The following is a 114,747-nucleotide window of genomic DNA, read 5'->3' on the forward strand; positions in this document are numbered from 1 at the left end:
TTACCCCGAGTCACCCACCTAATCCCTGCTACAGAACCATAGCGCTTCAGTATTACCCAGGCGCTAAAGGCGAAGGTCTTGTAAAGCTTGTGACCGCTTCGCAGTTACCGAACTGGGCACTTATCTGGCCCAGCATGAGTAGCAACGTCACCATACGTCGTTAATTAAGATGGCTGCTTTTAAACCGATTGGCGGTTAGGCAGCGGATGACCATACCATGAGGTATTACTAATGAACTGCATCGAACTGAGCCAACAAGCCAATAGCATCGCCAGCACCTTCAGCAAACTGGACCTCGCCAGATTGGTCGTGGCGCTGAAGAGCAACCGCGAATCACTGCAGCATGCCGTTGAAGTCATCGACACCGTGGATAGCCGTTCGGGCTACACACTGCAAGAGGCTTGGGATGAAGTGCTGGCTGGGGATTCTCAACTGCGCATCGAAGATGAAGAATAGAAGATGAGGAATAGGGGTAAGCCCTTATTCATGATTAAGACCACTCTTAGCCCCCCATTGATTTGAGGGGGCTTTTTTAGTTGAAAACTTTGGCTTCAAACTTCTGGGCTTCAAACCTAGATGCTTCAAACCTCTACGGCTGAACTGGGCGGTAACGCCGTATCCCGATTTTGTTCAAAATATTGCTTAAAACGTTCGTCAGCGTCGTCGCCAAAAAGCACGCGGCAGGCCTCTTTTAATCCTGCGGATTGGCGTAGCTGCTCATGGGGGACCACCAGCGATACTTTGGCGCGGCGGCGCAGAAAATCTTCAAGCTGTGTGATCATCTCGTGATCGCGGGCATGCTCGATCTCGCAGCGGATGTACTCGGTGCCTTCAATTAAGATGTCGCCCTGAGCAGGGTCCTGACGAATTTTCTCTAGCATGGGAATAGCTTGATCGGCGTAGCGCCGCCAGAGTCGAGAAGAAAGCGGCTCTGAGGAGGTGGGCGCCGTCATGGCATCCAAATCCATCTGCTTGGCTTGATCCATAAATTGCCGCTTCACCGACTTGGGGGGCTCGCCGTACCACTTGAAGCTAGGCGCTGAGAGCGTGACGCCCAGGCGGCTAACCTCGTCAGCAATTTCGTCGCCTACGTTTAAGCAGTCGGTCAGCTTGCCGCCAAAGATGCTGACATGCGCGCTTTCGGTATTGGTGTCCACCACGTGCTTGCGTGAGAGCTGGAGAAAGTCGCGATCCTCGCCCTGATCGGCCTTGATGGCAAGCGGCCGCACGCCGCAGCGGGTTGAGATAATATCGTCCTGGGTGAGCGGTTTAGCCAAGGTCAGGCGCTTATTGATATTTTCCAGCACAAAAGCAATATCGTCAGCGGTGACGTCGACCTCCGGCTGTTCCATATGGGTGTCGGTGGTGCCGATACAGGTGCGATTACCCATGGGAATGACAAAAAACAGCCTCCCATCGTCGGCAAAAAACGCCAGCACCCGCTGAGAGTCGGTTAGCTGCGGGACAATAAGGTGAATACCTTTAGAGTAAAGGTGATGATGGGTGGTTTTCTGGCCGGTCAGCTCGTTATGCTGATCTACCCAGGGGCCCGCGGCATTAATCAGTACCTTGGCACGAATGTCGAAGGTGTGGCCATCCATCACGTCACGCGCCTTGGTCACCCACAGATCACCTTCGCGCTCGGCGCCCTGTGATTCAACATAGTTGGCGGCAATAGCGCCGTAGTTAAGCGCGTGGCGCACAAAGTTGAACACAAAGCGAGCGTCATTATCGTGGAGGTAGGCGTCGGAGTACTCGAAGCCGCCAACGGCGCCCTCAACGTCAATAATCGGTTCTTGCTGCTTAATCTTTTTGGGTGACAGTAAGGTTGGCAGCTTGGTAAAGCCGTTGCCCATCAGCCAGTAAAGCCAGGTGCCCGCCCACAGATAATGCGGCGAGTGGCGGAAACCTTTAGAAATAGTGGTCAGGAAACGAATTTCCTGCACCGTGGAGGGGTAGCTTTTGATCAGGTGGTTGCGGCTTTTGCACAGTTTTCGAACCAGCGCAAAATCCTTACTTTCCATGTATTTAATGCCTCCCCACACGAGGTTGGAGGAGTGCATACTGGTACTCCCTGCGAAATCGCCGCGATCAATCAGCGCGACGTTGGCACCTTTGCCTGCTAGCGCCGCCGCCGTGGCCGCGCCATTAATGCCGCCGCCGATCACCAGGGCGTCAAAGGTTTCGGTCGATAATTTTTCAATGTTTCGATTGCGCAGTTTCATAGCGGATCCAGTTAACAAATAAATAGCCCGGTTGCGGTGGGTGTTTTCTCTTGTGCTATGGCTCGCCGCCAATGAAACGTATCAGGCGGGCCTAAGACCCGCCTGGTTTTCAAGCGTTAGCGGGTGCCGGCTTCCATCCAGGCTTCCATCATTTCATCGTAAGGAACGGTGGTGCCTTGCGGCATTTCGTTATCCAGCTTGGCCTTCGGTGCGCCTTCTTGGTCCAGCCAGTACTGCGGGTCCCGCTCTTCGTTGAGCATTGGCGCATAGCTGTCGAAAACGTTGGCGCGGGCTAGACGGTTCATGGTGCTGTCCATATCCGCCGCTAGCTTGTCGAGGCCTTCTTGGGGCGTGTCTTCACCGCTCATGACCGGCGCCAGATTTTGCCACCACAGCGGGGCCATGCGTGGATAGTCAGGCACGTTGGTACCAGTAGGCGTCCAGTTAGATTCGTTGGGGCTGCGGTAGAACTCCACCAAACCGCCTAGCTTGGGTGCCATTTCGGTCATCTGCTCGGAGAAAATGTCAGATTCACGAATCGGCGTTAAGCCGTGCAAGAGTTTTTCTAACGACACCGTTTTAGACACAGTGAATTGGCCAAATAGCCACGCGGCGGTGCGGCGATCTTCAGGCGTTGAGTCAAAGAAAGTCCAAGCCCCCACGTCCTGATAGCCAACCTTCATACCCTCTTCCCAATACGGGCCGGTGGGGGAAGGCGCCATCCGCCAGAGCGGGTTGCCCTCATCATCGGTCACTGCGACCTCAGGGTCAGTCATGTCGGCAGTGAACGCGGTGTACCAAAAGATCTGCTGGGCAATGTGGCCTTGCGAAGGCACCGGGCCCGCTTCACCAAAGGTCATGCCTTGGGCTTCGGGCGGGGCGAAGTCGCGTAACCAATCCACCGCTTTTTGCATCGCAAATACCGATGCCGGGGAGTTGGTAGCACCGCCACGACTGACGCTGGCGCCTACCGGCTGGCTGTCTTCGTTAACCCGGATACCCCAATCGTCCACCGGGTTGCCGGAGGGGACGCCAGGACTACCCATGCCCGCCATGGAAAGCCAGGAGTCGTGGAAGCGCCAGCCCAATGATGGGTCGCGGCGGCCGTAATCCATGTGGCCATACACGGTAGTGCCATCAATTTCACCCACGTGCTCGGAAAAGAACTCGGCGATGTCTTCATAGGCGGTCCAGTTAGTGGGCACGCCTAAGTCATAGCCGTAGATCTCCCGGAATTGCGCTTGGAAGTCTTCGCGCTGGAACCAGTCATGGCGGAACCAGTACAGGTTGGCGAACTGCTGGGTGGGCAGTTGAAAGAGGCTGCCATCCGGCCCGGTGCCGTATTGAAGGCCAATAAAGTCGTCCAGGTCGAGCGTCGGCAGCGTGTAGTCGGCCCACTCGTTCTCCATTGCCTCCGATAGATTTATCGTGGTGCCGTAACGGATATGCGTGCCGATGGCGTCAGTATCGTTCACAAAACCGTCGTAGATGCTATTACCCGACTGCATCTGGTTCTGCATGGTGTCCACCACGTCACCTTCGCCAATGATGTTGTGGGTCAGATTGATGCCGGTAAGCTCACTGAACGCTTCCGCCAACACTTCGCTTTCATAAACGTGGGTGGTAAGACCTTCGGCGACGGTTTGAATATCCATGCCGCTAAAAGGCTCGGCGGCTTCTGCAAACCACATCAGCTCTTCGATCTGTTCTTCACGGCTTAGCGTCGAGTTCTGGAAGTGCTCATCGACCAAGCGTTCAGCGATGGCGCGGGTATCCTCTTCCTGGGCTGAAAGCGTCCCCGATGCCAGCATTAAGCCAGCGGCGAGGGTGGTCAGTTTGAATTTAGTCAGTTTGGATTTATTGTCGTGCTTTTGCATGTTGACCTCGTTTTGTTGTGTTCTTCCTTGATGATTTGGCCGTCCTTGATACCGATTAAACGCTGGCGTGCTTTTTCTTGAACTCGCTTAAAAGCTATCCCCAGCGCATTAAAACCAGCAGCCATAGGGCTGATACCGCTAGTGCAATCCAAATGGAGAGTGACGTGAAGCCAATCACACCCAGGTGGATAAACGCCGCTGAGAGCAGGCCGATAAACAGCCGATCCCCGCGAGTGGTGGCAATGGGTAAAAACCCTTTGCGCTCAATCGTTGGCGACAAAATCTCCCATACCGTCATTCCCGCCAGCATGGCGGCAATCGATGAAAAGAAGACGGCGGTGGGCACTGTCCATACCATCCAAGACATAGCGGCTCTCCCTAGGTACGGCCCAGGGCAAAGCCCTTGGCGATATGGTTGCGAACGAAATAGACCACCAGAATGCCGGGGATAATCGTCAACACACCGGCGGCGGCCAGAGTCCCCCAATCGATACCAGAGGCGGTAGAGGTGCGCGTCATGATCATGCCGATAGGCTGGGCATCGGTGGCGGTCAGCGTGCGCGCCAGCAGTAGCTCCACCCAGGAGAACATGAACAGGAAAAACAGCGTGACGCCGATGCCTGAACGGATCATGGGAATAAAAATTTTGACGAAAAAGCGCGGAAAGCTGTAGCCGTCAATATAGGCGGTTTCGTCGATCTCTTTGGGCACGCTGCTCATAAAGCCTTCCAGAATCCAGATCGCCAGCGGGATATTGAACAGGCAGTGGGCCAGCGCCACGGCAATGTGGGTATCGAACAAACCCACCGAGTAGTAAAGCTGAAAGTAAGGCAGCAAAAACACCGCAGGCGGCGCCATTAAGTTGGTCAGCAGCCAGAAGAACAGATGCTTATCGCCAATAAAGCTGTAGCGGCTAAAGGCGTAAGCGGCCGGCAGCGCGACACAGATGGTGATAAGCATGTTCATCGCCACGTAGAGCATCGAGTTGACGTAGCCCATGTACCAGCTTGAGTTGGTAAAAATGCCAATGTAGTTATCAAAGGTCAGGTTTTGCGGCCACAGTGTCATGGAGCCGAGAATTTCGCTATTGGTCTGTAACGACATATTGATCAGCCAGTAGATAGGCAAAATCATCAGCACCAAATAGAAGCCAAGCAGGAGACGTGAACGCCAGTGCGCACGGGCGGTACGATTGCGCCGTTGGGCAGGAGAAACCTTGCTAAAAATCGTGTTGTACTTCTCGCCACGCTGAGTGTTTTCGAGTTGATAGCTCATGTTAAGCACCTCCGTGCGGCGGTTTGTCTTTCTGCATATTCATGATGGTGGTATAGAACACCCAACTCACCAGCAGAATGACCAGGAAGTAGATCAGCGAGAACGCGGCAGAGGGACCTAAGTCCTGCTGGCCGATCGCCATGGTGGTGAGCGACTGACTTAGAAACGTGGTCGAGCTGCCGGGACCGCCGCCGGTCAGTACAAAGGGTTCGGCATAGATCATAAAGGAGTGCATAAAGCGCAGCAGTACGGCGATGACCAACACATTGGTAAGCTTAGGTAGCTGAATATAGCGGAATACCGCCCATTTAGACGCACGGTCGATACGCGCTGCCTGATAATACGCTTCGGGAATCGAGCGTAGGCCGCTGTAGCAGAGCATTGCGACCAGCGGGGTCCAGTGCCACACGTCCATTAAAATGATCGTCACCCAGGCATCGCCCGCATTGCGGGTAAGGTTGTAGTTGACGCCTAATTCACGCAGCCCCCACCCCATTAGCCCAATATCGCCACGGGTAAAAATCTGCCAAATGCTGCCCACCACGTTCCAAGGAATCAGCAGCGGCAGGGTTATCAGGATCAGCACCGCCGAGGCTTGCCAGCCGCGTTTGGGCATAATGAGCGCAATGCCAATACCTAGCGGAATCTGGATGGCAAGAATGATCAGTGAGAACGAAATTTGGCGCAGAAACGCTGCCTGCAGTGCCGGGTCGTTAAGCGTGCTTTTAAACCACTCGGTGCCGGTAAAAAAAGTCGCGTTGGGGCCAAGTACGTCCTGCACCGAGTAGTTCACCACCGTCATTAGCGGAATGATCGCTGAGAACGCCACTAGCACCAGCATGGGTAGCACCAGTAGCCAGGCTCTGTTGTTGGGTATTTTGTTATTCATGGCCGGTCTCCACCAGATACTCATCGATATACAGCGCAACCTTGTCAGGGTTGAAGTGCGCAAACGCCGTTTCACCCACCGGCGGATGGCCTTCGAGCAGGCGTGCTTTGAAGGTTTGTCCGTTGAGTTTGAAGGTCAACAGCGAGTAGGTGCCCAGGTCCTGCACGCTAACCACTTGAATCGGCACGCTATCGGTCGTCTGGCTTGAGGAAATAGCCATAAACTCGGGGCGAATGCCCAGCTTAATGTTGTTAGAGCTGGCGCTGGCGACTGCGCGCTTAATTGGCTCGCTAACCGGCAGTGGCTGCGCGCCGAACATCACCTGGTCATCTTGATAGTCGACGGCCATAAAGTTCATGCCGGGGCTGCCAATAAAGTAACCCACGAAGGTATGCGCCGGGCGCTCGAATAACTCCCTCGGCGTACCGAATTGCACCACCTGGCCGTCGTACATCACGGCAATCTTATCCGCAAAGGTAGAGGCTTCCAGCTGATCATGGGTGACGTAAATCATGGTGATGTTGAAGCGCTCGTGAATTTCCTTGAGCTTGCGGCGAAGTTTCCATTTGAGCTGCGGGTCGATCACGGTCAGCGGTTCGTCAAACAGGATTGCGGTGACGTCATCGCGTACTAAGCCCCGCCCCATGGACACCTTTTGCTTCTCGTCGGCGGTTAAATTTTTGGCTTTGCGATCTAACAGCGGTGTGAGGTCTAGAATATCGGCAACTTCGAGTACCTTGGGTTTAACCCGATACTCAGGCGTATTCATATTGCGCAGGGGAAAGGCGAGATTGTCGAACACCGTCATGGTGTCGTAGATCACCGGGAACTGAAATACCTGGGCGATATTGCGCTCTTCGGGCGGCAGCTCATTGACCCGCTGGCCATCAAACAGCACATCGCCGTCCGAGGGCTCGAGCAGGCCGGAAATAATATTCAACAGGGTGGATTTGCCGCAGCCTGAGGGGCCTAGCAGTGCATAGGCGCCGCCCTGGTGCCACACGTGATCCATTTGGCGAATGGCATAATCCGCCGCACTTTGGGGCGTTTTTTCGTAGCTGTGCGCCAGGCCTTTTAAGGTGATCTCAGCCATGGGCAGTGCCTCCCTGACGGGCCGGAATATGGACGGTGTGGCCCTGTTTGTCGAAGGCATAAAGTTGGTGGGTGGGGAAGTAGACTTTCAGCGGCTCATCGACGCTAAATTGGTGGATACCGACCAGGTGGAGCACTAACGGGAAACGTTCATGATGCACATGTAAAAAGGTTTCAGAGCCGCTGATTTCCGCCACATCCACGTGCACATCCAGCGCAAGATCATCGGCTTGCTGCGGTTGCAGCGTCAGGTGCGAAGCGCGCACACCAAAGTCGTAATCGCCGGGTTCAAGACGTTTTAGCTTTTCGTCACAGGGGAAGTGCAGGGTTTGGTCGAAGGTGATCTCGCTGTCGGTCAGCTGGCCGGGAACAATATTGATCGGCGGTTCGGAAAACATTTCCGCGCTATGACGACCGTTGGGCTGGCGATAGACCTGCTCGGTGGGGCCGTACTGGAGTAATTTGCCTTCGTGAAGCACCGCGGTATTGCCGCCCAGCGCTAGCGCTTCATTGGGCTCGGTGGTGGCATAAACGGCAATGCAGTTGCGCGCCTTAAACAGCTCGCGCAGTTCATCGCGGAGTTCTTCACGGAGTTTATAATCCAAGTTGACCAGCGGCTCATCAAACAGGATCAAGTCGGCGTCTTTGACCAGCGCTCGGCCCATGGCGGTACGCTGCTGCTGACCGCCGGATAGCTCTTGGGGAAAGCGCTTTAATAGATGTTCGATATGCAGCATTTCAGCAATTTCACCTACCCGCTTATCAATTTCGCTTTTCGGGTGTTTAGCCAGTTTAAGCGGCGAGGCGATATTGTCGTAAACGGTGAGGCTGGGGTAGTTGATAAACTGCTGGTACACCATGGAGACATTGCGCTTGCGCACCGAGACGTGGGTCACGTCTTTGCCGTCCATGATGATCTTGCCACGGGTAGGCGGTTCAAGCCCCGCCATTAGGCGCATCAGGGTGGTTTTTCCGGCCAGCGTTCTGCCCAGCAGCACATTGAAGGAGCCTGGCTCTAGGGCTAGGTCTATTCCGCTGATATGCGGCACACCATTGACGATGTGATCGATATTTTGCAAATGTAAGGACATGCCGATCTCGCTAGCGTCGTTGTTGTTGGAAATGGCTGTTGGAAGTGTTGCTGGTAATTGTTGTTGATGGATAGTATAGATCGTTTTCGTTTACGAAAGGCTAGTTGATCGTTTTCGAACTTGCAACGCGTTTTTGGCCTGTTGCACTACGCATTTAGGCGTAGAAAGTGAATGTTTTATAGCGTGAGCACACATAAAAAAGCCGGCTCCTGGCGCGCAGGAGCCGGCTGACGTTATCAGTAACGCTTTTAACGGCGGTATTACTTGACGCTTTCCTCTTCCTGCTTAGTAGCAGGCGTCGGTTGGCTGTTGTGGTCGATTAGCGTGGATTTGTTCTTTGCGAACGCATCGTAAGCGAAATCGTCCACGGTGAGCATTTCCAGCACTTCGGCCTCAAAAGTGCGCATAAACTCGGCGTCTTCGGCGTTGATCAGGCCTTTCTCCAAGCCGATTTCAACGCGCGCCTCAGGGTGCAACGCGGTTTGCGGTAGTTCACCTTTGGCATAGGCCTTGTTTAGCGTCCGATAGATTACCTCGGCACGGTCATAATCGACCAGCAGGGCATTATAGCGCGCCAGCGGGTTGCGCTGTTCGCCGTCGTCCGCGTCCCAGGTGTTTTCCAGCAGCTTGGTACGTAGGGCGCTGTGAGTGGAAACGCGCGTGGCGATGTCGCGAGCGAAGTCGTCGTGGGGCTTGTCCCAGCGGCGGCCGGTGGGCATTACTACCACTTTTAAGATCTTACCCAGGGCGCGGTTGGGCAGGTTATCGAAAATCTCTACAAACGCCTGTTCGGCACGCTGGAGTAAGAAGCGGCAGCTGTAGTGCAGCAGCGCCTCTTCGCCTTCTACTTGACTGCCTGCCTGCCACTGCTTGAGTACCATCGAAGCGAGGTAAAGGTTAGACAGCACATCCCCAAGGCGCGCAGAGATCATTTCGCGTTTTTTGAGCGCTGACCCCAGGCTTGCCATGGCGGCATCGGCGCACAGGCCAAAGCCAGCGGAGAGGCGGGCAATGTCCTTGGCGTACACGGCAGCGGGGCCATCAAAGGGCACGCTGGCTTTACCTAAGCCGAAACCAAGGGTAAAGGCCCGCGCCGCGTTGCCGAATATCAGCCCAGCGTGACTAAAGAAGGCTTTATCAAACGCTTGCATATCGTTGGCGTCTTTGGCGGCCAGCTCGTCAAGCACGTAAGGGTGGCAGCGGATCGCGCCCTGACCAAAGATCATCAGGTTGCGGGTCATGATGTTGGCGCCTTCCACGGTAATCGCGACCGGATTGGCGCTGTAGCCAATACCCAAGTAGTTGCGCGGGCCGAGTGTTACTGCCTTGCCGCCGTGGACGTCCATGGCGTCGCTCAGTATGACGCGCTGGAACTCGGTCAGCTGGCTTTTCAGGATTCCTGAGGGCACCGCGGGTTTTTCGCCATGATCAATCATATTGGCGGTTTGATACACGGTGGCCTGGGAGATATACGCCAGCCCCGCCATGCGCGCGAGCGGCTCTTGCACACCTTCCATTTCTGCTACTGGCACGTTGAACTGACGGCGAACACGGGTGAAACCGCCGCTCCAGCCAAGGGCGTAGCGGGCGGTGCCGGTAGCGCCTGATGGCAGCGTAATGCAGCGGCCGATCGATAGGCACTCGACCAGCATCCGCCAGCCTTGGCCGATCATGTCGGGACCACCGATAATGGTGTCTAGCGGTACAAAGACATCTTTGCCGATAATCGGGCCGTTCATAAACGGACTGCCGATGGGGTGGTGGCGACGGCCAATGTCCATGCCAGCGGTGTCACGGGGAATCAGCGCCAGGGTAATGCCACGGTTTTCCTCGTCACCCAGTAGTTTTTCCGGGTCAAACAGACGAAATGCCAAGCCCACTACGGTGGCAATGGGGGCCAGCGTGATCCAGCGTTTTTCGAAGTTCAGGCGCAGGCCGAGTACTTCTTCGCCGTTGATGGTCTGCTTACACACAACGCCGGTATCGGGCAGCGAGGTGGCATCCGAACCTGCGCGGGGGCCGGTGAGGCCAAAGCAGGGGATTTCACGGCCATCAGACAGGCGCGGCAGGTAGTGATCTTTCTGTTCTTGAGTGCCGTATTTCAGCAGCAGCTCGCCAGGGCCGAGAGAGTTGGGTACGCCCACGGTGACCATCATGGTTTCGTTGGCAGAGAGCTTTTGCAGCACCATGGACTGGGCTTTGGCTGAGAATCCCAGGCCGCCGTACTCCTTGGGAATAATCATGCCGAAGAAACCTTCCTTCTTCAGGAAGTCCCACAGCTGCTGGGGCAAGTCGGCTCGCTCTTGGGCAATATCCCAGGCGTTGCACATGCCAGCGGCTGTCGCACACTGATTAGCCAAAAAGGCTTTTTCATCGTCGCGCAGGCCAGTGTCTTTAAAGGCAAGCAGTTTTTCCCACTGGGGCTTGCCTGAAAATAGCTCGCCGTCCCAGGAAACACTGCCGGCTTCGAGGGCGGTGCGCTCGGTGGCAGAGACTTTTGGCGCCACTTTCTTGAACATCGCGAACAGGCGTGGCGTTAGCCATTGGCGGCGCAACGCGGGCAGGCCAGCCACGGCAACGGCAGCCGCGCCGATTAGCAGCAGTACGCCAATCACCGTTGCGTCTAACAGCAGGCCAGCGAGGCCCAACACGCCAAGGACGGCCAGCGCGGCGGGGGCACCTGCCTCGCGACGCATGACCACGAGCAAGCCGACAATGGCGAGCACGATAAGGAGTAGGGTGAGCATAGACTCTCTCTCTTTGTTTCAGGCTTAGTCTTCAGCCTGCTGTTGTTGGTAAGAATGGTAGCGATAAACGGCGACGAGACCGTCAATCGAACACTTGTTTGAATATTGGCAGATGGGGGCCACCTCGTGCAAGTTTTTAGCCATCTTTAGCGTTGCAAATGTGAGGCGCCCAGCAAAAAAAACGCCATGGCGGTAGGCCATGGCGTTTGGAGTGGTAAATAGACTAAATGTTCAGGCGCGTTTAGCCGCTGCACCGTTGGCGACATAGTAGTCAACGTTAGCGCGGGGTAGCGGCTCAAGGCCTTTAATGCGGTCGGCGATTTTCTCGGCCAGCATAATGGTAGGCGCGTTTAAGTTGCCGGTGGGGATCACCGGGAACAGTGAGGCATCGACCACACGCAGACCCTCAATGCCATGCACACGGCCCTGACCATCGGTGACCGCCATCTCGTCGTTGCCCATCCGGCAGCTGCCGCAGGGGTGGTAGGCGGTTTCGGCGTGCTGTTTGACGAAGGCATCAAGCTCGGCATCCGTCCGCACGTCGGGGCCTGGGGCGATCTCACGGCCGCGGTAGTTATCAAACGCTGGCTGGGCGATGATGTCCCGGGTGAGACGAATAGCGTCGCGGAACTCTTGCCAATCTTTGTCTTTGGCCATGTAGTTGAACAAAATGCTGGGCGCGGCGTGGGGGTCTTTCGAGGTTACTCGAATGCGACCACGGCTTTCCGAGCGCATAGAGCCAACGTGGGCCTGGAAGCCGTGGGCTTGCACCGCGCTTTTGCCGTTGTAGCTAATCGCGATAGGCAGAAAATGGTACTGCAGGTTGGGCCACTCTTCTTCATCGCGGCTACGAATAAAACCACAGGATTCAAACTGGTTGCTGGCGCCCACACCGGTACCTTTGAACAACCACTCGGCACCGATTTTGGGTTGGTTGTACCACTTTAGCGCCGGGTAGAGGGAAATCGGCTCTTTGCACTCGTATTGGATGTACATCTCCAGGTGATCCTGGAGGTTCTCACCCACGCCGGGCAGGGCGTGAATCGTTTCAATATCAAGCTCTTCCAGCAGTTCTGGGTTGCCGATGCCTGAGCGCTGCAGAATCTGTGGGGAGGCGATGGCGCCACCACACAGCAGGACTTCACGGCGAGCGTAGGCCTGCTGCTTTTCGCCTTTCTGCTCATAGCGCACACCCACCGCCCGCTTGCCTTCAAACTCAATGACGTCGGTGACGGCATGAGTTTCGATGGTGAGGTTGTGGCGCTGTTTGGCGGTATCCAGGTAGCCACGGGCCGTTGATGCACGGCGGCCTTTGGGCGTAACGAAGCGGTCCATGGGGCCGAAGCCTTCTTGCTGGTAGCCGTTAACGTCGTCGGTTTCCGGGTAGCCCGCCTGCTTGCCGGCTTCAATAAAGGTGCGGTAAAGCGGGTTGTTATCGGCTTTTGGCGTGGTCACGCTCACCGGCCCGTCGCCACCGTGGTAGTCGTTGGGGCCAATGTCGCGGCTTTCGCACTTTTTGAAGTAGGGCAGACAGCTTAGATAGTCCCAGTCTTCGAGGCCGGGCTGCTTGGCCCAGTTGTCGTAATCGAGCGCGTTGCCGCGGATATAGCACATGCCGTTAATCAGCGAGGAGCCGCCGAGGCCTTTGCCACGGCCGCACTCCATGCGGCGGCCATCCATATGCGGTTCGGGGTCGGTTTCAAACGCCCAGTTGTAGCGCTTTCCCTGTAGTGGAAACGCCAGTGCAGCGGGCATTTGGGTGCGGAAATCAAAGCGGTAGTCAGGCCCGCCCGCTTCTAACAGCAATACGCTGACGCTGCTGTCTTCGGTAAGGCGAGCGGCGAGCACGTTGCCCGCCGAGCCTGCGCCGATAATGATGTAGTCAAATTCGCGTGGTTGAGGCATCAATGTTTCTCTCATCAAGATGGTAAAGAGCTAAGTGTTTCAGCGTGTTGATTCAGGGATTAAAACACTGACTCAAACGGCCCCATCTCGATCTGTACGGACTTGGTCTGGGTATAGTGATTCAGCGTTTCGATACCGTTCTCGCGACCAATGCCCGACTCTTTATAACCGCCCACCGGCATTTCAGAAGGCGACTCGCCCCAGGTGTTGATCCAGCAGATGCCTGCTTCCAGCTGATGGATGACGCGGTGAGCTCGGTTCAGGCTTTCGCTGAATACGCCAGCGGCCAAGCCATAGGGGGTGTCGTTGGCACGACTTATCACTTCTGCTTCATCGTCAAACGCCAATACCGACATTACCGGGCCAAAGATCTCTTCGCGCACGATACGCATATCGTCGGTGCAGTCGGTGAAGACGGTAGGGGCGGCCCAGGCGCCGTCTGCAAAGCTGCCGCTGTTCCACTCATCGCCACCGACGAGCAGGCGGGCGCCTTGCTCTTTGCCCAGGGCGATATAGGCGAGTACTTTCTCCTGATGCTCGAAGCTCACCAGCGGGCCAAAGTTGACGCTGGGGTCCATGGGGTCGCCCGCTTTGATGCGCTTAACGCGCTCCACCAATTTGGCTTCAAAGGCGTCTTTAATGCTGCGTTCAACAAAAACACGTGTGCCGTTGGTGCAAATTTGGCCGCTGGAGTAGAAGTTCGCCATCATGGCGGCGTCGGCGGCGCGGTCTAGGTCGGCATCGGCGAACACCAGCAGTGGCGATTTGCCGCCTAGCTCCATGGTGACCTCTTTGAGACTGGAACCCGCGGCCGCTGCCATAACCTTTTTGCCGGTGCCTGCTTCGCCGGTGAACGAGATTTTGGCAATGCCAGGGTGCTCGGTGAGCATGGCGCCCACGCGACCGTCGCCCTGCACCACGTTAAACACGCCGTTGGGTAGGCCTGCCTCGGTGAATATCTCGGCCAGCTTCAGCACGGTTAGCGGGGTCACTTCGCTGGGCTTAAACACCACCGCGTTACCTGCGGCCAGCGCTGGGGCGGCTTTCCAGCAAGCGATTTGGATTGGGTAGTTCCAGGCGCCAATGGCGCCAATCACGCCCAGCGGCTCGCGGCGGGTGTACACAAAGGAGCTGTCGCGCAGTGGAATCTGGCTGCCTTCAATAGCGGGCGCCAAGCCAGCGTAATACTCCAGCGCGTCCGCACCGGTGACGATATCGACGCTAGCGGTTTCGCTGATTGGCTTGCCGGTATTGCGGGTTTCCAGCTCGGCAAGCTCGTCATTGCGCTCTCTTAATAGCGCTACGGCGCGTAGTAAAACACGCGAGCGTTGCATGCCGGTCATCGCGGCCCATTCGCGCTGGCCTCGCTGGGCAGCGGCAACGGCTGTGTCCACATCGGCTTGGCTTGCTTGACCGATAGTGGCGAGCAGGCTGCCATCAAAAGGATTGGTAACGGTAAAAGTATCGCCTGAGGTGGCGTCTACTTGGCGACCATCAATATAAAGCGGCTGTACGTTTTGAGTGGTCATGTAGGTCTCCTCCAGTAAAATGAAAATTTTAGCTAGTAAGTGTCGGATGCGTGCGGTAAGCATCCATGATGAGCAAAAAGCTGATCGAGATAGCTGTGGGCGAGGAGTCGAGCTTCCTCGGCATCAAGCCCTTTTGGCGTTAAGGCACCGCGTAGCCAAAGGCCATCGATCATGGCCGCTAAACCGCGGGCAGCGTTGCGTGCATCAGAATGGGTCATTATGCGACGAAACTGGTGACATAAATTAGCGTAAAGACGGCGATCGTTGACGTTTTGCAACCGCTGTAGCATGGGCTTATGCATGCTGCTGGCCCAGAACGCCAGCCAGGTTTTGGCGGCGGGACCGGTGACCTGAGTACGATCAAAATTACCTTCAATAATGGCCCCAATGTGGGCGCGCGGTGAGCTGTCTTTCAACGCATGGCGGCGCACCGCAACGGCATCCGTCAGGTCGGTGAGTATTTGCCGCATGGTTGCTTCCAGCAGGCCGTCCTTGCCGCCAAAGTAGTGGCTAATGATGCCGGCTGAAACGCCAGCATGGCGCGCAATGCGCATCACCGTTGTCTCGGCCAGGCCGACTTCGTCAATCGAGGCCATGGTCGCTTTAATTAATTGCTGGCGGCGTATCGGTTCCATTCCCACCTTTGGCACAGCGTTCTCCTACGAATCACGTTGAATACCTAACTTGCGCCGACGCTTGAAACTAAGCGTTAGGCATGATTACCTAAACATGGTGGCATTTTTTTATTGAACGTTCAATCAATAAAAAGATGTCGATACGTTAAATTCGCTGTGATCGCTCTTGAATAGGGTGTTCGCTTCAAACGATCTAAGGGGACAACGATGAAAACGCATTATTCACGCTACGCAGGTGCCTTATTGCTAGCCGCTGGTTTACCAACGGTGGCTTACGCCAATGAGTGCAGCAGCGTTCGCTTTGCTGAAGTGGGTTGGACGGATATCACCGCCACCACTGCGCTAGCCAGCGAAGTGCTTGCAGGCCTTGGCTATGAGCCGAGAGTTGACACGGTATCCGTACCGATCGCCTATGCGGGTATGCGCAACAATGATTTTGATGTTTTTTTAGGTAACTGGATGCCTTCCATGGCGTCTATCAGCGACCCGTATATCGAACGCGGTGAAGTTGAGCGCTTGGCGACCAACCTGGAAGGGGCGAAATACACCCTGGCGGTGCCGCAGTATGTTTACGACGCTGGGGTGACATCGGTCAATGATTTGAATGAACACGCGGAACAGTTTGATCATAGTATTCACGGCATCGAAGCGGGTAACGACGGCAACGAGCTGATCGAACAAATGATCGATGATGACGCCTACGGATTAGGCGATTGGCAGGTGATTGATTCCAGTGAAGCGGGCATGTTGGCGGAACTGCGTGCTCGAGTGCCCAACGAGCAGTGGATGGTGTTTTTAGGCTGGGAGCCGCACCCCATGAACTCTAACTTCGATATGGCCTACCTTTCTGATGCGGATGATTACTTTGGCCCGGATTTAGGTGGTGCCACAGTGCACACCAATACCCGTGCTGGTTTCGTGGATGAGTGCCCGAATGTGGGTGAGCTATTACGCAATATGACCTTTACGTTGGAAATGGAAAACCAGCTGATGAGCGCGATCATGGATGATGGCGAAGACCCGCGTGATGCCGCGCGTGAGTACTTGAAGGCGAATGACGACGTGCTAACTGCGTGGTTAGAAGGTGTTACCACTCGCGACGGTGAGCCCGGCGCGCCCGCCGTGCGAGCTGCTATTCAGTAAGGTCCATTTATTAAGCTCGCTTCAATGAGGGAGGCAGGCCGGAATCCGGCTTGCCTTTCATCACTAACATAGGCATAATCTGCACCCGTTGATGAGGGAAAGGCTACGTAGCTCAGCTGGTTAGAGCACATCACTCATAATGATGGGGTCCCCTGTTCAAATCAGGGCGTAGCCACCACATCAGCATTAGCACACTCGCTACTGTTTTTGATAGAGTGCTTTTTTTAAAGCGCTTTAATAGAAATAGTTTTGTACACAAAAGAGTGTGCCGTTATGGTGGCCCCTTAGGTCCTCCCGCAACGCTAAACTGCGAACCCCGCCAGGCCCGGAAGGGAGCAACGGTAGTGGTGGCTGCGTGTGCCGGGATGTGGCTTTTGGGGCCGCCTCCATTTATAGGTATCGTTCTCACCTTAATTGGGCATGATTCTCAGTAAACCAGGCTCTCAGTAAACCAGGCATAGGCTATTTCTTAGTAATATCACTAAGAAAATTTTGGCAGCTGTGTGCTGTTGCGGGCTTCGCCACTCCCACCTTAAGAAATATACAAGTCTTAGTTACCAAAATCAGCACTTACAAACTGTAATGTTTTCTCGGGATGCGTTAATTACTCTCATTTGAGTATGTCGATGCTGTAGGTATCTTTGTCTTCCGCTTAGAAGGCTATTACATTAGCTTGTCTGTAATAAGCGCTTCCTTATATCATGGCTTTTCAGTTACCGGGTTATGCTAATAAAACTTCTTTTATTGAAATAATGCGTAACGTTTGGCTATTTTTATCACGCTGTTTACGATAAGTAACTATATAGTGCAGAGCCTTATCTAAACAACTATGTTAACGTCGCATAAGTCTATTTTTCCTCTCCTTACTTGATTCTGTAGTATCTATACAGCATTCCGTGAGCCTATTCGCACCGACCTTTACGGTACTGCTCATTGGTGTAATTGTATGAAAACAATAATCTCTGACCCATCTGGCCGCGAGCCTGGCGACTTCAATACGGAGTCTCAGCGTCAAACCTCACAAATCAAGACCGGCGCCCTGCAGGACGCCATATTTAACAGTGCCTATTTCTCTAGTATTGCCACCGATGAAAAGGGCGTCATTCAGATTTTCAACGTCGGTGCAGAGCGCATGCTGGGTTTTTCGGCGGCGGACGTGGTGAATAAAATTACGCCGGCCGATATATCGGATCCGCAGGAGCTTATTGCCCGTGCCGACGCTCTGAGCAGGGAATTGGGAGAGCCGATTACACCTGGGTTTGAGGCGTTGATATTCAAGGCCTCGCGCGGCATCGAAGATATTTATGAACTGACCTATGTACGCAAGGACGGTAGTCGCTTTCCCGCCATGGTCTCGGTGACGGCCTTGCGTGACGCGGACGACAAGATTATTGGTTATTTGTTGATCGGCACCGACAATACCGTGCGCCAGCAGATTGAAGAGTCGCAAGCACAGTTTGATAAGCGCCTACATGATCAGCAGTACTATACCCGCTCGCTGATCGAGTCGAATATTGATGCGCTAATGATGACCGATCCGCAGGGCATCATTTCGGACGTGAACCAGCAGATGATCACGCTGACTGGGCGTACCCGCGATGAGCTGATCGGTGTGCCGAGCAAGGACTTCTTTACCGATCCAGAGCAGGCGGATGCCGCAATCCAACGCGTGCTTTGCGAAGGCAAGGTCCGCGACTACGAATTAACCGTGCGCGCATTGAATGGGGCTGAAACCGTTGTGTCTTATAACGCGGCCACTTTCCATGATCGCGATGGCAAGGTACAAGGCGTGTTTGCTTCAGCACGCGATGTCACTGAACGCAAGCGTTGGGAGCGCACCCTGCAGGAGAAAAACGCAGAATTGGAGCGTGCCAGTGGCATGAAGTCGGAGTTCTTGGCCACGATGTCGCATGAACTGCGCACGCCGCTGAATGCGATCATCGGTTTTTCGGAAGCGCTCAAGGACGGGTTGATCGGCGATATTTCCGAAAGTCAGCATGAGTACATCACCGATATTTTTACCAGTGGGCAGCACTTGCTCTCTCTGATCAATGACATTCTGGATCTCTCGAAGGTTGAGGCTGGCATGATGGCGCTCGAACTCGAGCCGGTCGATTTGAATACGCTGCTGACAAACAGCCTGTCGATCGTCAAGGAAAAGGCTGCGGCTCGCAGTATCATGCTTGAGCTAACAGTTGGGGAAGATCTGGGCGTTCCGCAGCTCGATATGCGCAAGACCAAGCAGATCGTCTACAACCTGTTGTCGAACGCGGTCAAGTTCAGCCCGCCTGGCGCGCGCATCAACTTAAGCGCCAGGAGAGTAGGGCGCGCCAGTGTGGGTACCCTGCCCGGCGATTGGGCAATGCAAGGCTTTGAATTAGCAAACAATGAATACAACGACTTCCTGGAAATCTGCGTCAGCGACAGCGGGATCGGTATTTCTATCGCTGATATGGGCAAGCTGTTCCAGGCGTTCAGCCAGATTGATAGCAGCTTGTCGCGCAGGTTTGAAGGTACCGGGCTGGGGCTTGCCATGGTCAAACAGCTTGCCGAATTGCATGGTGGGACGGTGGCGGTGGCCAGTGCCGAGAACGAGGGTACGTGTTTCGCTGTCTGGTTGCCGTTACGTGTGACAGCTACTCAAGATGACCAACAAAAGCGCCAAGTTCTTGCCAACATAGCATCAGATGACCATAACGCAGAGCGCGTGGCGCTGGTGGTCGAGCCGGACAAGCGCGCGGCCGATTTACTCCGCATGCTGCTTGAGTCTGAGGGCTTTAGCGTGTTGCATGCAGCCAGTGCTGAAGCCGCACTGGCGCTGGCGCCGTTACAACCCCTAAGTCTGATTACACTTGATCTGGCCCTGCCGGACATGGACGGTTGGGAGTTCTTATTGCGTATAAGCACAAGCAGTGAGCTGGCGCGGGTCCCAGTAGTAGTGATAGCGAGCGAGGCCGATAGCAACATGGCGCTGGCCGGTGGCGCCGCTGCGGCTATGCAAAAGCCGATCAGCCGTAGTCACCTGCAAACATCACTGGCTGACCTCGGACTGCACCCCGATGAGAAAAAAACCCATACCATCCTGGTAGTGGACGATGACCCCAAGGCCGTCGAGGTGATTACGGCATTTTTGCCGACGCCAGCTTATGCGGTGGTGCGAGCCTATGGTGGGGCCGAGGCAATTACACTGGCGCAGCGTTTGCGGCCGGACCTCATTCTACTCGACCTTATGATGCCGGTCGTCAACGGCTTCGATGTGGTCGAGGCGCTCCAAAGCAATCCCGCTACGGCAAATATAGCGATTCTAGTGGTGACCGCTAAGACAATCACCGAAATAGATCGTGCCGCGTTAAGTAATAATTCAGATCACATTATCAATATTGTTGAAAAAGCCGGCTTTAGCCAGGAGCGCTTTATCGCCGAAGTCCGGCGTGCACTGCTACCTCCAAAATAATAAAGGTATGACCAATGGCCAGAATACTCATCATCGAAGACAACCCAGCCAACATGAAGTTGGCCTTGTTGCTATTGCACAAAGCCGGACACCAGACGTACTGCTCGGTCGATGCGGAATCAGGGGTCGCTTTGTCGCGTGTTGAAGTGCCCGATTTGATTCTGATGGATATCCAGCTGCCGGGTATGGATGGTCTCTCAGCGACCGCGCTGCTGAAGCAGGATCCCAGCACTGCCCACATTCCCATTATTGCGCTGACCGCGATGGCGATGAAAGCGGACAAAGAGAAATGCGAAACGGCTGGTTGCAACGGTTATATCGCCAAGCCCCTGCGCTACCAGGAGCTTTATGCAGCCATTGATGCGCTGCTGGCCAAGGATGCTGTGGACGTCGCCGATAAGACTTTTTTGCGTTAACGGAGATCACCATGAGCAGTACTGTTGCCACCGCCACCGCCGGTACTATCCTCATTGTCGATGACGAATTACAGAATCGTAGGCTGCTGGAAGTGCTTCTCCTTCCTGAGGGGTATCAAACCGTTATGGCTGCTAGCGGGGAGGAGGCTTTAGCTATCGTCGCCCAGCAAGCACCTGACCTGATTCTGCTGGATATCATGATGCCCGGTATGGATGGTTACGCAGTTGCCAGGTCTATCAAGGCAGATGAGCTCACTTCCAATATCCCGATTATCATGCTGACCGCACAGATTGACCGGGAGGCCCGTTTGGCTGGCCTGAGCGCGGGGGCGGAGGAATTCCTGACCAAGCCTGTCGACCGCGCGGAGCTATGGCTGCGCGTGAGAAATCTGTTGCGACTGAAAGCCTATGGTGACTTTCTGATCAACCATACCCTGATGCTGGAGCAGCAGGTGCAGGCGCGCACGGCCACTCTACAGCGCTTTCAGAGCGCCATGGATGCGACGGCTGACTCGATCTTTCTGATCGACAGCGCCAGCCAGCGCTTTATCGAAGTCAACGCCACCGCCTGCAAGCTGTTTGGCTACTCACGCGAAGAATTTCTCGAACTCGCCCCGTCTGAACTCACTTCGATCACGCCAGAGCAGCTACAGTGCGAATTTGAGGCCATTATTGAAGAAAACGCTACCGGCTTTCACGAGGAAGTATTGCTTAAATGCAATGGCGGCTCCCAAGTGACCGTGGAGATGCATCGGCATGCCATTCGTTCGGGCGATTCCATGGTGATTGTTGGAGTCTTGCGCGATATTTCCGAACGTAAACTGGCCGAGCACCGGATGTATCAATTGGCCCACTACGATAATGTAACCGGCCTGCCCAACCGTACACTGTTTTATGAAACGCTCGCGCGGATGCTGGTGTTGACCGAAGAAAATGGCATGACTGCTGCGATCATGTTTATTGATCTGGACCATTTCAAAAATATTAACGACACCATCGGTCATGCTGCGGGCGATGAGTTGCTGAGAGAATTCAGCAGCCGGTTGATGCAATGCGTGCGCGTGCGCGACACCTTGGGGCGTCTGGGCGGCGACGAATTCGCCGTGATTCTGTTACTGCCCAATGGGCCGCAGGGGGCGCTCCGGGTCGCCACCAAAATCCGCAACGCCCTGTGTGCTCCGTTTAGCTTGCAGGGTCATGAAGTGACGGTGACTGCGAGTATCGGCATTACGCTCTCTCCCGATGATGCAGGCGATGCCGATACTCTGCTCAAATATGCTGACACTGCGATGTATCAAGCCAAGCATGCGGGGCGAGACACCTACCGATTTTTTACCGGCCAGATGAATACCGACATGCGGGCGCGACTCAAGCTTGAAATTGCCCTGCGTCAGGCCATCGAAAAAGAAGAGTTCGTGCTGTATTACCAGCCCAAGGTTGAACTCAGCAGCGGCCGTATCGTCGGCATGGAGGCCTTGCTGCGCTGGGAGCGGCCAGGACATGGCCTAGTGGCGCCCAATGCGTTCATCCCAACGCTGGAAGAAACCGGCATGATCGTCAAGGTCGGGAGTTGGGTGGTCGCTACCGCGTGCAAGCAGCTCGCCGTATGGGCTAGCACCGACATCGGTCAGGTGCAGATATCAGTTAATGTAGCAGGACGCCAGTTTCTAGAAGGAGATCTGGAGGCAGATGTCCGTGCCGGTTTGAGCGACAATAACATCAGTGGCGAAATGCTCGAGCTAGAGCTAACCGAAAGCTCACTGATGGCAAATACCAACTGCACCATCTCCAAGCTAAGGAACATGAAACAGTTGGGCGTACAAATTTCTATCGATGACTTCGGCACTGGCTATTCTAGCTTGGCTTATTTGCGTCGCTTTCCGGTTGATAAGCTGAAGATTGACATCGCCTTTATTCGCAACGTGATCAGCGTCCCTGACGATGCCGCTATCGTGAATGCGATTATCGGCTTGGCCCATAACCTACAGATGGAAGTGGTTGCCGAAGGCGTCGAAACAGTGGCCCAGTTGGATTATCTTAAGCGCCACGGTTGCGACCAAGTCCAAGGCTACTATTTTAGTCGGCCTTTGCCAGCGACCGACATAGAGACGATGCTGCGCGAGCATAAGCACCTAAATTTGGTATGATACTTAAAATATCGTTCATCTTTTATTGGGTTTTAGCAATATTTAAAAATATAGTTTTATAGATAAAATTATATTTAAAAAATAGAAGTTAATGCATGATAATTACTCGGCTCATGCTAATGGCTGAGCTAAGCGTTTATACTTTCTGATCTTTCTCATCCGTGCAAAAAGGTTAACATGGATCATAGAAAGTCAGCTTTGTTTCTCTCTAAGATGTCCTCTTAGATGCTTGCCTGCATCTGATTACGATTAGAGGACTTGCTCATGAATAACTTAAAAAAACATAACTTTTTGCCTCAGGATCAGCTCAACTTAGCGTATTCACACGAAGTGATTGAGCTAAACCGCTATCAAAGGTTGTCGCTTAGCTACCTGCCATTTGATCAATCGGTTAGTCGTTTAATGAACGCTATGGCTATGGAGTGCGAGCACCGCCTTCACAATCTGCAAGAAGTGGCTAAGCGGATGGAACTTGACACATGCGTTGATGCGGGTGCGTTGATGGAACCTAATTTTTTAAATATGAACAACGATCACTTCTTTGTGGTGGATGAATCCATGAGCCGAAAGACGTTGGTGAGTGCTGAGGAATCCGCTAAACTGTCATGCGTGTTTTTTAGTTGGCTGCTGGAAACGAATGCTACGCCTGAATTACATCAATCGTTTTTTAATTTTTTAAAGCAGAAAAACAATGAATATCAGGTGCTTTATGAATGTGGTGAGCAGTGGGGTATAGTCTTTCCTAAGACCCGTCTAGCGATGTAAATAAAATAAAAAATTTTATAGGTCGGCGCTTGGTCGTTACTTGATACCCACGGGGAAGTAAGATTAAGAAGCCTACAGGGCTAACTCAGTAAGCCGGGACGGCCATCTGTTTAGCCCTCCTATAGCCGTTGGGAACCAAACTTGCGTTTCGTGAGCTAGCGCGTTATCAACAGGTAACGATCGCCACGGACATCACCATGAAAACGCTACTGCGATGGCTGCTCAGCATGGCGGCGCTTTGCGCGCTGCTAATGATTGGCCCTGTATGGATATTGGCAAGCAATCAGGTGGTGACCGATGGGCACTGGTCGACACTTGACCGGTCATCGGCTGGGATAGCGCCTGATCCCGTATCGAATGCTGAAGCTGTGATACAAGTCTATTCTGCCCGCGCTTATAGCTGGCGAGGGGCGTTTGGCGAACATATCTGGATCGCAACCAAACAGGCAAACGCTGATAGCTACCGGCTGCACCAAGTGTTGAGCTGGCGCCGTCCAACGGTAGTGTCCTCCATCGATACGCCTGACCGTTCCTGGTTTGGCAACCCGCCTACCTTGCTGGCCGACTACCGCGGTGATCTCGCTACGCAGATGATACCGCAGATAGAAGCCGCTGCCGCAAACTACCCCCAAGCCGACTTATATCGTGTATGGCCTGGGCCTAACAGTAATAGCTTTATTGCTTGGGTAATTCGTGAAGTGCCAGGTTTTGAGGTAGCGTTGCCGGTGACTGCCATTGGCAAGGATTACATTTTTAACGGCGTGTTCGCCCCTGCGCCCAGTGGCACCGGTTATCAGCTCTCGTTAGGCGGCGTAGCCGGTATTATGCTGGCCCGGGAAGAGGGTATTGAAGTTAACCTGCTGGGCTTGAGTTTCGGTATTGATGTCATGCACCCCGCGTTAAAATTGCCGGGCGTGGGGCGACTGGGGATGCCGATACGAGAGCCTGGCCACTGAGCCCAACATACTTGGTCAGTGACGTTCCTGGTCAGCGACGCTCCTGCTGCTCGGTAAAGCGCTGCATGATGGCGAGTGTTTCATCGCTCACGTGGTGTTCCATGCCTTCGGCATCAATACGCGCCGTGGCATCCCTAACCCCAAGGGTGCGTAAAAAGTTAAGCACAACATCGTGGCGGGCGCGCGAGGTTTCCGCCATTTCCTGACCCGCTGCGGTCAGAAATAGTGAGCGATAGGGCTTGCTGGTAACTAATTCCAGCTCATTTAAGCGGCGAATCATTTTTGACACCGTCGCTTGGCTAACCCCCATGCGGTTGGCAATATCCGCTGCGCGCGCTTCGCCGCGATGCGTTAGTAAATCGCCGATCAGCTCAACATAGTCTTCAATTAGCTCTGTTTCATGGGCATTGCGCACCGTTGCATATTGCTGGGCGTGCTGCTCCACCGGCGGCAGTGCATCACTGGGCATGCTGGGGGCGGAAGGTGAAGCGTTTGGGTTGGAATCAGTCATTGGCAAATTATATCTAAGGTAATGGCAACAATCATTGGATAGTTCCTGTGATGGTAGCGTATTTTTTTGCAACATTGTTAGCCAAGGCTAAATTATTTGCACAATGCTTTCTTGTTACGCTAAAAATTCTAACAATGGTGACGTAAAAGGAGAAGTATAATGAACAAGCACTATCGGTGATGGCCTTCAGCCTGCCACTATGCTTGGTTGCCTTGAGACCGCAGAGGCTGCGTCTTCTCCTTTAAACGTTGCGGTGACCTTTTCAGTCCTGGGTGATTTAGTCAATCAGGTAGCCGGGAGGAATGCCAACGTGACGGTACTAACGCCGATTGGCGCTGAGGTTCACGAGTGGGAGCTACCCCCCAGCAACTTTGCCGCTTTAGAGTCGGCGGATGTGGTGGGCTATCAGCTAGAGCAGTGGATGCCGGGGTAGAAGCCAGCGTGAACCACTACGGTTTGATCTTGCTGTTTGCGCCCAAGCACGGCTGTTACTGCGCCAGTGGCGTCGCTGGCGCATGGGCTAACTAAGCTGGGTAGCTAATACCTGGCTGGAGTGACGCGGACGTTACGATTGCGGCTGTTTTTCAGCGTTAGCGAGCGATTTTATCTGATTTTTTATCCCCACGGCATCTTCGACATCCAGTTGAAAGGCGATGCCCGTGCCGGGCGTTTCGTCAAATTCACCCACCTTCGCAATGGCTTCAAGAATATGGCGGCTGCGGTGCTCCTCGGCCAGAAATAGCAGCATATCGCGCTGTGCGGTAATCTCCATGCCAAAAATGCCATGGGCCTTATTCAGCCCTTCGCCACGCGCATTGTTAATCACCGTCGCCCCGGTAGAGCCTGCCTGGCGAGCGGCTTCCAGAATGTCATCGGTCAAGTCATCTTCCACCATCGCGACTATCAGTTTAAAGCGCATCGTGATCACCTTTCCCTAAGAGCTTGCTGTTCAAAGCTGTTGAAACGTTGGCGCGGCGCTGTCGTTTGGCCTGCCACTGGGCGATTTGGGCGTAGCCCATTACGGTAATAATCGGAAATAAACAGGCAAGCGCGATCATGCCGAAACCATCCATTACCGGGCTGCGTCCGGGTATTTCTGCTGCAAGGCCTAAGCCTAACGCGGCTATAATAGGTACGGTGATAGTTGAAGTAGTGACGCCGCCCGAGTCAAACGCCAGTGGAATGATAGAACGCGGCGAACGTAGGGTTTGTATAATCACCAGTAGGTAAGCGACCAAAACGAACCACTGTAAAGGCCAGCCCATCACAATTCGCCACGTCCCCAGGGTAATGCCAAAGGCCATGCCGAGCGCAACGGCGATGCGTAGCATCAATGGGTTAATGGTCCCGCCTGAAATCTCCCCCGCCTTTAACGACACCGCAATCAGCGAAGGTTCAGCAATCGTCGTGCTGGCGCCAATCGCAAAAGCAAACAGATACACCCAGTAGTAGTCGCTCCAATGACGCTTGGCGCCCTCTGTTAAACTGGGTAAAAAGTCATGATGGGTCAGCTGATTGGCCATAAGCTCCCCCATGGGGAATAGCGCTTGCTCTAAACCGACAAGAAAAAAAGATAGACCCACCCAGACCATCAAAAAACCCGCCATGACTTGAGGCAGGTGTTTGACAGGTTTGCGAATCACCAGGTATTGAAAGCCAAAAATGATCGCCGCGATGGGCAGGATATCCAGCAGCGTGCCCCACAACATTGTGATAAGGGTCATGACGCGGCGCCTGGAATAAGGTGGATACCCATAATGCCAAATAGCAGCACAAAAATAATCGGCATCACCGATGCCAGTGCGATCAGGCCAAAGCCGTCGAGCATCGGGCTGCGGCCTTTAATCGCCGTTGCCAGCCCAACGCCCAGTGCGGTCACCAGCGGTACCGTAATGGTCGAGGTGGTCACGCCGCCAGAATCGTAGGCGATACCCACCATTTCCGCGGGAGCGAGCAGTGTTAGCAGCAGGACCAGCACGTAGCCGGCGATAATGATTAAATGCAGCGGCCAGCCTTTTAAAATGCGCACCACTCCCACCATGACGGCAGCCCCCACAGAGACAGCCACCACCATGCGCAGCGCAAAAGCAAAGCTGGCCTGCGCGTTAGTGCTTTGGCTAATTAAACCGCCCTGTGCCACGACGTCGGCTGCTCGGTCGGCAATAGCGATTAACGCCGGTTCGGCCACAGTCGAGCCAAAGCCGAGTGCAAAGGCGAAGGTTAATAACCATGAAACCGACCCTTTTTTTACAAATGCGCGGGCTAAATTCTCGCCCAGGGGAAACAACCCTAGCTCCAATCCTTTGATAAATAGCGTAAGGCCAACCACAACAAATATCAGGCCCAGGACTAAATCGAGTAACGCGAGGGTATCGGGAAGAGGCTGACGGATAACCACTAATTGAAAGAACGCGATCACCAGTACCACCGGCGCAAGATCACGCAGGCTATCTTTCAATTGTCGGGCGAGCGATACGACTAAATCCATCGAGTTTTCCGCATAGCAGGGGCGTTTTAGCACTTATAGGTGCTTTCTTATCTTTCATAGTATATGGATGCAGGCCAATAAAAAATTGATCTTGCTCAGTATCCATACAACTAAACCGGCTAACCTAAGTGTTGATGCCGACGATGCACAGGCAGAGCAGTATAAAGCGTCTCACCAAACACCGGGAGCATTGCCAAAGACTCGTTAAAAGCTGCCAAACAGAGTTCCCAGGGTAATCACGCTGATTAACGCGATGACCGGCAGCGCGATAGTGACCATGGCAACGTTGCCGTAGGATTGGCGATGCGTCAGGCCGCAGATAGCCAACAGGGTAATAACCGCCCCTGAGTGCGGAAGGGTATCCATACCGCCCGCTGAAAGCGTTGCTACGCGGTGCATTAGCTCAGGGTCGATGCCAGCGTCTTGCGCCATCGCCAGGTATTCACCGCCCAGAGTTTCTAAAGCAATCGAGAGGCCGCCGGATGAAGAACCGGTGATTCCCGCGAGCACGCTCATGGCCATGGCTTCAGAAATCAACGGATTGCCTGGGAAAGCCGTGAGTACCGAATCGCGGATAATCGCAAAGCCCGCCATGCTGGCAATAACGGCACCGTAGCCGACCTCTGAGGCGGTATTGAAAATTGGTAACAGCGAGCCAAGACAGCCCTTGTTGACACTCGCTTTAAGGTCCTGCCAATGACGCCAGCGGGTAATAATCAGCCAGGCTGATGCGCTGAGTAGGGCGATCAAAATGGCCCACAGCCCGCTTTGCCCAGAAGGAGAAACGTTTTCAAACTCTTCGCTAATAAAGCGTAGATCCATGGCTGGAAACACCCCGTAGGTAAACAGGGCATTCAATCCAATCACCATAATGATCGGTATAATAGCTAGCCACAGCGACAGGCCGGCCGTGTTGACGGTTTCCGCATCGGAATCGGCTTCGCGGTTAGTATGCTGGCCGTAGCCTTCGCCGTTGGCTGCCGCTTTTTTGACCCGAGACTGCAGGTAGACAGTACCCAGCCCCAGCATGATCAGCCCGGCGATAATCCCCAGGCCAGGCGCTGCAAAGCTGTTGGTTTCAAAATAAGGAATGGGGATCGCGTTCTGTATCGCGGGTGTTCCTGGTAGGGCGGTCATGGTGAAGGTAAACGAGCCAAGCGCAATCGAAGCGGGAATCAGGCGTTTGGGAACATTGGCGCTGCGAAACAGTTCGCGACTGATCGGGAAAATGGCAAAGGCGACGACAAACAGCGACACGCCACCATAGGTTAATACCGCACAGGCCATGACGACGGTGAGTACCACATGGTGGGTGCCTAGCTTATTGACAATGCCATTAGCAATCGACTGAGCGGCGCCGGAATCGGCCATCAGCTGGCCAAAAAGCGCGCCTAATAAAAACAGCGGGAAAAACTGCCTAACGTAGTTACCTAGCGCGCCCATGAACGTATCGGTATAGATCGGCAACAAAAAAGCCACATCCCCAGAGAGCACCACCGCCAAACTGGCCATTAGTGGGGCTAGGAGCAGTACTGAGATGCCTCGATAGGCGAGGAACATCAATAAAAGCAGCGAAATGACGATAGCCAGTATGCTCATGGGGGCTCCTAAGCGAAGGGTAAATTAGCGCTGACTGTGGGCAAGAGAGAGATGGTAGGCAGCATGGTGCAATGCAGCAAGAGAGCCGCTACTAAAGTAGTAATGCGCTAAGGAGAAGCCATCGCCTTAGGTTTGCCGTTTTAATCTGCTAAAATTCGCCGCCTTTGTCGTTAATGATCTCTCAATAGCTCTAGGAAACTTCATGAATGCAGTAATTCTTGCGGTGCTGGTGATGGTGGCACTGTCGTTGGCGCGTGTCTCGGTGGTATTTGCGCTGGTAGTGGGGGCTTTAGTCGGCGGTTTGGTGGGTGGGCTTTCGCTCGAACAAACCTTGGACGCCTTTAACGCAGGGGTGGGCGGCGGTGCCCAGGTGGCGTTGGCTTACGCCACCTTGGGGGCGTTCGCCGTGGCGATCTCTCGCTCTGGGTTGCCGGATATGCTGGCTAACCGTTTGATTACGCTACTCGGCAAGGAAACCACCGCCGTGCATCAGGCGCGGGTCAAAATGCTGCTATTGACGGCGGTACTGTTGGTGGCGATCTCATCGCAAAATGCGATTCCGGTGCATATTGCCTTTATACCGGTGTTGATTCCGCCGCTGTTAACGGTGATGAACCGTTTGAAGCTTGATCGGCGCGCGGTGGCCTGTGCGCTTACCTTTGGCTTGACGGCGCCTTATATGCTGTTGCCGGTAGGCTTTGGGGCCATTTTTCTCAATGATATTCTGCTGGCCAACCTGAATAGCGTTGGCGAGCCGCTGGGCTTGGAAATCACCCGGGGCATGGTGCCACTGGCGATGGCGATACCGGTTGGGGGCATGGCGCTCGGGCTAATCGTTGCGCTGCTATGGAGTTACCGTCGCCCCCGTGAGTATCAGATTGAGGATATTGTAAACGCCAACGCGACGGAAGCGCATACGCCTGCCAAGCCGCATATGCTGGGGCTGGTGATGTCCGGGGTGGCCATTGTCGCGGCACTTGGCCTGCAGCTTTACAGTGGTTCCATGATCTTGGGGGGGTTGGTGGGTATTGGTCTATTATCGCTGGGCGGGATATTTAAGTGGCGTGAAGCGGACGATCTATTCACCAGCGGTATGCGCATGATGGCGCTGATCGGTTTTATCATGATTTCCGCGGCAGGGTTTGCCGAGGTAATGAAAACCACCGGCGAAATTGACGCCCTGGTGTCAGGAGCGTTTGCGCTCTTCGGCGATAACCGAGGGTTAGCCGCGCTGGTGATGCTGCTGGTCGGGCTGTTTATTACCTTGGGTATCGGCTCGTCGTTCTCTACCATCCCCATTATTGCCGCGATTTTTGTGCCTTTGGCGGTACAGTTTGGTTTTTCGCCCATGGCGACGGTTGTTTTGGTCGGCACGGCGGCGGCGCTCGGCGATGCGGGCTCACCGGCGTCAGACTCTACGCTAGGCCCTACTTCAGGGCTTAACGTTGACCGTCAGCATGACCATATGTGGGACAGCGTGGTGCCAACGTTTCTGCACTACAACATTCCGTTAGTCGGCTTTGGCTGGCTAGCGGCGATGATGCTCTAAAGCGCTGCTTTAAAACGGCTGCTTTAAAACGGCTATTGTAGAATGAGAAGGGACAACACTGGTTGTCCCTTTTTTCGCGTTTCATTTGTTACTGTTCAGGCAGGTGGCTTTCAAACGCACTTAATAGCCCGCGCAGCAGTGAAAGCTCTTTGCGGCTGGGTTGGGCGCGGGCAAAGAGCGCTTGTAGCTGCTCCTCGGTGCGGGCGTGGGGCTGGGTTAAAAAGCCGCTTTGTTGCATTAGGCGACCCAGGTGACTCTGGAAGTGCATGAACTGTTCACGGCTAGGCGGCGTTGCGTCTAGCGGTCGCTGATAAGCAAAACCGCTCGCCTCGCCTTTACGCCACGCGCGGTGGACTTCATAAGCCAATATCTGCACCGCCTGGGATAAATTCAGAATGCCGTAGTCAGGGTTGGCGGGAATACTCACCTGATGGGTGCAGCAGCGAATCTCATCGTTAGTCAGCCCCGAGCGTTCGCGGCCAAACACTAGCGCCACCGGCGCCGTTTGTGCATTTTGAATAACGTCTGCGGCCATCGCGTCGGGTTCATCAAAGTGCGGCAAGGGCAGGCTGCGTAAACGCGCGCTGGCACCGACGACCTGAACGCAGTCGTTAACGGCCTCATCCAGCGAGCTAACCACCCGAGCACTTTCCAGAACATCGGCGGCGCCTGCGGCTAACCGAGTCGCCTCTTCATCGGGAAACAGACGTGGATTTACCAGCACCAGCTCGGTTAAGCCCATGGTTTTCATCGCCCGTGCCGCCGCGCCGATATTGCCCGGGTGGAAAGTTTGAACGAGTACGATACGTATATGCTGCAACATGCGTTAATGCGCCCGGTAGCTTAAAAATCGCGCTGATAATAACACGTTGGTGCTAGGCCATGGGCAACCGCTCATTTGTCCGCTTTGACGTTGTCACAAGGCTTAAAACGCAACAACCCCGCACAAGGCGGGGTTGTTGTTGACTGCTTTTTAAAGACGACTAGCAGTCTTGAGCAGAGGGCTCAGGGTTGCATTACATCATGCCGCCCATGCCACCCATTCCGCCCATGCCACCCATATCAGGCGCGGCTTCTTTCTCTTCCGGATCTTCGGCAATCATGCACTCTGTGGTGATCATTAGACCCGCAACAGAACCAGCGGATTGCAGCGCACTACGCGTTACTTTAGCTGGGTCTAGAACACCCATTTCGAACAGGTCGCCGTACTCACCCGTTTGTGCGTTGTAACCGAAGTTGCCTTCAGCGTCTTTAACGCGGTTGATGACCACTGCTGGCTCTACACCGGCGTTAGAAACGATTTGACGTAGCGGAGACTGCAACGCACGCAGCGCCATGTTGATACCATGGTTCTGGTCTTCGTTATCGCCGGTCAGGCCCTGTACTTTCGCCATGACGCGAACCAGTGCAGTACCGCCGCCAGGCACCACGCCTTCTTCAACGGCCGCACGGGTAGAGTGCAGGGCGTCTTCAACGCGGGCTTTCTTCTCTTTCATTTCCACTTCGGTGGCAGCACCAACGCGGATAACGGCAACACCGCCTGCCAGTTTGGCAACGCGTTCTTGCAGTTTCTCTTTGTCGTAGTCAGACGATGTGTCTTCGATTTGCGTGCGGATCTGACCCACACGTGCTTCGATATCGGCTTCTGCACCAGCGCCATCGATGATGGTGGTGTTTTCTTTAGACATTGTCATACGCTTAGCAGTACCCAGGTGATCCAGGTTAGCTTGCTCAAGCGTTAGGCCAACTTCTTCAGAAATTACCGTGCCGTTGGTCAGGATAGCGATATCCTGCAGCATGGATTTACGACGGTCGCCAAAGCCAGGCGCTTTAACAGCGGCTACCTTAACGATACCGCGCATGTTGTTTACGACCAATGTTGCCAGCGCTTCGCCTTCGATGTCTTCCGCGATGATGGCAAGCGGCTTGCCCTGCTTGGCAACGGCTTCTAGTACCGGTAGCAGCTCACGGATGTTGGAGATCTTTTTATCCACTAACAGGATGTAAGGATCTTCCAGTTCAACGGACATGGTGTCCTGGTTGGTCACGAAGTAAGGCGACAGATAACCACGATCGAACTGCATGCCTTCAACGACTTCTAGCTCATCTTCAAAGCCACGGCCTTCGTCGACGGTGATAACGCCTTCTTTACCGACTTTTTCCATCGCTTCCGCGATGATTTCACCGATACGCTTATCACCATTGGCAGAAATCGTACCTACCTGAGCGATAGATTTAGTGTCGGTGCAGGGCACTGACATTGCCTGGATTTCTTTAACGGCAGCCGCAACGGCTTGGTCGATGCCGCGCTTAAGATCCATCGGGTTCATGCCGGCGGTCACGCCTTTCAGGCCTTCAGCGATAATGGCCTGAGCCAGAACCGTGGCGGTGGTAGTGCCGTCGCCAGCGACGTCAGAGGTTTGAGAAGCAACTTCTTTAACCATCTGAGCGCCCATGTTTTCGAACTTGTCTTTCAGTTCGATCTCTTTGGCGACAGAAACACCGTCTTTAGTCACGGTGGGGGAGCCGAAAGATTTTTCCAGCACCACGTTACGGCCTTTCGGGCCGAGGGTAACTTTTACCGCATTGGCAAGAATGTCAACACCGCGCGCCATGCGTTTACGGGCATCATCTGAGAACTTAACTTGTTTAGCTGACATAGTGGCTACTTCCTAAATTGTATGCAAAAAACGTGAAAGTAAATGGTCGAGGCGCTTATTCAATAAGCGTGAACTGCAAGAATTCTTAGCCTTCGACAACCGCAAGAATATCGGTTTCACTCATGATCAAGACTTCTTCGCCGTCGACTTTCTGCTTCTCGACGCCGTAGCCGTCTTTAAAGATCACGTTATCGCCGACTTTTACGTCTAGCGGGCGGACATCGCCATTTTCGAGAATGCGACCATTACCGACGGCGAGTATTTCACCGCGTGTCGGTTTTTCTGCTGCATTGCCCGGAAGCACGATGCCGCCTGCGGTTTTTTGCTCTTCTTCAACGCGGCGGACGATGACACGATCGTGCAAAGGACGGATATTCATTCACGTTCTCCTGAGTATGGTTGAAGCCCTAAAAGGGCGGTTAGCTAAAAAAGTTCTCGTGGGAAGATCCCGCGAGAGGTGAAGACCTCTCGGTCTTCATTGTTAATGGCAGCTACTAAATTAGGTAGCCGCCGAATTTGTGTGCTGGCTCAAAAATGGGGGCTGCCGATGGCCTTTCAAGGGGGGAGGCAATAAAAAATTGCTTTTTTGCGTATTTTTTGTCGACTCTTTGGCCTAGCGCCGGCGGGATGCTTCGTCACGGCTAATGAAGTCGCCCTCAATAGGGCCGTCCTGGTGAGACGAGTTAGTGTCTTTAAAGGACTCGTCAAAACGCTCGTGATGCTGGTCAGCGACCTTCTTGAGGCCGAGCCAGGTGAGCGCTTTGAACATTAATTGCCGGGCGCTGGGCACCAAGCAGGCCAAGCCAAGCGCATCCGATAAAAAGCCCGGCGCCATGAGTAACGCACCGCCAAAAATCAGCGCAGCACCGGTGAATAGTTCGCTGGAGGGGAGTTCGCCTACCTGCATTCGCTGGCGAGCGCGTGCCAAGGTAGCTACCCCTTCTTTGCGAATTAGATGAAGCCCCGCAAAACCCGTGCCCAGCACAAGCACAAGGGTAGTCAGCAAACCAATATGACTGCCGATTGAAAACAGGAGCACAAAATCAACCAGGGTAAACAGCGAGATAAAAATAAGAATGGGCATGGTTTGCTCCAGGAAAAGCGTCTCCGTAAGGGACCGGACAGGCGAATATGGTGACAGAATTGCAAAAAACAAGCAGCTTAACTAGGCCTAAAGAAGCATTTTGACGCGGTGTTATGGCTCGATTTATGCCGCGAACTCTTCTATGCTGCAATGCACAACTAGCTGCATTTATCCATCCTAAGGAGTCAATAATGATAGTCGCCGATAAAGTAATTGCTGTCACTGGCGGAGCGCGTGGGTTGGGTTACGCCATGGCATTGCGCCTGGGTAAACAGGGTGCACGGATGGCACTGTTAGATATAAGCGCTGACGCGCTTGACGAGGCCGTTTCTCAGCTATCTGATGATGGCGTGGAGGCCCAGGCGTTTGTGGTCAACGTGGCTGATGAAGACTCAGTGATTCAAGCGTTTGCCGACATTGCGAAGAGAATGGGGTCGATTAGTGGCTGTTTGAATAACGCGGGTATTACTCGGGATGCGCTGCTGGTCAAGGCTAAAGAGGGCCATTTGGAAAAACGCATGTCGCTGGAGAACTGGCAAGACGTCATTAATGTGAATTTAACCGGTGTGTTCTTGTGCGGTCGAGAGGCAGCAACGCAAATGGTTGAAGCCGGGCATGAGGGAGTGATCGTCAACATCTCCAGCATTTCCCGGGCCGGCAATATAGGGCAGAGTAACTACGCCGCTGCGAAAGCGGGTATTCATGCCTTGACGGTGACGTGGAGCAAAGAGTTAGTGCGCTACGGCATTCGAACGGGAACCGTCGCCCCGGGGTTTATTAACACCGAATTGACCGCTGCGATGCGGCCCGATAAGTTAGAACGCATCTCATCTAGCGTACCGCTTAAACGTTTGGGTGAGCCGGATAATATTGCCCAAAGCGTTGCTTTTATAATTGAGAACGACTACTTCACGGGACGCATCATTGAATGCGATGGCGGCTTGCGGTTGTAATAAATAATTCAGCGAACCATCTGGGGTAAGCGGCTGCCTTTAAAAGTAGTCGCGGCTGATCTCGCGCTGAAAATACATTAGTAGCGCCTCAATGTGCTTTATGGGTTTCGATTTCTTTAGCCCACTCAAGCACCTGCTTGCGTTGGCCTCGGCTATTGAGCCGCTTTGTATCAATGCTAGCCGGGAGCAGTTGATGGTCAGGCGGTGCATTAAAATCGATGTTGAAGCTTCGTGACGCGCCGGTAGGCATATCTTCGGAACCATAAATGGCGATGGCGCGAATTTCGAGCTGGATATTTGGCTCATGGAGTAATTCATCGTCGATGTCCCAGTAGCGTTTCACCTGCTCCACAATACCCCCGAACGACTGTATATGGAGATAGCCCCCAGACGCTAATGGGCCCTGGTGTGTACGATAGCGGGTATTATGCTGCTGATCCTCTTGCTGCTGGTACTCGACGACATCCAGCGAGTAACTGCGTTGGTGGATGTGCAATACCGCGACAAGGTGTTGAATATAGATGGCTTCACTGCTCATATTGCTGATCAAGCAAATCGCCTCTATGCCAATGCCCTTGCCGCGATTAATGATCACCCGGGGACGGCGCTGACGCACATAGCCGTTATAGAGCAGCTGAGCATAAAATATCCATACAAAGAGTGTGCAAATGCTGGCAACTGCAGAGATTGCTTGAGCGTTATCGTTGAGCCATTCCATTCGTTGAGATCCTTCTCACCGTTCTGGGTGGGAGCCGTTGTCGACAGCCGTTGGAAATGATCATGCTCAATAATTTAACGAAAAAGCCAGGGGAAGTCAGCACTACCGTCTGCGGGTAGCGTTTAAACGATCAAAAAATGCCAGACACAGCAAAACAACAGGGCTAGGCTGTTGGCTTCGTATTGACAGTTTGAATTAATTTGGCGGGAAAACAGCGCTAGTGGCTAACCGTGGCTAATGCAGGCTAACGGCCATATGTAGAGTACGTATAATATGGCGCGTATAAATAGCTTAACGGGATCGCATTAAAAATAAGGGGGGTAATACAAGGCCAGACTAACAAGTCATTGGTGCGGATGGGGAGACTCGAACTCCCACACCTTACGGCACTAGAACCTAAATCTAGCGTGTCTACCAATTCCACCACATCCGCAAAGACGAGACGTATATTATCATTTTTAGCGGGGAAGTCAATAAGCGCTTGGGTATTTGTACGCTGAGTTTGAATGGTGTCTTGCAAAGAGTTTGAATGGTTGATGGCAAAGCGTATGAATGGCCTATCATCAGGAGGCAGTATGCTACGAAAGCGATGGTTGCAGCAGGGCGGTCACTGGTTAAAGCGAGCCATGCCTGGTTACTGCGCTTTTTGTTTGGCGCCTGCGCTACCCGGTCAAGGTTGGTGCGCCAGCTGCCTTAAGGACCTGCCTTGGAATCGCCATGCCTGTGAGCAGTGCGGCGACCCTGTTACTCAAGGGCAGTCACGGTGCGGGCATTGCCTTGTTGAGCCTCCAGCCTTTACGTGTACTCAGGCGGGGTTGCTGTATCAGGGGGCTATTAAAGAGCTACTGCACGACTTTAAATTCCAGGCGTCTCCGCGGGCGGGGATATTGCTGTACGAGCTGATGCGAATGACGTCTCCGGCCTTGACTGGCGCAGCGTTGCTTGCGGTGCCTATGTACCCAAGCCATGCCCGCGAACGTGGCTTTAATCAGTCGTACTGGCTTGCAAAACAGTTGGGTGAGACGCTTGGCACACCCTTGGTCAAGGCGACGCGTATTAAAGATAGTTTTTCCCAGCGCACGTTGAATCGTCGCGAGCGGGCGGCAAACCTGGCCGGTGCGTTTAGATTGGAAGCTGAGCCTCCGGAGCATATTGTTATCATTGATGATGTCGTCACCACTGGCGCTACAGGGCATGCGCTAGCCAGTGCTGCTTTAGACGCCGGTGCTAAAAGAGTCGATATTTGGGCGGTAGCGCGGACACCTTTGGGCAAGGGTTGATAGACTAGGCGTTTCGCCAATCCAATCGTTGTTTAGCCAACCCAGGAATGACCGATGTCACACCCGTTTAGCTTGCTTTCGCCCGATTTAGTGATGTCTGCTATTGAGTCACTGGATATTTGGCCAGCAGGCGAGCCCTTCGCACTCAATAGCTATGAAAACCGTGTGCTGATGTTTCGCGATGACGATGGCAACAACTGGATTGTTAAATTTTACCGCCCACACCGCTGGTCAGACGCGGTGATTCAGGAAGAACATGATTTTTTGCAAGAGCTAGTTAACCAGCAGGTGCCGGCCGTCGCGCCCTGGCGTAACCACCAAGGGCTATCGCTGCATCACTATAAGGCGTTTAGTTTTGCCCTTTTCCCCCACTGCCCTGGGCAAGCGCCTGAGTTGGATAACCCCGCCCACCTGTTTGCCATGGGGGAGGTGCTTGGACGTTTACATCAGGTCTCGGCTAAAAAAGCGTTTCAGCATCGCCCACGCTTAGCAATGACGAGCGGTGTTCTTGAAGCTCAGCAGCGTGTGCTGACTAGCGAATGGTTAAGCCGCCATCAACGCCGCGCCTATGAGCAGGTGATTCAAAAAGTGCATCGGCAGCTTATAAAACACGAGGTGTCTGATAGCAGTATGATCCGTTGCCATGGGGACTGCCATTTGGGCAATGTGCTGGGGCGTGATGAGCAGTTTACGCTGGTCGATTTTGACGACTGCACCATGGCGCCCGCTATCCAGGATATCTGGATGCTACTGCCCACCGACGACCCTCAGGGCTGGCGGGCGTATTTAAATGAAATCACCGAAGGGTATGAGGAGACGCGCCCGTTTCCGACTGAGCAGATGGCGTTAATCGAACCGTTGAGAAGTTATCGGCTGATTCGCCACACGGCGTGGCTGGTATCACGCTGGGATGACCCGGCCTTTCCGCGGGCTTTTCCATGGCTGGCAGATAGTGGCTATTGGGATCAGCATATCCGCCAGTTAGAGCAGCAGTGTCTACAGTTAGACAACCCCCGCTGGTTGGCATAGAGCGAGCAAAGCCGGGGGCTGGTGACTGACTTAATCGATTGACTGGCTTAATCGGGAACGGCTTCTTCGCGCGGGACGGGGTTGGCAACGCCCTCTCCATTTACCTCACGGCGTTGGCGGTTGAGTTCAGCCGAGGGGTTCTCCAGCTCCTCAATTTCAACCCTGTCGTTCAGGGTAAGCAAGAATGGCTGACCAGGAGCGAGCGTGCAGGGTGACCCCTCGCAGGCGATGCCATAACGCCCGTCTTCGCCGTAAGCGCCCGCGCTAAATTCACCCGAAAAAATGTCACTGTCCGCATCGTGGGTTTCGATACAGGTTGCTTCTTGCGTGGTTATGCGAATTCGCTCGTCGGTTAATTGGGCATTGCCGATAATCACACAATATTCGGGCAACGAATGCGTTGCATCGGCTGCCTGAGTGGGATGCAACAAAATTTCGCTTAGTCGCGTCTGGTCCGCATCGAAGGTCAACTCTTCAACGACTTCAACGCCTACGGTTGCTTCGTTGGGCAATGAAAGCGTGGCATCTGCGGCATAAATGGATGTGGCAAACAAAGGGGCCACAAGGGCGGTCAGCCGCAGCGCTGAGTGTTTAAATGACATGGCGAACTCTCAATGTTGGTTATTGATTTATCATATCACAGGGCACCGGTTTGCGAAGAGGTCGGCGCGGCGCTCTGCCACAGGCCAGGCAGGTAGGTTAAAATACGTTTTCGGTTCAATAGTTGTTGTGCAGCTTCTTATATAAGTATAGTTTTTGTACAGTAATGGCCAGAAGGGCGTTGAGCGACCCCCTTCTCAATATGCTTAAATTACCCACTACGCAAAAAGTAGTTGTGCTAAGAAATAACTGAACGCGACTGCGCATAGATTTTGAAGAGGCTTAACATGTCAGACGATATCGCCCATCACTACCGCCAGATAATCTCAGCGCTTGGGGAAGACCCCGATCGTGAAGGGTTGAGAGATACGCCTCAGCGTGCCGCCAAAGCCATGCAGTTTTTAAATGCGGGCTACTCCCAGTCGCTGGAAGGAATTGTCAACGGCGCGGTATTCGAGTCGCAGACCGATGAAATGGTGCTGGTAAAAGACATTGAGCTTTATTCAATGTGTGAACACCATCTACTGCCCTTTATTGGCAAGTGCCATATCGCCTATTTGCCCAACGGTAAGGTGTTAGGGCTGTCTAAATTTGCCCGCATCGTCGATATGTTTGCCCGCCGTATGCAGATACAAGAGAATCTAACCCGCGAGATTGCCGAAGCGGTGCAAGAAGTGACTCAGGCGAAGGGGGTGGCGGTGGTCATTGAGGCACGCCACCTATGCATGATGATGCGAGGCGTAGAAAAACAGAATTCGAGTATGACCTCATCGGTGATGTTAGGCGCGTTTCGTAGCAACCAAGCGACTCGGCAAGAGTTTTTAATGCTGATTAATTGATCCAGGCATTGGTTATTGGCCAATAAGGCAGGCCACAAATTTGGTTAAAAGGGGTATTTCGTCTTAGCATGAAGAGGTTAATAAGCCTATAAGGCCATTATTTGGTCAGGAGTCTGTCATGGAAGCGCTTAAAGAGACACAGCTGTATTGCCCCTTCGCCTACATTGATGGGAGTTGGGTGGCAGCAGATAGCGGTGAACAGATCGCGGTACTGAACCCGGCAACCGGCGAAGCGATTGGCGATATTCCCCGCTTGGGTAAGGCCGAAACCGAACGGGCGATCGACGCCGCGGATGCCGCCTTGCCGGCATGGCGTGCCCTTACCGCTCAAGAACGCGCTGACTTGCTGTTAAAGTGGCACGATTTGATGCTGGAGCATCAAGACGACCTTGCCATGCTGATGACGTTTGAGCAGGGCAAGCCGCTAAAAGAAGCGGCGGGCGAGATTGCTTATGCGGCCAGCTTTTTACGCTGGTTTGCCGAAGAGGCGCGGCGCGTTTACGGCGAAACGATTCCGGCGGCAAAAGCCAATCAACGTATCGTGGTGACCAAACAGCCGGTGGGCGTCGTGGGCGCTATTACGCCGTGGAATTTTCCCGCGGCGATGATCACCCGCAAAGCCGGGGCAGCATTGGCCGCTGGTTGCACCATTGTGGTGAAACCAGCCAGCCAGACCCCGTTTTCCGCCACGGCGCTGGCACTATTGGCCGAGCGCGCGGGTATCCCTCGCGGTGTCTTCAACGTGGTGCCGGGCAGCGCTAGCGAAATAGCGCAAGCCATGACGCAGTCGCCTAAAGTACGCAAAATTACCTTCACAGGGTCTACCGAAGTAGGCCGCAAGCTGATGACGCAAGCCGCTGAGCATATCCAGAAAATCTCTTTAGAGCTGGGTGGCAATGCGCCGTTTATTGTCTTTGAAGATGCCGATTTAGACGCTGCCGTGGAAGGCGCGATGGCGGCTAAATTCCGCAATGCAGGTCAGACCTGCGTGTGCACCAACCGCTTTTTAGTCCAGTCCAGCGTGATCAACGCGTTTTGTGAAAAGTTGGCCGTGGCGATGAACAGCGAGCTGCATGTGGGCAATGGCACCCAGCCGAACATTAATATTGGCCCGTTAATCGATGGGGATGCGGTTAAAAAAGTCAGCGAGCATGTTCAGGACGCGATGGATAATGGCGCAGAGCTGCTGCTCGGCGGTCATCCGCATCCGCTCGGGGGTAATTTCTTCACACCAACGCTGATCAGCTTTGCCACCGATCAAATGAAAGTGGCTCACGAGGAAACCTTTGGCCCGCTAGCAGCGGTCTTCCCGTTTGACGACGAAGAAACCGCTATCGAAATGGCCAATGATACCCAGTACGGATTGGCTTCTTATTTCTACTCCCGCGATCTTGCCCGTGTATGGCGAGTCGCCGAGGCGCTGGAGTACGGCATGGTGGGCATTAACACCGGGGCTATTTCCAACGCCGCTGCACCGTTTGGTGGGGTAAAAGCGTCGGGCTTAGGTCGTGAAGGCGGTCATCAAGGCTTGGAAGAGTATTTGGAAACCAAGTATCTGTGTATTGACCTTGGCTAAGCGTCTGGCCTTTTTTTGGCTCTCTCTGATGGCCAAAAAACGGTGTGGAAAAATAACCTAAAAAAGCCCCCACCGGTACGCTCTTGTAAAGCGTCCGGTGGGGGCTTTGGGGTTTTATGACGCGATACGCTTTAGTGGCGGAAGTGGCGCATACCGGTGAAGACCATGGCAATGCCTGCTTCGTCGGCGGCGTCGATCACTTCCTGATCGCGCATGGAGCCCCCCGGCTGAATAACGGCGGTAATACCTGCCGCTGCGGCGGCATCAATGCCATCGCGGAAGGGGAAAAACGCATCAGACGCCATCACTGAGCCCGGGACCGATAGGCCTTCATCAGCGGCCTTAATGCCGGCAATTTTAGCCGAATACACACGGCTCATTTGCCCGGCGCCGACGCCCACGGTCTGGCCGTCTTTGGCGTACACAATGGCATTGGATTTGACGAATTTCGCCACCCGCCAAGCAAAGGCGAGGTCGCGTAGTTCCTGCTCGCTGGGCGCGCGCTGGCTAACCACGGTTAAGTTGTCCCGGGTGACCATGCCGTCGTCGCGCTCTTGCACCAGCAAGCCGCCATTGACGCGTTTAAAATCAACGCTTGCCTGGTGCTCACCGGGCCATTGCGCGCTTACGTCTAACAACCGCACGTTCTGCTTGTTGGCCACAATGGCGGCGGCTTCGCCACTCACCCCAGGGGCAATAATCACCTCGACGAACTGACGGTCAATAATCGCCTGAGCAGTCTCCGCGTCCAGCGGCGTATTGAAGGCGATAATGCCGCCAAAGGCGCTGGTAGGGTCAGTGGCAAAGGCTTTGTCATAGGCCGCCAGCGCGGATTCGCCAACCGCTACGCCGCAAGGGTTGGCATGCTTGACGATCACGCAAGCGGTGTCGCTAAAGGCTTTTACGCACTCAAAGGCGGCGTCGGTATCGGCGACATTGTTGTAGGAGAGTGGCTTGCCCTGGAGCATTTTGGCGGTAGCGACGCTGGGCCCGCTGGCCTGAGGGTCAACGTAGAACGCTGCCTGCTGATGGGGGTTCTCACCGTAGCGCATATCCTGCTTTTTATGCAGCTGCAGGTTAAACGTGCGCGGGAAGGCCTGATCGGCGGTGTTGACCTTACGGCCGAGGTAGTCGGCAATCGCGCCGTCGTAGCCGGCGGTGTGTTCAAAGGCTTTAACCGCTAGGTCGAAGCGTGTGGCGCTACTCACCTGGCCATCTTGGGCGGCTAGCTCGCCCAGGACGCGCGCGTAATCGCCATTATTGACCACGATGGTGGTGTAGGCGTGATTTTTAGCGCAGGCGCGCACCATGGTGGGGCCACCAATATCGATGTTTTCGATGGCCTCTTCTAGCGTGCAGTCCGGCTTGGCAACGGTGGCGGCAAAGGGGTAGAGATTGACCACCACCATATCGATCGGGGTAATGTCGTTCTCGGCCATCACGGCGTCATCCTGGCCGCGACGGGCCAAGATGCCGCCGTGAATTTTAGGGTGTAGCGTTTTGACGCGGCCATCCATGATTTCAGGAAAGCCGGTGTGTTCAGAGACTTCTTTCACCGGAATGGCATTTTCCTGCAGCAGGCGGAAAGTGCCCCCCGTGGAGAGCAGCTCAACGCCGCGTTCAGCCAGACCGCTGGCGAATTCCACAATGCCGGTTTTATCAGAAACGCTTAAAAGGGCGCGGCGGACGGGGGTAGCGTTGCTATCAGCCATGAGAGGGTTTTCAGCCATGAGAATGCTCGTGTGCAGAGTCGCGAATTAAAAATAATAACGCCCCAGGGTTATGGGGCGTCACCTTCGATAAGTCCGTAAAGCTTGAGTTTCTTGCGCAGGGTGCCGCGGTTTAAGCCAAGAATATCAGCGGCTCGAGTTTGGTTGCCATCGGTATGTTCCAAAACACAGGCCAGTAAAGGCGCTTCTACTTCGGCCATCACCATGGCATACAGGTCGCTTGCCTGGCTGCCATCGAGATGCTCGAAGTAGCGGCGCATAGCCGATTCCACCACTTCTCGCAGTGGCTGGGGCGGCGTGGTGCTAGCGTCGGGGTCAGCCAGTGTGCCCGTTAAATGGGCGCTGCTGATGGTCGAAAACGCGTCGCTGGGCAAGGCGTCGCGGGCATAAGTATCGTTAGAGCTAGAGTAGCTATCGCTAGAATAAGTATCGCTAGAGAGAAGATCGCGTTCGGTCATGCAGCATAGCTTCCTTTGGCTAGCAAGCGCGTGGCGGCATCGAGGGCCATCGCGTCGTTGATCCAGGTAAATTGCCTTTCAGGTGACGCTAACGCATTGAACTGCTGCTTAAGTGCACGCTGTTGTGGCGGCGTAAAACGCGGGTCGTCGCTGAGGTACCAGCCGACATGTTTGCGCGCGATCCGCACGCCCATGGTGGTCCCATAAAACGCGTGCAACGCCGCTACGTGGCTGTGAAGCACTTGGTGACGCTCCGTCAGGCTAGGCAAAGCCATCCGCTCTCCATACTGGAGATAGTGATCGACCTGTTGAAAGATCCACGGGTTGCCTTGCGCGCCGCGGCCAACCATCACCGCATCGGCGCCGGTATAAGCGAGTACCTCGGCGCCTTTTTCCGGGTTTGTTATGTCACCGTTGGCGATCACCGGTATCGACAGGCGAGACTTGATCTCGGCAATCGTGTCGTACTCTGCCTGCCCAGTATAGCGCTGTTGGCGATGTCGGCCATGAACGGCTAACGCTTGAATGCCCGCTGCCTCGGCAAGCTGGGCGATGCGCACGCCATTGTTCGATTCGGCGCACCAGCCGGTGCGTATTTTCAGCGTGACCGGGATATCCACGGCCGCCACTACCGCATCGAGGATCTCGGCGACTAAAGCTTCATCGCGCAATAGCGCCGACCCAGCGGCTTTGTTGCATACCTTTTTGGCAGGGCAGCCCATGTTGATATCAATAATTTGCGCGCCCAGCTCGGCATTCAAGCGCGCCGCCTGGGCGAGCATTTCAGCATCGCCGCCGGCGATTTGGACGACCCGCGGGTCGGGCTCGCCGCGGTGATCCATCCGCCGCTGGGATTTGCGCGTATGCCACAGGCTAGGGTCCGCCGTGACCATTTCACCCACTACCCAGCCAGCGCCCAGCCGTCGGCATAGCTGACGAAAAGGTTGGTCGGTAACGCCGGCCATGGGCGCCAGTATCACCCGGTTGGGTAATACGTACGGCCCAATGCGGGCGGCCCCTATGGGGGGTGGCGGTGTGGTCAATGTCATGGCATCAGGCTATGTGGCTGTCGGCGAGTAGGTGCTTTAGGGGGACGCATGATACGCCTACTTGACGAAAGGGTGAAGGCCGAGACGTCGCTTTACTGTCGCCGCCGTCCGCTAAGGCGCACCCAGCCTTCCCGAATCACCGGCTCGTCCATGATCAAGCCCTGTTCCACGTAGGCCTGGTAAACCTTATCAGCCTGATTGGCCAAAATGCCGGAAAGCGCCAGACGGCCACCGGGCGCCACGTGCCCGGCAATCATCCCTGCCAGCTCAACCAGCGGGCCGGCTAAAATATTAGCGGTGACAACGGGGTAGTCGCCGTTATCGTTTAGCTGACCAGGGTAGTAGAGGTTCAGGTCCGACTCGGCAATCGCATTGCGCTCGGCGTTATCCCGGCTGGCCTGCAGTGCCTGAGGGTCAATGTCGGTGGCGTCGGCATGGCGGGCACCCAGCTTGAGCGCTGCGATCGCCAGAATGCCCGAGCCGCAGCCCACATCCAGCACGCTTTGCTGGGCTAAGTGGCCAGCCACGGCCAGCTCGTCGAGCCACTCCAAGCACAGGGCCGTAGTCGGATGCGTACCGGTGCCAAAGGCAAGGCCTGGGTCGAGAATCAAGTTAACGGCGTCGGCTTGGGGAGGCGTATGCCAGCTAGGCACAATCCATAGCCGCTGACCCATGCGCAGTGGCTTGAAATCTTCCATCCACTCGCGCTCCCAATCACGGTCGGCGAGTAGTTCATACTCGATGGTGGGGCAGGGTTCGCCGGGCTGTTGCTCCGCCCAGGCGGCTTCGATACGCGCCAGCATACTTTCGACGCCCTCCAGGTCGTCGTAAAGGCCGGTCAGGATAGTATCTTCCCACAGCGGGGTAGTGCCACGCTCGGGCTCAAAGACCGGATCGTCGTGGGCGTCTTGAAGGCCAATAGCGGTGGCGCCCTCATCAAGCAGCAGTTCTTCGAGAAACTCGGCCTGCTCGGGGGCGACATGGGCCTTGAGTTGCAGCCAGGGCATGGGATTCTCCGCAATTAAAGACAAGTACGGGGTGGACGTAGCCACCCCGCTGAGTATCACACAGTGCGCTGGACGGCGTTAGCTGCTGAGCTTCTTTTCCAGGTAGTGGATATTGACCCCACCTTGACGGAAGTAGCTGTCGCGTACCAAGTCTTTTTGCAGGTCGATATTGGTTTTAATACCTTCCACCAGCAGCTCGTCGAGGGCGTTGCGCATCCGCGTCAGGGCTATTTCACGGTCTGCGCCCCAGGTGATCAGCTTGCCGATCAGGGAGTCATAGTGCGGCGGTACGGTGTAGCCCGTGTAAAGATGCGAGTCCATCCGCACACCCAAGCCACCGGGTGCGTGAAACAGCGTTACCTTGCCGGGCGAGGGCATAAAGGTGCGCGAATCTTCGGCGTTAATCCGGCATTCAAAGGCGTGGCCGTTAAGCTGCACGTCTTCCTGGCGGATCGACAGCGGCAGGCCCGAGGCAATGCGCAGCTGCTCTTTGACGATATCCACGCCGGTGACCATTTCGGTGACCGGGTGCTCAACCTGCACGCGGGTATTCATCTCGATGAAGAAGTACTTGCCGTCTTCGTACAAGAACTCAAAGGTGCCGGCGCCACGGTAGTTGATTTTGATACACGCCTGACGGCAGGCTTCAAGCACCTGGGCACGAGCTTCTTGATCAAGGCCTGGCGCCGGGGCTTCTTCGAGCACTTTTTGGTGCCGACGCTGTAGCGAGCAGTCGCGGTCATAAAGATGAATCGCGTTGCCTTGGCCGTCGGCAAGCACTTGGACTTCGACATGGCGCGGTTTTTCGAGGAATTTTTCCATATAGACCGTGCCATCACCAAAGGCGGCATGGGCTTCGGTACGGGTAACCGTAATCGCCGATAGCAGGTGGCCTTCGGTGTGCACCACACGCATGCCGCGACCGCCGCCGCCAGAGGCTGCCTTGATAATAACCGGGTAACCAACGTGCCGCGCCGTGGCCAGATTGGCAGCGTCATCATCACCCAGGGGGCCGTCGGAGCCTGGCACCGTGGGAACACCGGCTTCCTTCATGGACTGAATAGCACTGACCTTATCGCCCATCAGGCGAATGGTCTCAGCGCGGGGGCCAATAAAGGTAAACCCGGAGCGCTCGACCTGCTCGGCAAAGTTGGCATTTTCCGATAGGAAGCCATAGCCCGGGTGAATGGCGGATGAATCAGTGACTTCGGCCGCGCTGATCAGGGCCGGAATGTTTAAGTACGACTGCGCTGACGATGCCGGTCCGATACACACGGCTTCATCCGCCAGGCGAACATGCATCAGTTCACGATCAGCTTTGGAGTGTACCGCTACGGTTTTGATGCCCAGTTCTTTACAGGCCCGCAGGATACGGAGGGCAATCTCGCCGCGGTTCGCGATAAGTACCTTGTCCAGCATGGGAGAGTCCACCCGTGTTGAAAATGAAAGATTAAGCGATAACGACCATGGGTTGATCGAACTCCACTGGTTCGCCATCTTCGACCAGGATGGCTTCCACTACACCGTCGCGATCGGCTTCAATCTGGTTCATCATTTTCATGGCTTCGATGATACATACAGTATCGCCTTGCTTGACGCTATCGCCGACTTCTACAAACGACTTGGCGCCCGGCGCGGGGCTGCGATAGAAGGTGCCTACCATGGGGGAGTTCACCGCTTCACCACGATAGCTAACGCCGGCTGGCTCGGCTTCCGCCGGGGCTGGCGCAGTGGCTGCTGGCGCTGGCGCAGCGGGCTGCCCATATTGCGGCATCGGCTGTGGATGCCAGGTAGCGCCATTAGGATGGCGGCTAATTCGCACCGATTCTTCGCCTTCCTGAATTTCAATCTCGCTAATATTGGACTCTTCGAGCAGCTCAATCAGTTTCTTAACTTTGCGGATATCCATGGCATAGCCCTATCAATGTCATAAAAGGTAGTCACACAGCCATCCAAGCGGTGAGCGAGGAGCGCTTTGCGGCGCTAATGTAGCGCAGTAAACCAAATTAAAAAATGAAGAGAACGCTGCATGTTAGCGAACGTTACTGCGTTCTCAACCTTAAAAGGAAGCTTTTCGCTAATATAGGAGCGGAGTTTGCCGAAAAAGTACGATGATGTCCAGCGCTGGCAAGCGTTAGTGCCTAAACCAGCGCTTAACCGGAAGTTAAACATTCGTTTGACGATGTTCGCCGCAAAAAGCCGTTTTGGCGCTTCAGAGTGTTGCGGTGAGGGAAGTTGAAATCAGCGGTTCATTAGCCACTGACTAACCGACTCAAGGTGTGCCTGTAGCTGAGCGGCGGTCACTTCGCCTTGAATGCGTGCGTCGCGAATTTCTTGTCCTTGGCTAAAAAACAGTAGGCTGGGTGGGCCGAAGAGGTTAAAGCGGTCAAGCAGCTCACGGCTTTCAGGGTCGGTATGGGTGACATCGGCGGCAATCAAGGTGTACCCACGTAATGCCGCGGAAACGCGCGGGTCGGGGTAGACATTACGCTCCATTATTTTGCATGAAATACACCATTCCGCCGTGAAGTGCACAAACGCCGGCTGATTGGCACTTTCCGCTTGGGCAATCGCCGCGTCAAGTTCGCTCAGGCTGTCGACCTCAGCGAAAGCTAGTGGGGCGGTCTGCGGCGCACCCGCGACGCTGGCGGTGGTTGCCAGTGGGCGCAGCGGGTTACTGCCCCCTTGAGCGGCGCCGATCACCAGCACTATCCCCCATGCTAGCAGCATCAATCCCAGCGTTTGGCGTGCCCGCGGCCATCCCTGTGGCTGGTTAAAGCTAAGCGCGCCCAGGGCGAGGGCGCTGCCGATGGCAAGCGCTGCCCATAGCAGTAGCGCAATGGGTGCGGCCACTAAGCGCTCAATCATCCAAATCGCGACGCCGAACAGCAGCAGGCCAAAGGCTATTTTGACGCCATTCAACCAGGCGCCCGAGCGGGGGAGTAACGTGGTGCCAAAGGTACCGACCAGCAGTAGCGGTACCCCCATGCCTATTCCCAGTGCAAACAACACCGCGCCACCCAGTAAGGCATCACCCGTTGACGAAATAAATACCAGCGCGCCGGCCAGGGGGGCCGTGACACAGGGCGAGACGACCAGCACCGAAAGCGCACCGGCCAGGGCTAAGCCTGCCGGGCCACTGCGCTGGGCGCGGGCCTGCCAGGCGTCGATACGGTTAGCGAAGCGTGGCGACAAGTTGAGGTTAAAAGCCCCCAGCATGGCCAGCGCAAAGAGCGTGAAAAGCGCCGCGAAGGTGATCAATACCGGGGCCGACTGCAAGCGCGCCTGCAGGTTTAGCCCCGCGCCAAATAAGCCCATCAACACGCCAACCAGCGCATACGTCAGCGCCATGCCGAGCACGTAGCTCAAAGAGAGCGCGAAGGCGCGGGGGCGGCTGGGATTCTGGCCCACCACAATCGATGACAAAATCGGGATCATGGGTAGCACACAGGGAGTGAAGGTGAGCCCCAGGCCAGCGATAAAAAACAGCCCTAGCGCCAGCGGTAGACTCGCGTCGCTAAGCAAAGCGCTAAAGCGGCGGTCCTCGCTTTGGGGAGCCGCGAAATCGCCCTGAGTGGCGTTGTCAGTGACTGCACTGGAGGCGCTGTTATCGGCAAACTGGCGGGGTGGCTCAGTCTCGCTGGCCTCTAGGCGTGTTTGCTCCGGTGGGTAGCATAATCCCGCGTCTGCACAGCCTTGAAAGGTTAGCTCGATGGCAAGAGGGCCTGAGTAGGCGGCATCCAGCGGCACCTCAAACACCAATTGATCCCGAAACACGTAAACATCGCCCATGAACTCATCGTTGGTAAAGATACCTTGGGGGATCTTCGGATCGCCGAGGGTGACGTTTTCGGTTTGGCTGACAATGGCCAACTGGTGTCGATACAGGTAGTACTCATCGGCAATATCGATGCCGATAGACAGCGTGTCGCCATCGTGCCAGGCGGTCGGCTGAAACGCCTCCATGACCGGTAAAAAATCCGCTTGCTCATTGGCAGAGGAGAACCACTGGGCATTGGCGAGCAGCGGAAACCCGGCGAGTAAACAAACCAGTAATGGCAACAGGCTCAGGCGCTTAATCAATAACACGGTGCGTCCTTAATCAATGGCATCGCAATAAAAGACGAATAGCATACCGCATCCTGAATGCGCTGGCGTCACCGCTGTGGTGACGTGTCGCGGTGGTTAGTAAACCGTTAATGCGAGGGGTATAAAAAGACCGCCCGGAGGCGGTCTTTAGGTTCTTTATACGCGCATGAGTTCTCGCCTCAGCGCTAGACTTTTTGAGTGCTAGCTTTTTTTTAGCGTTATGCCTTTTGATAAGCAGTAACGGATTTTTCAAGCGCCTTACGCGCGGCATCAGCGCCTTCCCAAGACTCTACTTTCACCCACTTGCCTTTTTCGAGGTCTTTGTAGTTCTCGAAGAAGTGAGCAATCTGTTGGCGTAGCAGCTCGGGCAGGTCGGTGACTTCCTGGATGTCGTCATACAGAGAGCTCAGTTTAGCGTGGGGCACGCAAATCAGTTTGGCATCTTCACCGGCTTCGTCGGTCATGTTCAGAATGCCTACCGGGCGCGCGCGGATAATACAGCCAGCTTGAACCGGGTGCGGCGTTACTACCAGGGCGTCTAGTGCGTCGCCGTCGTCGGCCAGGGTGTGCGGGATAAAACCATAGTTGGCGGGGTAGAACATGGGTGTGGCCATGAAACGGTCAACGAGTAGGGCGCCCATGTCCTTATCAATTTCGTATTTGATCGGATCGTGGTTGGCTGGAATTTCGACCACCACGTAAACGTCGTTGGGGAGATCCTTTCCAGCGGGGATATTATCGAAGTTCATCGTTGATTCCTTGGTAATGCATGGCTGGGTAATCGTTTAGGCGTCGTTTATGGGTTGGGATTATACGAAGATGGCTGCACGATTACCAATGCGACATAGGTGGATTGATGGTTAACGGCGCTTAGCGCTTAACAGGGCGCGATGACGATAGCGACGTTTGGTGAGCATCGTTTCTGCTCGGCTGCGTGTATCATAAGCGCTGTTGGTTGCCCTCGATCGGTCAAAGCCGACAAACGCCTAGGAGGATGACTTGTCGCACGCCCAGTTACTTATCAGTTATGGTCAAGCCTTTGTTGCGCCTGATCGGCGCCTGCATCGCAGTTCAATGTCGGTTCGTTTTCCTGAAGCGCCGCTGCTTCGCGCCAAAGGCGGCTGCGCGGTGATTAGCGACTCCATTTCACGCAATACCATGGCCAAGCAGGCCGGGGATCTCAGTGTGCGCGGCTTTCTGGCCGACTACTTTTCCACCCCCGACCACTGGGATGTTAAAACGTCAGCTACCCGTGTCCTGCGTGCGCTGAACAGCTGGTGTTACAGCCAAAGCCAGCACGTTAAAGAGGGCAGCTTCGTTTCATCCATGTCAGCCATGGTGTTTCGTGGCCGTGAAGCTCACCTGTTTCACATGGGCGATACGCTGGTGTTTCGTTTACGCGGCGCGGAGTTTGAGCAGCTAAGCCGCGACCACGTGACCGACTTGGGCGGCTACCGCTATCCTGCCCGAGCGCTGGGTATGGACGGCAGCGTGGATATTGATTACACCCATATCGATTTAAAACAAGGGGATCTATTCCTGTTCACCACCCAAGGGGTGCGTGGCACGCTGCTGCCTTCCGACTATGTGCGGTTGATTCGCCAAGACGCCAGCGACCTGGATGCCGCCTGCGAGCGCTTGGCCGATGAAGCCAAGCAGCGCGCCCAGGAGCGCGGTTACGGTGGCGATCAGTTCTGCTTTCAACTGGTGCGAATTGATGAACTACCCGACGAGGTCAGCGAGCACCCTGGGCAGCTTTATGGTGACCTGCCGATTCCCCCTGAGCTTGCGCCGGGCGAGCGGCTAGACGGCCTGGAGGTGCTTGACGTGCTGTCACGAACGGCGCAGTCACGGGTTTATCGCGTTCGCGATGTGCATAGCGAGCGTGAAATGGTCATGAAAGCGCCCAGCCCTGAGCTTTCGCTACGCAACGCCTATCTTGAACACTTTCTGCTCCAGCAGTGGGTGGTGGAACGGGTTAATTCGCCCTTTGTGGTCAAGGTGATGGAGCCATCGCGGCCGCGCCGTTACCTGTATTATCTAATGCAGTATATTGAAGGCGAGACGCTGCGTCAGTGGGCAGAGCGCCATCCTCAAGCGAGCTTAACTCAGCGCTTGGATATCGCGAACCAGCTCGGCAAGGCGGTGCAAGCGCTGCATCACCGGGAAATTATCCATCAGCAGATCAACCCCGATAACATTCTAATCGACCCGCACGGCAAGCTGGTGCTTACCGATTTTAGTGCCTGCCATATGCGCGATGGGGAAGGGCATCGCCACTCAGGTGAGTTGCTCAGACAGATTGGCTTTAACGAACACACCGCCCCTGAGTATGCGTTGGCCGACAGCATTGGCCGACGCAGCGATCAGTATTCGCTAGCATCGACCGTCTATTGGCTGCTGACCGGTGCGTTGCCTTATACGCTAACGCCCAACCGACTGCGCAGCCACACCGACCTGGAAGAGTTGACCTACCGCAGCGCGCGAACCACCAACCCGGAAATATCGCCGGACCTGGACGATGCGCTACGCCGCGCCTTGGATCCCCAGCGGGCGTTGCGGTTTAGGCGGCTGTCAGAGTTTTTGCATGCGCTAAGGGTACCGCTTGGGCGGCTACCCAACCGGGAGGAAAATCGTCAGGAACCGCGGCGTTTTTGGCAGGGCGTGGCGGGTATTTTGCTGCTGTTGCTGGTACTTTCCTGGCTGTTGAGATAGCTATCTTTTATGGGAGGGCGCTTCAGCGATGGTCCGACACTTCGGCGAAGGGTGCCGAAGGCGCCCCGTAGTTTCATCAGGCTGGTAGCCCGAACAATCGCGAGCTGAAGCTCCCTCCCACAAGGGCAGTAGTACCACCTAAGTCCCATCAGGATTTGAGCTGAAGCTCTAACAAGGGCTGCAAGCCCCCCTTAGTCTCATCAGGCTCAGGACTATTGTGGGAGGCCGCTTCAGCGATGGTCCGACACTTCGGCGAAGGGTGCCGAAGGCACCCCTTAGTTTTATCGGGTTGGCAGCCCACACTTTCGCGAGCTGAAGCTCCCTCCCACAAGGGCTGCAAGCACCCTTTAGTTTCGCTGCGTTAAATATTTACAGCGTAAACGTAGGCAGCTTGCGCTCAACTTTGGCCAGTTTCAGCTTGGCGACTTTGGGTAAACCGTTCTCAAACGGGGGGAAGTCTTCGCCCTGAATCAGCGGCGAGAGATAATCCCGGCACGTTTGAGTGATGGCAAAGCCGTTTTCGCTGATAAAGTCCCGCGGCATAAACTTCTCTTGGTTGGCCACCTGGGACAGCGGGGCCGAGATCACATCCCACTGGTAGGGCGCCTGAGAAATCCGCCGAATAGCGGGCATCATGGCATTTTTGCCCGCCAGCGCTAGCGTGACCGCCTCGCGGCCCACCGCGTAGGCTTGTTCAACGTCGGTTTTAGAGGCCAGATGGCGCGCCGCGCGCTGCAAGTAGTCGGCCACTGCCCAGTGATACTTGTAACCCAGGTCCTGCTTGATCATACCGGCAAGCGTTGGCGCGACGCCACCAAGCTGACGGTGGCCAAAGGCATCGGTATTACCCGCATCGGCCAGGAAGGTGCCATCTTCGTAGCGAGCGCCTTCAGAGACCACAATAACGCAGTAGCCATACTGTTTAACGCACTCTTCAACCCGTGCCATGGCTGCCTTCCGCTTAAACGCGACTTCCGGGAAGAGGATCATATGCGGCGGCTCGCCTTCGGCTTCGCCCGCTAAACCGCCGGCGGCGGCAATCCAGCCTGCGTGGCGCCCCATCACCTCAAGCACAAATACCTTGGTAGAGGTGGCGCACATTGAGGCGATATCCAGCGAGGCTTCCAGGGTCGAGGTGGCAATATACTTCGCTACACTGCCAAACCCTGGGCTGTTATCAGTAATCGGCAGGTCGTTATCGACGGTTTTGGGCACATGAATAGCGGTGAGCGGGTAGCCCAGTTTTTCGGACAGCTGCGAGACTTTTAAGCAGGTGTCGGCGCTGTCGCCGCCGCCGTTATAAAAGAAATAGCGAATATCGTGGGCCTTAAAGACCTCAATCAAGCGCTCGTACTGAGCACGGTGAGTGTCGATATCTTTTAGCTTGTAGCGGCAGGAGCCGAAAGCGCCACCTGGGGTGTGACGCAGCGCAGCAATGGCTTCGTCGCTTTCTTGGGTGACATCGATGAGGTCTTCGGTTAACGCGCCGATAATGCCGTTATGGCCGGCGTATACCTTGCCAATTTGTTCCGGTGCTTGGCGGCAGGCTTCAATAACACCGCAGGCGCTGGCGTTGATGACGGCGGTAACGCCACCGGACTGGGCGTAAAAGGCATTATGCTGGGCCATGTAAACGTCTCATCTCTTGAAAACGGGTGGGTAAATCTGCGTAATTGGCCAGCGCAGTCAAACACATCGTGTCTTCTCGCGATGGCGGTAAAATGCTGTCATACAGAAACGTAACGAAGTGTAGCGTAAAGCTATAGGGTCTGCATCAACAGGCCCTAATCGTTAGCGTCCATTTCTTGCTCGCGCTGGGCTAGCTGCCAACCGCCTAGGTCTTTATAGCGATTGACCATGGCACAAAAGAGCTCGGCGGTGCGCTCTGTGTCGTAACGCGCTGAGTGGGCGGCCTTGTTATCAAACTCAATGCCGGCAGCGCGACAGGCTCGCGCGAGTACCGTTTGGCCATACACCAGGCCAGCCAGCGTTGCCGTATCAAAACTTGAGAATGGATGAAAAGGGTTGCGCTTGATGCCGCAGCGGTTAACGGCCGCGTTTAAGAAGCCTTGGTCAAAAGCCGCATTGTGACCGACTAAAATAGCCCGGGTACAGTCGTGGGCCTTAATTGACTTGCGGATCGGACGGAAAATTTCGTTCAGCGCTTCAGCTTCGCTTAGCGCTATTTGGTGACGCAAAGGGTCGTCTAAATTAATGCCGGTGAAATCGAGCGCGGTCTGCTCAACGTTCGCGCCTTCAAACGGCTGAACGTGGTATGCATAGGTGGCATCAGGCAGCAGGTTGCCCTCCGGATCCATCGTCAGCGTGACGGCGGCTATCTCAAGCACGGCATCACCTTGGGCATTAAAGCCCCCGGTTTCTAAATCAACGACCACCGGCAGGTAACTGCGAAAACGTTGGGCCATTAATTCGCGGGCAATTGCCTCGCTCATGCAGCTCTCCTTGGTTTGAAGCGAGTAATAGTAAAGCGAGTCATCAGCGGTTAGTCACCGCTTTGAATGGTGTGATTCTAGCAGCTTTATAACCCAGGCGTCGTTGACGGTATTCGTTGGGCATTGAGAACGCTATACTCAAGGTCTGTCTCAACGGACTATGCCAACGAGCTATCACATTCGCCGAGCGCAAGTGGCGAGTATGATTTTTACTAATGAATATCTTATGGTTAACGAGGAGCAAAGAATGTCCGATGTCAAAAAGGTTGTGCTGGCTTATTCAGGCGGCCTGGACACATCCGTTATTGTTAAGTGGTTGCAAGAAACTTACAACTGCGAGGTAGTGACTTTTACTGCCGACATCGGTCAGGGCGAAGAAGTCGAACCCGCTCGCACCAAGGCGCAAGCCCTCGGCGTAAAAGAGATATACATCGAAGACCTGCGCGAAGAGTTCGTGCGTGACTACGTCTACCCGATGTTTCGTGCCAACACTATCTACGAAGGCGAGTACCTGTTGGGCACCTCTATCGCCCGGCCGCTGATCGCCAAGCGTTTAATCGAGATTGCCAATGAAACCGGTGCCGATGCGATTTCTCACGGCGCCACCGGTAAAGGCAACGACCAGGTACGCTTTGAACTGGGTGGCTATGCTCTCAAGCCCGGCGTAAAGGTCATCGCTCCTTGGCGCGAGTGGGATTTAACCTCGCGTGAAAAGCTGATGGCGTACTGCGAAGAACACAACATTCCGGTCGATTTTGCCAATAAAAAGAAGAAATCGCCGTACTCCATGGATGCCAACCTGCTGCATATTTCTTATGAAGGCGGCATTCTGGAAGACCCCTGGGCCGAAGCCGAAGACGATATGTGGCGCTGGAGCGTCTCGCCTGAAGCCGCCCCCGATACCCCTACTTACGTTGAGCTGACGTATGAAAAGGGCGACATCGTGGCCATCGACGGCGAGCCGCTGAAAGCCCACGAAGTGCTGGAAAAGCTCAATAAAATGGGCGGCGATAACGGTATTGGCCGATTGGATATTGTTGAAAACCGCTACGTAGGCATGAAATCCCGCGGCTGTTACGAAACGCCCGGCGGTACCATTATGTTACGTGCTCACCGTGCGATTGAGTCGTTGACCCTGGACCGCGAAGAAGCCCACCTGAAAGATCAGCTGATGCCAAAATACGCTGAAGTGATCTACAACGGTTATTGGTGGAGCCCAGAGCGTCGCATGCTGCAGGCGGCGATTGACGAGACCCAAAAGAATGTATCGGGTGTCGTGCGTATGAAACTCTATAAAGGCAACGCTATCGTGGTGGGTCGTAAGTCCGATGAGTCGCTGTTTGATGAATCGATCGCTACCTTTGAAGATGATGCGGGCGCTTACGACCAGAAAGATGCCGAAGGCTTTATTAAGCTAAACGCGCTGCGGTTGCGTATTGCTGCGGGCAAAGGGCGTAAACAAAGCTAAAAATAGCTAATAAAAAGCGCGTATCTTGCGAGGGCGGTGGGTGTTGCCTGCCGCCCTAACAGCAAAGGAGCCACCATGCTTAAAAAAATATTATCCGGACTCTTTGGTAGTGATCGACAAGCCACCTCAGGCGCTAACCGCAAAGCCGCCGACCCGGTAGAATACAAAGGCTATCTGATTGTGTCTCAGCCGGACGAGCAAAGCGGGCAGTACCGAGTCAGCGGCTGGATTACTAAAACCGATGCGTCTGGTGAAACGCTTGAACACCACTTTGAACGCTCTGATATGGTCCCTGGGCGAGACGCCTGCGATGCCATGATGATCACCAAAGCGCAGCGTTATATTGATGAGGTGGGTGACGCCATGTTTGAGCCCGATCCGCGCCGTGCAGGTGACAGCGAGTCGTAACGCCTTCATTTTTCATATTATTGAGTGAAGGAGCGGCGTATGCGCATCGTCCATCGAGCTTCACCCTGGCGTTCGCTGTTTAATGCGCAGGGCAGCCTAACGACCACTGCGCTCACCGCCCCTTTGCAGCATCTTTTTACGAAAATCTCCTCGCCGCACACCTCATTAGCCGATGCCTACGCTTGGCAACTGCCTTTCGTTGAAGCGCTAGTGCACTACGACCTGCCTGCCTGGCGTATCAGTCAAATCATCAGTGACCAAAATGCCTTGCTTTACCGTCGCGCCATTACGCTGTCGCTTGACGAAATGCAGGCGCAAGGGTGGGGCCCACCGCCTGTCGACTACTGCGTGCTGATGTTGGGCTCTGCGGCGCGCTTTGAAAGCCTGCTTGGCCCCGACCAGGATAATGCGCTAATTATCGACGACTACCCAGACCACCGCCACATCGAGATAGACGGCTACTTCCAGGCGTTGGGTGAGCGGTTTACCCAGCACCTTGATGACGCGGGTATCCCGCTGTGCCACGGGCATGTAATGGCCCGCTGGCCGATGTGGCGCAAGCGGCTAAGCGAGTGGCAATCGCAACTGGATATTTGGAGCGCCGACCGGCAGGTCAAGCGCGTGCAGCAAACCAATATCCTGCTTGACTTCTCACCGGTAGCGGGCAATTCAGCCTTGGCTGGGCAACTGGCTGAGAGCATCGCTTCGATACTCCCCGACGCATCGCTTTTTATGCACGAAATGGCGGCGCTATTGGATGAACTGCCGGTAGCGCTGGATCGCTTTGGACGTATTGCCTCAAGCCCAAGCTTGAGTGCCCCTCACGCTCAAGCCATTAATCTAAAGCATCAAGGATTGATGCCGTTGATTAGCGCCGCGCGGTTACTCTGCGTGCGGCACCGGCGGCGGGAAATTGGGACTCATGAGCGATTGATCGCGCTCAGCCATACGGCTGATGTGCTAACGTCGGCTGAATCGGAATTGCTTATCGCCGCTTTTGAGCGTCTGCAACAGCGCCTGTTGGATCAGCAGCGGTATAACAAAGCGCGTGGGCAAGTCGCAGATGGCTGGGTTGACTTGAGCCGCCTGCGTGAGGACGAACGGCTGTTGCTCAAATTTGATCTGCAGCAAATCAAGCACTTGGTGGCCACTGCGCAAGACAGTGTGTGCCACTAAACGGACATTTGACTGCTGGCGTGGTTATCCACGAGCGTCCGGGCCTGCGCGGCTGCTTTGAGTATGACGTTGTCGGGAAAATCGGGCGGTGAGGATTGGTTTTCTGCCGCCTCGACATCAGTAATTAACTGACCCAGTGCACCGCTGCGATGCGCAATGGCCGCTTCGATCTGTCGCCCAAGGCGAACCTCTTTGGCTATGCATTCTTCACTAACGCCGAGAATAATCGGCATCAGTGAAAACAAGCCCGCTATAAAGCTCTCTTGTGCATCGAGTCGACGCTGGTAGGCCAACATTTCACAGGCAAATGCGCGTGTTAGCCCTTTGATTAGGTTTAATTTGCTGGCTGGGCTATTGTTGGCCAACACCAGGATAGACACTAACGTGCGTAGTTCGCGAAGGCCGATAATCTTAATACAATCAAGAAGTTTTGTAACGGGTTGGGGGGAGCCTTGAGCCGCTGAATTAGCACGTTTAAAGATAGCGTTTAGTAGGTAAGGGTCACGGGCCACTAATGCGCTAATATCGGCGAGCTTGACATCCTTGCCGTATAAAGCGGCGAGTAGCTGCATTTGATTGGCTCGCGAGGCTGAGCGGCGCGATGAGTGAGAAGATTGGTTTTGTGGGCGCTCGTAAAAGTATCCTTGGAAGAGGGTAAAGCCGAGAGATTGGCAGTATTGGAAATCCTCCTGGGTTTCTACACGCTCGGCTAGCAACGTAAATCCTTCGCCCAAAAGGTTTTTTATAACGTTCTCTGGAACCTGCTGGGAGATATCAAATTTTATAATGTCGCAAAAGGGCAGAAACACGTGATTTTGATCGTCTAATACGAAGTCATCCAACGCCAGTGTAAAACCTTGTTTTCTTAAACAGCGAAGCGCATCAATAACGTTTTTAGTGGGTGGTGTGTTTTCGAGAATCTCAATCACGATTTGCTGGTGGGGCAAGCCCGCCAAGTCAGGGTTGATGAGCCAATCTTCGGAAGCATTAATAAACAGCTGACGTGTGCCGCATAGGGTATCCAGCCCAATTTCGTAGACAGCAATGGCGCAGGCCCGAGCGGTAGCCTGAACATCATCAATAATAGTGGCTGTCTGGTTAGATTTGTTCGCACGGTAAAGAAGTTCATCGGCAACATGACGCAGTTGCGCATCAACGATTGGCTGAATAGCGATGGTGTAGTTTGCGCTGTGATCTACTTGAGAATGATTTTTCATTTACCTACCCAATCAATGCGGCTTACAGCTACCCGGTAACTATAAGGAAGGCTAAGTGTACCTTAACTCTAATGGGTAAATATAGTATTTGTCATCTATGTGTAAAATATTTGTATAGGATAAATGGGAAGGGTTACGCGGTATTGCCGCGTTGTGCATCAGCGAAGTGGCAATTCTAGTTATTTGGCGCTGCCGGCAGTTCAAGCGTCAAGCAGGCGCCGCCCAGGGTTTTGGCATCTTCTACCCAGAGCCGCCCACCCAGGTGGGCGATAATGCCTCGGCTGATGGGTAAGCCTAAGCCACTGCCTTTGGGGCGGCCTTGGGGAACGTCGCCGTCTTGTTTTATTTGATGGAATTTTTCAAATACCCGCTCGCGCTCGTCTTCGCTAATACCCGCGCCGTTATCCTCCACGCTTAGGCGGAAATGACGGCGGTGTTGATAAAGCGTTAGGCGCACTTTTGGCTGCTCACGGTCGGCAAACTTACCCGCGTTATCAAGCAGATTAATAATGACCTGTTCTAAACGGTCATGGTCGCCAATCACCATCGCCGGGTCAGCTTCTAAGCTAACGTCTAGCGCAATACCGCGCTCTTCATGCAGGCGGGCAATAGCATCAATGCTATGCCGGGCGAGGGCGGCAAGATCCAGGGGGACAGGGTTGAGCGTTAAACGGCCGCTTTCCAGGCGCGCGAGGTCGAGTATTTCTTCAATTAAGCGCGAGAGCCGCTGGCTTTCATGCACGATGACGCCCAGAAAATGCTGACGCTTCTGCTCGGGTAATTGGCCGCTATCGCGCAAGATTTCAGCAAAGGCGCGAATAGAGGTCAGTGGCGTGCGAAGTTCGTGGCTGACCATGGCCACAAACTCATCTTTTAACCGGTCCAGCTCACGCAGCCGCTCGTTGGCGCCGCGCAACTCTTCGCCGATTTGCGCAAGCTGCTGGGACTTCTGCTCCAAACGGCGGTTGTATTCGAGGGTTTGCGAGGTAGTATCCAGAATGCTCAGGATCGACTCAATATCTAACGACTCACCGCGCACCACCGAATTGATCAGTACTCGCGCCGAGGCGCTGCCCAACGACCCCGCCAGTGCCTGTTCGGCGCGGGTGATCAGCTCAGCGGTGGCGGGTTCATCGCTTGCAAAAGCGCCCTCGTCTCTGCTCTGGGTAAAGACGCGTTGGGTGGCTTGCCGGCCTAAGTAGCGAACCAGCAGTTCATTGACGGCCCCCTGGGTGGTTTGCCCGCGCCATAGCGACGTTGTTTGCAGGTTGGGGTGCATTGCTTCGGTGAACAGCGCCGCTTGCGTTTGCTCAAGCGGCGTTTGCCGGGTAAACAGCGAAATGCCCACCAGTAGGCCCACGTTAGCCAGCATGCTCCACAGTAATGAATGACTGTATATGTCCCAGTTTTCGAGCCCAAACAGGGCGTAGGGCTTTAACCAGGCGATGCCCCACGGGCCCTCAGCAAGTAAAGAAGGGGCTAACCAGCCCGACTGAGCAAAGCCGGGTAGCAATAGTGTATAGCCCCACAACAAGAAACCGGCGATTAAGCCGACAGTAGCGCCTTGACGGGTGGCGCCACGCCAGTAAAGGCCAATGAGTAGCGCAGGAGCAAACTGTGCCGCCCCGGCAAAGGAGACTAGCCCAATAGTGACTAGGCTATAGGAGTCTCCAATCAGCGCATGGTAGAGGTAGCCAAGCAGCAGAATCAGCACGATAGCGACGCGGCGAATGCCCAGCAACCAACCGGCAAGCTCGCCTTGGGTGCTTAGGTGCAGCCGCCGTGAGCGTATCAGCAGTGGCATCACGAGCTGGTTGCTAACCATGGTGGAAAGCGCAATGGTCTCGACAATCACCATGCCGGTGGCAGCCGAAAGGCCACCAATAAAAACCAACAGTGGTAGCCCTTCAAGCCCGGCTGAAAGCGGCAGGGTGAGCACAAAGCTGTCCGGGTCGCCTGCGCTGCCCCCCAATAGCAAACCCGCCAGGGCAATCGGAATCACAAACAGGTTAATCAACAGCATATACAGTGGGAATAGCCAGCTTGCCCGGGTTAAATGCTGCTCATCAACATTTTCGACGACCAATACCTGGAATTGGCGGGGAAGCGTTAAAAAGGCCAGAAAGGCCAGCACTAGCATGCCCACCCAGCCGGTGGCGCCGCCCGGCACGGTGTCTAAACGCATACTATCCACCAGCTCAGGCGTGGCCGCGACCTGGGCAAATAGTGCCGCTGGGCCTTCAAACATCACAAATACCACGAACACGCCGACGGCCATAAACGCCACCAGTTTCACCAGCGACTCAAGGGCAATGGCCGCCACCATGCCTTCGTGGCGTTCGCTGGCGTCCAGGTGGCGAGTACCAAACAGGATAATAAACACCGCCAATACCAAGGCGACCCAGAGCGATTTATCCATCCAGAAGTGTTCATCCACCAAGGTGGTGTCGGCGGCTTGCGGGTAGTTGATCAGCACCGCGTGGCTGACGGTGATCGCCTTCAATTGCAGGGCGATATAGGGGGTGATGCTAATCAGTGCCATCAGGGCAACCAGCGCGCCTAAGCCCGTGCTTTTGCCGTAACGGGCGCTGATAAAGTCGGCGATGGAAGTGATCCGCTGCCGTGTGGCGATACGCACCATTTTGCGGATGACAAAGGGGGCCAGCAGCATCGCCAGGGTAGGCCCTAAATAGATCAGTAAAAAACTGGGGCCATGCTCGGCGGCCCGGCCCACGCTGCCGTAAAAGGTCCAGGCGGTGCAGTACACGGCAATCGACAGCGCGTATACCGTGGGCGAGCCAATCAGTGAGCGACCTTGCTCGGCTCGCCGGTCGCCCCAGGCGGCGACCACAAAGAGCAGCGCCAAGTAGCCAAAGGCGGTGCCGAGGATAATAGCTTCTGTGCGCATGGTCAGCGCCCCGCGCGGCGTTCCATTAGCCAAGCCGCTAAACCAATCACGGTTGCCCATGCGCAAAATAAATACAGCGGCAGCCAGCCGATATTAAACGAGGGCAGGCGGTCAACCACAATAATCAGCGGCGGGCAGAACAGCAGGAAAGCGATGGCGACCAGGGCCATCAGGCGTTCGGCTTGGGGTGATTTTGCGCCTGAGGATTTCATACGGCACTGGCATCCTGTCGGTCAAAGGCATTGGCTTGTAGCGCTAGCAACTGCTCAAGTGTATCGACGCCGCGGGCTTCAAGGCGTGGTAGCAGCGCTAGCCAGAGTTCAGCAGTCACGCGGGCATCGCCTAACGCAGTGTGACGAGTGCCGGGCGGAAACGCCAGATCGTATCGCTGGGCGAGGCTGTCCAGGTCATGGCCGTCCAGGGCTTCATCCAGCGCCCGCGAAAGCAGCAGCGTATCGATAACCGGTATATCAAAGGCGACACCCTTGTGGCTAATGGCGAGTAGATCGAAGGCGGCGTTATGGGCCAGCAAGACGGCATCGCCTACGTAGTCGCGAAAGCGGGTGAGCACGATATCCAGCGGCGGTGCGCCGGCCACATCGGCATCGGTCAGCCCATGGATGGCGGTGCTAGCGGGTGGAATGGGCCGCTGTGGATCGACTTTTTGGTCGAAAACTTCACTGGCCAAGAGGCGGGCGTTGACCACGCGGCAAGCCCCGAGGCTGATGACGGTGTCGCCCCGACGTAGCTCAAGCCCGGTCGTTTCGGTATCAAACGCCACCACCTCCAGGCTGCGTAAGGCGCGGCTGGCAAGCGCTTCGTCTGGCGGCGGGAGGTCGGCAATGCCAAAGTCGTGGAATTCAGGGCGCGGCGGTGCGGTTTCCCGCGGGGCGCCCACACGCTCTATGGCGGGCAGTGGCAGGCGCAGGCGGGCATGCACGCTATCGTCGTCGGCCAGGCTCCAAATATCGCTGGCGTGTTGACGGAGCACGTCCGCGACGCTCGGGTTGAGCGGTAGAGACGTCAGCGGCTGCTGGCGCCACTCGGCCAGTTCATGCTCGGGTATCGCTTTACCGCGCCAAATAAGGTCGAGATAGACGCGTTTATTGCCCAGGCACAGCTCACCCTCAAAGCCGCTGTCGGGAAGATGGGCGCTGAGATGTTTCACCAATGAATCAAACAGTGCGATCAGCGCCGGGGCGTCGCCTTTAAACCAGGCAGGCATGCCCACCGGTGTGATTAGGCGGTGCGCGGGGTCAAGGCGTTCATCCAACGCCTGCCAAAAGTCGTTTGACCACATCGGCGTTAAACGCTCGCCCTGATGCTGCAGGTCGTCCAGGAGTTGGCCGATCTTGGCCACGTTGTCGCCCAGCGTCGTGCATTCTTCTTGAATAACCCGTTCAAAACGCTGGCGCAACGACGACGTGCTGGCATCGTTTTGGTTACGCAGCTGAATGAGCGCATCGGCGGCGCTGGTCAGGCTCGCGGTATGTTGGCGCAGCGGTGTGAGCATATCGGCAAGCTCGGCTCTTACGCCCATTTCGCTCGACCAGGAGGCGGTTGCATCGCTAAAAGTCAGTAATGTTTCTCGGTCGCTGCCCGGCACACGGCGCAGAATGATCTTTAGCCAGCGGTCATCGCAAGGGGCCAGTAGTTCTCTGGGGGAGCCGTCGTCGGGCAGTTGGTCAAGCACTTGCTGCAGGCTGGCAACCGGTAGTAGGGCTTCCAGGCGTTTGCCTAGACCGAGCCCGTTATTGCCGTCAAAAAAGTCTTCGGCCGCCTGATTAAACAGCATCAATCGACGGTGATGGTCACAAAGCAGCAGCGGCGTTTCGAGTACTTGCAGCAGCGTTTCCAGTTCCTGGCGAATACGTGCAGCGCTGCGGGCGCCTTCCGCGTGCGCTGTGGCAAGCAAGCTGCGGTCGGTTCGCCAACTGTCGCGTACGCGGCACAGGTCTGGCCCCAGCCCTTTCAGCCAGCCTTCCGGTGGGTGTTCGTCACGGGCATCGGGGTTGGCGACTAAACGCGCCAACTGCACTTGAAGATGGCGCAGCGGGGTAAATAGCATGCGCTCAAGTAGCAAGCCCACCAGAAAAATCGTCGCGCCGCCTGAAAAACTGCCGAGCCATAGCGCAATACGCGTTACCCCCGTGGGGGCGAACTGGGCATCCAGCCAGGCGGCAAAAATAGCCCCGCCCAGCAGGCTGATGCCGCTAAGCAGCAGCCAGAGGCCAATCAGGCGCTGGCGTTTGGGCAGCCCTCTTTGGGTCATGGCTGTTCCTCGCTCAGCAGGGCCTGGACTTTTTCCACCAATGCCTGGGTGGAAAAGGGTTTGGTGATGTAGTCATCGGCGCCTAGGGCCAGGCCTTTTTCACGCTCGACGTCGCGGCCGTGGGCGGTCAGCATAATAATCGGTAGGTGCGCGGTGGCTTCTTCGCCACGCAGCCGTTCTAATACATCAAAACCGCTTATCCCCGGTAGGCTGATATCGAGTAGCAGTAAATCGGGCTGGCTGTCGTTCACCATGGCGAGTGCCTGTTCACCATCGTCGGCGGTAACGACCTCGAAGCCTGCTTGTTCCATCAAAAATTCAATCGATAGGACGATGTTAGGTTCGTCATCGACCACAAGCACTCTGGCCATGGAACTCTCCTGATTTTATTTGTTTTAACGCTGCATGGCTGCAGTCTAGATAGATCGAACCGTTCAGCCAAGACGACCTTGGCCGAATGCTGGCGTGGTGTGAGCCATAAGCAAGGCATCAGGCCTGGTTTGATACACTATGCGCTTTTTTACCGTGGCGTCACTTGCCATGGCCGTTTACTGGTTCACCTTTAGGGCTGTCAATGCGCGTATTACTACTATCCGCTTACGAGGCGGTGAGTCACCGTTACTGGGCACAGAGCTTAATGGCGCAGTTGGATGACGTCGCGTGGACGCTGCTCAGTTTGCCACCGCGCCACTTTCGCTGGCGCATTCGCGGCAATCCGTTGAGCTGGATGCTCAAAGAGCACGCGACGCTGAGCCAGACATTCGATGTGGTGTTAGCTACCTCAATGGTGGACTTGGCAACGTTGGTCGGGCTATTTCCGCATCTCGGCCAGGCTAAAAAGATTGTCTATTTTCATGAAAACCAGTTTGCCTATCCTGAATCGGACGACCAGATGCCGCAAGTAGAGGCGCAGATGGTCAATCTGTACACCGCGCTGGCGGCGGATAGCCTGGTGTTTAACAGCGCTTATAACCGCGACTCCTTTATCGATGGCGCGCGGGCCTTTCTGAAAAAAATGCCGGAAAACCTGCCCGCCGCGAAGCCACTGGAAGCGCTGCGAGCGCGGGCCCAAATAGTGCCGGTGCCCATACCGGTAAGGCAAACATCCCCTCCTAAAACGCACCCTGTGCAGATTGTCTGGAACCACCGCTGGGAGTATGACAAAAACCCCGACGATTTTTTCACCGTGCTTTTTGCCCTAAGCGATGCTGGGGTGGCGTTCGAGCTGGCGGTGCTGGGCCAGCGTTTTCGACAGGCGCCCGCTATTTTTGCCGAGGCTGAGCAGCGCTTAGCCAAGCATATAGTCGCCTGGGGGCCGCAGCCAGAGGCGATTTATCGCGAGCTGCTGGATAGCGCGGGCATTGTGGTTTCAACGACGTGGCATGAGTTTCAGGGTTTGGCGATTATGGAGGCAGCGCAGCGTGGGGCACTGCCGCTGGTGCCGGATCGGCTCTGCTTTCCCGCGCTCTATCCGCCCGCCTATCGCTATGACGGCACGCGGGAAGGGCTTTATGCGCGGCTCAACGCCTGGCTAACCGACCCCACTAGTCGCCCTGAACGCCTTGATACCACGGTGTGGGAGTGGCCCGCCTGGCGTGAGGCTTACCGCCAGTTGCTGATGGCTTGAGCGTCGGTTGGCTGTTAAGCAATCTCGGTTTTGTCTTTGTAGTCGCACAAATCTTCAATAATACAGCTACCACAGCGCGGTTTACGGGCAATGCAGGTGTAGCGACCGTGCAGGATCAGCCAGTGGTGAGCGTCTTTGAGAAACGCTTTCGGCACATGGCGCAGTAGCTTTTGCTCTACTTCCACCACGTCTTTACCTTTGGCGATACCGGTGCGGTTGGCGACCCGGAAAATATGCGTATCCACCGCCATGGTGGGCTGACCAAACGCCGTGTTGAGAATCACGTTGGCGGTTTTGCGACCCACGCCGGGCAAGGCTTCTAATGCCTGGCGTGTATCCGGCACTTCGCCGCCGTGTTGGTTAACCAGGATATGGCAGGTTTTCATCAGATTTTCGGCTTTGGTGTTGTATAAGCCAATGGTTTTGATGTGGTTTTTAAGTTCATTAATACCTAGGTCAATAATCGCCTGGGGAGTATTGGCAACCGGGTAGAGCCGTGCGGTGGCTTTATTGACGCCCACGTCGGTCGCTTGAGCAGAGAGGAGTACGGCGGCCAGCAGCTCAAACGGGGTGTTCCAGTTAAGCTCTGTGGTGGGGTGTGGGTTCTCAGCCTGAAGGCGAGCAAAAATTTCATGACGCTTTTGGGCATTCATGGCTGGTCTCTTTATGGATACAAGCGATGGATACAAACGATGAATACAAACGATTGAGGCGAGCGATGGTTGACGCATGCATTCGCTTAACATGGCGTTTATTTAATCGTACCGGTGACGCGCACGCGGCGCTCAGCGCGAGGCGCCGACGCTACCGGTTGGGCGCGGTCCGCACGGCGTTGATCGATAGCGTTTTTAAGGGCGATCAGCATGCCAGCGACAAAAAACGCCCCCGGTGGCAGCACAAAAAACAGGAACTGGTAGTCATCGGCGAGCGTTAGCTGCCAATTAGCTGCCATTGGGCCGAACAGCAGCGCCATATCGCTAAACAGCGTGCCTTGCCCCAATAGTTCGCGCAGGGCGCCGAGTAGAATCAACACGACGCCAAAGCCTAGCCCCATCATCAAACCGTCGATAGCCGCGGGCAGCACTGGCTGGCGCGAGGCAAAAGCGTCGGCGCGGCCCAAGATGGCGCAATTGGTGACAATCAGCGGAATAAAAATACCCAACACCTGGTAGAGCGGGTAGGCGTAGGCCGCCATGAGTAGCTCGGCGCAGGTGACAAAAGCGGCAATCACCATGACAAAAGCGGGCAGGCGCACGGCGCTGGGCACTTGGTGACGGATGAGTGAGATAGTCGTGCTGGCACCCACCATCACCAGCAGCGTAGCAATCGCCAAGCCCATTGCATTGACCACGCTGACGCTAACCGCCAACAGCGGGCAGAGCCCCAGCAACTGAACCAGCGCAGGATTATTCGACCATAGCCCCTCGCGCGCTAGCTGGCGCCATTGGCTAGTTTTACTGAGGCTCATGTGTCGGACTCCTCAAAGGTAATCGGTAGCGGCGCTTCGGCGGCGTATTGCAGCGCTTTATGGACGGCATTAACCACGGCGCGAGGGGTAATCGTCGCGCCGGTAAAAGCGTCAAAATGGCCACCGTCTTTAGCCACTGCCCAGCCTCCCGGCGGCAGGCTCTCAAGCGCTAGGCCATTAAAACGGGTAATCCAGTCGCTGCGGCGGCGTTCGATGTCATCACCCAGGCCAGGGGTTTCCTGGTGCTGGGTAACCCGCACGCCGCTGATGCGCTGCTGCTGGTCAATGCCGATGAGCAGCCGGATTTCGCCGTTATAGCCCTCGCGTGTCACCACCGGCAGAATCACGGCGCTGCTCTTGTTACTGTCCTGATCACTCACCCACCAGCCTTGGCGACCGCTTTCCAATCCTAGCGCCTGTGGGTTGGGCAGCACAAAGGTGCTATCCAGTACGTGGCTAACCGGCGTATTGGCCAGCGTTTCGGGCAGCACTTGCTGTAGCTGGCGGTGTTGGTAAGCCAGCTGATGGGTTGCTATGCGCTCGGCGGTGAGTGCGCGGGTTAGCGCCACGCTGCCCGCCGTCACCAGCGCAAAGGTGCCCAACGCAAGCGCGCCGCGCCGCATGGCCTGAAAGAGCGTCATGGCTGCTCTCCTGGCGGTGTCTTTGGCTGACCAGTGGGGCGTGGCACGCTGTACATATCCAACAGCGGTACGCCTAGATTCATCAATAATACCGCAAACGCCACGGCGTCCGGGTAGCCACCAACGCTGCGAATAATGATTACCAGTGCGCCAATGCCCGCCCCATAAATTAATTTACCGCGTCGGCTGCTGGCAGCCGACACTGGGTCGGTGGCGATGAAGAAGGCGCCAAACAGCGCAGCGCCAGTGAGCAGGTGAAACAGCGGTGAGGCAAAGTGGCTGGGGTCGCTGAGATAAAACAGCGTGGCCAGTAGCAGCATACTGCCCAGCATGGCAACGGGAATATGCCAGCTGATAATGCGTTTAAACACTAACAGCAAGCCCCCCGCTAACCATGCCAGCGCCACCCACCGCCAGGCGCTTAGGGTGCCATCGGGCAACGGATTCATTGCCCAGAACTCGCTGGCCATTACAGCCTCGCCTTTGTGTTTAAAGGCATCGAGCGGTGTGGCGCCGCTTAAACTGTCTAATTGAGCGGTTGGCAGCGTGCCAGCAATCTGTGCCCACAGGCCGCTGGGCAGCAGACCCTGGGGCGGCGCCCAAAGCGTCATATAAGTGGGAAACGACACCAGCAGCAGCGCGTAGCCCACCATGGCGGGGTTGAAGGGGTTCTGGCCCAACCCCCCATACAGCTGCTTGGCGACCACAATCGCCGCGATCATGCCCACGCCGATCAGCCACCAGGGGCTAGCCGGGGGCAGCGATACACCCAGCAGTACGCCGGTCACCAGCGCGCTGGAATCGTTTAGGGTCGTGTGTAACGGCCGCCGCCGAAGGCGCAACACTGCCGCTTCAAAGGCCAGGCCAAAGGCGGCTGCCAGCACCACGTTGCTGAGCACGCCTAAACCAAAGAAATAGCTCATGGTGGCAATGCCGGGGAGGGTGGCGATGATCACCCAGCGCATTAAGCTAGCGGTGGGTGGCACGTTAGCGCCGGTCGGTTTGGCATCGTTCACCTGTGAGGCGTGCATCATGCTCATGGTGATTCCTTGCTGGGCGCAGGGTTAGGCGGCGATTGCTGCTGTGCCTGCGTCAGCTGTAGCTCGGCGGCGTTTAGATTTTCCTTGGCGGTTGCAAGCTGGGTTTCTAAATCATCGAGAGGCTGTTTCGGGTCCTGTTGGGCGACCCGAGCTAGGTTTTTTTCGGCTTTTCTGACCGACGCTTTGGCAGCCGCATGGGCAATTCGCAGGCCGCGCAGGTCCGTTTCTCCGCTGCTGGCTGACGCCGAGCTGGAAGGCGTTCGGCGGCTTTGGGCTTGGCGTGCTTCCTTGCGCGCCTGCTTCTCGGCTTCTTCTCGGGCGATTCGCGCTTGGCGAAATTCAAAGCGGTGTTTGGCGTGCTCGGCTTTGGTTGTCTCAATGTGTTGCTGCCGCAGCCGGTGTTTGGCGTCGCGATAATCATCCACCAGCGCAATATGGCTGGGGCAGACGTAGCTGCAGGCGCCACACTCAATGCAGTCAGACAGATGATAGCGCTCTAGTTGGGCATCGTCTTGGGCGCGGGCGTACCAGTGTAGCTGCTGTGGCAGCAGCGCCACGGGGCAAACGCTTTCGCACTCACCGCAGCGGATGCAGGGCGATTCTGGCGGGCCCGGTGGCAGTTCTGCAATCGTTGCCGCGATTAAACAGTTGGTGAGCTTCGTCACCGGGGTATCAAGGGTTCGCAGTGGCGACCCCATCATGGGTCCGCCCTGAATCACTTGATTCAAGGCTGCTGGGTTTAGGCCAGGGTGATTAAGCCCCGCCTGCTCGAGCAGCTCTTTAACCGATGTTCCCAGGCGCACCCAGCGATTGCCGGGCTGGGCAATCGCCTCGCCCGTCAAGGTGACCACTCTGGAAACCAGTGGCTGCCCATCGCGCACGGCGTGCAGAACCGCCAGTAGCGTGCCTGGGTTATGGCAAAGCACGCCGACATCTGCGGGGAGGCCGCCGCTGGGCACATTGAGGTCGAGTAGTTTTTTAATCAGTTGATGCTCGCCGCCGCTGGGGTAGCGGGTGGGTATCACTGTCAGCTCAACGGCGATTGGCTGGCCGTTTGAAAGTGCTTGCTTGAGCGCTGCTATGGCGTCGGGCTTGTTATCTTCGATACCTATAATGATCTGCGCTGCGCCGCATAGCCTGGCGATGATCTGTGCGCCTTCAAGCACCTCATTAGAATAATGCCGCAGCGTCAGGTCATCGGCGGTGATATAGGGCTCGCACTCGGCGGCGTTAATCACCAGTGTATGAATCGCATGCTGTTCCACCACCCGCGCTTTGATATGGGTGGGAAAGCCAGCGCCACCTAAGCCGACAATGCCGCTCTCGTTTAAACGCGCTAGCAGCGCCTGGGGTTCGGCTTGTTGCCACGCCAACGGTGGCAGTCGGAACCATTCATCTCGCCCATCGCCGTCAATACTGATGTGGGTAGCGCTTACCTCGGCGACTACGCCGCTAATGCTGGCGTGCACGTTGCTGGAGATCATGCCTTCGCGTTTGGCAATCACGCTGCCTACTTTTACCCCGTCACCTTGACTGACGCAGGGCGTGGCGGGCTGGCCGCTGTGCTGCTGCAAGGGCAGTGTCACTCGGCTGGGCAGCGCTGCGTCAATCAGTGCCACCTGGTTGGAGCGTTGCTTACGCTCAGGGGGATGAACGCCACCGGGAAAATCAAACGCGCTGGGCATGAACACCTCCAGGCGTGCCTTGTTGGTCGCTGGCAATTAAATCCGGCGAAGGCGTTATGACCGGTTGCCACTGGGTGAGCGGCGAAGAGCGCGGCAGCATATCGATACAGTCCACCGGGCAGGGGTCAAGGCACAGATCGCAACCGGTGCATTCGTCTTCAATCACCGTGTGCATTTGTTTGGCGGCGCCAATGATCGCATCCACGGGGCAGGCCTGAATGCATTTGGTACAGCCGATGCACTCCGCTTCGCGAATAAATGCCACTTTTGCTTCGCTGGGGGCGTCGCCATCAAGCGGTTCAGGCTCGCGGCCTAAAAGATCGGCCAGGGCGTGGATGGTTGCCTCGCCACCCGGTGGGCATTTATTCAGCGCATCGCCCTGGTTAATCGCCTCGGCGTAAGGGCGGCAGCCTGGGTAGCCACATTGGCCGCACTGTGTCTGGGGTAGCAGGGCGTCAATTTGCTCAACCAACGGATTGTCTTCGCGCTTGAAACGCTCGCTGACCACGCCCAGCAAGGCCCCAAAACCAAGGCCTAAACCGGTTAATACGCCGATAGCGCTGAGAATGCTCCATAGCTGCATACTGTCACTCATTGCCGACTGCCTTTTTAACCCTTGTACCTTTCACCCTTGTACCAAGCCGGAAAAGCCCAGAAACGCCAGCGACATTAGGCTGGCCGTGACCATCGCAATGGCGGCGCCCTGGAAAGGTTTGGGAATGTCCGCACTAGCTAGCCGTTCACGCATCGCCGCGAAGAGTACCAAAATCAGCGAGAAGCCTAGCGCTGCGCCCAATCCATACACCGTAGTGTGAAAAAAGCTCAGCTCGCGGTTTAGCGACAGCAAGGCGACACCTAACACTGCGCAGTTAGTGGTAATCAGCGGCAGGAAGATGCCTAGTACCTGATGCAGCAGCGGACTGAGCTGGCGCACCATGACTTCGGTAAACTGCACGACCGCTGCAATCACCACAATAAAGCTGATGGTGCGCAGGTAGGTTACATCCAGCGGCACCAGCAGCCCGTGGTAGACCACGAAGCTCGCCGCCGACGCCAGGGTCAGCACAAAGGTCGTTGCCAGGGACATGCCCATGGCCGACTCCAGTTTATTGGAGACGCCCATAAAGGGGCACAGACCCAGAAATTGGACCAACACGAAATTGTTAACCAGCGCGGTGCTGATCAAAATGATAAATAGCTCGCTCATAGCGGCGTATTGTGCGAAGAAATTGAGGTTTTAGCCAGAGGCGATGTGCCGCGTGACCTAGACCTGAAAAGTGGCCGACGTGAGGGCAGAGCCGTTGCGACGCTGCCCGAGACATAGATAGCGTTAATTAGGTAACCCGTTGGCCCGGTTCGGCGCCCGTATCAGGCGAGAGCAGGTAGATGCCGTCTTCGTTGGCTGAGGCCAATACCATGCCTTCCGATACCCCAAAGCGCATTTTACGTGGCGCCAGGTTGGCGACCATGACCGTCAAGCGGCCCTCTAGCGCTTCGGGCGCGTAGGCCGAGCGAATGCCGGAGAAAACGTTGCGGGTTTCGCCCCCCAGGTCGAGGGTTAACTGCAATAGCTTATCGGCGCCTTCGACATAGTTGGCCTTGGCAATGCGCGCGATGCGCAGGTCGACTTTGGCAAAGGCGGCAAAGTCGATCTCATCCGCGATAGGGTCCTCTGTCAGCGGGCCTTTGGGCGCCTCTTTGAGTTTTTGCTCTTCCACGAGATCTTCCTTCGATGCATCAACCATGGCGTCGATTTTATCGCGTTCAACGCGGGTCATTAACGGCTTGAACTTATTGATCGTATGGTTCGTCAACACCTCTTGACGACTATGCCAGTCAAGCGACTCAATGTTAAGAAACGCCCGCGCCTGCTCTGCCATGGCGGGAATTACCGGGGCAAGATAGACCATTAACTGGCGAAATAGGTTAATGCCTAGCGAACATATTGCCAGGACTTCAGTATCGCGCCCTTCTTGCTTGGCCAGTGCCCAGGGTTCTTTGTCGGCAATATAGGTATTGGCTTCGTCCGCCAGCTCCATGATTTTGCGCATTGCGCGGCTAAATTCGCGCGCTTCAAAGTCATCGGCGATGTCGTCGCCCGCGGCAATAAAGCGCGCGACCATCTGCGGTTCAGCGCATTGTGAAGAGAGTGTCCCCCCACCGATTTTTTTCACAAACCCAGCGCAGCGGCTGGCAATGTTGACCACTTTACCCACTAGATCGGAATTAACCCGCGCGGCAAAATCGTCCAGGTTCAAATCCAAATCGTCGACTTTGGAAGTGAGCTTGGCGGCAAAGTAATAACGCAGGTATTCGGGGTTGAGGTAGTCGGCGTAAGTGGCGGCTTTAATAAAGGTGCCGCGGGATTTCGACATCTTGGCGCCGTCTACGGTCAAAAAGCCGTGGCAGTTGACGGCCGTCGGTGTGCGCAGGTCGGCACCGTGCAGCATGGCGGGCCAGAACAGCGCATGGAAGTAGACGATATCTTTGCCGATAAAGTGATATACCTCGGCATCCGAGTCTTTGTTCCAGTAGCTGTCGAAGTCGATGCCGTCGCGCTCGCAGAGATTTTTAAAACTGGCGAGGTAACCAATCGGGGCGTCCAGCCAGACATAGAAGTACTTGCCCGGTGCGTCGGGAATTTCAAAGCCAAAGTAGGGCGCATCGCGCGAAATATCCCACTCGTTAAAACCCGATTCAAACCACTCCATCAGCTTATTGCGAATTTGCGGCTGCACGTGGCCGTCGTCTATCCAGCGCTGCAAAAAGTCGGCAAAATCGGGCAGTTTGAAGAAGTAGTGGGTCGAGGTGCGTACTTCGGGCGTGGCGCCTGAAATGGCTGAAACGGGGTTGATCAGGTCGGCGGGCGTGTAAGTAGCGCCACACTTTTCGCAGTTATCGCCGTACTGGTCATCGGCGCCGCACTTGGGGCAAGTGCCTTTAATAAAACGATCGGCCAGGAATAAGCCTTTTTGCGGATCAAACATCTGCTCAATATCGCGGGTGGCGATATGGCCTTTGTCCCGCAAGCGGGTATAAATCATTTCGCTGAGCTGGCGGTTTTCAACGGAGTGGGTCGAATGATAGTTGTCGAAGCCGACGCCGAAACGGGCAAAGTCCGTTTGGTGGTCGTTGGAAACCCGCTCAATCAGCGCTTCTGAGGTAATACCTTCCTGTTCGGCACGTAGCATAATCGCGGTGCCATGCGCATCATCGGCGCACACGTAATAGCACTGTTGACCACGACTTTTCTGAAAACGTACCCAGATATCCGTCTGGATATACTCCAATAAGTGACCGAGATGAATGGCTCCATTGGCGTAAGGGAGCGCGCTCGTCACCAATATGTTGCGCGTGGCGGTAGTCGACATGGTGAAAAAGAGTTCCGAGTGAATAAGGAGCCGTTGAGGCAATAACAAAAGAGAGCGAAGCGGCTAGCGGCTTCGCCGATGACATTTTTAGCGATAACGATGCTAAACGCCGTTGAGATTAATACAGCGCCTGCTCTTCTTGAACCACTTCGCGCAGTAGCTCTAAAAAGAGCCTATCGGCTTCAGAATGCTCGGCCGGGTCTTCCGGTATATGCACACTGGTGGTGTCAGAGATTTCGTTAGCGATACGCGCCATGACCGCTGGGCTATTGCCTTCCACCAACTGTTCGCGAGCAATCGACAGGGATTGGTCGAGGATTTTAGGGTCTTGTAAAAGCTTCCGAATAAAGTCGCGCAGTTCGTTAATGATGCGCGTTTTCTGAATTTCTGAACCGGACATGGGAGTCTCCTCAGGATCGCGATTGACGACAGCGCCAAGCAAGATCGATCAATGCATTGACCATAGCATTTTTTTGCCCAGCAGGCATGGCTGGCATTATAAGGTTAGCCGTCCCGCTTTATGCTTAACAGGGTTAGCGTACTGAGCAAGCCAATAGGGGCGTAAAGGCTCTGGAACAGTGGCCAAACGAGCGTTAAAGCGTTCCCTGTCTTGTCGCGTAATGACTTTACGGGCTACCAGTTCAGGCGCTTCACCCAAGGCTTCCAAGGCTAAATAGTGGCTGGGGAAAAGGCGATAACCACCGATCACTTGACGGTCAATTTCAGCCGCCACTTCATCGGGTGTTTCCATGTCAGCGCCGACCGGCGAGCCAAAATGCAGCCGCACGCGGCCTTTAGAGCCGGTAATGCCCGCCACAATGGAGCTGATATCTTCAAACTCACTTTTGGCGTAGCTGCCTTGGGTGTCGATATCGTATAGCTCTTGGGCTTTTTGCACGTCGCAGGGATCATACTCGTAGCTAATCGATACCGGCACGAGTTTTAGCTCGGCAATCGCCTCGCCAAACACCATGTCACGCTCGGCGTTACGTCTGGCCATGGTCAGCATTTTAATAATGGCGGGCTCGGTATGATCAATGCCGTTTTTGGCCCGTCCTTCGCGCTGCGCCATCCAGATAGAATGCTGGTCTTCGGTGATGCTGTGGCGTATATACGCAGAAAGCTGCTGGAAAGCGGCGAGCATGGCGCGTTTGCCGCGTGCACTGCGTGGCACGATAAAGCTTTTATTCAACCGCATTAGATCGGTGACATAGGGCTTTTTCAGCAGGTTGTCACCGATGGCGATGCGCACTGTGCCCCGGTTCGCCTTATAAAGTGCATAGTTAACGAAGGCGGGATCCAGCGAGATATCGCGGTGGTTGCCGATAAACAGGTAAGCGCCCGCCGGGTCGAGTTTATCGAGGCCGGTGACTTCAAAGGCGTCGGTGGTAGTACGAATCATGCGCTCCATATAATGGGCAATACGCATTTGAAAGTCGTAAACCGTTGACACATCTTTGACTTCACGGCGCACGGCACGGCTGGCTAACAGGCGAGCCAGCGAAGGAGCCCAGCGAGCCAAGCGGGGCAGCCGAAAGCGGGTTAGCGCATCCAGCAGCTCGTTGTCGCGTGAAAGCCTGGCAAGCACATCAGCCACTTCGTGATCCATAAAGGGCCGGATATTGGCCCAAGGGTCGGTCGTATTAGAGACGGTGGTAGCGTTATTTTGATCAGTCATGCGAACCGTTGGATGATAAACCGTTGGGATATAAATAATCAGTATCGATTAAGCGCATCAAGACGAAAAGGCTGTTTAGATTAGCCTAACATAGAGCCCTTACTGCGCCGCGGGTTCCCGCTGCGTTTCGCCACCGAGCCATTCTATCAAGCGCGGAATGTCGGCGGATAGCGCTTGCGCCATTAAGATAAAGTCCGTTTCCAGGCGCGCGAGGGCATCGTCACCGTCATCAGCGTGGTCGGCTTCTTCAATCAAAGCATCGCCAAAGCGCAACGCTTTCAGCGCCAAGTCGTCGTGCAGTACAAAGCTTAAGCGGCCTTCCAGGCTGATCGCCAGTTTACTGGCTTGACGGCCGCTCTCAAGCAGCTGCTGAATTTCATCGCTGTCTAAATCAACCTGCCGGGCGCGTAGTACGCCATCGTCGCCCTTGGCTTTGAGCTCCACCTGATCGCCAAGTTGCAGGTCGGCAGGGCGGCTGGCCGCGTCGCCCAGCCAGGTCGTCATGGCGCGGATAGGCAGCGTTTGTGAGCTCAGCGGGGTAACCTTTAAGCTGCCCAGGGTCTCGCGCAGCAAATCCAGAATGTCTTCGGCGCGGGTGCGCGAGCTGGCGTTGATGCCGATTAGCTGGCTGCGTGTGTCCCACCACAGATCGATTTTCTGGCTGCGTACAAAAGCACGGGGGAGTAATTCTTCGGTGATCTGCTCTTTTAGCGCGGTTTTCTCTTTACGCGTGACTTTGCGACCTTCGCTAGCCTCTATATCGGCCACCTGCTCGTCGACTTCTTCTTTGACAACAGACGCTGGCAGCAGGCGTTCCTGGCGCAGCGCTGAAAGCAGGCGGTGCGCTTGGATTTCGTGCACCAGCTGTCCGTTGCCCAAACGCCCGGCCGGCGCTGTCCAGCCTAGGCGGCGCGCATCGGCATTGCCGAGTGGTTTAGCGACATGCTCCTGTAAGGCGCTCTCAAGGGCATCGCTGGGTAATTCGGGCGCGTCGTGCAGGCGATATAAATGCAAGTGCTTAAACCACATGAGGCCAATCCTATTCAAAAGGTGGCACATTATGGCGAAAGAGGGGCATTCCTACCAGCGTACCGGTGCCAATCGGGCTGTTGCACGTGTTTCAAACTTGTGTTTGATTGAGCCGTTAGCCATCAACACAGAGGAGTTACTATGACCACATCATTATCGCGGGTTCCGTTGCGCGTTCGCGGCTATCACCTGGATGGCTACGGGCATGTCAATAACGCCCGCTATCTGGAGTTCATGGAAGAAGGGCGCTGGGATTTTTTTGATCAACACCCGGCGCTGATTAAAGAGCTTCACGAGGCTGGTCGCGCGTTTGTGGTGGTCAATTTAAACATTGATTACCTCGCCGCGGCACGCCAGGGCGATGACCTGGAGATTATGACGGGGATTGTCGAAGTCGGTGACCGCAGTGCGATATGCCATCACCGGATTGTGCGCAAGGACGGCAAGCTAATCGCCCAGGCGGATTTAACCTTTGTACTGCTGGATATGCGTGCCAATAAAGCCACCGCCATAGAGGATGAGGTGCGCGAGACGCTCACTGCGTTAACCGTGGCGAAAGAGGCATTTGCTGCCTAAAAGGCTTTGCTGAGCTGCCTGGCTGCCCTTGCCGCTTTTGCAGTGGTATGATGGTGGTGTATTTGCGCGCCGCCCTATGCTGCTATTAGGGCGGTGTTTTTAAGCGCTTTCAACTCTCGCAGTGCCAATGCAGTGCAAAGGATCTGACTTTCATGGGTGACATCGCCAGAGAAATCTTGCCCGTCAATATTGAAGACGAGCTCAAACAGTCGTATCTCGACTATGCGATGAGCGTCATTATCGGCCGTGCGCTTCCTGATGTGCGGGACGGCTTAAAACCGGTTCACCGGCGTGTGCTGTTTGCCATGCATGAACTGAATAATGACTGGAATAAACCGTACAAGAAGTCGGCGCGTGTCGTCGGCGATGTCATCGGTAAATACCATCCGCACGGCGATAGCGCGGTATACGACACTATTGTACGCATGGCGCAGCACTTCTCGATGCGCCATGTGCTGGTCGACGGCCAGGGTAACTTCGGTTCTATCGATGGGGACAACGCGGCGGCCATGCGTTATACCGAGGTGCGCATGTCGCGCCTCGCCCACGAGCTGCTCGCCGATCTTGAGAAAGACACCGTCGATTGGGTGGATAACTACGACGGCACCGAGCGGATACCCGCCGTACTGCCCACCAAAGTCCCCAACCTGCTGATTAACGGCTCGTCGGGTATCGCGGTCGGCATGGCGACCAATATCCCGCCACATAACATGCGCGAAGTCATCGACGGCTGTTTGGCGTTAATCGACGACTACACGCTGTCGGTGGATGACTTGATGGAGTACATCCCCGGGCCTGACTTTCCCACCGGCGCGATCATCAATGGTCGTGCGGGCATTTTGTCAGCGTACCGCACCGGGCGTGGGCGTATTTATGTGCGCGCCTGCCACACCATTGAGCACCACGACAAAACCGGTCGCGACCACATCATCATCACCGAGCTGCCCTATCAGGTGAACAAGGCGCGGTTGATCGAGAAGATTGCCGAGCTGGTCAAAGAGAAGAAGATCGAAGGCATCGCCGAGCTGCGCGATGAGTCGGATAAAGATGGCCTGCGCGTGGTGATTGAAATCAAGCGCGGTGAGTCCGGCGAGGTGGTGGTCAATAACCTGTTTGCCCAGACACAGCTGCAAAACGTGTTCGGGATTAATATGGTGGCGCTGGAAAATGGCCAGCCGCGCACGCTTAATCTTAAAGAGATGCTGGAAGCCTTTATTCGCCACCGCCGCGAAGTGGTGACCCGGCGTACGTTGTATGAGCTGAAAAAAGCCCGTGAGCGTGGGCATCTGTTGGAAGGCTTGGCCGTTGCTATCTCCAATATCGACCAAGTGATTGAGCTGATAAAAGCCTCGCCCAATGCGGCGGAAGCGCGTGAAAAGCTGCTCGCCAAGACGTGGCAGCCCGGCCAAGTAACCGCCATGCTGGAACGGGCCGGCGCAACATCTTGCAAACCAGAAGAGCTGGAAGAAGGCTTTGGTTTAAACACGGCGGCGACGTCTTATCGATTATCGCCTGCCCAGGCACAGGCGATTCTCGAATTGCGCCTGCACCGTTTGACCGGGCTTGAGACAGAGAAACTGCTCGATGAGTATCTGTCTATTCTTGAGAAAATTGCCGAGTTGACCGAGATTCTGGCATCACCTGACCGCTTGATGGAAGTCATTCGCGAAGAACTGCATGCCGTGCGTGATCAGTTTGGCGACGACCGCCGTACTGAGATTCAGGCCAGCCACCTGGATCTTTCCATGGAGGACTTGATCGCCGAAGAGGACATGGTAGTCACCGTGTCACGCTCCGGTTATGCCAAGACGCAGCCGCTGTCAGATTATCAGGCGCAGCGTCGTGGCGGTCGCGGTAAGTCCGCAACGGCAATGAAAGACGAAGATGTCATTGAGCACCTATTGGTAGCCTCCACCCACGACACCGTGCTGCTGTTCTCCAACCGCGGCAAAGTGTATTGGCTGAAAGTCTACGAAATGCCCAACGCCAGCCGTGGCTCGCGGGGTAAGCCGCTGGTGAACATGCTGCCGTTGGAAGAAGATGAAGCGGTTAACGCCATCTTGCCGGTGCGCGACTACAACCCCGATAACTATATTTTCTTTGCTACGGCCAAAGGCACCGTCAAGCGGACTAGCCTTGAGCAGTTCTCGCGGCCGCGCAGCGTCGGTTTGATTGCCATTGACCTGGAAGAGGGCGACCGCTTAGTAGGCGCGGCGATTACCACGGGTAATGACCACGCCATGCTGCTGTCATCTAACGGTAAGGCGATTCGCTTTGAAGAGGGCAATGCTCGCGCCATGGGGCGTACTGCTCGCGGCGTTCGCGGTATGCGTCTGGCGGGCGATGCGGAAGTCATCAGTCTGATTATACCCAAAAGTCAGCAGATCGACGCCGAGGCGGATGCCGAGACTGACGCCCAGGATGGCAGCCAGGAAAACGTTGTCGCCGAAACGTCTGATGGTCAAATCTACATCATGACCGCCAGCGAGAACGGTTATGGCAAGCGCACGCGCCTGGAAGAGTTTCCGCTGCGTGGCCGCGGTGGCCAGGGTGTTATCGCCATGCAGACCAGTGAGCGTAACGGTTCGCTAGTGGCGGCGATGCAGGTGTATGACAGTGATGAAATGATGCTGATCACCGACCGCGGCACGCTGGTGCGTACCCGTGTGGAAGAAGTCTCCACGACGTCGCGTAATACTCAGGGTGTGATGCTAATTCGCCTCGGCAAAGAAGAGAAGCTGGTCAAGACGGTTCGTGTGGATGAACCCGAAGAAGATTTAAGCAGTCTTGAAGAATCCGAGCCGAGCGAATCATCCGATAACGCACAGGACATAGGGACTGATGACACGTCACTATAATTTCTGCGCAGGGCCAGCGGCCCTGCCGGTAGCCGTACTTGAACGCGCCCGCGAAGAGCTACTGGACTATCACGGCCGTGGTCTTTCGGTAATGGAAATGAGCCATCGTAGCGACGAGTTTGTCGCTATTGCCGAGCACGCCGAGGCGGATTTTCGTCAGCTACTGGGCGTGCCAGATAACTACAAAGTGCTGTTTTTGCAGGGTGGGGCCAGCTTGCAGTTTGCCATGCTGCCGATGAACCTGCTGGGCCAAGGCGGTAGCGGCAACTTTATTCAGACCGGTATCTGGGGCAAGAAGGCGATCGCCGAGGCTAAGCGGCTCGGCTTTAGCTATCATTTGGCTGCCAGTAGTGAGCCCAATGGCCATACGGCGGTGCCGGCGCGCGACGCCCTGCAGGTAAGCGCCGACGCTGCTTATTTGCACTACACCTCAAACGAGACCATTGGCGGTCTAGAGTTTGACTACACGCCCCAGGTTCAGCGTGCCGACGGCGCAAGCGTGCCGCTGGTCTGTGATATGTCGTCAAATATCCTCTCCGGGCCGACCGATGTTAGTCAATTTGGCGTGATCTACGCCGGGGCGCAGAAAAATATTGGCCCCGCCGGGTTAACCCTGGTGGTGGTGCGTGACGACCTATTGGGTAAGGCGCAAGCGGATATTCCTTCGCTGTTTGATTATCAGCTGCTGGCGGAAGCCGGGTCGATGGTCAATACGCCGCCTACCTATGCCTGGTATTTAGCCGGGCTAGTCTTTCAGTGGCTGAAAAACGATATCGGCGGGCTGGAAGCGATGGATGCCATCAATCAGCGCAAAGCCGAAAAGCTCTACGCGGCCATTGATGCCAGCGAGTTTTATAGTAATCCTATTGCTAAAGCCAATCGCTCGCGCATGAACGTGCCGTTTGTACTCGCCGATGCGGCGCTGGATAAAGCCTTCTTGCAACAGGCCGATGCGGCGGGGCTGCTGAATTTAAAAGGCCACCGCAGCGTAGGCGGTATGCGTGCCAGCCTGTATAACGCGGTGCCCGAGTCTGCAGTAGATGCATTAATTGCATTTATGGCCGATTTTGAACAAACAAGGGGCTAACCACTATGTCCGACACGTCGATCAATCTTGATGAGTTGCGTCAGCGTATCGATCAGCTTGATAGCGATATTCTCAATCTGATCAGCGAGCGCGCCAGCTGCGCCCAGCAGGTAGCCCGGGTTAAGCTGGCCGAAGATAATGACGCGGTGTTCTATCGCCCCGAGCGCGAGGCGCAGGTGCTGCGACGCATCATGGCGTTGAACAAAGGACCGCTTGATTCAGAAGAGATGGCGCGCTTGTTCCGCGAAATCATGTCGGCGTGTTTGGCGCTTGAGCAGCCGGTTAAAGTGGCTTATTTAGGCCCTGAAGGCACCTTTACTCAGCAGGCGGCGCTTAAACACTTTGGCGAAAGTGCGGTGAGCCTGCCCATGGCGGCAATCGATGAGGTGTTCCGTGAAGTGGAGGCAGGCGCCGTTCACTATGGCGTAGTGCCGGTGGAAAATTCCACCGAAGGGGTGGTCAATCACACCCTGGATACCTTTATGGACTCCTCAATCAAAATCTGTGGCGAAGTAGTGCTGCGTATTCACCATCATTTGCTGGTTAGCGAAAACACCCGCCGCGATAAAGTCTCGCGTATCTATTCGCATCCGCAGTCTTTCGCCCAGTGTCGTAAATGGCTTGATGCGCACTATCCCCATGCTGAGCGCGTGCCGGTTTCTTCTAACGCTGAAGCGGCCAAGTTAGTCAAAACCGAGTGGCATAGCGCGGCGATTGCCGGCGATATGGCCGCTAAGCTTTATGGCCTTGAACATATTGCCGAAAAAATTGAAGACAGCCCGGATAACTCCACGCGGTTTTTGATTATTGGCAATCAGGATGTGCCTATGGCGGGAGAGGACAAAACCTCAATTGTGGTCGCCATGCGCAACCAGCCGGGGACGCTGCATGCGTTGCTGGAACCGTTTCACCGCCACCAGATCGATTTGACCCGCCTTGAAACGCGGCCATCGCGAACGGGGGTGTGGAACTACGTCTTTTTCATTGATTTTAAGGGCCATCGCGATGAGCCGCGTGTTGCCGCCGTGCTCGAAGAAGTTCGGCTACGGGCGGCGGATCTGCGCGTGCTGGGCTCCTACCCCATAGGCGTGCTGTGACGTTAATGGTCGAAAGCAGCGTAAAAACATCAGCTTGTCATGAATCGCGCCTATTGATTGTTGGCCTGGGGTTGATTGGTGGCTCGCTGGCGGCAGCGCTGCGCGTGGCAGGTTTTAAGGGAAACATTGTCGCTTGCGATCCTGATGAGCAGGAGATCGCACGCGGTATTGAGATGGGGCTGATCGATTCAGGCGGCGCCCAACTTGATGAGCAAGTGAATGATGCCACCATGGTAGTGCTGGCGGTGCCGGTGCTCGCCATGGAGAGTGTGATGAACACTTTGGCCGGAGCGATGCAGCGTGCATCGCCCGATATGGTGATCACCGACGTTGGCAGTACCAAGGCGACTATCCGCGCCTGCGCCCAGCGGGTATTTGGCCAAGTGCCCACTAATATGGTGTTAGGGCACCCCATTGCCGGTTCAGAGAAAAGCGGTGTGGCGGCGGCGAATCCACGTCTTTATGTGGATCACAAGGTGATCCTAACCCCGGAGCCCAACGTAGACTTAGGCGCTTTGCAGCGCGTGCGCTGCCTATGGGAAGCCTGCGGTGCCGAGGTGCTGGAAATGGACGTGGAGCGCCATGATCAGGTGCTGGCGCGCACCAGTCACTTGCCCCATTTGCTGGCTTTTTCACTGGTGGATACGCTGGCTCGTCAGGATCAGCGGCTGGATATTTTTCGCTACGCGGCGGGTGGCTTTCGCGATTTTACCCGTATTGCGGGTAGCGACCCGGTCATGTGGCGGGATATTTTTATTGCCAATAAACAGGCGGTTTTGGCCTCGCTGGATGATTTTGAAGCGGGGCTGTCTCGATTGCGTCATGCGGTAGAAACCGGTGACAGCGATGCGCTGATTGCCACCTTTGATCGGGCCAGCCATGCCCGGCACTATTTCGACTCTTTATTGAACAAAACCAGTTATCAGGCGGAATACCATATGCAACCACAAGGTAAGGTCAGCTACCGTGTGCAGCCGGGCGGTCAGGCCCTGGGGCGTTTGCGCGTTCCAGGCGATAAATCCATGTCGCACCGTTCTATTATGCTGGGCGCACTGGCCGAAGGCGTCACCGAGGTAAAAGGCTTTCTGGAAGGCGAAGATAGCCTGGCGACCCTGCAGGCGTTTCGTGAAATGGGCGTGGCGATTGAGGGGCCGCACCAGGGCCGCGTGACGATTCATGGCGTCGGCCTGCACGGCTTAAAAGCCCCCGCGGGTCCCATCTACGTGGGTAACTCGGGTACCGCTATGCGGCTGTTCTCGGGGCTGCTCGCCGGTCAGGCGTTCGATAGTGAGCTAACCGGCGATGAGTCGCTGACCAAGCGCCCCATGGCTCGCGTGGCGGACCCGCTGAGGTTGATGGGCGCGACCATCGATACCGCTGAGGGCGGACGCCCGCCGTTAAGAATTCGCGGTGGTGTCCCTCTTAAAGGCATCTATTACGATATGCCCATGGCCAGTGCCCAGGTTAAATCCTGTCTGCTCTTGGCGGGGCTGTATGCCGAAGGCGAAACGCGTGTGCGTGAACCCGCGCCGACCCGTGACCACACCGAGCGCATGCTCAATGGCTTTGGCTATGCGGTGTCGCGTGAAGGCGATACCTGCTGGCTGCAGGGCGGCGGTCAGCTAACGGCTGGGCCGATCGATGTACCTTCGGATATCTCATCGGCAACGTTTTTCCTGGTCGCGGCGGCCATTACACCCGGCGCCGATATCACCCTTGAGCACGTGGGCATTAACCCAACCCGGATTGGCGTGATTAATATTTTGACCCTGATGGGGGCTGATTTGGCGCTAGATAACCAGCGCGAAGTCGGCGGCGAGCCGGTCGCCGATATCCGTATTCGCTACGCGCCGCTCAAAGGTATTGATATCCCCGTTGATCAGGTGCCGCTGGCAATCGATGAGTTCCCTGCGCTGTTTATCGCCGCCGCCAACGCCGAAGGCGTGACCCGCCTGCGCGGTGCTGAAGAGCTGCGCGTCAAAGAGTCTGATCGCATTCAGGCCATGGCCGATGGCTTAGCCGTTTTAGGTGTGCCGCACACCGTCGTGGCAGACGGCATCGATATTACCGGTAACGGAAATGCGCAAAAGGCGAGCTACGGCGGTGGCCGTATCGATAGCCTGGGTGATCACCGTATTGCGATGGCATTTGCGATTGCCGCGCTACGCGCCAATGAAGACATTGTGATTGACGACTGTGCCAATGTAGCGACCTCTTTTCCGGATTTCGTTGAATTGGCCACGCGCATTGGCATGGACGTCAGCGTAGAGGGCGCCCATGAGTAATCACGCGCCTCTCCCCACGGTTCCTGTGGTAACCATTGATGGCCCCGGCGGCGCCGGTAAAGGCACTATCAGCGGTTTAGTGGCAGAGCGGTTAGGTTGGCATTTGTTGGACAGCGGTGCGCTCTACCGGTTAACGGCTCAGGCAGCGGTTAAGCACCAGATCGCTTTGGACAATGAGTCGGGGCTTTCACATTTAGCGCAGCGACTAGATGTCGCATTTCCGATTGTCGATGGTCAGCCGCGCACCCTCCTTGAAGGTGAAGATGTCGGCTCCCTGATCCGCACCGAACAGGCTGGCGAGCGCGCTTCGCAAGTGGCCGCGCTACCCGCGGTGCGCCAAGCGCTGCTACAGCGCCAACGCGATTTTTGCCAGGCACCGGGGTTAGTGGCCGACGGTCGTGATATGGGAACAGTGGTGTTTCCTGACGCTACGCTAAAGATTTTTTTAACCGCGAGCGCCGATGAACGAGCGCGTCGGCGTTATCTACAGTTGCAGGAAGCCGGGGTGGATGCTAGTCTTTCGAGTCTTTTAAAGGAGATTCAGGCACGCGATGCACGCGATACGCAGCGCAGCGTGGCACCTCTCAAGCCGGCAGATGATGCCATTACGCTTGATACCACGCGTCTGAGCATACCGGAAGTGGTAGATCGATTGACCGAACTACTCGCCCAAAGGGGGCTGGTAAGCGGCGTGTGATTTTCCCTTGCGGCGCTTTTGGATAGGTGTCACGACGTGGCAGGGCACTAAACTCACATCGGTGAGCCCGGTCAGGTCTAACCAGCGTTAACACCTCCGAAGGCTGAGTGACATTAGGCCCGTACTTGCTGGTGGTACGGAGAAGGCATTTATGCCTCAACAACGTAATTACGTAGGAACACCATGAGCGAAAGCTTTGCTGATCTGTTTGAACAGTCTCTTAACGACATCAATATGGAGCCAGGCGCGATTGTCGCCGCTCAGGTTGTCGACATTGACGGTGACTGGGTTACTGTCAACGCTGGTCTGAAATCTGAAGGTCAGATCCCGGCGTCACAATTCCGCGATGAAAATGGCAATCTAAACATTGCCATCGGCGATGACGTGCATGTTGCCCTTGAAGCCGTGGAAGATGGTTTCGGTGAGACTCGCCTGTCTCGTGAAAAAGCCAAGCGCGCTGAAGCTTGGAAGATTCTGGAAGCAGCCTTTGAGAAAGACGAAGCCATCAAGGGTGTTATCAACGGTAAGGTTAAAGGCGGCTTCACGGTCGAAGTTGACTCTATCCGTGCTTTCTTGCCCGGCTCGTTGGTTGACGTTCGTCCAGTTCGTGACACTGCGCACCTGGAAAATAAAGAGCTGGACTTTAAAGTCATCAAGCTCGATCCGAAGCGTAACAACGTCGTAGTATCACGTCGTGCGGTTCTGGAAGCAGAGAACAGTGCCGAGCGCGAAGCGCTGCTGGCCACTCTGCAAGAAGGTCAGCAGATCAAGGGTATCGTTAAGAACCTGACAGACTACGGCGCTTTCGTCGATCTGGGCGGCGTCGACGGCCTGCTGCACATTACCGACATGGCGTGGAAGCGTATTAAGCATCCGTCTGAAATCGTTGCTGTCGGCGACGAGATCAACGTCAAGGTGTTGAAGTTTGACCGTGAGCGTAATCGCGTTTCATTGGGTCTGAAGCAGCTGGGTGAAGATCCGTGGGTCAACATCAAGCAGCGTTACCCGGAAGGCACGAAAGTGCACGCAGTCGTTACTAATCTGACTGACTACGGTTGCTTTGCCGAGCTGGAAGAGGGTGTCGAAGGCCTGGTTCACGTTTCTGAAATGGACTGGACCAACAAAAACATCCATCCGTCTAAAGTCGTTCAAGTGGGCGATGATGTTGACGTCATGGTGTTGGATATCGACGAAGAACGTCGTCGTATCTCGCTGGGTATCAAGCAGTGCACTGCTAACCCGTGGGAAACCTTCAACAGTGAGTACAACAAGGGCGACCGTGTTTCAGGTACCATCAAGTCAATTACTGACTTCGGTATCTTTATCGGCCTTGAAGGCGGTATCGACGGTTTGGTTCACCTGTCCGATATCTCTTGGACGGATACCGGCGAAGAAGCGGTACGCAACTTCAAGAAAGGCGATGAAGCCGAAGCGGTTATTCTGTCGATTGATCCAGAGCGTGAGCGTATTTCGCTGGGCATCAAGCAGATGGACTCCGACCCCGTTGCTGAATACCTGTCAGTTAATGACAAGGGCAGCATCGTTACCGGCCGTATCGTTGAAGTCGACGCTAAAGAAGCTCAGGTTGAATTGGCGACTGACGTTATTGCGGTACTGAAGGCGTCTGAGATTAGCGCTGATCGCGTTGAAGACGCGCGTAATGTGCTAAACGAAGGTGACAGTGTCGAAGCACGTATTGTCAGCGTTGATCGCAAGAGCCGTCAGATTAATCTGTCGATTAAAGCGAAAGACCAGGACGATACGCGTCAGAATCTGAAGAAGATGCGTGAGCAAGAGCCAGAAGAGGCAGGCGGTGGTCCGACAACTATCGGCGAGCTAATTAAGCAGCAGATGGGCCAAGACTAATCGTGCATTAGTGACTGGTTTGTAAAAGCGCCGCCCTTATGGGCGGCGCTTTTTTTTTGAATCGTTAAAAAGTGATAATAGCCAATATTGGCTATTGGCTATTGGCTATTGGCTATTGGCTTTTATGAGTTAGGCTATTAAAACAGTGATTGAGTTTAAAAAACGATTAGTAATCGAGTGAAAACCAACTAGACTATTGTCAGTTAGCCTTTTTGCAGTAATAATAGCCCAGCATTCTGAACTAGCGGGTGCCAAGGTTGTCTAGTGGGTACCCGTAACAGTATACCCCGTTCTGTTAGAATCGATGTTAAAGGAACCCCGATGTCATTACTTAACGAATATATCCAAAAAGAGCAGCAGCTAAAGCAGCTTCAGGAAGATCTTCAGCGTTTGGAAGGCGATCAACGTCTTAAAAGCGAGCTAGAGTTCAAAGCTAAGCTTGAAGCACTGATGACTGAGTTCGACAAGCGCCCGAGCGACGTCATTGCTTTGTTGGATCCCGCTGCTGATCAGCGCAGCACCAAAGTCACTGCAAGTGGCAATGCTCGTCGCAAGCGCCGCCTGAAAATTTACAAAAACCCCCATACGGGTGAAGTGATTGAAACGCGTGGCGGGAATCATAAAGGCCTGCGTAGCTGGAAAGACCAGTACGGTGATGAAGCCGTTGAGTCTTGGCTGGTACGCATGGAAGACTAAGTCGTTTAATGGCCGGCATTTCTATCAAGAAATGCCGGTTTTGTACTGCCAAAAGCTCGCTCAGGCGCCAACGTATTATCGCTACCGCAATAGCGGAATCCTCAGTTTCAAATGATTGTCTTTCCGCAAAGCCTGGAGGGCATGGCCGCTAAGGTAGTCATCATCCCGTCTGTGGAGCCTAAAAGTAATAGTGTGCGCTAACGCCTTGGATAGATAGGCTAACGCTTGAAAGCACGTCTTTGCGTAGTAATGAGCGGAAAGATCGACACGCCTCGGTACGGTTAAGCGAGTGGTTTTCACCATTAAGCGCACCGACCTTATCAGCTAGCAAGTCAGGCAGTACAGCGAGGCAAGGCGTAAACGCGCCTGAGACAGGCTAGCTGCCTGTTATGGCTGTAAGAGCTCCCATAGGCCCACTGACGTGCTTATGCGCCTCGTACAGGCGCGTGTCAACCGATAAGGGCGCTGAAAGGCACGTAAAAAAGAAGAGTGTGTTTGGTAGCCGCTGCGCTGTGCGATTTGCGCTATATTGGAAGGGAAAGCGCCAGCAATAAAGCGGCGCGCGCTAGGCGCTTGGGGAAATATAGAATCTTTGACGGTATTGACACCGGACTTGAGAAGCAGAGTATCCTAGGTGATTAGCCAGATATTCAAGGCTGGTCGGTGTATTCTGCAGCCAGATATCAGTTCGTGTCATCGCATTAAACATTGTCTGGCCTCCCGTGAATGATACAGGCCGTATTTTTCTCGCCTGTAAAAGCGCTCTTCTGGTGCTTGTACGTGTTGATAGCCTGGCTGATGGGAAAGAATGATCAGCGTACCCATGAGAGCTAACGCTCTGTTTGAGCTATTTTGAGAATTATTGATGCCGAGCATCAAGGTAAAGCTTTATCGCTGACTGCATGGTAAACGTCCTTATCCCCTTAAGGTGCATAGTGCGGGTGTCTTTATGTTGGTAGGCGGGTGACGAGAGTAAGTTTGCTCGGTAGTTTTACGCCTTTGTGCACAGTTGTTGTTTAAAACGCTACGTTGGCAGTCATATCGACCATTTCAAGCAAGGTGTAAATGAAACGTCAATGAAATATCAAAAGGTTGAAAAGCAGTTAGATGAGCGCGATAAACTGCGTAAATTTCGTGAATTAGATGACGCTTTTTCGCAAGCTCTGCGCCAGTTGGACGACCCTGACAGTGATTTTGATATACCCACAGGGCCGCCGGTAAGATCGCTTGCAGCGTTAGAAAAAGACGATGAAGACGCTCAGCAACATCAGCAGCAACAAGAGCAGGCGCGTGCTTTCAAACAGCGTTTTGACGCCTTGTTGAGCGAATATGGCCTGGGACATGACGACATTGCCGAGCTGGCTGACACATTGCTTACCTATGGGCTATGGCAGCAGGATGTGGTGCCCGGCAGCGAGCGCCCATAACGTCTTTTCTTAGCGCTTGGTAACGCATTATCGGTAACGGTAAATGCGTAAACTAGCCAGAAACACTTCGTCCTCTAGTTTTTCATCGCGGCGTCTAGCACGCGTGCGAGTGGTGGGCGGGTGTAAGGCTGGCAAGTTAATGTGCGGCAGGCGTTGATGGTTAGCAGGCACAAAGATCGGCATGGCCGCATTTAGAGCTCTTCGTGTATGCCCATCGGCGAGCGGTTCGGTATAAAATAAATTGGCTCGCATAAGCGGCGCTTGGGTTTGAACCTGAGCCAGTATTTCCCCACTCGGTAGACTGGCTAGCTTGCGTAGTTGAATACGCACATGCGCCGCATCGGTATCAAGCTGTAAAAGCTTATGTTCTGCTTCTTGCACTGTCAGCCGCTTAATCGAACGCCCGCTGCTATACCAGGCAAAGCGAACGCGTGAGACGGGCGCTTCAGCGATAGGTAGCTGACGCCAACTCTGTTTAAGATGTAGCCTGGCGAGTCCACTGCGGCGTAATACTGCGTCAACATGAGGGTGGCGCTGAGCGAGGCGATGTTTAGCATCATTAAATGCTTGCGGGTACGTCTGTTTTATATGCTTCAACAGCTCACTAAAGCGTGTTTTAGATCGATTAACAGCGTCTATCGCGTTAAGCAGTTCGTCATCAGCCGCTACGATCGCAATATAATTACGCGTTTCACGCCCATCTTGGTCTTGCTGATGCCACATATCAAACAGTGCTTCGCGCAGCCAGTGGCGGCTGGGTGCCGTTTGGTGAAACACCCAGGTAGGAGGACACTGCTGTTCGTATAGCGATACAGCGACCTCAATAGTGTCGAGTAGATCGTCAAACTGTTGATCTAATTGAAGCACCAAGTGGTAGGCCGAGGGGGGAGATGCATCAGAATCAGTCGCAGACATAGTCAGTTATCAATCTCATCAAGAGAGCGGTGCATCCTTATCCGCTTGCGCCAGCAGCGTCTCTATATCGGCTTCATCCATTGCGGATTCCCCCGATATGCGGTGCGATTCTTCGGCCCAGGCGCCTAAGTCGAGCAGCTGACAGCGCTTGCTGCAGAATGGCCGGTAAGTGCTTTCGGGCAGCCATGGCACGCGCTTAGCGCACTGTGGGCAATTAACTTCAAGTGGGGCGTCGTTGGCAGGGCGAGTCATAAAAACTCCAATTGGGTTAACGGGCGCGGTATTTTAGTCGCTAGTCAGTCGGCGGAAGCGTGCGTCCAGCCGCGCCACCTGGTCCATCATACTGACGTGGTCACCGCTGTTATTGATGACGTCATCCGCCTTGGCTAGCCGTTGCTCGCGAGGCAGTTGGGCGGCGAGAATAGCATGCACTTGGCTTTCACTCACCCCATCCCGCTGCCGCGTTCTGGATAACTGTAGTTGTTGAGGAACATCAACAACGACGCTGCGGTCAACAAGCGCATCCTGTCCCGATTCAAATAATAACGGTGATACCAACAGTACATAGGGCGCGCCTTCGGCGTTAAGTCGCTTTAAATGTTGCTGTAAACGTTCCCTAACCTTTGGGTGTGTAATGGATTCCAGCCACTGTCGTTGGGCTGGGTCTTTAAACACGATGTCACGTAACGCGGCGCGATTAAGGGTGCCATCCTGATGAATCACTGGGTCGCCAAAGCGCTGTTTGATGGCTAGCAGGGCTGGCTCCCCTGGAGCGACAATTTCTCTAGCAACGTCGTCGGCGTCGACCCAGGCAGCGCCGAGTGTCTCAAAGGCCCGCGTAACGGTCGATTTACCTGACCCAATGCCACCGGTTAAGCCGATAATCATCGTCTACCTCAAATAGCGAATGTTCGAATAGCTTAAGTGTAAATCATTAGGTTGATATACAGCGCCATCAGCTCATCGCCGACAAGTAACGCCACCCAGCCTGCGAGGGCCAGAAAAGGGCCGAAGGGCAGTGGCGCGCCCCGCAAACGGGGTAAAAAGGCTTGCGCACAGAGGCCAACAATGGCCCCAAGCCCTGCGGAAATCACTAAAATGAGCGGTAAAAAGCTCCATCCCAGCCAGGCCCCCAGCGCAGCGAGCAGCTTGAAATCACCAAAGCCCATGCCCTCTTTGCCGGTAACGAGTTTAAATAGCCAATAAAAACTCCACAGCGTTAAGTAACCGGCCATCGCGCCTATGACCGCGTCAGACAGCATAAACGGCTGGAAGAGGAGCTGGAACAGTAAGCCTGCCCAAAGCAGCGGTAGGGTGATGATGTCGGGTAGCAGTTGGGTGCGAAAATCGATAACGGCGAGCGCTAATAGCATAAGACAGGCGCCGTAAAGAAACGCTGATTCTGCCGTGGCGCCGTGGAGTGCCAATACCACCAAGGCAAGCAAACCACTGACTAACTCGACCAATGGGTATTGAATGCTAATAGCGGTCTGACACGTTGCACAGCGCCCGCGCCGTTTTAGCCAACCTAACAGTGGCAGATTGTCGTGCCAGGCGATGGGCGCTTCACAGCGTGGGCACATGGAGCCGGGAGTGGCCAAATTAAACCGCGGCGAGGGTTCTGCACTCAACTCAAGCGCTGCGCGGGCCTCACTGCGCCAGTGGCGCATCAGCATCACGGGCAGGCGGGTAATCACCACATTGAGAAAGCTGCCCAGACATAGCCCGGCCAGGAAAACGATCAACCACACGAAAAGTGAAGGGAGAGGCATGAAGCTCCTTAACGTTCATAAGCAGAGTTTATTTAAAGGGCTGAGCCTAAATCGAAGATCGGCAAATACATGGAAACAACAACGCCACCCACCAGAACACCCAGCACGACAATAATCACTGGCTCCATCAGCGACGTTAGTGCATCGACCTTGTTCTCGACTTCTTCTTCATAATAGTCGGCAACGCGGTTTAGCATGGCGTCCAGCGACCCCGCCTCTTCACCGATACTGACCATTTGAATGGCCAGGGCAGGAAAGCGGTTGGTCATGCGCATTGCAAAGTGCAGCTGCTGCCCGGTCGCGACATCCTGGCGTGTTTGCACCACCGCGCGCTCGTAAACCTTATTACCCGTGGCGCCAGCAGCGGTATCGAGCCCTTCAACGAGTGGCACACCGGCGGCAAAGGTGGTGGCTAAGGTGCGCGAAAACCGGGCGATAGCGGATTTATGTAAAATATCGCCAATGATCGGTAAGTGCAGCAGTAATGCGTGCATCCGGTAGGCGATTTTCGGTGAGCGTCTAATGCTGGCTTTAAGCAAGAAGATGGCGGCGACGCTCGCGCCCAGTGCTGCTAGCCAATAGCGTTGGGCAAGCTCGGATAGATTAACCGTCATCTGTGTTAGCGCAGGCAGCTCAGCGCCAAAACTTTGAAACATGCTTTCAAACTCGGGAACCACTTTAATCAACAGCAGCATGGTCACCGCAATACCAATGGTCATCACGGCGGTGGGGTACCAGAGGGCCTTTTTCACCCGCGCTTTTAGCGATTCAACCTTTTCTTTGTACGTCGCAACGCGATCAAGCATTTGATCCAGCGCACCGGCTTGTTCACCAGCATCCACCAGGTTAATAAACAAGCGATCAAAATGGTTGGGATGACGGCGTAAGGCATCTGAAAAACTGGCGCCCGATGAAACATCGCTCATCATATGCTGAACCAACGCCACCATGGCGGGTTTTTTCAAGCTTTCAGCCACGACTTGAAGCGCTTGCAGCAGGGGAATGCCCGCGCGAATCATGGTCGCCATCTGGCGTGCAAACACCATAATGTCATTGGCGTTGATACGCCCATGACCGCCTAACCCGCCTTTTTTGCTGATACGCCGAATCACAATATTTTGTTTGGTCAGCTCAGCGGCTATTTCGGCTTTACTTCGCCCAATCATCTCGCCGCTTAGCGTTCTATCCTGCGGACCCTTACCGACCCATTTCCAGCGCGATAGTTTGATAGCGGGCGTTGGGCGTCGACGTGCCGTTTTAGCCATGCCTTACTCCTTGCTTACTCGATTAATCTCTTCAAGGCTGGTAACGCCCTGCATGACTTTTAGCAAGCCGCTGCGGTGCAGGCTTGGATAACCCTCGCGCCGCGCCTGGTGGTCAATGTCCAGGGCATTCGCGTCGCGCATAATTAATTGACGCATGGCTTCCGTGACGGGCACGACCTCATAGATGCCGATGCGACCTTTATAGCCATGGGTACAGTGTTTGCAGCCCACAGGTCTGTAAATAGCCGCTTGGCCAATTTCTTGGTTGTTAAAGCCTTCTTTGCGCAGTGCTTCATGGGGGATCTCGACCGGTTCTTTGCAGTGTTTACAAAGCTTGCGGGCTAGTCGCTGCGCTATGATCAAGCTAACGGCGCTGGCGATGTTAAACGAGGACACGCCCATGTTCGCCAACCGGGTAAGCGTTTCAGCTGCCGAGTTAGTGTGCACTGTGGAGAGTACCAAGTGCCCCGTCTGGGCCGCCTTGACGGCAATTTCAGCCGTCTCCAGGTCGCGGATTTCCCCGACCATCACCACGTCGGGGTCTTGGCGCAGAAAGGCTCGCAGCGCACTGGCAAAATCGAGGCCGATTTTAGGCAGCACGTTGACCTGGTTAATGCCAGCTACTTTGATTTCAACCGGGTCTTCCGCCGTGCAAATATTGCGCTCGACTTTATTGAGAATATTAATCCCGGTATACAGCGAAACGGTTTTACCGCTACCCGTTGGGCCGGTCACCAGGATCATGCCTTGGGGCTGTTTTAACGCGTGCTCGTAGTGGTCGCGCTGCTCATCGGTAAAGCCCAATTGCTCAATACCCAACTGAGCAGCGCTGGGGTCCAATATCCGCAGGACCAGCTTTTCCCCGTATACCGTAGGCAACGAGTTAACCCGAAAATCCAGCGAGCGGGTGCGTGAAAGCTTAAGCTTGATGGCGCCATCCTGTGGCAAGCGGCGCTCCGAAATATCCAGGCGCGCCATGATTTTCAGGCGCGCCGCAATACGATTGCGCATCGCAAAGGGCGGTCTGGCGACTTCAATCAGCATGCCGTCAACCCGAAAACGCACTCGGTAGAGCGTTTCATAAGGCTCGAAATGAATATCGGACGCGCCTTTGCGAATCGCGTCTAAAAGAATCTTGTTTACAAACTTTACGATGGGTGCGTCCTCGCTATTCTGCGAGGATTCATCCAGCGGCACCTCGTTGCCATCGCTGTGATTGGCAACATTCAACGAGCTAACGGCGTCGTCGATATTGTCTAGCTCATCCAGCAGGCCGCGTTCGTTTTGAGCAAGGTAGCTGTTAAGGGCAACAGAGATTTGATCAACGGGGGCGAGAATGCCCTCAACGCTAAGGCCCGTGGCGAACTGCAGCTCATCCAGCTGCGTTAACGTAGCCGGGTAGGGCACCGCGACCGTCAGGCGATGGCCGTGGCGTGCTAACGGCAGAATATTAAGGTTTTGGAGCACCTTGATAGGGTAGTCGGAAGCAGGCGGTAGCGTTGCCAGGCGCAGTGCCTCTAAATCAATCACCGGCAGGCCATACTCCCAACCAGCGGCAACCGTGGCCGCCATCGTGTCGACCAAACCACTTTCAATGACATGCTGAAGTAACGATATTTCCAGATCCGACGCCGTCGTTTCAGCCGTCGCGGCCTGGGCGTTCGTCAACAACCCATGCTTGACCAAGCGCTGGGCAATACCGCGAAGCCCGCCGCGGGCCGCGGCGTGGCTTAACGTTGACTCATAAGGGGGCTGGCTCATCCAAAAGACCTGTTTGACATCGGCTTGTACAGTCTACCAGTACCATAAACGAGTACCTACAGGCATTAAATTGCTGGTCATGAAAAGCCGAAAAAAGGTAAAGATAAATAAACCGATAGCATGAAGGTATCTGGTTGTAAATAAATGGCCCGTCAGCTAATGTGGAGTCACTTTTTTAATCCTTTTTAAGGAAGTATATTTCTTACAAAGGCTTACTTAATCCCACAGGAGATGCCTCATGCAGAAATCTGCACAACCGGCCACTCGTAGCACCAAGCAAGGCGGTTTCACCCTGATTGAGCTGATGATCGTCGTTGCGATTATCGGGGTGTTGGCGTCCATCGCCGTACCGCAGTATCAGAATTATGTAGGGCGCGCGCAGGCGACAGAAGCTTTTACTGCTACAGCTGGTTTACGAACTGATATAGGCTTATATTTTTCTGAGAACGGCAACTTTATAGGATACAAAAATGTTGGGGATGATTCTTCTTACATTACTGAAACAGCAGGTGACATTGGTGGTCAGTATATAGATGATGTGACTCTAGATGGTGCAGCTAGCGGTGGGTACACCGTAGCATTTGATAATGGTGTTCATAGTGGTGCTTCGATGGTGGTCCAGCCACTTATCATCGAAGACAATGGCGCTGAAGAAGTTGCCGACTCTGATACTGACGGTGGGCAAATCGCAGGGTGGCGTTGTTCTAGCGAAGACATTGACGACACCTTCCTTCCTTCAGCTTGTCGTGAATAACAGTTATCAATTTTACTCAAGGGCCCTTCGGGCCCTTTTTCATTTCCACACTTCCTGCTTATTAAGCCAGTACACTGTTAGCTCTGACCTTAAGCGAGGAGCTTACAGTGAATCCTATCAAACTGATTGTCATAAGCGCGCTTGGCGCATTGCTGCTTAATAGCGCTGCCTTCGCCCAGCCTGATCATGCCCCTGCCCACAGTGCCCGTGATAAGGGCCAGCCGCATGAATCTCACTGGCCTGGAAATTCACGCGATGAGCGGGTTGATCTGCCACGTATCAACGAGCGTGAACTACGCCAGCTATTTCGCCAGTACGATGCGCCGCGAGCCGAATCGCTACCGCCGGGTATTCAGCGCAACCTTGAGCGTGGCAAACCGCTGCCGCCAGGCATTGCCAAACGCTTTGACGGTCCAATTGCATCGCAGCTGCCGCAGTACCCCGGTTATGAGTGGGAGCGTGTTGGCGATGACGTTGTTCTAATCGAAGCGGCAACGCGCATTGTGGTGGATGTGTTGGTCGACGTTTTGCGTTAACCGCCATTACCCAAACACTATGTGACTCGAAAATCACATCTTGTCGGCTTATGGTGGAGGTATCTATTGATACATCGTTCTAAAAGGGAGATTCAATGAGCGACCACACATTAGCTGCGCGTCTTGATCTGGCTATTTCAATCGCTGAAGAAGCGGGGCGGATGATCACCAAGGCCCGGGAAGAGCAGGGCTTTGCCCACCACCTAAAGAAAGATAATGAGCTGGTCACCGATGTCGATATAGCCGTTGACGAGCTTATTCGTCAGCGTTTGGAAGAGCACTTCCCCGGTGAAGCGCGGTTGAGTGAGGAACTCGCGCCTGAAAGCGCTTTGCAGGTCGACGCGCCACGGCTCTGGGTCGTCGATCCTATCGATGGAACGGTCAATTTCGCCCAAGGGCTACGCCATGTCGCGGTTTCCATTGGCTGGATGGAAAACGGCGTCGCCAAAGTGGGTGTGGTTCATGCCCCATTCCTAGCGGAAACCTTTAGTGCGGCGGAAGGGCTTGGGGCTTTTTGCAATGGCCAGCCTATCAAGCCAAGCAACGCGGATTCGTTAGCGCACACGCTGGTGGGAACGGGGTTTCCCTACCGTAAAGAAGCGCGAAAGGTGCTGCTCAAGCGATTAGAGGCCGTGCTGGATCACTGCCAGGATATTCGTCGTAACGGTGCCGCGGCACTGGATATTTGCGATATTGCCTGCGGCCGTTTAGACGCCTACTACGAAACGGTTTCACCGTGGGACTTTGTGGGCGGCTGGGTGATTGCCCGCGAAGCGGGCGCCAGGGTCGGGCACTTGTACGAAGTACCGCAAGCGATACCAGTGGACCTTTACCCTGAGCATTTATTAATAGCGGCACCCGGCGTTTACGCTGCGATGGAAGAACTGCTGCTTGCGGCAGATCAAAAATAGTCAATGCCCGCGCGAATCAGAGCGATGCGTGTCACTTGAAAAGAAAGCCCTATAAGGGCTTTCTATTTAGCCAAGAAAACGCTAGTATACGCACCGTCTTGAGGCAAAGTTGTACTGCCAATAAAGGCAACGGAGCGTGGCGCAGCTTGGTAGCGCGTTGCAATGGGGTTGCAAAGGTCGCAGGTTCGAATCCTGTCGCTCCGACCAAAACATAAGTAAAAACGGCCACTTAGCTAATTGCTACAGTGGCCGTTTTTGTTTGAAAGTTTAGCGCGCTTTAATAGTCAGGTGGCTCTCGACTGGATCGCTGCTGGTATCGATCAGTTGAGACTGCTTTAAATTGCGTCCCGCCAAAACTGCACCGACGTTTCCGACACTATGCCGTGCTGCGTACCAATATCAATCACGGCCTGCTGGAAAGCATGGGCAAGCTCTGGCTGATGACACAAGTATAGCGAACGGATCATACGTGTGATGCGCAGATGGTTATGGCCGCCTGTTTTCAGCCAAATATGCGTCTGGATCAAGAGGTCGCGCTGTGCTGTGAAGGTATGGTCTTCGCATTTCAGCCCAAAAAAATCTAACATCACGCCAAGCGAGTGCTGCTGGCGCTGGCGTAATAAAGCGTCTTTCTCAAACGCCGCTTGCACGTCGGTGGTCAGTAACGGCGCAAAGCCGTTGAAGCGGCCTGCTTCCGGGATAGGAAACAACCACTGGATATAGTCGTGGGTGTGCTCCAGCCAAAAAGAGGGGAGTGCCCAGATATCTTCAAGTCGACGTCCCTTATGATCGTGGCCTTCCCCGCGATAAAATGTGATTAAACGTTCGTCATTGCCCATTACGCTCCTCGCACTAACGATTCATCCTGCCCATGTAGCACCATTTCGCGTGCGTGGCGTTCAGGGTCTGGGTCAATTTGAGCTTCGATTCGTTCTATTGCGCGGATATAAGCGGCGGGTAATCCATGCTCTCGCGCGCCCGCTAAAACGTGATGCTTGTACCACGTATACGGGCGCATGCCGATGGATGTGATTTTGCCAACATACGCCTGAACTTCAAATTGCCCTTCACCAGCCAGGTCCGTTACCGTCAGCCAGTTTTCATCGTAGGCAACATCGAGTCCCTCGTAACGATCCAGTGTCAGCTTATGGTGCGAAGCGACTTCCCAGATAACTCCGTAGACAGCCGACTGATCGGATGCCGGTACAATATCGCACTTGCCGGAGTCGTCACCGCCCTGCTGATGAAAGGCCAGGCGATACGCGGGTAGAAGGGCGGTGGTCACAAAGCGCGCTGGAATCCGTGCGGCTAAGCGCTGGGTAGACATATTTGAGCCATAAGCAAAACAGAGCACCGTTATCTCCTTTAAGTAGGTTAGCTTCCATTGGCATGTCGTTAAGCGGTCTCGTGCGCGACCGGTGTGTTTTGGTAATGCGCGAGTACCTGCTCTGCATTCGCCTTCAACGTTTCTCGCCATGCCGCGGGGGCCAGGACGTTGACATTGGCACCCATGGCCATCAGCCACCACAGCGTTTGTTGATCATCGGGCACCTCGGCTTCTAGCTGTTGCCAGTTGCTGTCGGGCAGTGGTATCAACCGCTGATTTTCAGATAGTGGCGTCTCACTGAGCAGCCACGCGACTTGTGGTGCTACGTGGGCGAAAAGTGTGACGGGGGCTTTGCCTTGCAGGTAGCCAAACGCTCCACCTGCTATGTAATTATCCAGGTCAAAACCGTGCAAAGGTCGCCAGGTCGCTTCACTTAGCGTGGCTGTTTCGATGCGGTGCATGGCGAACTGACGAATATCGTCATAGTCGTCCACTGTCGCCAGCAAATACGTCACACTGTGACGGCTGACCAGTCCTTGCGGATGAAGGGTGAAGTGCTTTTCCGTTTTGGCTGCGCGCGACAAGTACACGACATCCACCGGTTTCTGCTCCAGCAGGGCTTGCGAGACGATCTGCCACGTCATTTCATTCAGCGCCGCAGGAATTAGCGCCTTGCCATTAGGAATGGCGCGGACCTTCCGTGCCCATTGGCTCAAGCCGTTGGAACTCATCTCATCAAGCAGCCGCCTCGCATCAGAAAAGTGCGGTGATAACTGCCCAACGACCACTGGGGGCAATAATCCTTTTAAATACTCTTCGGCCAGTACCAGCGTTAGCGCACTTGGTACATCCAGTGAGGGCAGATGACACTGAAAGTCACGATCGAAATACCAACGGTAAGGCTTCTGGCTATCGTCGCAGCCTATGGGAAATTGCGTAGACAGTTTTTGGCTTAGATCGCGTTGTAACGACCGCGTATCAATATGAAAGCCGCGTTCAGCGAGTTTTTCTTTCAACACGGGGGTCGATATTCGCCCAGGGTAGCGGGGAATGAGCTGAAGTAAGGTCAAGTAGCGAAAGAGCGTATCGCGGGTATCGGACATAGTGACGCTAACCCTGGCTATAGGAATAAAAGCATTAAGTTTATCGTGCCTCACAAAACTTAGCGACCCTCTCGGGCAGTGCATCTGGCTCCCGGGCGATCAAATGAGCTCGGTGTCGCCATCGCGCCGTCATGCGTTGATCGGGAACAGCGTCGGGAAGATGCCACCATAGTGCGGCAGGGTGTATGTCTGCGGCAACCTCCAGTGAGGTGTCAGGGTGTCCTTCAAGCCAGCGATACACATCTATAGCGCTGCGGCCAACGCAAACGGGGAATAGCAGCGCATTCAAAGTCAGCGGTACGCCAAGGGCCAACAACAACGCATTGACTTCATGGTCACATGCTAAATGCCAACGATGCTGACCAGCTACTAGCGGGGCGGTTAAATGGCCAGCCACGCAATGCCAGATGAGGTGGGCATGCAAAAAGCGACGTGACTCATCGGAGAGTGTGGCGCTATACCGTGGGCAGAAGTAGAGGTGCCGACCATCGGTGCTCGCCGTCGCTATTTGCTGATGCAGCATAGGGGTCAAGGTTAAAAACTCGCTAAGCATCTCCATGACGGGGAGGGTTTCTGCCCAATAGGCGCGATCCGCCTGCCACTTCGCCAATTCGCGCTGTGCATCCGCGGTTACTGAAGATGAACGTACCAACATATCCATAGCGTGCCTTCCCTGAAGGGTGAGGTGACATAAGCTACGGTAGGGGTGCGACAACGTAAGCCGCATAAAAATGAGGTATACCTATGACTGCTCCGTTAACCACGCTTGAATAAGGTGCTGAGCTTCTTTAGACAGCTTGGTATTAAGTCTTCCGCTTGCCTGATTCAGCGTCCATCGTTGGCTCTGGGGAAAACAACCGCTTGATGACAATAAGTTGCGAACATTACGACTACTGGTGCCGTATCAAGGCCGTTGAGTACCCAGCGTTGGTGGGATTTTGCTTTTTGGCCGCGAGCGCCAGTGGCATTTTGAAGATGCCTGGATTCAGTGCGGGCGTTTTCGCGGCACCGATAAGTTCGAGATTTTTGATCAGACAGATATCTACGCGCCGCTACCTCAAGCGTTTGATGTCATTGAGCTATTTCTCAAAAAACACGCCTTTAAGCAAGCAGAGTTTGGCGCCATGCGCCGCCGCGATGTGTGGAGCATTCCACTGACCATACTGCGCGAAGCCATTATCAACGTCTTGGTACACAGCGACTACTCCCAGCGCGGCAGCCCCATACGCATAGCGTTTTTTGACGACCGCATCGAGATTGAAAGCCCAGGCCTACTGATGCCCGGCATGACCGTTGAAGACATGAGGCGCGGCGTTTCCATGATTCGCAACCCAGTGATTGCCCGCGTGTTTCGTGAGTTAGGGCTGGTAGAGCAGTGGGGCAGCGGTGTGAAGCGTACTTTCGCGGAAGCCCACGCCCAAGGGCTGCCAGAGCCTCATATTGAAAAAATTGCCAATCGCGTGCGTTTGAGTATCCGGCTAGCAGCGCCGGTTCCGATAGAAAATCCAACATTAGTGACCCAATCTGAGAATATAGAAACACTGCTCCCGCTGCTGAAAATATTAAGCGATGGCCCGCTATCATCAGGCGGGCTAAGCTAACTCTTGCATCTCAAGCATCGCGCTCATTTCCGCCAACATTATCTAACGCCTGCCCTTCAGGCTGAGTTCATCGAAATGACGCTGCCCGAAACGCCCAATAGCCGCCTTCAGCAATACCGCTTACCCCCTAAAGGGCAGCGCTTTTTGCAAGACACTTTCAAGGATCTAACATGAACACCGCCAACATCAAAAATACGCCCCCAAAGCCCTCTCCCGCTTTATCAACACCATGACGCGTCAGGCGGCCCGTGTTGGCATTAGCCTCAATAGTAAAGGTAGCGCAGTCATTGCCCCCATCGGCCTTTGGCGTATCACTTGGATGGAAGCCTGGGATCAGGACTTTGTCGATTTGATTGAGCCGGGTCACTTTAGGTTCGATGACAACGGCCTTGGCTATTTTATCTTCGGTGCTGTCGAAGGCCAGCTTGACTACCGCCTTTCAGGAGACGGCAAGCGTATCGATTTCTCCTGGTCGGGCAACGATGAGGGCGATGAAAAATCTGGCCGTGGCTGGTTTAAGTTTTCATCCTCGCGTATCGCCAAAGGGTGCTTTTTCATTCACTGTGGGGATGAATCAGCGGTGGAAATAAAGCTTTAAACATAATGGACTGCAGCATGGCAAAGGGTAAGGTAGTGTAAAATGGTCAAAGCACTGGGAGTGGATTAAGATTAAGCATCTGGTTATCAGGTGAAGGGTAGCGCTAAGGTTAATCTAATTCGTTTAGATTTCTCCTCTCTTGATGCGTAGTGTATCTCTTGCACGTTTTTGTTCGGTCCTTAGCTCAAATAAAGCCGATGGAGTGACGATTACCGTGCTGCTCACGTTCTTCCAGGGCAAGGGCGTCCAGTAGCTTATTCAGGCGAATGGGTAGCCCACGTAAATCCAGTTGATCTAGTGCTGTGCGAACGTTCCCAGGTGTCACGCGACGCTGCGCTAAGTGGCCCATTGGAATTGTGGCTAACCGGGCGTGGTCGCGTTCAGGCAGCACTGCTTGAAGCAAATCACGTAACGGCTCGGGTGCTAGTGGCAAAAACTCCACCTTGAGATCAAAGCGGCGGATGACGGCTCGGTCCAGGCTATCCACGCGGTTGGTGGTGGCCAGCAAAATGCCGTCAAAATTCTCAATCTGTACCAAAAGCTCATTGGTGTGAGATATTTCCCAGCTCTGCATACTGTTGTCGCGCTGCATAAGCAGGGTATCGACTTCATCCAGCAGCAGTACGGCGCCTTTTTTACGCGCCTGGGCAAATAGCGCAGCCAACTTCTCTTCTGTGCCGCCCACGTATTTGTCCAGCAGGCTGCTGGCATGGGCAGTGATCAGTTCGCGGCCCAAAATGTTGGCTAAGTGTTGCGCCATCGCGGTCTTTCCGCTGCCGGGTAGCCCATGCAAGCACAAGCGGCCACGTTGACGACGGGCCAGGCGCTGCACAATGTTCTCAAGCCCTGGTCGCGTATTCAGCCATTCCATACGGTACTCAGGCATGGTGGGCACTTTGGTGAATGTCTTATCGGGCTGATGGCGGGAAAGCGAGTTTCCTAACGCATGCAGGCGGTGTGTCATAAGGGTGTCGATATGTTGCTCATTACGCTTTGGGGTGCGTGGGTTGAATAGGCGCCCTAAACGGCATAGCTGATCAGCGGCAGCGGGGGTCATCCAGGGTTGCAGCGCTAGCTGCTGGCGCCCTTGAGGCGTTACCGGTAGCTCGTTGAGCAACTGGCAATAGTGGGCTTTGGCCTGCTCGCCGTGCTGGGGTTTCATCTCGATGATCATGTCGAAACGGCGTAGATAAGCGGGATCAAGCCAGTGCACGCTGTTGCTTACCCAAAGGCCAGGCTTTGGATTGTTCTCCAGCAGTTGGTTCATCCAGCCCTTGGGCAGGGCTTCGTCGTCGTTGATGACATCCTCGATCTCATCGAACATGATCAGCCCTGGGCGCTGATCAATAAGCTTTTGCACCACTTGATAGCGACCTAAACGCTTGCTCGGCGTGAGTGCCTCATCGTTATTGTCTACCACCGGTACGCCGTAAAGTGGCACACCTAACAGCGACGCTAACGTTTTAACCAGCTCAGTCTTACCCACGCCGGGTTCGCCATAGATCAACACGTTAGCACCCGCTTGCTGGTTATTGAGCGCCTGACGTAAATAATCAACGGCCAATTGGCGCAGTGGAACAGCGTCAAAGCTTGCCAGTGAAAATGCCCCCACGGGCTGGGTGGGGCAAAGGCTCATCAGGCGCTCGGTGATGAAATCCCGCAGTGCGCTGGAGGAGAGTGTCATAACATCTTGGTTGACCAGGGGTGCTAGGCTGAGCAGCATGTGGCCTGCTGTTAGGCTGTCATCCAGGTCTAAAGAGCGTAAGTTACGTTGGTTGGATAGTAGCCCCAACATCATTAGGCGACCGTGATCCTGTAAGCAGAGATGGACCTCATCGCTGCTGTGACCGGTCAGTTGTGCCAGCAGTTTTTTTGTACGCGTGTCTTCCACACACACAAGCACCGGGTTCATTTGCGGGTAACGCAGTCGCAGCCAGGTGAGCATTAGCAAGCGAGTTTCTAGCACACTGAGCTGCAGCAGAACTGCGATATGATCGCATAGGGTGGTGAGCGTGTTGTGTATCGTGGTCGTTGTATCCAGCGCAGCCGTGGTGCGCTTCCACCAACGTTTAAGGGCAGGGGAGTAATCACCGTATCGGTAACTTCCTTCGATGTCTTTGGGCACTTTAATGCCTAGCCAACTAAAGAGGCTCTGCCAGTCCATGTCATCCAACCCGCAATCCTTGCCCTGAAACATCACCGTTCGTACTGTGATCAATTGCGCCAGAAGGCGCTCCTGCGGATCGTTGATCTCATCAGCTGCGGATGCCGCATTCACACCTAAGATGTTTTCCCACTGCATGGCCGACTCCTTAGTTGCTCACTCGTTTCATTATAACGCCCTAGTGCGTCGTTCTGTGTCGCATAGTGGGGAGGCTGAGCAAGTTAGCGTGATAAAGCTGGAAGTGGCAAGCGAGATAGTGGATGCTAGATCACTACTTATAACTAGCTAAAGTATGGAAACGAACATGGTGGAAGTGGTTATCATTGAATCGAGAAGCGCCAGCGACATTTTTGATGGGCGTAGCGAAGGGGAGTCTTTGCAGCATGTGTTAAAGCTAGAAAACGTCCGCGCTAAACTCTTCAACGTATGCAATCGAAAGCAGCTACAAAAAGCATTGGACTATGCCGCTAAGGATAGCGTTACTTATGTTCATTTTAGTGGGCACGGTTCAGACGATGGTTTCACGCTTACATCGTATGATTTTGGCGACGAAGATGATGGCTTTGTGAGTTGGCAAGATTTCGATGATATGGCTTGGCCTAAGCTCAAAGGGAAGTGCCTCTGTTTTTCAAGCTGCAATATCGGGAAGGGAGTTGAAGCAGTTTTTGACTTTCATAAGTCGTTCTGTAATGCGATTGTGGCCCCGACAAGAGAAATTACCTGGGGGGAAGGCTTAGTGGCATTTAGTGCTTTTTACTATCGAGCGCTGGAGGAAGATACCTCCACTAAAAGAGATGTCAGCGTAATGAATCACATTGTCGGTGCTGGCACTTTTAAGCTTATCGCGGCAAATCACCGCAATGCAACTTTTGCGATAGGTTGAAAAAGAACGATGAGGGGGCTAATTATTCTATGTTTAGTTGAAAAGATTGCGGCGGATGAGTGTAATGGTCAACTAATGCTGGATAGTAATTTAAGGTTTTCTCCGCCGCAACGTGAGCGATGCCGCCGTTGGACGGTGACGAATGCTCCCAACCTGCTGTGCTATCAACCTGGCTAAACGTACTGCTATGTTAATACCGATATGAATTTACTCGCTTAGGCCATGAGCGCGCTGGCAGAGGTATATTATATAGCCGAACATCATGAAGACCTCTTCCCGACGCAGATCTGTCTCAAGATAGGCCATGGGGTAGCGGCCCTTGCGAAATGCCAAGTGCTGGTCGTGATAGGCAGACTGTCAGATATGATTGGTGCCCATCTCACTTGCCACTGCTTGCATCTCCTCGGCGGTGGTTACGCACTTCTTGCAGCCGGTACCCAGGACCTCGATCTTCTTCATGGTGTGTCGCCTTTATGATAAAAATCTGCTGAACAGCCAGAGGCTCAGCAGATTGATCAGCCAGCCCACGACCATTAGAGTCAGTGTTGGCGCTGTGTCGGGCGCGGTGTATCCGCGCCTGATGCCATGGTTACAGAGTCTCCAGTGCCAGGGCGATACCCTGGCCGCCGCCGATGCATAGGGTCACGATACCGCGCCGTTCGCCATTGCGCTGCATGGCGTGCAGTAGGCGGGTGGTTAGCACCGCCCCGCTGGCGCCGATGGGGTGGCCGTGGGCGATGGCACCGCCCTCGACATTGACGATATCCTCGGGAAAGCCCAGCTCGCGCTGGCAGACAAGGGCAATGGCGGCAAAGGCTTCATTGATCTCGACCCGTTCCACATCGCCTACTTCCCAGCCGGCACGCTGGAGGGCCTGTTTGACCGCTGGTACCGGGCCAATGCCAAAGAAGCCAGGCTCCACAGCGCCCACCCCAAACGATACCAGACGCGCCATGGGTGCAAGGCCTTGCTTTTCGGCCCAACCACGCTCGGCGACGACCATCGCCGCCGCGCCGCTGTTAAGTCCGGGGGCATTGCCCGCGGTGATGGTGCCCTCCTTGCGGAAAGCGGGTTTCATCTTGCTGAGCGATTCAAGCGAGGCATCGCTGCGGTTGTGCTCGTCGCGGACGAATTCCACGGTTTCCTTGCGCCCCTTGACCTCTACCGGAGTGATCTCGTCGTCGAACTTGCCGGCTTCCTGAGCCTTGGAGAAGCGCTGTTGGGAGCGCAACGCCCACTCGTCCTGATCTTCTCGAGAGAGGTCATAGCGGCTCACCAAATCTTCGGTATGCCAGCCGGAGTGCTTGCCGCTGAAGGCATCGTTCAGGCCGTCGAGCAACATGCTGTCGTGCATGGTTACATCGCCCATGCGCGCACCCCAGCGACCCTGGGGAAGCACGTAGGGGGCACGGTCCATGTTTTCCATGCCACCGGCGATGGCGAAGTCTGCCATGCCACTCCAGATCTCCATGGCGGCGCTGGCCACGGCCTGAGCACCGGAGCCGCAGACACGGTTGATTGTCAGTGCCGGTACTTCCACAGGCAGTCCGCCGCCGATACCGGCCTGGCGCGCCGAATTCATCTTGCAGCCAGCCTGGATCACGTGTCCCATGACCAATGACTGGACCCTGTCGGCGGCGAGGCCGGATCGCGACAGGGTTTCCTGGATGACTCTGGCGCCGAGTTCCGTGGCAGGCGTGCCCTTGAGGCTCCCGCCATAGGTGCCGATGGCGGTGCGAACGGGCTGGCAAATGACGACGTCACGAGATGACATGGAAGTACTCCTGATGTTGAGCGTGTCAGCGACCGGTAGGCCGCAGCGAAACTATCAGTTCAATCTGGTTTGAGCGTAGTTCCTGTATGGCGATTCTGCCCAGCGGCTGAGTGCCCGCTGCGAACGAGGCCCTGGTAGGCCATCATCTTATCGAAGTGTTTTATAACCGGAAATGACTGCACGCCAGCAACGGCTATATGAGTCCAAGGGACTATGAGTCGGCATTGCTGGCAACTGCTTAACAAGCTGTTCAGAAAACTGTTGCCAGATTAGAGCGGCGAGGCGGCGTTCATCCATAGCCTCTTGCGGCTAGTAGGGGGCCGATTTGGTGTGCCTGAGCATCGGGTAGCTGATGGCAGCCCAGCTTGAAAGCGCCGCGCAACAGTTTATTGCTGCCTGCTGAGAGGTTACACGTGGCGACGATCATGCGGAGGCGTCGGCGCGATATCTTGACTTGCTCACCAGCGGTATAGTCCAGCTTGCCGATTATATTGCGCAGCGTGGCAAGCGCCATGCCGATTGACCAGCTGCAGAAACGCCGAATGCCAACCTCGGAGGCTGGAATCAGCAGCGTATAATCGCGCGCGCATTGCAAATGATGGTGGGCGACGGCCACCAGAAAGCGTATACCCTCTTGGTAGCCTGGGTGGTGCTGCCAGTCGTCTGCCTGGACTAAATCGACGCCATGTTCCTCAAAGACGTCGCGCGGTAGCCAGCAAATACCGCGCTGACGGTCGTCCCAGACATCTTTCAAGATGTTAGTCATCTGCAGCCCTTGGCCAAAGGACGTCGATAGACGCTGGAGCTTCTCGCGTTGCGCATAGATGTCTGGATGGGTATCGGCAAACAGGCGGGTTAACATCTCGCCGACGCAGCCAGCCACCACATAACAGTAGTCCCGCAGGCAGCTTCGATCCGGCAGGCCGTGCGGGTTTTTTAAGCGTTCGAAATCAGCCATGCCGGTGCACATGGTGGTGATGCAGTCGCGTAATGCTGATTGCCTTTCGCCGGGTAATTCGCCGAATGCGCGCAATATGCCGGGTGTCTCGGCAACCAGCTCTTGTTCCAGCGGATCTTGCACCAAGCCGGTGCCCAGCAATGCCGCGGAGAACTCGTTAGCGGCGCTAGCATCGTCCAAACCGGCTAGCAGGCGCTGATAGTGTGCGTCTTTGTCGGTGGGCGCCATGCTGGTGCTGTCTTCGACGGTGTCGGCGATACGGCACAACAGGTAGGCATTGGTGATTGCCGGGCGCAAGGCCGTCGGCAACTGTGGAATGGTTAAGGCGAACGACCTAGAGACACCGGGTAGCAGCCGGTTCTGGAGGGCGAGAGAGGCCGGCCGCATGCTAATCAGGTCCTTGGTATACTGAGACGTGACCGATGACAGCCGCCGCTATTAGTAATCTGGTCTTCATTGACTCTCTCCATGCTGACTGCTCGGGGTCACTTTCAGCGGTAACAGGCTCTTGCTTTAAAGAGCTTCTATCTGTGGCCAGAACGCCTTGCGAAGAGAAGGCCATTCAAGCTTGAGCCAAGGGGTGTAACGCTCCGGGTTTACTGCCAGTTCTCTGTCCAATGTATCAGGCGCAATATAACACCAGTCGGCAACCTCGCTTTCATTGACCTCAATGTCGGCATCCGAGCGCACTACATAGACCGAACATAGCTCATGCTCGGAGCCGATATCGCCATAGGCGGCGTGGTAACGGAAGCGGTAGAGGAATTCTGGCTTTGCCGTGATAGACAGTTCCTCTCGCAAGCGACGTTGCGCAGATGCTAAATCGTCTTCCCCCTGACGCGGGTGGCTGCAGCAGCTGTTTGACCAGAAAAGTGGCCATAGCGGTTTGCTTGCGCTGCGCTGTTGTAGGAGCAATTCATTGTGGCGATTAAACACAAAAATAGAGAACGCCCTGTGTAGTTTTCCTTGGCCTTGATGGCACGCCGCTTTAGCGTCGTGCCCCAGCACAACATTATTTTCATCAACTAAAATCAGCGGTTCGTTATCAAAAGAAACAACGTTGTTTAGGCTCTGCGCCATCAATACAACCTCCTCCACTGGCGAATAATTACCTGACACACGGCTGTTGGGGCGTCAGCGTCTGAGCATTTTATGGTGAGTTATTTATGCGGCGTATAATTTTTGTATCACCGCCCAATCATAGCGCCTGAGGTGGCTAAGTAAAGCAACATCTGCCGTTTATGATGACACGCTGTGTCTAGCTGCACCAGTTGGCGAAGCGGTTTGGCAGCCTCAATACGACCCCATCCAGAATAATTAATGGTACTGAAATGGACATTTGTATAGTTTTTGTACCACTATGTGCTGTGCGTATTTGAAAACATCAAACCCATTAAACGGCCCCACAAGAGCAATTGCTTTTCGCCCCAATCAATAGTGCACGCCACGTTAGACCCGGTTGTACGCTATCAACAAAGGAGCTACGTCATGAGTAAGGCGACGACAAAAAAGCCAAGCAGCGCTGAGATGCCCGGTGTCAGCATTAGCGTTAATCGGCTAACGAAGGACAGGCCTAAAGCCTGGTTGGTTGCCGGTATGCAGGACTTCCGGTCCGCGATGGCGGTTAGTTTATCGTATGGCTTATTCTGGGTCGTATTGAGTATTGCCATTACGGTGGCCACGTTCACCTTAGGCTATTGGCATTTGTTGTTGCCAATGGTCGCGGGCTTCATGCTGCTTGGCCCTCTGATCGCTGTTGGTGCTTATGGTATCAGTCAAGCCATCGAACAGGGACGAACACCTAGCCTGGGCGATGCATTCAGCAGTTGGAAACCTTACGCCGGGCAGTTGGCGATGATGGGCGTCATGATGTTGATTTCTTTTCTTGCCTGGATTCGTCTTACAACGCTGTTATTCGCGCTATTTTTTGGCCTTGAAGTACTCAGCCCACAAGCGGTTTATACATCATTGGTGACAACCCCCGAGGGCTTGGGCATGTTGGCAATAGGCACTGTCGCTGGCGGTGTAATGGCGCTTGGAACCTTTGCCATCAGCGTGGTAGCGATTCCCACCATCATGGATCACGACCTAACGTTCATGGAAGGTATTGAGGCCAGTATCCGCTGCGTATCAAGTAATTTTCGCACCATGCTAATTTGGGCGGCAATGCTGACTGGCTGTGCACTGGTGGGTATCGCGACATTGTATCTTGGGCTGGCGTTGATTTTGCCAGTACTGGGGCATGCCAGCTGGCACGCTTATAAAGAGCTAGTCGTCATCAAGCCAGTGGAGAAAATAGCCTCTTAAGCCCAAGAGGTATTGGTGATCTAGGGTAGTGATGAATAGTGCTTTCCGTTAAGCTTCTCAGCAATTTTTACTTACATGCTTTGAGGTTATTGAATGCAAAGCCTTTTAAAGCTGTCTGCACTATCACTAGCGGTATTGATGATAGCAGGTTGCTCTGATCCCAAAATTGACACTAGCTCTATGCCCGCATCGGTAGTCTCTGTGGAGAAAGTTCGCGAGTCGCTGCCCGCGTATAAACGCGGTGAATTCGATCGAGGGTTGATCATTATTGCCACGTCGACCTTTAGTGGGGTCGATATTCTCAATCCTCAACGCATGAATGCGGCTGAGATCGCCGAGTCAGCCAATGCGCAAATGCATGGCTTGACCGGCGACCAGGTCATTCATCGAGCCGATAAGATTCTACGCGACCGGCGAGCAAGAGCGCGCGACCATGCGATTCGCACCTTAAAGCGGTTAGAAAATAAACACGCTCAAGCCAGCAGCGATCAGCAGCAGTTAGCTCGTTTTAGCATTGATAACGCGCGCTATTACATGAGCGAGAGCCCGTACGGCGCGCTCGAACCCGTGATTGATCTTGACGTTACCAATGGCACCGATCAGGCTATTTCGGAGCTTTTTTTGAGAGGCGTAGTGACCAGCCCTGAGCGGACGGTGCCCTGGGTTGATGAAACCTTTTACTACGTTGTCGCTGGGGGCATCGAGCCGGGCGAAACCCGGCAGTGGAGCTTGGCGCCTAATCGTTTTGGCCCTTGGGGCAATGCTCAGATACCGGATGATGCTGAACTGACGATCACCCTGAAAGCTCTGCGTGGAAGTGACGACCAGCCCCTCTGGGACTCCCCGCCACTATCCGAAGGCGAAACGGCCAAGCTGGAGCGCCTGCGTGATGAGTACCCCAGCGTCGCTCTATCAAGCGCGGAGTAAATGCTAACAACCAGCAGCGTATTCGCCACAGCCGCTACTTTATTAGCAGCTGTGGCGCATCTTTGCCGTTATTTCAGCACGTAGCAGGGCGTATACGCATGACCATCGAGCTTCATGCGGCCTTGGGCGACGAAAGAGGTAAGCAGTTCATCCAATCGCTGCATGAGTTCAGTTTCAGCCGTCAGCACAAAAGGTCCAAACGCTTCAATCGCACGAATACCTGACTCTTTCACATTACCAGCCACAATGCCTGAGAAAGCGCGGCGCAGATTGGCGGCTAGTTCATGAGTAGGCTGCTGGCGGTGCAGCGCTAAGGCGTGCATCGCTTCGTGAGTCGGTTCGAAGGTAGCCTGGAAATCCCGTGCAATGGTCAGGCGCCAATTGTAGTAGAACGCATCCTGATGAGTACGCCGGAATTCAGCGATTTCGTCGACGCCATGGCGCATGCGCCGTGCGACAGCGACCGGGTCGCCGGTAATGATCGTGTAGTAGCGACGAATTTCCTCGCCTAAGGTATAAACTAAGAACTCGTCAATCTTCTGAAAGTAGGCAGCGGAATTGGCGGGCCCGGTGAAAATTAACGGGAAAGGTATGTCTTTGTTACTTGGGTGCAGCAGAATGCCTAGTAAATAGAGGATTTCTTCCGCAGTACCTACGCCACCGGGAAAAACGATAATGCCATGCCCTAAGCGCACAAAGGCTTCTAAACGCTTTTCAATATCGGGCATCACGACCAGTTCGTTGACGATGGGGTTAGGGGCTTCAGCGGCGATAATGCCAGGCTCTGAAATACCTAAATAACGTCCTTCATTGCGCCGCTGTTTGGCATGGGCAACGTTTGCGCCTTTCATGGGGCCTTTCATGGCACCCGGCCCGCAGCCAGTACAAATATCTAAATCGCGCAGACCTAAGTGATAGCCCACATCCTTGGTATATTCATACTCTTCGCGGGAAATCGAGTGACCGCCCCAGCACACCACTAGGCTAGGGTCGCGGCCAGGTTTTAGCGTGCCAGCTTTGCGCAGAATATGGAAAACCGCATTGGTAGTGCCATCCCCGGTGCTCAGGTCAAAACGTTTGTGGTGCTGTATTTCGTTGTAGACGTAAACAATATCGCGAATGATCGAGGATAGATGCTCGCGGATACCGCGTATCATGCGGCCGTCAACAAACGCTTCCGCAGGGGCGTTTGTCAACTTTAAGCGAATGCCGCGATCCTGTTGTAATACCTCAATATCAAAATCTTTATAGGCTTCTAAAATCGCCAGGCTGTCATCGCTGGGGTTGCCGCAATTTAATACCGCCAATGCGCAGCGGCGAAGCAGGTCATGTAGGCCGCTTTGGGACGTTTTATGCAAGCGATTGACTTCATGTTGGGAAAGGACTTCAAGGCTTCCCTCAGGAGAAATAATACTGGAAAGGGTGTCGCGGGAGGTGGCGTTTTCGGTCATTAGCGGGGCTGTCTCTGGTCATTTGGTTGCTGCTGGCATATTACCACGCCCAAGCAGGGGGTACAGGGCGGGAGGCGGCTAGCATGTCTGTGTTATTATGAAAAATATTTAAGATAATGGCGGTTGAAACCCCCTCGTTATCTGACACCGTTCCCTGAAATTGTTTTAAAGACAATTTTCAAAGACCGTTTCTAAAGACCTCGGCGCTTAACTATGTTCAATGCCCAGTATTTTCGTACCTTTATTACGCTAGTAGAAACAGGGAGTTTTACTCGCACTGCTCAGCGTTTAGAAATGACCCAGCCCGGCGTCAGCCAGCATGTGCGCAAGTTGGAACGTTATTTAAATAAAGAGCTGATAGAACGGAAAGGGCGTGGTTTTACGTTAACCGAAACAGGCCGCCGTGCTTATGACTATGCCCTAAAGCTGTTTGCCGAACACGAGCAGTTTCGCCATGGGCTGGATGATGACTCTCTTGATAGTGGCGACTGCCGTATTGCCTCCCCCGGCAGCGTGGGCCTGATGCTGTATCCGTACATATTGGGGCAGCAGCAAATGCATCCCAATTTAACGGTTAACTATAGTTTTGCCTTTAACCATGAAATCGTCAATGACCTGCTGGACGGTCGCTATGATATCGGCATTGTCACCGAGGCGGTCAATCACCCGGAGCTTGATTGCACCATTTGGCACCAGGAGCCGCTATGCTTGGTCGTACCTGCTGATTTTGCGGGGGGCACGCTGCCGGATTTAATGGGCATTGGCTTTCTTAACTATTACGACGGCATTAACCACGCAAATGCACTGCTGCGCGCGAATTATCCTGAAGCGTTTCGCTCGATGACCCACTTCCGCCATCAAGGCTTTACCAATGAAGTGAGTATGGTGTTGGACGCGGTTGCCAGGGGGTTGGGGTTTACTGTGGTGTCACGATTGGTATTGGAAACCTCGCCCTGGCAGCGCCAGGTAAAAGCGCTAACGCTGCCCAACGCCGTTAATGAAGTGCTCTATTTGCTGCGTCGCCGCGACTCGGTACTGCCCAAGCGCTACGAGAAGCTGTTAAACGGCTTTCAAGCTCAGCGCCTACAAGAAACAACGCCCCCGGAGCCGCTGTCATTATAGACACTGGGGACGTTGTAAAAACGGCGCATCGCCTAATTAGTCTCGGTATTCGTCAATGCTAGGGCAAGAGCAAATCAATTGACGGTCGCCAAACACGTTGTCGACGCGGTTGACCGCAGGCCAGTATTTAGCAGCTTGCACGGCGGCGGTTGGGAAAGCCGCTAGCTGGCGGTCATAAGGCCGCTGCCAGTCGCTATCCATCAGATCCGCCTGGGTGTGCGGAGCATTGACCAGCGGGTTATTGGCCAGCGGCCATTCACCGCTCTCCACTCGGGCGATCTCTGCCCGGATAGCAATCATCGCAGCGCAGAAACGGTCGATTTCGTACAGCGACTCCGACTCGGTCGGTTCGATCATTAGCGTGCCGGGCACCGGGAACGACATGGTCGGCGCGTGGAAACCGTAATCCATCAGGCGTTTGGCGATATCCTCTTCGCTGATTCCTGAGGCGGCTTTGAGCGGCCGAATATCGATAATGCATTCGTGTGCGACGGTGCCGTTCTGGCCGCGATAGAGAATCGGGAACGCCGTTTCCAGACGCTTGGCAATGTAATTAGCGTTGAGGATAGCAAGCTCGGTAGCCTCACGCAGACCGCGGGCGCCCATCATCTTAATGTAAGCCCACGAGATGGGCAGAATAGAGGCGCTGCCGAAGGCCGCCGCCGATACCGCGCCGCTCTCGGCGTTAACGCCGTTGATCGGCGTGACCACGTGGTTGGAAACGAAAGGCGCAAGGTGCGCTTTAACGCCGATAGGGCCCATGCCCGGACCGCCGCCGCCGTGGGGAATACAGAACGTTTTGTGCAGGTTAAGGTGGGACACGTCGCCGCCAAAATCGCCGGGGCGGGTTAACCCTACCTGGGCGTTCATATTGGCCCCATCAATATAGACCTGACCACCGTTGTCGTGAATGACGTTACACGCTTCGCGCACGCTGGTCTCAAACACGCCGTGAGTCGACGGGTAGGTCAGCATAATGGCGGAAAGCCGATCGCGGTGCTGCTCGGCTTTCTGGCGTAAATCCGCCATGTCGATATTGCCGTTTTGGTCACATTCGACGACCACCACTTGCATCTGCACCATGGCTGCAGAGGCCGGGTTAGTGCCGTGGGCAGAGCTGGGAATTAAGCAAACATCGCGATGGCCTTCACCCTGCGCCGCCTGATAACGGCGAATGGCCACTAGACCGGCATATTCCCCCTGAGCACCGGAGTTAGGCTGCATGGAAATATGGTCGTAACCGGTTACTTCTACCAGGAAGGCCGAGAGCTCGTCGATCATCTGCTGGTATCCTGCCACCTGGTCACGGGGGGCGAAAGGGTGCAGATGCGCAAACGATGGCCAGGAAACGGGGAGCATTTCGCTAGTAGCGTTAAGTTTCATGGTGCAGGAACCGAGCGGGATCATCGCATGGGCAAGCGACAAATCTTTATTCTCAAGGCGCTTTAAGTAGCGCAACATTTCGGTTTCGCTGCGGTAGCGGCTAAAGGTGGGGTGAGTTAAAAACT

The 114,747-nt window shown here is 54.9% G+C and carries 102 protein-coding genes, 3 tRNA genes, 1 other RNA gene and 1 pseudogene (1 of these 107 only partly in view); 41 read left to right on the plus strand and 66 right to left on the minus strand.

What is annotated here, in order from left to right; all coding sequences use genetic code 11:
* Positions 1–231 precede the first annotated feature (231 nt).
* Entirely contained in the window at positions 232–456 is a 225-nt protein-coding gene (locus HVA01_RS02205; RefSeq protein ID WP_146872905.1) for a hypothetical protein, read from the plus strand.
* 125 nt (positions 457–581) lie between these two features.
* Here HVA01_RS02205 and HVA01_RS02210 read toward each other — a convergent pair whose 3' ends face one another.
* From HVA01_RS02210 to betI, 11 genes are all read right to left on the minus strand, one after another.
* Entirely contained in the window at positions 582–2,225 is a 1,644-nt protein-coding gene (locus HVA01_RS02210; RefSeq protein ID WP_146872906.1) for a glycerol-3-phosphate dehydrogenase/oxidase, read from the minus strand.
* 116 nt (positions 2,226–2,341) lie between these two features.
* Positions 2,342–4,102 (minus strand): ABC transporter substrate-binding protein, encoded by a 1,761-nt coding sequence (locus tag HVA01_RS02215; RefSeq protein ID WP_146872907.1) that lies wholly within the window; start codon positions 4,100–4,102, stop codon positions 2,342–2,344.
* A gap of 94 nt (positions 4,103–4,196) precedes the next feature.
* A complete protein-coding gene (locus tag HVA01_RS02220) occupies positions 4,197–4,469 on the minus strand; it encodes a DUF2160 domain-containing protein (protein ID WP_146872908.1) in 273 nt (90 codons plus the stop codon).
* Positions 4,470–4,480: 11 nt separating this feature from the next.
* Positions 4,481–5,377 carry a carbohydrate ABC transporter permease gene (locus HVA01_RS02225; protein ID WP_146872909.1) on the minus strand — a complete coding sequence of 299 codons (897 nt, stop codon included), beginning with the start codon at positions 5,375–5,377 and terminating at the stop codon, positions 4,481–4,483.
* A gap of 1 nt (position 5,378) precedes the next feature.
* Positions 5,379–6,266, minus strand: a complete 888-nt coding sequence (locus HVA01_RS02230) for a carbohydrate ABC transporter permease (protein ID WP_146872910.1) — start codon at positions 6,264–6,266, stop codon at positions 5,379–5,381.
* Positions 6,259–7,359, minus strand: coding sequence for an ABC transporter ATP-binding protein (locus tag HVA01_RS02235; RefSeq protein WP_146872911.1), 1,101 nt, complete (start codon positions 7,357–7,359; stop codon positions 6,259–6,261). The genes HVA01_RS02230 and HVA01_RS02235 overlap by 8 nt, the downstream gene beginning before the upstream one ends.
* Positions 7,352–8,449, minus strand: coding sequence for an ABC transporter ATP-binding protein (locus HVA01_RS02240; RefSeq protein ID WP_146872912.1), 1,098 nt, complete (start codon positions 8,447–8,449; stop codon positions 7,352–7,354). Before HVA01_RS02240 ends, HVA01_RS02235 begins: the two co-directional genes overlap by 8 nt.
* 260 nt (positions 8,450–8,709) lie before the next feature.
* Positions 8,710–11,196, minus strand: a complete 2,487-nt coding sequence (locus HVA01_RS02245; protein ID WP_146872913.1) for an acyl-CoA dehydrogenase — start codon at positions 11,194–11,196, stop codon at positions 8,710–8,712.
* Positions 11,197–11,427: 231 nt separating this feature from the next.
* Positions 11,428–13,101, minus strand: coding sequence for a choline dehydrogenase (betA, locus tag HVA01_RS02250; RefSeq protein ID WP_146872914.1), 1,674 nt, complete (start codon positions 13,099–13,101; stop codon positions 11,428–11,430).
* A 59-nt stretch (positions 13,102–13,160) separates the two neighbouring features.
* Entirely contained in the window at positions 13,161–14,630 is a 1,470-nt protein-coding gene (gene betB, locus HVA01_RS02255) for a betaine-aldehyde dehydrogenase (protein WP_146872915.1), read from the minus strand.
* Positions 14,631–14,662: 32 nt separating this feature from the next.
* On the minus strand, positions 14,663–15,280 hold the full coding sequence (gene betI, locus HVA01_RS02260; RefSeq protein WP_176587504.1) for a transcriptional regulator BetI: 618 nt from the start codon (positions 15,278–15,280) through the stop codon (positions 14,663–14,665).
* 192 nt (positions 15,281–15,472) lie between these two features.
* Between betI and HVA01_RS02265 the strand changes: the two genes are divergently transcribed.
* The 8 genes from HVA01_RS02265 (at position 15,473) to HVA01_RS02300 (ending at position 24,146) form a co-directional block, all read left to right on the plus strand.
* Positions 15,473–16,408, plus strand: a complete 936-nt coding sequence (locus HVA01_RS02265; RefSeq protein WP_146872916.1) for a choline ABC transporter substrate-binding protein — start codon at positions 15,473–15,475, stop codon at positions 16,406–16,408.
* 101 nt (positions 16,409–16,509) lie between these two features.
* Positions 16,510–16,586 (plus strand) — tRNA-Met (locus tag HVA01_RS02270).
* A gap of 105 nt (positions 16,587–16,691) precedes the next feature.
* An RNA gene (gene ffs / locus HVA01_RS02275) (signal recognition particle sRNA small type) lies at positions 16,692–16,788 on the plus strand.
* Positions 16,789–17,354: 566 nt separating this feature from the next.
* Positions 17,355–19,862 (plus strand): PAS domain-containing hybrid sensor histidine kinase/response regulator, encoded by a 2,508-nt coding sequence (locus HVA01_RS02280; protein ID WP_146872917.1) that lies wholly within the window; start codon positions 17,355–17,357, stop codon positions 19,860–19,862.
* A 14-nt stretch (positions 19,863–19,876) separates the two neighbouring features.
* Positions 19,877–20,278, plus strand: a complete 402-nt coding sequence (locus tag HVA01_RS02285) for a response regulator (protein WP_146872918.1) — start codon at positions 19,877–19,879, stop codon at positions 20,276–20,278.
* A gap of 11 nt (positions 20,279–20,289) precedes the next feature.
* Positions 20,290–22,425 carry a putative bifunctional diguanylate cyclase/phosphodiesterase gene (locus HVA01_RS02290; protein WP_146872919.1) on the plus strand — a complete coding sequence of 712 codons (2,136 nt, stop codon included), beginning with the start codon at positions 20,290–20,292 and terminating at the stop codon, positions 22,423–22,425.
* A gap of 264 nt (positions 22,426–22,689) precedes the next feature.
* The gene (locus tag HVA01_RS02295) at positions 22,690–23,190 is read left to right on the plus strand and encodes a hypothetical protein (RefSeq protein WP_146872920.1); all 501 of its coding nucleotides are present in this window, start codon (positions 22,690–22,692) and stop codon (positions 23,188–23,190) included.
* Positions 23,191–23,387: 197 nt separating this feature from the next.
* The gene (locus HVA01_RS02300; protein WP_146872921.1) at positions 23,388–24,146 is read left to right on the plus strand and encodes a DUF3750 domain-containing protein; all 759 of its coding nucleotides are present in this window, start codon (positions 23,388–23,390) and stop codon (positions 24,144–24,146) included.
* 31 nt (positions 24,147–24,177) lie between these two features.
* Here the strand turns inward: HVA01_RS02300 and mntR are convergent, their stop codons facing one another.
* Positions 24,178–24,657: a manganese-binding transcriptional regulator MntR gene (gene mntR, locus HVA01_RS02305; RefSeq protein WP_146872922.1), complete on the minus strand. Its 480-nt coding sequence runs from the start codon at positions 24,655–24,657 to the stop codon at positions 24,178–24,180.
* Positions 24,658–24,856: 199 nt separating this feature from the next.
* On the opposite strand from mntR, the pseudogene HVA01_RS02310 reads away from it, so the two are divergent.
* Positions 24,857–25,081, plus strand: a pseudogene (locus tag HVA01_RS02310) (metal ABC transporter solute-binding protein, Zn/Mn family); the annotation flags it as partial.
* Between the two features lie 141 nt (positions 25,082–25,222).
* Here the strand turns inward: HVA01_RS02310 and HVA01_RS02315 are convergent.
* The 4 genes from HVA01_RS02315 to HVA01_RS02330 form a co-directional block, all read right to left on the minus strand.
* A complete protein-coding gene (locus tag HVA01_RS02315) occupies positions 25,223–25,576 on the minus strand; it encodes a P-II family nitrogen regulator (RefSeq protein WP_146872923.1) in 354 nt (117 codons plus the stop codon).
* Positions 25,566–26,381, minus strand: a complete 816-nt coding sequence (umpB, locus tag HVA01_RS02320) for a Na,Li,K/H(+) antiporter subunit UmpB (protein ID WP_146872924.1) — start codon at positions 26,379–26,381, stop codon at positions 25,566–25,568. Before umpB ends, HVA01_RS02315 begins: the two co-directional genes overlap by 11 nt.
* Complete coding sequence (locus HVA01_RS02325) at positions 26,378–27,145, minus strand: DUF1538 domain-containing protein (protein ID WP_146872925.1); 768 nt, start codon at positions 27,143–27,145, stop codon at positions 26,378–26,380. The genes umpB and HVA01_RS02325 overlap by 4 nt, the downstream gene beginning before the upstream one ends.
* A 204-nt stretch (positions 27,146–27,349) precedes the next feature.
* Positions 27,350–28,744 carry a GntP family permease gene (locus HVA01_RS02330; protein ID WP_146872926.1) on the minus strand — a complete coding sequence of 465 codons (1,395 nt, stop codon included), beginning with the start codon at positions 28,742–28,744 and terminating at the stop codon, positions 27,350–27,352.
* A gap of 202 nt (positions 28,745–28,946) precedes the next feature.
* On the opposite strand from HVA01_RS02330, the gene HVA01_RS02335 reads away from it, so the two are divergent.
* Positions 28,947–30,293, plus strand: a complete 1,347-nt coding sequence (locus tag HVA01_RS02335) for a Na+/H+ antiporter family protein (protein ID WP_146872927.1) — start codon at positions 28,947–28,949, stop codon at positions 30,291–30,293.
* Between the two features lie 88 nt (positions 30,294–30,381).
* On the opposite strand, the gene HVA01_RS02340 is transcribed toward HVA01_RS02335, so the two are convergent.
* The 4 genes from HVA01_RS02340 to HVA01_RS02355 all read right to left on the minus strand — a co-directional run bounded on the left by HVA01_RS02340 (position 30,382) and on the right by HVA01_RS02355 (position 34,037).
* Entirely contained in the window at positions 30,382–31,116 is a 735-nt protein-coding gene (locus tag HVA01_RS02340) for an RNA methyltransferase (RefSeq protein ID WP_146872928.1), read from the minus strand.
* A gap of 193 nt (positions 31,117–31,309) precedes the next feature.
* On the minus strand, positions 31,310–32,953 hold the full coding sequence (gene groL / locus HVA01_RS02345) for a chaperonin GroEL (protein ID WP_146872929.1): 1,644 nt from the start codon (positions 32,951–32,953) through the stop codon (positions 31,310–31,312).
* A gap of 85 nt (positions 32,954–33,038) precedes the next feature.
* Positions 33,039–33,332, minus strand: a complete 294-nt coding sequence (locus HVA01_RS02350; protein ID WP_146872930.1) for a co-chaperone GroES — start codon at positions 33,330–33,332, stop codon at positions 33,039–33,041.
* A gap of 234 nt (positions 33,333–33,566) precedes the next feature.
* The gene (locus HVA01_RS02355; protein WP_146872931.1) at positions 33,567–34,037 is read right to left on the minus strand and encodes an FxsA family protein; all 471 of its coding nucleotides are present in this window, start codon (positions 34,035–34,037) and stop codon (positions 33,567–33,569) included.
* A 191-nt stretch (positions 34,038–34,228) separates the two neighbouring features.
* Here HVA01_RS02355 and HVA01_RS02360 point away from each other — a divergent pair, with 191 nt between their 5' ends.
* Positions 34,229–34,990: an SDR family oxidoreductase gene (locus tag HVA01_RS02360; RefSeq protein ID WP_146872932.1), complete on the plus strand. Its 762-nt coding sequence runs from the start codon at positions 34,229–34,231 to the stop codon at positions 34,988–34,990.
* Between the two features lie 88 nt (positions 34,991–35,078).
* On the opposite strand, the gene HVA01_RS02365 is transcribed toward HVA01_RS02360, so the two are convergent.
* Both HVA01_RS02365 and HVA01_RS02370 read right to left on the minus strand, forming a co-directional pair.
* Complete coding sequence (locus HVA01_RS02365; RefSeq protein ID WP_146872933.1) at positions 35,079–35,708, minus strand: hypothetical protein; 630 nt, start codon at positions 35,706–35,708, stop codon at positions 35,079–35,081.
* Positions 35,709–36,056: 348 nt separating this feature from the next.
* Positions 36,057–36,141: transfer RNA gene (locus HVA01_RS02370), tRNA-Leu, on the minus strand.
* Positions 36,142–36,283: 142 nt separating this feature from the next.
* Here HVA01_RS02370 and HVA01_RS02375 point away from each other — a divergent pair.
* On the plus strand, positions 36,284–36,988 hold the full coding sequence (locus HVA01_RS02375) for a ComF family protein (protein WP_146872934.1): 705 nt from the start codon (positions 36,284–36,286) through the stop codon (positions 36,986–36,988).
* 54 nt (positions 36,989–37,042) lie between these two features.
* Positions 37,043–38,017, plus strand: coding sequence for a serine/threonine protein kinase (locus HVA01_RS02380; RefSeq protein WP_146872935.1), 975 nt, complete (start codon positions 37,043–37,045; stop codon positions 38,015–38,017).
* A gap of 47 nt (positions 38,018–38,064) precedes the next feature.
* On the opposite strand, the gene HVA01_RS02385 is transcribed toward HVA01_RS02380, so the two are convergent.
* Positions 38,065–38,619, minus strand: a complete 555-nt coding sequence (locus HVA01_RS02385; protein ID WP_146872936.1) for a TraB/TrbI/VirB10 family type IV secretion system protein — start codon at positions 38,617–38,619, stop codon at positions 38,065–38,067.
* Positions 38,620–38,904: 285 nt separating this feature from the next.
* Between HVA01_RS02385 and folE the strand changes: the two genes are divergently transcribed.
* Both folE and HVA01_RS02395 read left to right on the plus strand, forming a co-directional pair.
* Positions 38,905–39,456 carry a GTP cyclohydrolase I FolE gene (folE, locus tag HVA01_RS02390; RefSeq protein WP_146872937.1) on the plus strand — a complete coding sequence of 184 codons (552 nt, stop codon included), beginning with the start codon at positions 38,905–38,907 and terminating at the stop codon, positions 39,454–39,456.
* A gap of 118 nt (positions 39,457–39,574) precedes the next feature.
* Complete coding sequence (locus tag HVA01_RS02395; RefSeq protein WP_146872938.1) at positions 39,575–41,032, plus strand: NAD-dependent succinate-semialdehyde dehydrogenase; 1,458 nt, start codon at positions 39,575–39,577, stop codon at positions 41,030–41,032.
* Between the two features lie 131 nt (positions 41,033–41,163).
* Here HVA01_RS02395 and purH read toward each other — a convergent pair whose 3' ends face one another.
* The 8 genes from purH to ppa all read right to left on the minus strand — a co-directional run bounded on the left by purH (position 41,164) and on the right by ppa (position 50,114).
* Positions 41,164–42,762, minus strand: coding sequence for a bifunctional phosphoribosylaminoimidazolecarboxamide formyltransferase/IMP cyclohydrolase (purH, locus tag HVA01_RS02400; protein WP_246129405.1), 1,599 nt, complete (start codon positions 42,760–42,762; stop codon positions 41,164–41,166).
* Between the two features lie 50 nt (positions 42,763–42,812).
* A complete protein-coding gene (fis, locus tag HVA01_RS02405) occupies positions 42,813–43,220 on the minus strand; it encodes a DNA-binding transcriptional regulator Fis (RefSeq protein ID WP_146872939.1) in 408 nt (135 codons plus the stop codon).
* Positions 43,217–44,269: a tRNA dihydrouridine synthase DusB gene (gene dusB, locus HVA01_RS02410; RefSeq protein WP_146872940.1), complete on the minus strand. Its 1,053-nt coding sequence runs from the start codon at positions 44,267–44,269 to the stop codon at positions 43,217–43,219. The genes fis and dusB overlap by 4 nt, the downstream gene beginning before the upstream one ends.
* 92 nt (positions 44,270–44,361) lie before the next feature.
* The gene (gene prmA / locus HVA01_RS02415; protein ID WP_146872941.1) at positions 44,362–45,276 is read right to left on the minus strand and encodes a 50S ribosomal protein L11 methyltransferase; all 915 of its coding nucleotides are present in this window, start codon (positions 45,274–45,276) and stop codon (positions 44,362–44,364) included.
* 78 nt (positions 45,277–45,354) lie between these two features.
* The gene (gene accC, locus HVA01_RS02420) at positions 45,355–46,695 is read right to left on the minus strand and encodes an acetyl-CoA carboxylase biotin carboxylase subunit (protein ID WP_146872942.1); all 1,341 of its coding nucleotides are present in this window, start codon (positions 46,693–46,695) and stop codon (positions 45,355–45,357) included.
* Positions 46,696–46,726: 31 nt separating this feature from the next.
* Positions 46,727–47,185, minus strand: a complete 459-nt coding sequence (gene accB / locus HVA01_RS02425) for an acetyl-CoA carboxylase biotin carboxyl carrier protein (RefSeq protein ID WP_146872943.1) — start codon at positions 47,183–47,185, stop codon at positions 46,727–46,729.
* 332 nt (positions 47,186–47,517) lie between these two features.
* Entirely contained in the window at positions 47,518–49,365 is a 1,848-nt protein-coding gene (gene dsbD, locus HVA01_RS02430) for a protein-disulfide reductase DsbD (RefSeq protein WP_146872944.1), read from the minus strand.
* Positions 49,366–49,583: 218 nt separating this feature from the next.
* Positions 49,584–50,114, minus strand: coding sequence for an inorganic diphosphatase (gene ppa, locus HVA01_RS02435; RefSeq protein ID WP_146872945.1), 531 nt, complete (start codon positions 50,112–50,114; stop codon positions 49,584–49,586).
* 250 nt (positions 50,115–50,364) lie between these two features.
* Between ppa and HVA01_RS02440 the strand changes: the two genes are divergently transcribed.
* A complete protein-coding gene (locus tag HVA01_RS02440) occupies positions 50,365–52,080 on the plus strand; it encodes a bifunctional protein-serine/threonine kinase/phosphatase (RefSeq protein WP_146872946.1) in 1,716 nt (571 codons plus the stop codon).
* A 369-nt stretch (positions 52,081–52,449) separates the two neighbouring features.
* On the opposite strand, the gene HVA01_RS02445 is transcribed toward HVA01_RS02440, so the two are convergent.
* Both HVA01_RS02445 and rnt read right to left on the minus strand, forming a co-directional pair.
* Positions 52,450–53,709: a 6-phosphofructokinase gene (locus tag HVA01_RS02445; RefSeq protein WP_146872947.1), complete on the minus strand. Its 1,260-nt coding sequence runs from the start codon at positions 53,707–53,709 to the stop codon at positions 52,450–52,452.
* Between the two features lie 155 nt (positions 53,710–53,864).
* Positions 53,865–54,533 (minus strand): ribonuclease T, encoded by a 669-nt coding sequence (gene rnt, locus HVA01_RS02450; protein WP_146872948.1) that lies wholly within the window; start codon positions 54,531–54,533, stop codon positions 53,865–53,867.
* A 247-nt stretch (positions 54,534–54,780) separates the two neighbouring features.
* Between rnt and HVA01_RS02455 the strand changes: the two genes are divergently transcribed.
* From HVA01_RS02455 to HVA01_RS02465, 3 genes are all read left to right on the plus strand, one after another.
* Positions 54,781–56,001, plus strand: a complete 1,221-nt coding sequence (locus tag HVA01_RS02455; protein WP_146872949.1) for an argininosuccinate synthase — start codon at positions 54,781–54,783, stop codon at positions 55,999–56,001.
* Positions 56,002–56,076: 75 nt separating this feature from the next.
* Positions 56,077–56,409 carry an HlyU family transcriptional regulator gene (locus HVA01_RS02460; protein WP_146872950.1) on the plus strand — a complete coding sequence of 111 codons (333 nt, stop codon included), beginning with the start codon at positions 56,077–56,079 and terminating at the stop codon, positions 56,407–56,409.
* Positions 56,410–56,448: 39 nt separating this feature from the next.
* The gene (locus tag HVA01_RS02465; RefSeq protein ID WP_146872951.1) at positions 56,449–57,585 is read left to right on the plus strand and encodes a DUF294 nucleotidyltransferase-like domain-containing protein; all 1,137 of its coding nucleotides are present in this window, start codon (positions 56,449–56,451) and stop codon (positions 57,583–57,585) included.
* Here HVA01_RS02465 and HVA01_RS02470 read toward each other — a convergent pair.
* From HVA01_RS02470 to HVA01_RS02490, 5 genes are all read right to left on the minus strand, one after another.
* Positions 57,582–58,802: an EAL and HDOD domain-containing protein gene (locus HVA01_RS02470; protein ID WP_146872952.1), complete on the minus strand. Its 1,221-nt coding sequence runs from the start codon at positions 58,800–58,802 to the stop codon at positions 57,582–57,584. The genes HVA01_RS02465 and HVA01_RS02470 overlap by 4 nt on opposite strands.
* A gap of 175 nt (positions 58,803–58,977) precedes the next feature.
* The gene (locus HVA01_RS02475) at positions 58,978–61,710 is read right to left on the minus strand and encodes a sensor histidine kinase (RefSeq protein WP_146872953.1); all 2,733 of its coding nucleotides are present in this window, start codon (positions 61,708–61,710) and stop codon (positions 58,978–58,980) included.
* Positions 61,711–61,712: 2 nt separating this feature from the next.
* Positions 61,713–61,922 (minus strand): hypothetical protein, encoded by a 210-nt coding sequence (locus HVA01_RS02480; protein WP_146872954.1) that lies wholly within the window; start codon positions 61,920–61,922, stop codon positions 61,713–61,715.
* Positions 61,919–63,982: a 3'-5' exonuclease gene (locus HVA01_RS02485; protein ID WP_146872955.1), complete on the minus strand. Its 2,064-nt coding sequence runs from the start codon at positions 63,980–63,982 to the stop codon at positions 61,919–61,921. Before HVA01_RS02485 ends, HVA01_RS02480 begins: the two co-directional genes overlap by 4 nt.
* The gene (locus HVA01_RS02490) at positions 63,979–64,353 is read right to left on the minus strand and encodes a response regulator transcription factor (RefSeq protein WP_146872956.1); all 375 of its coding nucleotides are present in this window, start codon (positions 64,351–64,353) and stop codon (positions 63,979–63,981) included. Before HVA01_RS02490 ends, HVA01_RS02485 begins: the two co-directional genes overlap by 4 nt.
* Before the next feature lie 203 nt (positions 64,354–64,556).
* On the opposite strand from HVA01_RS02490, the gene HVA01_RS02495 reads away from it, so the two are divergent.
* A complete protein-coding gene (locus HVA01_RS02495; protein WP_146872957.1) occupies positions 64,557–65,609 on the plus strand; it encodes a tRNA-queuosine alpha-mannosyltransferase domain-containing protein in 1,053 nt (350 codons plus the stop codon).
* Positions 65,610–65,623: 14 nt separating this feature from the next.
* Here HVA01_RS02495 and nth read toward each other — a convergent pair whose 3' ends face one another.
* The 11 genes from nth to HVA01_RS02550 form a co-directional block, all read right to left on the minus strand.
* A complete protein-coding gene (gene nth / locus HVA01_RS02500) occupies positions 65,624–66,262 on the minus strand; it encodes an endonuclease III (protein ID WP_146872958.1) in 639 nt (212 codons plus the stop codon).
* Between the two features lie 98 nt (positions 66,263–66,360).
* Entirely contained in the window at positions 66,361–67,077 is a 717-nt protein-coding gene (locus HVA01_RS02505) for an electron transport complex subunit E (RefSeq protein ID WP_146872959.1), read from the minus strand.
* On the minus strand, positions 67,074–67,718 hold the full coding sequence (gene rsxG / locus HVA01_RS02510; RefSeq protein ID WP_146872960.1) for an electron transport complex subunit RsxG: 645 nt from the start codon (positions 67,716–67,718) through the stop codon (positions 67,074–67,076). The genes HVA01_RS02505 and rsxG overlap by 4 nt, the downstream gene beginning before the upstream one ends.
* Positions 67,715–68,758 carry an RnfABCDGE type electron transport complex subunit D gene (locus tag HVA01_RS02515; RefSeq protein ID WP_146872961.1) on the minus strand — a complete coding sequence of 348 codons (1,044 nt, stop codon included), beginning with the start codon at positions 68,756–68,758 and terminating at the stop codon, positions 67,715–67,717. The genes rsxG and HVA01_RS02515 overlap by 4 nt, the downstream gene beginning before the upstream one ends.
* Entirely contained in the window at positions 68,755–70,443 is a 1,689-nt protein-coding gene (gene rsxC / locus HVA01_RS02520; protein WP_146872962.1) for an electron transport complex subunit RsxC, read from the minus strand. Before rsxC ends, HVA01_RS02515 begins: the two co-directional genes overlap by 4 nt.
* Entirely contained in the window at positions 70,427–71,038 is a 612-nt protein-coding gene (gene rsxB / locus HVA01_RS02525; RefSeq protein ID WP_146872963.1) for an electron transport complex subunit RsxB, read from the minus strand. Before rsxB ends, rsxC begins: the two co-directional genes overlap by 17 nt.
* 30 nt (positions 71,039–71,068) lie before the next feature.
* Positions 71,069–71,650 (minus strand): electron transport complex subunit RsxA, encoded by a 582-nt coding sequence (gene rsxA, locus HVA01_RS02530; RefSeq protein WP_146872964.1) that lies wholly within the window; start codon positions 71,648–71,650, stop codon positions 71,069–71,071.
* Between the two features lie 127 nt (positions 71,651–71,777).
* Positions 71,778–73,814 carry a methionine--tRNA ligase gene (gene metG, locus HVA01_RS02535; protein WP_146872965.1) on the minus strand — a complete coding sequence of 679 codons (2,037 nt, stop codon included), beginning with the start codon at positions 73,812–73,814 and terminating at the stop codon, positions 71,778–71,780.
* Between the two features lie 118 nt (positions 73,815–73,932).
* Entirely contained in the window at positions 73,933–74,214 is a 282-nt protein-coding gene (locus HVA01_RS02540) for a hypothetical protein (protein WP_146872966.1), read from the minus strand.
* A 96-nt stretch (positions 74,215–74,310) separates the two neighbouring features.
* Positions 74,311–75,492, minus strand: coding sequence for a 1-acyl-sn-glycerol-3-phosphate acyltransferase (locus HVA01_RS02545; RefSeq protein WP_146872967.1), 1,182 nt, complete (start codon positions 75,490–75,492; stop codon positions 74,311–74,313).
* A gap of 99 nt (positions 75,493–75,591) precedes the next feature.
* The gene (locus HVA01_RS02550) at positions 75,592–76,521 is read right to left on the minus strand and encodes a recombination-associated protein RdgC (protein ID WP_146872968.1); all 930 of its coding nucleotides are present in this window, start codon (positions 76,519–76,521) and stop codon (positions 75,592–75,594) included.
* Positions 76,522–76,662: 141 nt separating this feature from the next.
* Between HVA01_RS02550 and HVA01_RS02555 the strand changes: the two genes are divergently transcribed.
* From HVA01_RS02555 to HVA01_RS02595, 9 genes are all read left to right on the plus strand, one after another.
* Complete coding sequence (locus HVA01_RS02555; RefSeq protein ID WP_146872969.1) at positions 76,663–77,097, plus strand: acyl-CoA thioesterase; 435 nt, start codon at positions 76,663–76,665, stop codon at positions 77,095–77,097.
* Between the two features lie 152 nt (positions 77,098–77,249).
* The gene (gene gyrA, locus HVA01_RS02560) at positions 77,250–79,955 is read left to right on the plus strand and encodes a DNA gyrase subunit A (protein ID WP_146872970.1); all 2,706 of its coding nucleotides are present in this window, start codon (positions 77,250–77,252) and stop codon (positions 79,953–79,955) included.
* Positions 79,939–81,042: a 3-phosphoserine/phosphohydroxythreonine transaminase gene (gene serC / locus HVA01_RS02565; RefSeq protein ID WP_146872971.1), complete on the plus strand. Its 1,104-nt coding sequence runs from the start codon at positions 79,939–79,941 to the stop codon at positions 81,040–81,042. The genes gyrA and serC overlap by 17 nt, the downstream gene beginning before the upstream one ends.
* A 5-nt stretch (positions 81,043–81,047) precedes the next feature.
* The gene (gene pheA, locus HVA01_RS02570; RefSeq protein WP_146872972.1) at positions 81,048–82,139 is read left to right on the plus strand and encodes a prephenate dehydratase; all 1,092 of its coding nucleotides are present in this window, start codon (positions 81,048–81,050) and stop codon (positions 82,137–82,139) included.
* A gap of 5 nt (positions 82,140–82,144) precedes the next feature.
* Positions 82,145–84,424, plus strand: a complete 2,280-nt coding sequence (locus tag HVA01_RS02575; protein ID WP_146873206.1) for a bifunctional prephenate dehydrogenase/3-phosphoshikimate 1-carboxyvinyltransferase — start codon at positions 82,145–82,147, stop codon at positions 84,422–84,424.
* Positions 84,417–85,121, plus strand: a complete 705-nt coding sequence (gene cmk, locus HVA01_RS02580; protein ID WP_146872973.1) for a (d)CMP kinase — start codon at positions 84,417–84,419, stop codon at positions 85,119–85,121. Before HVA01_RS02575 ends, cmk begins: the two co-directional genes overlap by 8 nt.
* A gap of 183 nt (positions 85,122–85,304) precedes the next feature.
* On the plus strand, positions 85,305–86,987 hold the full coding sequence (gene rpsA, locus HVA01_RS02585) for a 30S ribosomal protein S1 (RefSeq protein WP_146872974.1): 1,683 nt from the start codon (positions 85,305–85,307) through the stop codon (positions 86,985–86,987).
* Between the two features lie 321 nt (positions 86,988–87,308).
* The gene (locus HVA01_RS02590; protein ID WP_146872975.1) at positions 87,309–87,683 is read left to right on the plus strand and encodes a histone-like nucleoid-structuring protein, MvaT/MvaU family; all 375 of its coding nucleotides are present in this window, start codon (positions 87,309–87,311) and stop codon (positions 87,681–87,683) included.
* A gap of 1,076 nt (positions 87,684–88,759) precedes the next feature.
* Positions 88,760–89,110 (plus strand): hypothetical protein, encoded by a 351-nt coding sequence (locus HVA01_RS02595; RefSeq protein ID WP_146872976.1) that lies wholly within the window; start codon positions 88,760–88,762, stop codon positions 89,108–89,110.
* Positions 89,111–89,137: 27 nt separating this feature from the next.
* On the opposite strand, the gene HVA01_RS02600 is transcribed toward HVA01_RS02595, so the two are convergent.
* The 6 genes from HVA01_RS02600 to pilB are packed head-to-tail and all read right to left on the minus strand — an operon-like array spanning position 89,138 to position 94,823.
* Positions 89,138–90,025 (minus strand): DNA replication terminus site-binding protein, encoded by an 888-nt coding sequence (locus tag HVA01_RS02600; RefSeq protein WP_146872977.1) that lies wholly within the window; start codon positions 90,023–90,025, stop codon positions 89,138–89,140.
* 18 nt (positions 90,026–90,043) lie between these two features.
* The gene (gene yacG / locus HVA01_RS02605; RefSeq protein WP_146872978.1) at positions 90,044–90,277 is read right to left on the minus strand and encodes a DNA gyrase inhibitor YacG; all 234 of its coding nucleotides are present in this window, start codon (positions 90,275–90,277) and stop codon (positions 90,044–90,046) included.
* A 33-nt stretch (positions 90,278–90,310) separates the two neighbouring features.
* Positions 90,311–90,913 (minus strand): dephospho-CoA kinase, encoded by a 603-nt coding sequence (gene coaE / locus HVA01_RS02610; protein WP_146872979.1) that lies wholly within the window; start codon positions 90,911–90,913, stop codon positions 90,311–90,313.
* 32 nt (positions 90,914–90,945) lie between these two features.
* On the minus strand, positions 90,946–91,797 hold the full coding sequence (locus HVA01_RS02615; protein ID WP_146872980.1) for a prepilin peptidase: 852 nt from the start codon (positions 91,795–91,797) through the stop codon (positions 90,946–90,948).
* Positions 91,798–91,829: 32 nt separating this feature from the next.
* Entirely contained in the window at positions 91,830–93,062 is a 1,233-nt protein-coding gene (locus HVA01_RS02620) for a type II secretion system F family protein (RefSeq protein ID WP_146872981.1), read from the minus strand.
* A 3-nt stretch (positions 93,063–93,065) separates the two neighbouring features.
* Positions 93,066–94,823, minus strand: a complete 1,758-nt coding sequence (pilB, locus tag HVA01_RS02625) for a type IV-A pilus assembly ATPase PilB (protein ID WP_146872982.1) — start codon at positions 94,821–94,823, stop codon at positions 93,066–93,068.
* A gap of 238 nt (positions 94,824–95,061) precedes the next feature.
* Here pilB and HVA01_RS17745 point away from each other — a divergent pair, with 238 nt between their 5' ends.
* From HVA01_RS17745 to HVA01_RS02645, 4 genes are all read left to right on the plus strand, one after another.
* Positions 95,062–95,577, plus strand: a complete 516-nt coding sequence (locus HVA01_RS17745; protein ID WP_146872983.1) for a pilin — start codon at positions 95,062–95,064, stop codon at positions 95,575–95,577.
* Positions 95,578–95,684: 107 nt separating this feature from the next.
* Positions 95,685–96,113 (plus strand): anti-virulence regulator CigR family protein, encoded by a 429-nt coding sequence (locus HVA01_RS02635; RefSeq protein ID WP_146872984.1) that lies wholly within the window; start codon positions 95,685–95,687, stop codon positions 96,111–96,113.
* 95 nt (positions 96,114–96,208) lie between these two features.
* Positions 96,209–97,024: an inositol monophosphatase family protein gene (locus HVA01_RS02640; protein ID WP_146872985.1), complete on the plus strand. Its 816-nt coding sequence runs from the start codon at positions 96,209–96,211 to the stop codon at positions 97,022–97,024.
* Positions 97,025–97,154: 130 nt separating this feature from the next.
* Positions 97,155–97,231, plus strand: a tRNA-Pro gene (locus HVA01_RS02645).
* Between the two features lie 128 nt (positions 97,232–97,359).
* Here HVA01_RS02645 and HVA01_RS02650 read toward each other — a convergent pair.
* From HVA01_RS02650 to HVA01_RS02665, 4 genes are read right to left on the minus strand one after another with little or no spacing between them, the layout of a single operon-like run.
* The gene (locus HVA01_RS02650; protein WP_146872986.1) at positions 97,360–97,863 is read right to left on the minus strand and encodes an opioid growth factor receptor-related protein; all 504 of its coding nucleotides are present in this window, start codon (positions 97,861–97,863) and stop codon (positions 97,360–97,362) included.
* Positions 97,863–98,378, minus strand: coding sequence for a gamma-glutamylcyclotransferase family protein (locus HVA01_RS02655; protein WP_146872987.1), 516 nt, complete (start codon positions 98,376–98,378; stop codon positions 97,863–97,865). Before HVA01_RS02655 ends, HVA01_RS02650 begins: the two co-directional genes overlap by 1 nt.
* Positions 98,379–98,419: 41 nt before the next feature.
* Positions 98,420–99,454 (minus strand): helix-turn-helix transcriptional regulator, encoded by a 1,035-nt coding sequence (locus HVA01_RS02660; RefSeq protein WP_146872988.1) that lies wholly within the window; start codon positions 99,452–99,454, stop codon positions 98,420–98,422.
* 40 nt (positions 99,455–99,494) lie between these two features.
* On the minus strand, positions 99,495–100,115 hold the full coding sequence (locus tag HVA01_RS02665; RefSeq protein WP_146872989.1) for a DUF2201 family putative metallopeptidase: 621 nt from the start codon (positions 100,113–100,115) through the stop codon (positions 99,495–99,497).
* A 277-nt stretch (positions 100,116–100,392) separates the two neighbouring features.
* Here HVA01_RS02665 and HVA01_RS02670 point away from each other — a divergent pair, with 277 nt between their 5' ends.
* The 3 genes from HVA01_RS02670 to HVA01_RS02675 are packed head-to-tail and all read left to right on the plus strand — an operon-like array spanning position 100,393 to position 101,653.
* Entirely contained in the window at positions 100,393–101,055 is a 663-nt protein-coding gene (locus tag HVA01_RS02670; RefSeq protein WP_246129409.1) for an ATP-binding protein, read from the plus strand.
* Between the two features lie 3 nt (positions 101,056–101,058).
* Positions 101,059–101,229 (plus strand): Fic family protein, encoded by a 171-nt coding sequence (locus HVA01_RS17810; RefSeq protein ID WP_371860120.1) that lies wholly within the window; start codon positions 101,059–101,061, stop codon positions 101,227–101,229.
* A gap of 55 nt (positions 101,230–101,284) precedes the next feature.
* The gene (locus HVA01_RS02675; RefSeq protein WP_246129411.1) at positions 101,285–101,653 is read left to right on the plus strand and encodes a hypothetical protein; all 369 of its coding nucleotides are present in this window, start codon (positions 101,285–101,287) and stop codon (positions 101,651–101,653) included.
* 184 nt (positions 101,654–101,837) lie between these two features.
* On the opposite strand, the gene HVA01_RS02680 is transcribed toward HVA01_RS02675, so the two are convergent.
* The gene (locus HVA01_RS02680) at positions 101,838–103,955 is read right to left on the minus strand and encodes an AAA family ATPase (protein ID WP_146872990.1); all 2,118 of its coding nucleotides are present in this window, start codon (positions 103,953–103,955) and stop codon (positions 101,838–101,840) included.
* Positions 103,956–104,121: 166 nt separating this feature from the next.
* Here HVA01_RS02680 and HVA01_RS02685 point away from each other — a divergent pair, with 166 nt between their 5' ends.
* A complete protein-coding gene (locus HVA01_RS02685; protein WP_218031527.1) occupies positions 104,122–104,700 on the plus strand; it encodes a CHAT domain-containing protein in 579 nt (192 codons plus the stop codon).
* A gap of 357 nt (positions 104,701–105,057) precedes the next feature.
* On the opposite strand, the gene HVA01_RS17815 is transcribed toward HVA01_RS02685, so the two are convergent.
* The 4 genes from HVA01_RS17815 to idi all read right to left on the minus strand — a co-directional run bounded on the left by HVA01_RS17815 (position 105,058) and on the right by idi (position 108,512).
* Positions 105,058–105,159, minus strand: coding sequence for a thioredoxin family protein (locus HVA01_RS17815; RefSeq protein WP_371860121.1), 102 nt, complete (start codon positions 105,157–105,159; stop codon positions 105,058–105,060).
* A gap of 130 nt (positions 105,160–105,289) precedes the next feature.
* On the minus strand, positions 105,290–106,474 hold the full coding sequence (locus HVA01_RS02695; protein ID WP_146872991.1) for a thiolase family protein: 1,185 nt from the start codon (positions 106,472–106,474) through the stop codon (positions 105,290–105,292).
* 289 nt (positions 106,475–106,763) lie between these two features.
* Entirely contained in the window at positions 106,764–107,819 is a 1,056-nt protein-coding gene (locus HVA01_RS02700; RefSeq protein ID WP_146872992.1) for a phytoene/squalene synthase family protein, read from the minus strand.
* Between the two features lie 126 nt (positions 107,820–107,945).
* Entirely contained in the window at positions 107,946–108,512 is a 567-nt protein-coding gene (idi, locus tag HVA01_RS02705; protein ID WP_146872993.1) for an isopentenyl-diphosphate delta-isomerase, read from the minus strand.
* 408 nt (positions 108,513–108,920) lie between these two features.
* Here idi and HVA01_RS02710 point away from each other — a divergent pair, with 408 nt between their 5' ends.
* Together HVA01_RS02710 and HVA01_RS02715 are read left to right on the plus strand one after the other, a co-directional pair.
* Entirely contained in the window at positions 108,921–109,739 is an 819-nt protein-coding gene (locus HVA01_RS02710) for a DUF2189 domain-containing protein (protein WP_146872994.1), read from the plus strand.
* 138 nt (positions 109,740–109,877) lie between these two features.
* Positions 109,878–110,666 carry a DUF6694 family lipoprotein gene (locus HVA01_RS02715; RefSeq protein ID WP_371860127.1) on the plus strand — a complete coding sequence of 263 codons (789 nt, stop codon included), beginning with the start codon at positions 109,878–109,880 and terminating at the stop codon, positions 110,664–110,666.
* Positions 110,667–110,734: 68 nt separating this feature from the next.
* Here HVA01_RS02715 and ppnN read toward each other — a convergent pair whose 3' ends face one another.
* Complete coding sequence (gene ppnN / locus HVA01_RS02720; protein WP_146872996.1) at positions 110,735–112,117, minus strand: nucleotide 5'-monophosphate nucleosidase PpnN; 1,383 nt, start codon at positions 112,115–112,117, stop codon at positions 110,735–110,737.
* Between the two features lie 213 nt (positions 112,118–112,330).
* Between ppnN and HVA01_RS02725 the strand changes: the two genes are divergently transcribed.
* Positions 112,331–113,239, plus strand: a complete 909-nt coding sequence (locus HVA01_RS02725; RefSeq protein ID WP_146872997.1) for a LysR family transcriptional regulator — start codon at positions 112,331–112,333, stop codon at positions 113,237–113,239.
* 36 nt (positions 113,240–113,275) lie between these two features.
* Here the strand turns inward: HVA01_RS02725 and gcvP are convergent, their stop codons facing one another.
* Positions 113,276–114,747: the 3' portion of an aminomethyl-transferring glycine dehydrogenase gene (gene gcvP, locus HVA01_RS02730; RefSeq protein ID WP_146872998.1), read on the minus strand. The gene runs 1,423 nt beyond the window's last position; the window shows 1,472 of its 2,895 coding nt (coding positions 1,424–2,895); the start codon falls outside the window, past its right edge — the gene reads right to left on this strand; the stop codon is at positions 113,276–113,278.

It is taken from the genome of Halovibrio variabilis (genome assembly GCF_007991175.1).
Classification (GTDB): Bacteria; Pseudomonadota; Gammaproteobacteria; order Pseudomonadales; family Halomonadaceae; genus Vreelandella; species Vreelandella variabilis.

Excerpts from the sequence above, each read along its gene's own strand:
- folE (WP_146872937.1), top strand. The coding sequence starts at position 38,905 with ATGTCAGACGATATCGCCCATCACTACCGCCAGATAATCTCAGCGCTT.
- HVA01_RS02290 (WP_146872919.1), top strand. The coding sequence starts at position 20,290 with ATGAGCAGTACTGTTGCCACCGCCACCGCCGGTACTATCCTCATTGTC.
- HVA01_RS02595 (WP_146872976.1), top strand. The coding sequence starts at position 88,760 with ATGAAATATCAAAAGGTTGAAAAGCAGTTAGATGAGCGCGATAAACTG.
- rnt (WP_146872948.1), bottom strand. The coding sequence starts at position 54,533 with ATGAGCGAGGCAATTGCCCGCGAATTAATGGCCCAACGTTTTCGCAGT.
- ppa (WP_146872945.1), bottom strand. The coding sequence starts at position 50,114 with ATGAACTTCGATAATATCCCCGCTGGAAAGGATCTCCCCAACGACGTT.
- HVA01_RS02460 (WP_146872950.1), top strand. The coding sequence starts at position 56,077 with ATGCTTAAAAAAATATTATCCGGACTCTTTGGTAGTGATCGACAAGCC.
- HVA01_RS02295 (WP_146872920.1), top strand. The coding sequence starts at position 22,690 with ATGAATAACTTAAAAAAACATAACTTTTTGCCTCAGGATCAGCTCAAC.
- HVA01_RS02325 (WP_146872925.1), bottom strand. The coding sequence starts at position 27,145 with ATGGATTTAGTCGTATCGCTCGCCCGACAATTGAAAGATAGCCTGCGT.
- accC (WP_146872942.1), bottom strand. The coding sequence starts at position 46,695 with ATGCTGGACAAGGTACTTATCGCGAACCGCGGCGAGATTGCCCTCCGT.
- HVA01_RS02555 (WP_146872969.1), top strand. The coding sequence starts at position 76,663 with ATGACCACATCATTATCGCGGGTTCCGTTGCGCGTTCGCGGCTATCAC.
- HVA01_RS02300 (WP_146872921.1), top strand. The coding sequence starts at position 23,388 with ATGAAAACGCTACTGCGATGGCTGCTCAGCATGGCGGCGCTTTGCGCG.
- ppnN (WP_146872996.1), bottom strand. The coding sequence starts at position 112,117 with ATGACCGAAAACGCCACCTCCCGCGACACCCTTTCCAGTATTATTTCT.
- betB (WP_146872915.1), bottom strand. The coding sequence starts at position 14,630 with ATGACCACTCAAAACGTACAGCCGCTTTATATTGATGGTCGCCAAGTA.
- betA (WP_146872914.1), bottom strand. The coding sequence starts at position 13,101 with ATGCCTCAACCACGCGAATTTGACTACATCATTATCGGCGCAGGCTCG.
- HVA01_RS17745 (WP_146872983.1), top strand. The coding sequence starts at position 95,062 with ATGCAGAAATCTGCACAACCGGCCACTCGTAGCACCAAGCAAGGCGGT.
- HVA01_RS02480 (WP_146872954.1), bottom strand. The coding sequence starts at position 61,922 with ATGAAATCCTCAGGCGCAAAATCACCCCAAGCCGAACGCCTGATGGCC.
- HVA01_RS02470 (WP_146872952.1), bottom strand. The coding sequence starts at position 58,802 with ATGAAAAATCATTCTCAAGTAGATCACAGCGCAAACTACACCATCGCT.
- HVA01_RS02615 (WP_146872980.1), bottom strand. The coding sequence starts at position 91,797 with ATGCCTCTCCCTTCACTTTTCGTGTGGTTGATCGTTTTCCTGGCCGGG.
- HVA01_RS02395 (WP_146872938.1), top strand. The coding sequence starts at position 39,575 with ATGGAAGCGCTTAAAGAGACACAGCTGTATTGCCCCTTCGCCTACATT.
- purH (WP_246129405.1), bottom strand. The coding sequence starts at position 42,762 with ATGGCTGAAAACCCTCTCATGGCTGATAGCAACGCTACCCCCGTCCGC.
- HVA01_RS02665 (WP_146872989.1), bottom strand. The coding sequence starts at position 100,115 with ATGGATATGTTGGTACGTTCATCTTCAGTAACCGCGGATGCACAGCGC.
- HVA01_RS02240 (WP_146872912.1), bottom strand. The coding sequence starts at position 8,449 with ATGTCCTTACATTTGCAAAATATCGATCACATCGTCAATGGTGTGCCG.
- HVA01_RS02335 (WP_146872927.1), top strand. The coding sequence starts at position 28,947 with ATGAATGCAGTAATTCTTGCGGTGCTGGTGATGGTGGCACTGTCGTTG.
- idi (WP_146872993.1), bottom strand. The coding sequence starts at position 108,512 with ATGGCGCAGAGCCTAAACAACGTTGTTTCTTTTGATAACGAACCGCTG.
- HVA01_RS17815 (WP_371860121.1), bottom strand. The coding sequence starts at position 105,159 with ATGAAGAAGATCGAGGTCCTGGGTACCGGCTGCAAGAAGTGCGTAACC.
- umpB (WP_146872924.1), bottom strand. The coding sequence starts at position 26,381 with ATGACCCTTATCACAATGTTGTGGGGCACGCTGCTGGATATCCTGCCC.
- mntR (WP_146872922.1), bottom strand. The coding sequence starts at position 24,657 with ATGACTGATTCCAACCCAAACGCTTCACCTTCCGCCCCCAGCATGCCC.
- HVA01_RS02650 (WP_146872986.1), bottom strand. The coding sequence starts at position 97,863 with ATGGGCAATGACGAACGTTTAATCACATTTTATCGCGGGGAAGGCCAC.
- HVA01_RS02715 (WP_371860127.1), top strand. The coding sequence starts at position 109,878 with ATGATAGCAGGTTGCTCTGATCCCAAAATTGACACTAGCTCTATGCCC.
- HVA01_RS02330 (WP_146872926.1), bottom strand. The coding sequence starts at position 28,744 with ATGAGCATACTGGCTATCGTCATTTCGCTGCTTTTATTGATGTTCCTC.
- HVA01_RS02360 (WP_146872932.1), top strand. The coding sequence starts at position 34,229 with ATGATAGTCGCCGATAAAGTAATTGCTGTCACTGGCGGAGCGCGTGGG.
- rsxA (WP_146872964.1), bottom strand. The coding sequence starts at position 71,650 with ATGAGCGAGCTATTTATCATTTTGATCAGCACCGCGCTGGTTAACAAT.
- HVA01_RS02660 (WP_146872988.1), bottom strand. The coding sequence starts at position 99,454 with ATGTCCGATACCCGCGATACGCTCTTTCGCTACTTGACCTTACTTCAG.
- HVA01_RS02280 (WP_146872917.1), top strand. The coding sequence starts at position 17,355 with ATGAAAACAATAATCTCTGACCCATCTGGCCGCGAGCCTGGCGACTTC.
- HVA01_RS02475 (WP_146872953.1), bottom strand. The coding sequence starts at position 61,710 with ATGCGCACAGAAGCTATTATCCTCGGCACCGCCTTTGGCTACTTGGCG.
- HVA01_RS02380 (WP_146872935.1), top strand. The coding sequence starts at position 37,043 with ATGTCACACCCGTTTAGCTTGCTTTCGCCCGATTTAGTGATGTCTGCT.
- HVA01_RS02445 (WP_146872947.1), bottom strand. The coding sequence starts at position 53,709 with ATGGCCCAGCATAATGCCTTTTACGCCCAGTCCGGTGGCGTTACCGCC.
- HVA01_RS02710 (WP_146872994.1), top strand. The coding sequence starts at position 108,921 with ATGAGTAAGGCGACGACAAAAAAGCCAAGCAGCGCTGAGATGCCCGGT.
- HVA01_RS02515 (WP_146872961.1), bottom strand. The coding sequence starts at position 68,758 with ATGAGCATGATGCACGCCTCACAGGTGAACGATGCCAAACCGACCGGC.
- gyrA (WP_146872970.1), top strand. The coding sequence starts at position 77,250 with ATGGGTGACATCGCCAGAGAAATCTTGCCCGTCAATATTGAAGACGAG.
- HVA01_RS02455 (WP_146872949.1), top strand. The coding sequence starts at position 54,781 with ATGTCCGATGTCAAAAAGGTTGTGCTGGCTTATTCAGGCGGCCTGGAC.
- HVA01_RS02640 (WP_146872985.1), top strand. The coding sequence starts at position 96,209 with ATGAGCGACCACACATTAGCTGCGCGTCTTGATCTGGCTATTTCAATC.
- rsxG (WP_146872960.1), bottom strand. The coding sequence starts at position 67,718 with ATGACGCTCTTTCAGGCCATGCGGCGCGGCGCGCTTGCGTTGGGCACC.
- HVA01_RS02210 (WP_146872906.1), bottom strand. The coding sequence starts at position 2,225 with ATGAAACTGCGCAATCGAAACATTGAAAAATTATCGACCGAAACCTTT.
- pilB (WP_146872982.1), bottom strand. The coding sequence starts at position 94,823 with ATGAGCCAGCCCCCTTATGAGTCAACGTTAAGCCACGCCGCGGCCCGC.
- HVA01_RS02355 (WP_146872931.1), bottom strand. The coding sequence starts at position 34,037 with ATGCCCATTCTTATTTTTATCTCGCTGTTTACCCTGGTTGATTTTGTG.
- HVA01_RS02675 (WP_246129411.1), top strand. The coding sequence starts at position 101,285 with ATGACGCGTCAGGCGGCCCGTGTTGGCATTAGCCTCAATAGTAAAGGT.
- HVA01_RS02590 (WP_146872975.1), top strand. The coding sequence starts at position 87,309 with ATGTCATTACTTAACGAATATATCCAAAAAGAGCAGCAGCTAAAGCAG.
- fis (WP_146872939.1), bottom strand. The coding sequence starts at position 43,220 with ATGACCGAACGCGATCTTCTCTCTAGCGATACTTATTCTAGCGATAGC.
- HVA01_RS02550 (WP_146872968.1), bottom strand. The coding sequence starts at position 76,521 with ATGTGGTTTAAGCACTTGCATTTATATCGCCTGCACGACGCGCCCGAA.
- HVA01_RS02225 (WP_146872909.1), bottom strand. The coding sequence starts at position 5,377 with ATGAGCTATCAACTCGAAAACACTCAGCGTGGCGAGAAGTACAACACG.
- HVA01_RS02505 (WP_146872959.1), bottom strand. The coding sequence starts at position 67,077 with ATGAGCCTCAGTAAAACTAGCCAATGGCGCCAGCTAGCGCGCGAGGGG.
- HVA01_RS02490 (WP_146872956.1), bottom strand. The coding sequence starts at position 64,353 with ATGGCCAGAGTGCTTGTGGTCGATGACGAACCTAACATCGTCCTATCG.
- nth (WP_146872958.1), bottom strand. The coding sequence starts at position 66,262 with ATGAATGCCCAAAAGCGTCATGAAATTTTTGCTCGCCTTCAGGCTGAG.
- HVA01_RS02375 (WP_146872934.1), top strand. The coding sequence starts at position 36,284 with ATGCTACGAAAGCGATGGTTGCAGCAGGGCGGTCACTGGTTAAAGCGA.
- HVA01_RS02205 (WP_146872905.1), top strand. The coding sequence starts at position 232 with ATGAACTGCATCGAACTGAGCCAACAAGCCAATAGCATCGCCAGCACC.
- prmA (WP_146872941.1), bottom strand. The coding sequence starts at position 45,276 with ATGCCCTGGCTGCAACTCAAGGCCCATGTCGCCCCCGAGCAGGCCGAG.
- HVA01_RS02700 (WP_146872992.1), bottom strand. The coding sequence starts at position 107,819 with ATGCGGCCGGCCTCTCTCGCCCTCCAGAACCGGCTGCTACCCGGTGTC.
- HVA01_RS02220 (WP_146872908.1), bottom strand. The coding sequence starts at position 4,469 with ATGTCTTGGATGGTATGGACAGTGCCCACCGCCGTCTTCTTTTCATCG.
- rsxC (WP_146872962.1), bottom strand. The coding sequence starts at position 70,443 with ATGCCCAGCGCGTTTGATTTTCCCGGTGGCGTTCATCCCCCTGAGCGT.
- HVA01_RS02695 (WP_146872991.1), bottom strand. The coding sequence starts at position 106,474 with ATGTCATCTCGTGACGTCGTCATTTGCCAGCCCGTTCGCACCGCCATC.
- groL (WP_146872929.1), bottom strand. The coding sequence starts at position 32,953 with ATGTCAGCTAAACAAGTTAAGTTCTCAGATGATGCCCGTAAACGCATG.
- cmk (WP_146872973.1), top strand. The coding sequence starts at position 84,417 with ATGAGTAATCACGCGCCTCTCCCCACGGTTCCTGTGGTAACCATTGAT.
- HVA01_RS02680 (WP_146872990.1), bottom strand. The coding sequence starts at position 103,955 with ATGCAGTGGGAAAACATCTTAGGTGTGAATGCGGCATCCGCAGCTGAT.
- HVA01_RS02465 (WP_146872951.1), top strand. The coding sequence starts at position 56,449 with ATGCGCATCGTCCATCGAGCTTCACCCTGGCGTTCGCTGTTTAATGCG.
- HVA01_RS02385 (WP_146872936.1), bottom strand. The coding sequence starts at position 38,619 with ATGTCATTTAAACACTCAGCGCTGCGGCTGACCGCCCTTGTGGCCCCT.
- accB (WP_146872943.1), bottom strand. The coding sequence starts at position 47,185 with ATGGATATCCGCAAAGTTAAGAAACTGATTGAGCTGCTCGAAGAGTCC.
- HVA01_RS02365 (WP_146872933.1), bottom strand. The coding sequence starts at position 35,708 with ATGGAATGGCTCAACGATAACGCTCAAGCAATCTCTGCAGTTGCCAGC.
- dusB (WP_146872940.1), bottom strand. The coding sequence starts at position 44,269 with ATGACATTGACCACACCGCCACCCCCCATAGGGGCCGCCCGCATTGGG.
- HVA01_RS02685 (WP_218031527.1), top strand. The coding sequence starts at position 104,122 with ATGGTGGAAGTGGTTATCATTGAATCGAGAAGCGCCAGCGACATTTTT.
- HVA01_RS02495 (WP_146872957.1), top strand. The coding sequence starts at position 64,557 with ATGCGCGTATTACTACTATCCGCTTACGAGGCGGTGAGTCACCGTTAC.
- coaE (WP_146872979.1), bottom strand. The coding sequence starts at position 90,913 with ATGATTATCGGCTTAACCGGTGGCATTGGGTCAGGTAAATCGACCGTT.
- HVA01_RS02245 (WP_146872913.1), bottom strand. The coding sequence starts at position 11,196 with ATGCTCACCCTACTCCTTATCGTGCTCGCCATTGTCGGCTTGCTCGTG.
- rsxB (WP_146872963.1), bottom strand. The coding sequence starts at position 71,038 with ATGAGTGACAGTATGCAGCTATGGAGCATTCTCAGCGCTATCGGCGTA.
- metG (WP_146872965.1), bottom strand. The coding sequence starts at position 73,814 with ATGTCGACTACCGCCACGCGCAACATATTGGTGACGAGCGCGCTCCCT.
- rpsA (WP_146872974.1), top strand. The coding sequence starts at position 85,305 with ATGAGCGAAAGCTTTGCTGATCTGTTTGAACAGTCTCTTAACGACATC.
- HVA01_RS02340 (WP_146872928.1), bottom strand. The coding sequence starts at position 31,116 with ATGTTGCAGCATATACGTATCGTACTCGTTCAAACTTTCCACCCGGGC.
- HVA01_RS02215 (WP_146872907.1), bottom strand. The coding sequence starts at position 4,102 with ATGCAAAAGCACGACAATAAATCCAAACTGACTAAATTCAAACTGACC.
- HVA01_RS02575 (WP_146873206.1), top strand. The coding sequence starts at position 82,145 with ATGGTCGAAAGCAGCGTAAAAACATCAGCTTGTCATGAATCGCGCCTA.
- pheA (WP_146872972.1), top strand. The coding sequence starts at position 81,048 with ATGTCCGACACGTCGATCAATCTTGATGAGTTGCGTCAGCGTATCGAT.
- HVA01_RS02285 (WP_146872918.1), top strand. The coding sequence starts at position 19,877 with ATGGCCAGAATACTCATCATCGAAGACAACCCAGCCAACATGAAGTTG.
- HVA01_RS02350 (WP_146872930.1), bottom strand. The coding sequence starts at position 33,332 with ATGAATATCCGTCCTTTGCACGATCGTGTCATCGTCCGCCGCGTTGAA.
- HVA01_RS02265 (WP_146872916.1), top strand. The coding sequence starts at position 15,473 with ATGAAAACGCATTATTCACGCTACGCAGGTGCCTTATTGCTAGCCGCT.
- HVA01_RS02540 (WP_146872966.1), bottom strand. The coding sequence starts at position 74,214 with ATGTCCGGTTCAGAAATTCAGAAAACGCGCATCATTAACGAACTGCGC.
- HVA01_RS02620 (WP_146872981.1), bottom strand. The coding sequence starts at position 93,062 with ATGGCTAAAACGGCACGTCGACGCCCAACGCCCGCTATCAAACTATCG.
- serC (WP_146872971.1), top strand. The coding sequence starts at position 79,939 with ATGACACGTCACTATAATTTCTGCGCAGGGCCAGCGGCCCTGCCGGTA.
- HVA01_RS02600 (WP_146872977.1), bottom strand. The coding sequence starts at position 90,025 with ATGTCTGCGACTGATTCTGATGCATCTCCCCCCTCGGCCTACCACTTG.
- HVA01_RS02235 (WP_146872911.1), bottom strand. The coding sequence starts at position 7,359 with ATGGCTGAGATCACCTTAAAAGGCCTGGCGCACAGCTACGAAAAAACG.
- HVA01_RS02315 (WP_146872923.1), bottom strand. The coding sequence starts at position 25,576 with ATGCGCTTTAAACTGATAGTCGCGATGGTGGAAGATGACTTGACCGAT.
- yacG (WP_146872978.1), bottom strand. The coding sequence starts at position 90,277 with ATGACTCGCCCTGCCAACGACGCCCCACTTGAAGTTAATTGCCCACAG.
- HVA01_RS02485 (WP_146872955.1), bottom strand. The coding sequence starts at position 63,982 with ATGACCCAAAGAGGGCTGCCCAAACGCCAGCGCCTGATTGGCCTCTGG.
- HVA01_RS02725 (WP_146872997.1), top strand. The coding sequence starts at position 112,331 with ATGTTCAATGCCCAGTATTTTCGTACCTTTATTACGCTAGTAGAAACA.
- HVA01_RS02545 (WP_146872967.1), bottom strand. The coding sequence starts at position 75,492 with ATGACTGATCAAAATAACGCTACCACCGTCTCTAATACGACCGACCCT.
- HVA01_RS02230 (WP_146872910.1), bottom strand. The coding sequence starts at position 6,266 with ATGAATAACAAAATACCCAACAACAGAGCCTGGCTACTGGTGCTACCC.